General features: G+C 74.5%; 78 protein-coding genes, 1 pseudogene and 2 riboswitches (1 of these 81 cut by a window edge). Of the genes and pseudogenes, 41 read left to right on the top strand and 38 right to left on the bottom strand.

Translation table 11 applies throughout. From position 1 onward, the window contains the following. Together ACEZDE_RS24280 and ACEZDE_RS24285 are read right to left on the bottom strand one after the other, a co-directional pair. On the bottom strand, positions 1-802 hold the 5' portion of the coding sequence (locus ACEZDE_RS24280; RefSeq protein WP_380539552.1) for a hypothetical protein. It extends 2 nt beyond the left edge of the window; only the first 802 of its 804 coding nucleotides appear in the window; the start codon lies at positions 800-802; its stop codon straddles the left edge of the window (only 1 of its three bases is visible, at position 1). Between the two features lie 86 nt (positions 803-888). After that, positions 889-1221 carry a YnfA family protein gene (locus tag ACEZDE_RS24285; protein WP_380539555.1) on the bottom strand — a complete coding sequence of 111 codons (333 nt, stop codon included), beginning with the start codon at positions 1219-1221 and terminating at the stop codon, positions 889-891. A 116-nt stretch (positions 1222-1337) separates the two neighbouring features. Between ACEZDE_RS24285 and ACEZDE_RS24290 the strand changes: the two genes are divergently transcribed. After that, entirely contained in the window at positions 1338-2354 is a 1017-nt protein-coding gene (locus ACEZDE_RS24290) for a glycoside hydrolase family 26 protein (protein ID WP_380539558.1), read from the top strand. Here ACEZDE_RS24290 and ACEZDE_RS24295 read toward each other — a convergent pair. From ACEZDE_RS24295 to ACEZDE_RS24335, 9 genes are all read right to left on the bottom strand, one after another. Beyond that, positions 2327-3529: a GNAT family N-acetyltransferase gene (locus tag ACEZDE_RS24295; protein ID WP_380539561.1), complete on the bottom strand. Its 1203-nt coding sequence runs from the start codon at positions 3527-3529 to the stop codon at positions 2327-2329. The genes ACEZDE_RS24290 and ACEZDE_RS24295 overlap by 28 nt on opposite strands. After that, positions 3526-4266, bottom strand: a complete 741-nt coding sequence (locus ACEZDE_RS24300; RefSeq protein WP_380539564.1) for a Wzz/FepE/Etk N-terminal domain-containing protein — start codon at positions 4264-4266, stop codon at positions 3526-3528. Before ACEZDE_RS24300 ends, ACEZDE_RS24295 begins: the two co-directional genes overlap by 4 nt. Beyond that, positions 4253-5482 carry a glycosyltransferase gene (locus ACEZDE_RS24305; protein ID WP_380539567.1) on the bottom strand — a complete coding sequence of 410 codons (1230 nt, stop codon included), beginning with the start codon at positions 5480-5482 and terminating at the stop codon, positions 4253-4255. The genes ACEZDE_RS24300 and ACEZDE_RS24305 overlap by 14 nt, the downstream gene beginning before the upstream one ends. After that, positions 5479-6312, bottom strand: coding sequence for a polysaccharide deacetylase family protein (locus ACEZDE_RS24310; protein WP_380539570.1), 834 nt, complete (start codon positions 6310-6312; stop codon positions 5479-5481). The genes ACEZDE_RS24305 and ACEZDE_RS24310 overlap by 4 nt, the downstream gene beginning before the upstream one ends. Further along, positions 6302-8158, bottom strand: a complete 1857-nt coding sequence (gene murJ, locus ACEZDE_RS24315) for a murein biosynthesis integral membrane protein MurJ (RefSeq protein ID WP_380539573.1) — start codon at positions 8156-8158, stop codon at positions 6302-6304. Before murJ ends, ACEZDE_RS24310 begins: the two co-directional genes overlap by 11 nt. Next, positions 8155-9588 carry an O-antigen ligase family protein gene (locus tag ACEZDE_RS24320; protein ID WP_380539576.1) on the bottom strand — a complete coding sequence of 478 codons (1434 nt, stop codon included), beginning with the start codon at positions 9586-9588 and terminating at the stop codon, positions 8155-8157. Before ACEZDE_RS24320 ends, murJ begins: the two co-directional genes overlap by 4 nt. A gap of 5 nt (positions 9589-9593) precedes the next feature. Continuing rightward, entirely contained in the window at positions 9594-11099 is a 1506-nt protein-coding gene (locus ACEZDE_RS24325) for a sugar transferase (RefSeq protein ID WP_380539579.1), read from the bottom strand. A 194-nt stretch (positions 11100-11293) separates the two neighbouring features. Continuing rightward, a complete protein-coding gene (locus ACEZDE_RS24330) occupies positions 11294-12487 on the bottom strand; it encodes a glycosyltransferase family 4 protein (RefSeq protein ID WP_380539582.1) in 1194 nt (397 codons plus the stop codon). 136 nt (positions 12488-12623) lie between these two features. Then, positions 12624-15158 (bottom strand): MFS transporter, encoded by a 2535-nt coding sequence (locus ACEZDE_RS24335; protein ID WP_380539585.1) that lies wholly within the window; start codon positions 15156-15158, stop codon positions 12624-12626. Between the two features lie 311 nt (positions 15159-15469). On the opposite strand from ACEZDE_RS24335, the gene ACEZDE_RS24340 reads away from it, so the two are divergent. The 3 genes from ACEZDE_RS24340 to ACEZDE_RS24350 all read left to right on the top strand — a co-directional run bounded on the left by ACEZDE_RS24340 (position 15470) and on the right by ACEZDE_RS24350 (position 18308). Then, positions 15470-16561: a substrate-binding domain-containing protein gene (locus ACEZDE_RS24340; RefSeq protein WP_380539588.1), complete on the top strand. Its 1092-nt coding sequence runs from the start codon at positions 15470-15472 to the stop codon at positions 16559-16561. Positions 16562-16770: 209 nt separating this feature from the next. Further along, positions 16771-17778 carry a hydroxyacid dehydrogenase gene (locus ACEZDE_RS24345; RefSeq protein WP_380539591.1) on the top strand — a complete coding sequence of 336 codons (1008 nt, stop codon included), beginning with the start codon at positions 16771-16773 and terminating at the stop codon, positions 17776-17778. Between the two features lie 41 nt (positions 17779-17819). Then, on the top strand, positions 17820-18308 hold the full coding sequence (locus ACEZDE_RS24350) for a gluconokinase (RefSeq protein ID WP_380539780.1): 489 nt from the start codon (positions 17820-17822) through the stop codon (positions 18306-18308). Between the two features lie 33 nt (positions 18309-18341). Here the strand turns inward: ACEZDE_RS24350 and ACEZDE_RS24355 are convergent, their stop codons facing one another. Continuing rightward, on the bottom strand, positions 18342-18779 hold the full coding sequence (locus tag ACEZDE_RS24355; RefSeq protein WP_380539594.1) for an SRPBCC family protein: 438 nt from the start codon (positions 18777-18779) through the stop codon (positions 18342-18344). Between the two features lie 135 nt (positions 18780-18914). On the opposite strand from ACEZDE_RS24355, the gene ACEZDE_RS24360 reads away from it, so the two are divergent. Both ACEZDE_RS24360 and ACEZDE_RS24365 read left to right on the top strand, forming a co-directional pair. Continuing rightward, positions 18915-19826, top strand: coding sequence for a class I SAM-dependent methyltransferase (locus ACEZDE_RS24360; protein WP_380539599.1), 912 nt, complete (start codon positions 18915-18917; stop codon positions 19824-19826). Continuing rightward, the gene (locus tag ACEZDE_RS24365; protein WP_380539602.1) at positions 19823-20380 is read left to right on the top strand and encodes an NUDIX hydrolase; all 558 of its coding nucleotides are present in this window, start codon (positions 19823-19825) and stop codon (positions 20378-20380) included. The genes ACEZDE_RS24360 and ACEZDE_RS24365 overlap by 4 nt, the downstream gene beginning before the upstream one ends. A gap of 6 nt (positions 20381-20386) precedes the next feature. On the opposite strand, the gene ACEZDE_RS24370 is transcribed toward ACEZDE_RS24365, so the two are convergent. Continuing rightward, positions 20387-21517, bottom strand: a complete 1131-nt coding sequence (locus ACEZDE_RS24370; RefSeq protein WP_380539605.1) for a DUF4037 domain-containing protein — start codon at positions 21515-21517, stop codon at positions 20387-20389. A 408-nt stretch (positions 21518-21925) separates the two neighbouring features. Between ACEZDE_RS24370 and ACEZDE_RS24375 the strand changes: the two genes are divergently transcribed. The 9 genes from ACEZDE_RS24375 (at position 21926) to ACEZDE_RS24415 (ending at position 33043) form a co-directional block, all read left to right on the top strand. Beyond that, positions 21926-23656 (top strand): 3-hydroxyacyl-CoA dehydrogenase family protein, encoded by a 1731-nt coding sequence (locus ACEZDE_RS24375; protein ID WP_380539783.1) that lies wholly within the window; start codon positions 21926-21928, stop codon positions 23654-23656. Positions 23657-23697: 41 nt separating this feature from the next. Beyond that, complete coding sequence (locus ACEZDE_RS24380) at positions 23698-24606, top strand: TetR family transcriptional regulator (RefSeq protein WP_380539608.1); 909 nt, start codon at positions 23698-23700, stop codon at positions 24604-24606. Positions 24607-24977: 371 nt separating this feature from the next. Beyond that, on the top strand, positions 24978-26315 hold the full coding sequence (gene ccrA / locus ACEZDE_RS24385; protein WP_380539611.1) for a crotonyl-CoA carboxylase/reductase: 1338 nt from the start codon (positions 24978-24980) through the stop codon (positions 26313-26315). A 5-nt stretch (positions 26316-26320) separates the two neighbouring features. Beyond that, positions 26321-28348, top strand: a complete 2028-nt coding sequence (locus tag ACEZDE_RS24390; RefSeq protein ID WP_380539614.1) for a protein meaA — start codon at positions 26321-26323, stop codon at positions 28346-28348. Next, on the top strand, positions 28349-29302 hold the full coding sequence (locus ACEZDE_RS24395) for an HpcH/HpaI aldolase/citrate lyase family protein (RefSeq protein ID WP_380539617.1): 954 nt from the start codon (positions 28349-28351) through the stop codon (positions 29300-29302). Positions 29303-29331: 29 nt separating this feature from the next. After that, the gene (locus ACEZDE_RS24400) at positions 29332-29835 is read left to right on the top strand and encodes a MaoC family dehydratase (RefSeq protein ID WP_380539620.1); all 504 of its coding nucleotides are present in this window, start codon (positions 29332-29334) and stop codon (positions 29833-29835) included. Positions 29836-29913: 78 nt separating this feature from the next. Further along, positions 29914-31116, top strand: a complete 1203-nt coding sequence (locus tag ACEZDE_RS24405; protein ID WP_380539623.1) for an acyl-CoA dehydrogenase family protein — start codon at positions 29914-29916, stop codon at positions 31114-31116. 417 nt (positions 31117-31533) lie between these two features. Further along, a complete protein-coding gene (locus tag ACEZDE_RS24410) occupies positions 31534-32187 on the top strand; it encodes a phosphatidylserine decarboxylase (RefSeq protein WP_380539626.1) in 654 nt (217 codons plus the stop codon). Beyond that, on the top strand, positions 32174-33043 hold the full coding sequence (locus ACEZDE_RS24415; RefSeq protein WP_380539629.1) for a CDP-alcohol phosphatidyltransferase family protein: 870 nt from the start codon (positions 32174-32176) through the stop codon (positions 33041-33043). The genes ACEZDE_RS24410 and ACEZDE_RS24415 overlap by 14 nt, the downstream gene beginning before the upstream one ends. 132 nt (positions 33044-33175) lie before the next feature. Here ACEZDE_RS24415 and ACEZDE_RS24420 read toward each other — a convergent pair whose 3' ends face one another. Next, positions 33176-34762, bottom strand: coding sequence for an MFS transporter (locus tag ACEZDE_RS24420; RefSeq protein WP_380539632.1), 1587 nt, complete (start codon positions 34760-34762; stop codon positions 33176-33178). 85 nt (positions 34763-34847) lie between these two features. Between ACEZDE_RS24420 and ACEZDE_RS24425 the strand changes: the two genes are divergently transcribed. Beyond that, positions 34848-35849 carry an Lrp/AsnC family transcriptional regulator gene (locus tag ACEZDE_RS24425; RefSeq protein WP_380539635.1) on the top strand — a complete coding sequence of 334 codons (1002 nt, stop codon included), beginning with the start codon at positions 34848-34850 and terminating at the stop codon, positions 35847-35849. A 30-nt stretch (positions 35850-35879) separates the two neighbouring features. Here the strand turns inward: ACEZDE_RS24425 and ACEZDE_RS24430 are convergent, their stop codons facing one another. From ACEZDE_RS24430 to ACEZDE_RS24440, 3 genes are all read right to left on the bottom strand, one after another. After that, positions 35880-36377: a MarR family winged helix-turn-helix transcriptional regulator gene (locus ACEZDE_RS24430; protein ID WP_380539638.1), complete on the bottom strand. Its 498-nt coding sequence runs from the start codon at positions 36375-36377 to the stop codon at positions 35880-35882. A gap of 96 nt (positions 36378-36473) precedes the next feature. Continuing rightward, positions 36474-38006 (bottom strand): hypothetical protein, encoded by a 1533-nt coding sequence (locus ACEZDE_RS24435; RefSeq protein ID WP_380539640.1) that lies wholly within the window; start codon positions 38004-38006, stop codon positions 36474-36476. A gap of 87 nt (positions 38007-38093) precedes the next feature. Further along, positions 38094-39230, bottom strand: coding sequence for an alpha/beta hydrolase (locus tag ACEZDE_RS24440; RefSeq protein ID WP_380539786.1), 1137 nt, complete (start codon positions 39228-39230; stop codon positions 38094-38096). Positions 39231-39435: 205 nt separating this feature from the next. On the opposite strand from ACEZDE_RS24440, the gene ACEZDE_RS24445 reads away from it, so the two are divergent. The 8 genes from ACEZDE_RS24445 to ACEZDE_RS24480 all read left to right on the top strand — a co-directional run bounded on the left by ACEZDE_RS24445 (position 39436) and on the right by ACEZDE_RS24480 (position 52007). Further along, positions 39436-40887: an NAD(P)/FAD-dependent oxidoreductase gene (locus ACEZDE_RS24445; protein ID WP_380539643.1), complete on the top strand. Its 1452-nt coding sequence runs from the start codon at positions 39436-39438 to the stop codon at positions 40885-40887. Positions 40888-41003: 116 nt separating this feature from the next. Beyond that, a complete protein-coding gene (locus ACEZDE_RS24450; RefSeq protein WP_380539646.1) occupies positions 41004-41261 on the top strand; it encodes a hypothetical protein in 258 nt (85 codons plus the stop codon). A 54-nt stretch (positions 41262-41315) separates the two neighbouring features. Beyond that, positions 41316-41527: riboswitch (cobalamin riboswitch) on the top strand. A gap of 103 nt (positions 41528-41630) precedes the next feature. Beyond that, entirely contained in the window at positions 41631-42605 is a 975-nt protein-coding gene (locus ACEZDE_RS24455; RefSeq protein ID WP_380539649.1) for a cobalamin biosynthesis protein, read from the top strand. Beyond that, positions 42602-44098 (top strand): cobyric acid synthase, encoded by a 1497-nt coding sequence (locus tag ACEZDE_RS24460; protein WP_380539652.1) that lies wholly within the window; start codon positions 42602-42604, stop codon positions 44096-44098. The genes ACEZDE_RS24455 and ACEZDE_RS24460 overlap by 4 nt, the downstream gene beginning before the upstream one ends. Before the next feature lie 44 nt (positions 44099-44142). Then, on the top strand, positions 44143-47829 hold the full coding sequence (gene cobN / locus ACEZDE_RS24465) for a cobaltochelatase subunit CobN (RefSeq protein WP_380539656.1): 3687 nt from the start codon (positions 44143-44145) through the stop codon (positions 47827-47829). After that, positions 47826-49889: a putative cobaltochelatase gene (locus tag ACEZDE_RS24470; protein WP_380539659.1), complete on the top strand. Its 2064-nt coding sequence runs from the start codon at positions 47826-47828 to the stop codon at positions 49887-49889. The genes cobN and ACEZDE_RS24470 overlap by 4 nt, the downstream gene beginning before the upstream one ends. A 2-nt stretch (positions 49890-49891) precedes the next feature. Beyond that, a complete protein-coding gene (gene cobO, locus ACEZDE_RS24475) occupies positions 49892-50488 on the top strand; it encodes a cob(I)yrinic acid a,c-diamide adenosyltransferase (protein ID WP_380539662.1) in 597 nt (198 codons plus the stop codon). Positions 50489-50510: 22 nt separating this feature from the next. After that, positions 50511-52007 (top strand): cobyrinate a,c-diamide synthase, encoded by a 1497-nt coding sequence (locus ACEZDE_RS24480; protein WP_380539665.1) that lies wholly within the window; start codon positions 50511-50513, stop codon positions 52005-52007. A gap of 61 nt (positions 52008-52068) precedes the next feature. Here ACEZDE_RS24480 and ACEZDE_RS24485 read toward each other — a convergent pair whose 3' ends face one another. Next, on the bottom strand, positions 52069-53124 hold the full coding sequence (locus tag ACEZDE_RS24485) for a hypothetical protein (protein ID WP_380539668.1): 1056 nt from the start codon (positions 53122-53124) through the stop codon (positions 52069-52071). Positions 53125-53411: 287 nt separating this feature from the next. After that, positions 53412-55775: an ATP-binding protein gene (locus ACEZDE_RS24490; RefSeq protein WP_380539671.1), complete on the bottom strand. Its 2364-nt coding sequence runs from the start codon at positions 55773-55775 to the stop codon at positions 53412-53414. A 182-nt stretch (positions 55776-55957) separates the two neighbouring features. Then, a riboswitch (cobalamin riboswitch) is annotated at positions 55958-56100 on the top strand. 74 nt (positions 56101-56174) lie between these two features. Here ACEZDE_RS24490 and cobI point away from each other — a divergent pair. The 7 genes from cobI (at position 56175) to ACEZDE_RS24525 (ending at position 65533) form a co-directional block, all read left to right on the top strand. Then, positions 56175-56927: a precorrin-2 C(20)-methyltransferase gene (gene cobI / locus ACEZDE_RS24495; RefSeq protein ID WP_380539789.1), complete on the top strand. Its 753-nt coding sequence runs from the start codon at positions 56175-56177 to the stop codon at positions 56925-56927. Next, positions 56924-57736: a precorrin-4 C(11)-methyltransferase gene (cobM, locus tag ACEZDE_RS24500; protein ID WP_380539674.1), complete on the top strand. Its 813-nt coding sequence runs from the start codon at positions 56924-56926 to the stop codon at positions 57734-57736. Before cobI ends, cobM begins: the two co-directional genes overlap by 4 nt. Continuing rightward, a complete protein-coding gene (gene cbiE / locus ACEZDE_RS24505) occupies positions 57733-59031 on the top strand; it encodes a precorrin-6y C5,15-methyltransferase (decarboxylating) subunit CbiE (RefSeq protein ID WP_380539677.1) in 1299 nt (432 codons plus the stop codon). Before cobM ends, cbiE begins: the two co-directional genes overlap by 4 nt. Continuing rightward, the gene (gene cobJ / locus ACEZDE_RS24510; RefSeq protein WP_380539680.1) at positions 59028-60731 is read left to right on the top strand and encodes a precorrin-3B C(17)-methyltransferase; all 1704 of its coding nucleotides are present in this window, start codon (positions 59028-59030) and stop codon (positions 60729-60731) included. Before cbiE ends, cobJ begins: the two co-directional genes overlap by 4 nt. Positions 60732-60912: 181 nt before the next feature. Then, entirely contained in the window at positions 60913-61800 is an 888-nt protein-coding gene (locus tag ACEZDE_RS24515; protein ID WP_380539792.1) for a sirohydrochlorin chelatase, read from the top strand. Beyond that, positions 61790-62878 (top strand): Rv2231c family pyridoxal phosphate-dependent protein CobC, encoded by a 1089-nt coding sequence (gene cobC, locus ACEZDE_RS24520; RefSeq protein WP_380539683.1) that lies wholly within the window; start codon positions 61790-61792, stop codon positions 62876-62878. Before ACEZDE_RS24515 ends, cobC begins: the two co-directional genes overlap by 11 nt. Positions 62879-62995: 117 nt before the next feature. After that, a complete protein-coding gene (locus tag ACEZDE_RS24525) occupies positions 62996-65533 on the top strand; it encodes a polysaccharide lyase 8 family protein (RefSeq protein WP_380539686.1) in 2538 nt (845 codons plus the stop codon). A 20-nt stretch (positions 65534-65553) separates the two neighbouring features. Here ACEZDE_RS24525 and ACEZDE_RS24530 read toward each other — a convergent pair whose 3' ends face one another. The 9 genes from ACEZDE_RS24530 to ACEZDE_RS24570 all read right to left on the bottom strand — a co-directional run bounded on the left by ACEZDE_RS24530 (position 65554) and on the right by ACEZDE_RS24570 (position 73792). Beyond that, positions 65554-66555, bottom strand: a complete 1002-nt coding sequence (locus ACEZDE_RS24530) for an SCO1860 family LAETG-anchored protein (RefSeq protein WP_380539689.1) — start codon at positions 66553-66555, stop codon at positions 65554-65556. Between the two features lie 234 nt (positions 66556-66789). After that, positions 66790-67530 carry a class I SAM-dependent methyltransferase gene (locus ACEZDE_RS24535; RefSeq protein WP_380539692.1) on the bottom strand — a complete coding sequence of 247 codons (741 nt, stop codon included), beginning with the start codon at positions 67528-67530 and terminating at the stop codon, positions 66790-66792. Between the two features lie 77 nt (positions 67531-67607). Further along, positions 67608-68828: a hypothetical protein gene (locus ACEZDE_RS24540; RefSeq protein WP_380539695.1), complete on the bottom strand. Its 1221-nt coding sequence runs from the start codon at positions 68826-68828 to the stop codon at positions 67608-67610. After that, the gene (locus tag ACEZDE_RS24545; protein ID WP_380539698.1) at positions 68825-69067 is read right to left on the bottom strand and encodes an acyl carrier protein; all 243 of its coding nucleotides are present in this window, start codon (positions 69065-69067) and stop codon (positions 68825-68827) included. The genes ACEZDE_RS24540 and ACEZDE_RS24545 overlap by 4 nt, the downstream gene beginning before the upstream one ends. Beyond that, positions 69064-69594, bottom strand: a complete 531-nt coding sequence (locus ACEZDE_RS24550; protein ID WP_380539701.1) for a holo-ACP synthase — start codon at positions 69592-69594, stop codon at positions 69064-69066. The genes ACEZDE_RS24545 and ACEZDE_RS24550 overlap by 4 nt, the downstream gene beginning before the upstream one ends. After that, on the bottom strand, positions 69591-70673 hold the full coding sequence (locus tag ACEZDE_RS24555; RefSeq protein ID WP_380539704.1) for an NAD(P)H-dependent flavin oxidoreductase: 1083 nt from the start codon (positions 70671-70673) through the stop codon (positions 69591-69593). The genes ACEZDE_RS24550 and ACEZDE_RS24555 overlap by 4 nt, the downstream gene beginning before the upstream one ends. After that, the gene (locus tag ACEZDE_RS24560; RefSeq protein ID WP_380539707.1) at positions 70660-71520 is read right to left on the bottom strand and encodes an aminoacyl--tRNA ligase-related protein; all 861 of its coding nucleotides are present in this window, start codon (positions 71518-71520) and stop codon (positions 70660-70662) included. Before ACEZDE_RS24560 ends, ACEZDE_RS24555 begins: the two co-directional genes overlap by 14 nt. Before the next feature lie 89 nt (positions 71521-71609). Further along, positions 71610-72494 carry a diiron oxygenase gene (locus ACEZDE_RS24565; RefSeq protein WP_380539711.1) on the bottom strand — a complete coding sequence of 295 codons (885 nt, stop codon included), beginning with the start codon at positions 72492-72494 and terminating at the stop codon, positions 71610-71612. Beyond that, a complete protein-coding gene (locus ACEZDE_RS24570) occupies positions 72491-73792 on the bottom strand; it encodes a condensation domain-containing protein (RefSeq protein WP_380539714.1) in 1302 nt (433 codons plus the stop codon). The genes ACEZDE_RS24565 and ACEZDE_RS24570 overlap by 4 nt, the downstream gene beginning before the upstream one ends. A 551-nt stretch (positions 73793-74343) precedes the next feature. On the opposite strand from ACEZDE_RS24570, the gene ACEZDE_RS24575 reads away from it, so the two are divergent. Both ACEZDE_RS24575 and ACEZDE_RS24580 read left to right on the top strand, forming a co-directional pair. After that, complete coding sequence (locus tag ACEZDE_RS24575) at positions 74344-76299, top strand: ABC transporter ATP-binding protein (RefSeq protein ID WP_380539717.1); 1956 nt, start codon at positions 74344-74346, stop codon at positions 76297-76299. Further along, a complete protein-coding gene (locus tag ACEZDE_RS24580) occupies positions 76296-78098 on the top strand; it encodes an ATP-binding cassette domain-containing protein (RefSeq protein ID WP_380539720.1) in 1803 nt (600 codons plus the stop codon). The genes ACEZDE_RS24575 and ACEZDE_RS24580 overlap by 4 nt, the downstream gene beginning before the upstream one ends. 5 nt (positions 78099-78103) lie before the next feature. On the opposite strand, the gene ACEZDE_RS24585 is transcribed toward ACEZDE_RS24580, so the two are convergent. Continuing rightward, complete coding sequence (locus ACEZDE_RS24585; protein WP_380539722.1) at positions 78104-78781, bottom strand: uracil-DNA glycosylase; 678 nt, start codon at positions 78779-78781, stop codon at positions 78104-78106. A 71-nt stretch (positions 78782-78852) separates the two neighbouring features. Between ACEZDE_RS24585 and ACEZDE_RS24590 the strand changes: the two genes are divergently transcribed. Continuing rightward, on the top strand, positions 78853-79563 hold the full coding sequence (locus tag ACEZDE_RS24590; protein ID WP_380539725.1) for a rhomboid-like protein: 711 nt from the start codon (positions 78853-78855) through the stop codon (positions 79561-79563). Here the strand turns inward: ACEZDE_RS24590 and ACEZDE_RS24595 are convergent. From ACEZDE_RS24595 to ACEZDE_RS24605, 3 genes are all read right to left on the bottom strand, one after another. Further along, the gene (locus ACEZDE_RS24595; RefSeq protein WP_380539728.1) at positions 79540-80616 is read right to left on the bottom strand and encodes an amidohydrolase family protein; all 1077 of its coding nucleotides are present in this window, start codon (positions 80614-80616) and stop codon (positions 79540-79542) included. The genes ACEZDE_RS24590 and ACEZDE_RS24595 overlap by 24 nt on opposite strands. A 91-nt stretch (positions 80617-80707) precedes the next feature. Then, positions 80708-83200, bottom strand: a complete 2493-nt coding sequence (gene pepN, locus ACEZDE_RS24600; protein ID WP_380539732.1) for an aminopeptidase N — start codon at positions 83198-83200, stop codon at positions 80708-80710. A 108-nt stretch (positions 83201-83308) separates the two neighbouring features. Then, positions 83309-84820 (bottom strand): aldehyde dehydrogenase family protein, encoded by a 1512-nt coding sequence (locus tag ACEZDE_RS24605; protein ID WP_380539735.1) that lies wholly within the window; start codon positions 84818-84820, stop codon positions 83309-83311. A gap of 114 nt (positions 84821-84934) precedes the next feature. Here ACEZDE_RS24605 and ACEZDE_RS24610 point away from each other — a divergent pair, with 114 nt between their 5' ends. Next, positions 84935-85732, top strand: a complete 798-nt coding sequence (locus ACEZDE_RS24610) for an IclR family transcriptional regulator (RefSeq protein ID WP_380539738.1) — start codon at positions 84935-84937, stop codon at positions 85730-85732. Positions 85733-85755: 23 nt separating this feature from the next. On the opposite strand, the gene ACEZDE_RS24615 is transcribed toward ACEZDE_RS24610, so the two are convergent. After that, a complete protein-coding gene (locus tag ACEZDE_RS24615; protein ID WP_380539795.1) occupies positions 85756-86931 on the bottom strand; it encodes a hypothetical protein in 1176 nt (391 codons plus the stop codon). A gap of 14 nt (positions 86932-86945) precedes the next feature. Then, complete coding sequence (locus ACEZDE_RS24620; protein WP_380539741.1) at positions 86946-87899, bottom strand: 5-dehydro-4-deoxyglucarate dehydratase; 954 nt, start codon at positions 87897-87899, stop codon at positions 86946-86948. A 137-nt stretch (positions 87900-88036) separates the two neighbouring features. On the opposite strand from ACEZDE_RS24620, the gene ACEZDE_RS24625 reads away from it, so the two are divergent. The 4 genes and pseudogenes from ACEZDE_RS24625 (at position 88037) to ACEZDE_RS24640 (ending at position 90961) form a co-directional block, all read left to right on the top strand. Next, entirely contained in the window at positions 88037-88852 is an 816-nt protein-coding gene (locus ACEZDE_RS24625; protein ID WP_380539744.1) for an NAD-dependent epimerase/dehydratase family protein, read from the top strand. Between the two features lie 93 nt (positions 88853-88945). Next, the gene (locus ACEZDE_RS24630; RefSeq protein ID WP_380539747.1) at positions 88946-90208 is read left to right on the top strand and encodes a TerD family protein; all 1263 of its coding nucleotides are present in this window, start codon (positions 88946-88948) and stop codon (positions 90206-90208) included. Between the two features lie 80 nt (positions 90209-90288). Next, positions 90289-90684: pseudogene (locus tag ACEZDE_RS24635) on the top strand (class I SAM-dependent methyltransferase); the annotation flags it as partial. Between the two features lie 19 nt (positions 90685-90703). Further along, a complete protein-coding gene (locus ACEZDE_RS24640; protein WP_380539801.1) occupies positions 90704-90961 on the top strand; it encodes a hypothetical protein in 258 nt (85 codons plus the stop codon). 7 nt (positions 90962-90968) lie between these two features. Here ACEZDE_RS24640 and ACEZDE_RS24645 read toward each other — a convergent pair whose 3' ends face one another. Continuing rightward, positions 90969-91898, bottom strand: coding sequence for a proline dehydrogenase family protein (locus ACEZDE_RS24645; RefSeq protein WP_380539750.1), 930 nt, complete (start codon positions 91896-91898; stop codon positions 90969-90971). Between the two features lie 47 nt (positions 91899-91945). Continuing rightward, complete coding sequence (gene pruA / locus ACEZDE_RS24650; RefSeq protein ID WP_380539798.1) at positions 91946-93574, bottom strand: L-glutamate gamma-semialdehyde dehydrogenase; 1629 nt, start codon at positions 93572-93574, stop codon at positions 91946-91948. 145 nt (positions 93575-93719) lie between these two features. On the opposite strand from pruA, the gene ACEZDE_RS24655 reads away from it, so the two are divergent. Continuing rightward, positions 93720-95327, top strand: a complete 1608-nt coding sequence (locus tag ACEZDE_RS24655; RefSeq protein WP_380539753.1) for a PucR family transcriptional regulator — start codon at positions 93720-93722, stop codon at positions 95325-95327. Between the two features lie 23 nt (positions 95328-95350). Here the strand turns inward: ACEZDE_RS24655 and ACEZDE_RS24660 are convergent, their stop codons facing one another. Beyond that, complete coding sequence (locus tag ACEZDE_RS24660; RefSeq protein WP_380539756.1) at positions 95351-96502, bottom strand: hypothetical protein; 1152 nt, start codon at positions 96500-96502, stop codon at positions 95351-95353. Positions 96503-96686: 184 nt separating this feature from the next. Here ACEZDE_RS24660 and ACEZDE_RS24665 point away from each other — a divergent pair, with 184 nt between their 5' ends. Next, positions 96687-98081 (top strand): DUF3616 domain-containing protein, encoded by a 1395-nt coding sequence (locus ACEZDE_RS24665; RefSeq protein WP_380539759.1) that lies wholly within the window; start codon positions 96687-96689, stop codon positions 98079-98081. Positions 98082-98273: 192 nt separating this feature from the next. Here ACEZDE_RS24665 and ACEZDE_RS24670 read toward each other — a convergent pair whose 3' ends face one another. Beyond that, positions 98274-99950 carry a hypothetical protein gene (locus tag ACEZDE_RS24670; protein ID WP_380539762.1) on the bottom strand — a complete coding sequence of 559 codons (1677 nt, stop codon included), beginning with the start codon at positions 99948-99950 and terminating at the stop codon, positions 98274-98276. Between the last annotated feature and the right edge of the window lie 200 nt (positions 99951-100150).

Here is a 100150-nt window from a genome sequence, read left to right on the forward strand (position 1 = left end):
ACCGGGGCGGCCGGGGGCCCACGGTCAGCGGCAGCGGGCGGCCGGTGTCCCGGCTCAGCAGCCGGGGACGCAGCAGCGGCACGTCGAGCACCCCGACCGCGCCGGGGCCCGCCGCGACCGGGCGGGCCAGCGGTCCGGCCGGGGCCTGCCAGAGCCGGCCGTCCGGGCCGAACGCCTCGACCGTGCTGTGGGCCCGGCAGGGGCGGGGCAGCAGCACCGGGCCGCCCGGCTGGACCAGGGTGCGGGCCGGGTCGTAGGCGCAGCCGCGCGGCGGCAGGGTGTCGGTGCGGATCGAGCCGTCGGCGCTGGTGTAGCTCATCACCAGGTCCGGGGTCGGCAGCAGGAAGGAGCCGCCGTGGTCCAGCGGCACCAGCAGCGGGCCGAGCCCGGTGGGCCGGCGCAGCCAGTCGGCCAGGCCGGGGACGAAGCGGTGCCAGCCCACCACCGGGCCGTCGCCGGTGTCACCCGGGTCGCCGCCGGTGTCGCCGCCGGTGCGGATGCCGGTGAGCATCCCGTCGTCCCAGACCGCCACGGTGATCCCGCCGGCCAGCGGGAACAGCCGGACCGGGCGGCTGCCGGGCCGACGGTAGGACCACAGGGTGGCTCCGGGCCCGGTCGCGGCGTCGGCGGTGAACCGCACCGAGTCCGCGGCGCCGAGCCGGAGTGTGCCGGGGCCCGCGGCGAGCGCGGTGCGGTGCACCGCGACGGCGTCGCCGAAGGGCGCGGGCCGGTGGTCCCGCGCCGCCGCGCCCACGCCGACCACGGCGAGGGCGGCCAGCAGGACGGCGAACGCGGTGCGCATGCCCAGAAGGTTAGGGCCCGGCCCCGGCAACCTGGCTCAGGCGCGCGGGAGTTGCGGGCGCGCGGACGGCCGGGCGCGTGGGCGGGTCAGGCGCGCGGCTGGTAGACGATCAGGGCCGCGCCGAGCAGGCAGACCGCCGCCCCGGTGAAGTCCCAGGCGGTGGGACGGAAGCCGTCCAGCACCACGCCCCAGGCCAGTGACCCGGCGACGAACACCCCGCCGTAGGCGGCCAGCACCCGGCCGAACGAGGCGTCCGGCTGGAACGAGGCGGCGAAGCCGTACGCGCCCAGCGCCAGCACGCCGAAGGCGGCGTACTGCCAGCCGCGGTGCTCCCTGACGGACTGCCAGACCAGCCAGCAGCCGCCGATCTCGGCGAACGCCGCCAGTACGAACAGGATGATCGAACGGATCACGGTCACAGCTGCACGATAGGGCGGATCTGCGCCGATCCGGCAGTCCGGCCCGCCGGACCCGGCCAGGCTGGAGCCCCCGGCGGCCCGATCGCCGCCGGAATCCGCTCTCCAGGAGGACCGAGATGTCGCGCCGCCGGGTACTGACGGTGCTGGTCCCGCTGCTGGCGCTGGCCGCCGTGGTCTCCACCCTGCTGCTGCGGGACGGCGCGGGCGGCGGGGCGGGCGGTGACCAGGGCGCCGACCGGACCGCTGTCCCGGCGCACGCGGTGCCGTTCGGCGCGTTCCTCGGCTCGACCGAGTCCGGCACCGACCTGGCGCGGTTCTCCGCCTGGCTCGGCGGGGCCGAGATCCGGGTCGGCCACACCTACCTGCCCGGCAACAACTGGTCCGACATCGAGGGCAGCCCGGCCCTGCTCGGCCCCTGGGCCGCCTGGCGGGCCGCCGCCCCGGACCGGCTACTGGTGATCGGCGTGCCGATGCTGCCCGACAACGAGGGCGGGCTCTCCGACGACCGGGTCCGGCAGCTGCTCGGGCAGGGCGCGGCCGGGCAGAACGACGCGCACTTCGCCGAGCTGGCCCGGCGGCTGGTCGCGCTCGGCGCGCCGGACGCGGTGCTCACCCTCGGCTGGGAGATGAACGGCAGCACCTACACCAGCCGCTGCGGCCCCGACCCGACCGCCTGGAAGGCGTACTGGCGGCACATCGTCGGCGCCATGCGCGCCGTCCCCGGCCAGCGCTTCCGCTTCGACTTCGCGCCGACCAGGGGCGCGGACGCGCACCCCTGGCCGGACTGCTATCCCGGCGACGACGTCACCGACGTGATCGGGATGGACAGCTACGACCTGGCCGGCTCCGACCCGCACCGCAGCGCCCCGTTCACCGAGTACGTGCACGAGCCGTACGGCCTGCTGGCGCAGGTGCGGTTCGCCGCGGCGCACCACAAGCCGGTGTCCTACCCGGAGTGGGGCATGTACGGCGGCGGGGACGACCCGGCCTACGTCCGGCAGATGCTGGCCTGGATCAGCACCCACGACACCCTCTACCAGACCGTCACCGACTACTGTCCGCACGGCGTCTGGGGCTGCGCGGACAACCCGCGGGCCTCCGCCGTCTACCGCTCGGCGCTGACGCCCGGCTGAAGCAGCTCGCGCAGCCGGCGGCGGGCGTCGACCAGCCAGGGCATCCGCTCCCGCAGCGCGGCCACCCCGGCCGCGCGCAGCCGCACCGCGCCGGCCAGCACCGCGACCCCGGGCGCCGCGCCGAGCAGCAGCCGCTCGCTGCGCGCCTGCTCAGGCCGCCACCGCTGCTTGTACGGCTCGTCTCCGCGGAGCAGGCTGACCTCCCCCCGGCCGGTGCGGTTGGCGTGCGCCAGGCACTCGCGGAACAGCATCCCGGCCACGTCCAGCCGGTCCCTGATCTCCGGGTGCACCCCGTAGACGTAGAGCGCGGAGAGGTCCGGGCTCTGCAGGGTGAGGTCGCAGGCGATCAGCTCGCCGTCGAGCCGGTACTGCCGGACCACGGCGCGGTCGGCGGCGACCATTCCGGTGACCGCGCGGGTCAGGTGCGCGGAGAAGCGCGGGCGCAGGTGCTCGGGGGTGACCCCGCGTCCGCGCCACTGCCGCTCGTGCAGCGCCAGCAGTTCGCCGACCGCCCGGGGCACCTCCTCGGCGGGGAGCTCCCGGGACTCCACCCCGGCCGCCTCCAGCTTGCGCAGCTTGGCCCGGTTGCGCTGGGCGGTGCGGCCGGGCAGCCGGCCCAGCACCTCGTCCATCGGGACGCCCGGCAGGTACTGGCAGAGCGAGTCGGGCAGCAGCCGGGCCGCGCCCGGCCAGTGCCCGGCGAGCCGGTGCGCGGCCCCGCCGGCGCGCAGCTCGCGCAGGTCCAGCACGGCCCAGGGGCGGTTCAGCCGCAGCCCCTTGACCAGGGCGCGGGCCAGCACCGGGGCGAGCTGCTCGGCGGCGGAGTCGTCCAGCAGCACGTCCAGGAAGTCGCTGAGCCCGGCGCCGATCCCGACGTAGCGGGCGGTGGGCAGCCGACGGAGCATCAGCGGGGCCGCGGCCACCAGCCGTCCGTCCTGGCGGACGGTCACCACCCGGAGCCGGCCCGGCCTGCCGTAGCCGCGCCACCAGGAGGAGAGCCAGGCGTGGCTCTGGAACGGGGTGGCCGCGGAGCAGCGGTCGACCAGGTCGTCCCAGTCGGCGGCGAGGGCGTCGAAGGCCTCGGCGTCGCGGACCACCTGGATCGTGCTGACCCCGGCCGCGGGGGCGGCGGAGGCCGCCCCCGCGTCGGGTTCGGCCAGCAGCCGGGGGGTCATCGGCGGCCCTGGGCGGCGGCGGCGTGCTTGCGCCCGGCCCGGTCCTCGGCGGCGGGCTCGGCCTCGGCCGCGGCCTGGGCCTCGTCGGCCGGGGCCGGGGCGGGCGCGACCGGCTCCGGCTGGTCGTTGCGGGGCGTCGGCAGCGCGCCGGACACCGCGTCGGACCCGGCCGCACCGGCCCGCGACTGACGGGCCATCATGCCAAGGCCGCCGACCAGCAGCCCGGCCGCCGCGCCGACCGCGATGTCCAGGGTCCGGGACGGGGAGCTGGGCCGGGCCGGACGCGCCGCGGCGGCGAAGGTCAGCAGCCGCACCCGGGTGTCCTTGGACGCGGCGTTGCCGAACGTCACCAGCGAGTCGGCGACCGCGTTGGCCTCGGCGGCGGAGCGCGCCGCGGTCCCGGCGGTGCCGGTGATCTGGATCATCGGCGCGTCCGGCGAGGTGACCGCCTGGACCAGCGGGGTGAGCTCGGCCATCGGGACGCCGGTGCTCGCCGCCGCGCCGAGCAGGATCTCCGGCTGGGTGATCACCCGGCCGTAGGCCTGGGCGAAGTCGATGGAGCTGGTGCCGTCGCCCGGGGTGGTCGGGACCACCATCACATAGGCGCTGGACTGGTACTGGGCGGGCGCGACCAGCGCGTACCCGCCGCCGCAGACCGCCCCCAGCGGGACGGCCGCGAGAAGCGGCCAGCAGCGGCGGAGCAGGCTGCCTACGGCGGTGCGGCTACTGTCGGACATGGCGGGATTCCTTCGCGGTGACGGGGGCGGCCGGAGCCTGGACGGAACGGACGGGCGAGGCGGAGCGCTGGGCCGGGGGCCGCCAGGTGGAGGCGCAGCCGACCAGCTCGTCGTAGAGGGTGGCCAGCTCCCCGGCCAGCCTGGCGATGTCGTAGTGGCGGACCACCGGCGGCAGCGGCAGCGGGCCCGGCGGAGCGGTGCTGAGCGCGCGGAACTCGGCGGCGTAGTCGGCCGGTTCGGAGCGGGTCCAGCGGGCCTCCGGGGCGGCCTCCGGCGGCAGCTCGGTCAGCGCAGGGCCCGAGGACCAGCGCACCGGCAGCCCGGCCGCCAGCGCCTCCAGCAGCGCCAGGCCGAAGGTCTCCACCGTGGACGGCGCGCCGAGCACGTCCATCGCGGCCAGCAGGTCGGGGACGTCGTCGCGCTCGCCCGCGAAGACCACCCGGTCGGCCACCCCCGCGGACCTGGCCCGCTGCTCCAGCGCCGGGCGCTCGGTGCCGTCGCCGACCAGCAGCAGCCGGGCCGCGCGGCCCTCCGCCGGGGCCGCCGGGAGCAGCGCCAGCGCGTCCACCAGCACGTCGAAGCGCTTGCCGGGGACCAGCCGGCCCAGGCCGCCGATCACCATCGCCTCCTGCGGCAGGCCCAGTTGCTCCCGCAGCCGGTGCCGGACCGCCGCGCGGTCGGCGGCGGACCTGGTGTAGCGGGCGGCGTCCACGCCGTTGGGGATCATCCGCACCCGGTGCGCCGGGATGCCCCAACCGCCCAGCCGCCCGGCCACCGAGGCGGAGACCGCGACGGTGCTGCGGCCGAGCTTCTCGGTGGCCAGGTAGAGGCCGCGCACCCCGGGGGTGATCCGGCGGCCCTCCATCGAGTGGTCCAGCAGCGAGTGCTCGGTGGCGACCACGCTGCGCACCCCGGCCAGCCGGGCGGCGATCCGCCCGTACACGCAGGCGCGGTAGAGGTGGCAGTGCACCACGTCGTAGCGGCCGTGCCGGATCAGCCCGGTGAGCCGGGGCAGCGCCGCGAGGTCGCGGTTGCCCCGCATGCCCAGGTCGTAGACCCGGACGCCGTCCTCGCGCAGCCCCTGGGCCACCGAGCCCGGGTTCTCCAGGGTCACCACCTCGCACTGCTGGCGTTCCGGCAGATGACGGAGCATCAGCCGCAGCTGCTGCTCCGCGCCTCCGGCCGCCAGGCCGGTGATGACATGCAGGATCCTCATCGGGCACTCTCCTCGTCGGACCGGACGCGCAGGCCGCGCAGCCGGTGTCTGACCTGCTTGGCGCGCAGCCGCCAGCCGTCGTCCCGTTCGCCCACGAAGGATCTGGGCAGCGCGAAACGGCCGGTCAACGGGCTGTGCGCGATGGCCGCCGCATAGCGGTAGCCGCTGTCCCTGACCGCGGCGGCAGCGGCGGCGTCCACCGCCCCGTACGGGTAGCAGAAGCCGCTGACCCGGCGTTCCAGCAGGTCCTCCAGCTGCTCCCGGCTGCGGCCGGCCTCCAGGGCCAGTTCCTCCGCCGGGAGGCCGGGCAGCAGCCGGTGCTCCAGGCCGTGCGAGCCGATCTCCACGCCGCGGTCGGCCAGCCGGCGGATCTGCTCCCGGTCCAGCAGGCGCTTGCGCGGGCCGCTGTCCCAGTCGTTGTGGCCGCCGAGCCGGCCCGCCACCACGAACGCGGTGGCGGTGAACCCGTAGCGCTCCAGCACCGGCAGCACCTGGTGGTAGAGGTCGGCGTAGCCGTCGTCGAAGGTCAGCCCGACCAGGCCGGCCGCGCGGCCCAGCGCGTGCGCCCGGAGCAGCTCGCCCAGGGCGACCCCGCGCAGACCGCTGCGGCGGAGCCACTCCATCTGCCGGACGAAGCGCTCCGGGGTGACCGTGACCTGGTACGGGTCCTCCTGGTAGGCGTCGACCGAGTGGTACATCAGGGTCCACGGCGCCCGGTCGGCACGGATCTCCGGGTACGCCCGCAGGTCACCCCGCGGTCGCCCGTCAGCGCGGGTGCCGCCGCCGGGCCCGGCGGCCCCGCGTTCCGGGCGAAGTCCTTCAGCGGCCACGCTGGCTCTCCCCTTCGTCCTGTCCGTCCGGTCCGTCCTGACGGCCGCGGGTACGCGACCTGGCCACGAGTGCGGCGAGCGGCCCGGTCACCGTCGGCTCGCGCAGCGCCGCCGCGGCGAGCACGAAGGCGACCGGGCCGACCACCCCGCCCAGCAGCACCGCGAGCAGCGGCCGGCCGTCGACCGGCAGCGTCGCCAGGTACGCCGCCGCGGTCGAGACCGCCGCCGCGAGCAGCAGCCGGGCCTGCCCGGCCAGCACCACGTGCAGCCGCACCGCGACGCCCCTGGTCCTGATCCCGACCAGCAGCAGCACCGCGGTCAGGGTGATCCCGGTGGCGTTGGCCGCGGCCAGGCCCAGCGCCCCGAACCAGTGCACCGTGCTCACCCCGAGCACCCCGGTGACCAGCAGTCCGACCGCCATCGCCAGCAGCGGGAACCAGTCGCTGCCGTCCCTGCGCCGGGCGGCGCCGGAGGAGCCGGACGAGAAGGCCACCGCCGGGCGGGTCGAGAAGAACGGCCGGACCAGGGTGCCGACCATGGCCTGGCCGAGCAGCCCGAGGCTGTAGACCCGCATCACCGAGGCCGTCGCGGCGGTGTCCGCCGCGGTGAACTCGCCGCGCTGGAACAGCAGCGCGACCACCTGCGGGGCGCAGGCGAGCAGCACCGAGGTCCCGGCCAGGACCAGCGCGCCGACCAGGACCAGGTCCTTCTCCACCCGGGCCCGAGCGGCGGCGAGGTCGCCCTCGGCGAGCGCGCGGGCGACCACAGGGAAGGTGACGGTGCAGACCATCACGCCCAGGGTCATCGCCATCTGGGCGACCTTCTCCGCGTAGTTGAGGTGGGAGATGGTGCCGGGCGTCAGCTCGGAGGCGAGGAAGCGCTCGATGAAGACCTGCGACTGCCGGGTGAGGGTGAACAACGCGATCGGCAGCAGCGCCCAGGGGCTGACCGCGAGCGTCGGCACGGCCCTCCCGGCCGTCCCTGCCCTGCTCCGACGGGGCGTCAGCCGGGCGCAGTGGCGCGAGAACAGCGGCAGCAGCACCGCCGTCATCAGCACGCTGCCCAGCGCCACCCCGCCGGCCGCCGCGCGCACCCCGAGGCTGCCGTGCAGCAGCACCATCACCGCCAGGATGCCGGTGTTGTAGGCGATGTAGACCGAGCCGGGGCCGGTGAAGCGGTGGTGCGCGCGCAGGCCCGCGCTGAGGTAGCCGGTGAGCCCGAACGGCAGGATGGTCAGCGCGGTCAGCCGGGTGCAGACCACGGCCAGGGACGGGTCGGCCAGGCCGGGCGCGAGCAGGTGCACCAGCAGCGGCGCCCCGAACAGGGTGGCCGCGGAGACCAGCGCGAGCAGCCCGGCCAGCGGTGGCAGGGTCGCCGCGACCAGGTCGGCGACCGGGGCCGGCAGCGGGCGCGGCCCGGTCCGGACGTCCGGTTCGGCGGAGCGGGGCGGGGCGATCACGCCGGACGGCGGTACGGCGGGGCCGCCCGCCCGATGCCGTCCGGCGGGCTGAGGGATGCTCACCGCGCCGCCGGTGTCGGCCCCGTGCGCCCCGTCGCCCTCCTGCCCCGCCTTCTCCGCGGCGATGGCCAGGCTGAAGGCCGGGACCATCAGGAACGCCATCGCGTCCTCGATCAGCAGCGGTGCCGCGGTCTCCGGCACCGTCCAGGCGACCAGGAAGGCGTCGGTGCCCTGGTCCGCGCCGAAGTAGCGGGCCAGCAGCAGGTCCCTGAGCAGGCCGAGCAGCGAGCCGCCGGCGCTGAGCAGAGCGGTGATGCCGAAGGCGCGGGCCAGCACCGAGCGCGCCGCGGAGCGGGTCCCGGTGGGGCGCGGGGTGGTGAGCGTCATGGTGCGGCGGCCTCCGGGACGGTGAACGCGCCGTAGGCGGCGAGGCCGAGCACCACGGAGACCAGGACTGTGGTGGTCCCGCCGATGTCCGCGTACAGGAAGTCGACCAACTGCCAGGCCAGCAGCCCGATCAGGGCCGCGCCCAGGCCGGCCCCGCCGCTCCGGCGCTCGCGCCGGACGCAGCGCGCGGCGCCGAGCAGCAGCGCCAGGAACAGCGCACCGAAGGCGGTCAGCCCGACCAGCCCCTGCTCGCTGAGCACCAGCAGGTACATGTTGTGCGGCGACAGCAGCGGCTCCTTGGCGAATCCGGCGCCCGCGCCCGCGGTGTCGCTGCCCGAGGACAGCCGGAGCGGCGCGTGGGCGTCCCGGAACTGCGGGAACTCCTTGGGTCCCACCCCGGTGACCGGGTGGTCCCGCCAGATCCGCTCGGCGGTGGTCCACAGGTCGTAGCGGTCGCTGACGGAGTGGTCCGGCGCGGAGCCGGCGACGGTGGTGATGCTGCTCAGCCGGGCGGTCACGCTCGCCCCGCCCAGGCCCAGGCCGCCGATCAGGACCACCGCGGCGGCCAGGGTGAACACCAGTCCGCGCAGCGCCAGCCTGACGTCGGTGAGCAGCAGCGCCACGCCCACCGCGGCGGCGGTGGCGATCCAGCTGCCGCGGCTGTAGGAGACCGCGAGCGGCAGCACCATCGCGGCCGAGAGCAGCCCGAGGCCGGTGGCCGCGCGGCGCCGTCCGGCGGCGCGGGCCTCCAGCGCGAGGCCGAGCGCGGCCAGCAGGCCGTAGCTGACCACGGCGGACATCGCCATCACGTCGGACGCGCCGAAGGTGCCGACCGCGCGGACCGTGCCGCCGTCGTAGGAGGCCCCGGTGCCGGTGAGGAACTGCTCGACCCCCACCCCGCCCTCGACCACCGCGGCGGCCACCAGCGCGCCCAGGATCAGCCGCAGGTCGCGCCGGTCGCGCAGGCTGAGCAGCACCGCGATCGGGACCAGCACGAACACCTGGGTGATCCGGACGAATCCGGAGAGGCTCTGCGACGGGTCCTGCGAGGCGATGGCCGCCGCCGCCACGCCGACCAGGACGCCGGTGAACACCAGCACCGCGCGCGGCGGCAGCAGCCCGCCGCCTCCGCGCAGCACCGCCCCGGCCGCGCGCCAGCCGCAGAGCGCAACCAGGCCGAGCGAGGCGACGTCGGCGGCGGTGACGTGGACGGCGGCGGTGACGTCCGAGTTGCCGGTCGGAACGCAGACCAGCAGCACCACCAGCGCGGCCAGCGCGCTGGGCCGGCGCAGCAGTGCGCGCAGCGCGGCCCGCCGCTCCGGCCCGGGACGCGCTCCGGGCACGGCGGTCCCGGACGGCGCGGGAGCCGGCCGCGCCGCCTGGACGGCGGACGGCTCCGGCGTGGTCCGGGGTGGGTCGAGCAGGGTCACCGGTGTCAGCTCCCGTCGGACTGGAGTACCGAGGCCACGGTCCGCAGCAGGATCTTGACGTCCTGCCAGAGGCCCCAGCTCTCGATGTAGTAGTTGTCGAAGCGGGTCCTGTCCTCGATCGAGGTGTCCCCGCGCAGCCCGTTGACCTGGGCGAATCCGGTGATGCCGACCGGCACCCGGTGCCGGTCGCGGTACTGCGGGTAGGCCTGGGCGAAGCGGGTGACGAAGAACGGCCGCTCCGGGCGCGGGCCGACCAGGCTCATCTCGCCGCGCAGCACGTTCCACAGCTGCGGCAGCTCGTCCAGCGAGGTGCGGCGCAGGAACCGGCCGACGCCGCCCATCCGGTGGTCGTCGGAGATGTTCCAGCGGGTGTTCGCCTCCTGGTCGTCGGCCGGGCGCAGGCTGCGGAACTTCAGCACGGTGAAGGTCCGGCCGTCGAGGCCGACCCGCTCCTGCCGGAACAGCACGCCGGGGCCGCCGTCGATCCGGACCGCGACCGCGCAGGCGGCCAGGACCGGCGAGACCAGCAGCAGCCCGGCCCCGGCCAGCAGGACGTCGGTGGCCCGCTTGACCGCCCAGGAGGGCCGGTCTAGCGGGCTGGGGCCGAGCCGCAGGCAGGGGAAGCCCCAGAGGTGGTCGCCGACCGCGCTGCGCCGGCTGCCGTGGGCGAAGGCGCCGAACGCGGGCAGGCCGGGGACCAGCCAGACCTCGCAGCCGTGCCGGGCGCTGGTCCGCAGGATCTGGGCGACCTCGGCGTCGTCCGCGCCGCCGGCGGTGAGGATCACGTCGCGGACGCCGTGGGCGGCGATCTCCAGGTCCAGCACGGCCGGGCCGCCGAGGACCGGGACCGGCGACTCCTCGGCCGGCGAGACCGGCTCCGGGTCGATGTGGCCGACCGGGCGCCGCCCGTACTCGGGGTGCTCCAGCAGCGCGGCGGCGACCCGCTGGCCGATGTGCCCGGCGCCGGCGATCAGGGTGGGCCTGGGGTTCCTCCTGCGGTGCCGCCGGAGCAGCCGGTACACGGCGGCCCGGCCGAGCACGTCCAGGGCGAGGTGACACGCCATCAGGATGCAGAGCAGGCCGGGGTCGACCGGGACCGCCGAGAGCCAGAGGCCGTGCAGGCAGCGGTCCAGGGCCAGCGCGACGGCGAGGGCGACGATGGCGCGGGCGGCCAGCGAGGGCAGCTCGTCCAGCACCGAGGGGGTGAGCCGGAGCCGGTAGAGGCCGCCGGCCAGGTTGAGCAGGACCACCAGCGGGACGATGCCGCAGACCGCCCAGAGCACCCGCAGCGCGTCGCCGCCGCCGACCGCGCCGAGGGCAGCGGGCACCGCCAGCGCGTCCACCGCCAGCAGCGCGGCCGGGGCCACGGCGCGGGTGCGGCGGGTGCGCCGGTGGGACGGACCGGTCCGCGCGCGGGCGCCCGGCAGGGTCGCCTGGAGCGGCAGCTCGGCCACACCCGTGCCCACCGGGCCGCTCGGGCGCGGCAGTTCGTCGTTGTCGATGGTGGTCATCCGCGCACGTACTCCTCTGCTGTGTGCCCGTAGTCCGGGATCCCCCCGAAGCCTCGGCTCGGTCGAGGTAGCACCTGCCGCCGAACCTGACGATTCGGTCTTATCGCAACAAAAGGAATGAAGCAGGCAATACGACAGTACAGAATTTCCGCAGACGTTTTGTCAGTCGACGTGCCCATTCACACCGATGACCATTAATCAGATTTACCCGCCGTCATTCGCACGGGTGATTTCTCCGGCTCGACCCCGAAAAGCGGTTCAAGTACCGACCGGTAGACCGCGGTCACCTTCGCCACGGTGTCCTCGACGTCGTGCCGCTCCACCATCCGGGACCGGGCCCTGGCCCCCGCCGCGAGGCAGCCGACCGGATCGGCCAGACGCGCCACCAGGGCCTCGCGCAGCGCCTCCGGATCGTCCACCGGGACCGGCTGCTCGCCCCGGTCCAGGCACTCGCGGGCCCCGGCCACCTCGGTCAGCAGCACCGGGCAGCCGCAGGCCATCGCCTCCAGCGGGACCAGCGCCATCCCCTCCCAGCGGGACGGCAGCACCACCAGGTCCGCGGCGGCGTACCAGTCGCGCGGGTCCTCGGCGGGACCGGCGAACACCACGCTCGACGGGTCCGGCAGGGTGGCCGCGAGCGCTTCCAGCGCGGCCCGTTCGGGGCCGTCGCCGACCAGCACCAGCCGGGCACCCGGCACCCGTTCGGGCACCGGGCCCCAGGCCCGGAGCAGCACGTCCTGGCCCTTCTGCCGGCAGAGCCGGCCGACGCAGACCGCGAGCGGGCCCTCCGGCCACGGGCCGGGCAGCCCGAGCGACTCCGCGGCCTGCTGCCTGGCCTGCTCCTGCAGCGGCAGCCGGACCGGGTCGAAGTACGCCAGGTCCACGCCGTTGGGGGCCAGCGCCCAGCGCCCGCGCAGCCCGGCGGCCACGCCCTCGGCGCGCTCCGCCTCGCTGACGCAGAGCAGCCGGTCGGTCCAGCGTGCCCCCAGCCGCTCCCAGCCCCGGGCCAGTCGGGCCATCGGCCCGGACACCGCGGCGAACGACCAGGCGTGCGGCTGGAACACCGTGGGCACCGACCCGCGCAGCGCAAGCCGTCCGGCCAGACCGGCCTTGGAGCTGTGCAGGTGGACCAGCTGCGGACGGTGCGCGGCGACCAGCCCGCGCAGCGCGCGGACCTCGCCGGGCAGCCCGGCCCCCGGCGCCCGCACCGCCGTCCACGGCAGCACCTCGGCGCCGACCGCCGTCGCGGCGGCGGCCAGCGGCCCCGCGGCGGGGCAGGCGAGCAGGACCCGGTGACCGTCGGCGACCTGACCCCGGAGCAGGTCGACGACGACACGGGCCACCCCGCCGTCGACGGGTTGGGAAACGTGAAGAATCGTCAGGGGCACGACGCGCAACCTATGGTGCCCGAGTCGATCCCGAGGCACGCCTTCACCCGCAGGACTGAGGAACTCCACTCGCGAGGGTGATGCTCGCGGTCAGCCCGTAACCCCGCGCGTGAAGGGCCGGACAGCGCCGAACGGCTCAGTCGTCGAGGCGGTGGGTGAGGTGCAGGTCGCGCTCGGTGTGGCCGTCCTCGATCCGCAGCGCGGTGGCCACCGGCGGGTAGCCGCTGGCGATCACGGTGTACTCGCCCGGCTCCAGGTCGGTGAACCGGAACTGCCCGTCCAGGCCGGTGGTGGCGGCGGCGACCACGGTCCCGGTGGAGTCCAGCAGGGTCACCCTGGCATCGGCCACCGCGTGGCCGCCGCCGGTGCGGACGGTGCCGCGGAGCGTGCCGCTGCCGGCCATCGCCACGTCCTGCCGGGTCTCGCCGCTGGCCGCGACGTCCACCGCGAGCGCGGCCGGACGGTAGGCGCGGGCGCTGACCGCCAGGGTGTAGCGCCCGCAGACCAGGTCGCGGAAGTGGTACGCGCCGTCGGAGTCGGCGTGGGTGGTCGCGGCGACCTCGCCGCGGGCGTCGGTCAGCGTCACCGTGGCGTCGGCGACCGGCGCGCCCTCGGCGCTGCGGACCGCGCCGGACAGCCGTCCGGTGCCGCCGAGCACCACGTCGAGGTCGACCGGGCGGCTGCCGACGGTGACCGTCACCGCCTGCGGCTGGTGCCCCGGCGCGGCGGCGATCAGCACGTAGTTGCCGCCGCGCGGCGCGGCCAGCGCCCAGCGCCCGTCCTGGCCGCTGCCGGCCCGGGCGACCTGGCGGCCGTCCATGTCGATCAGGGTGAGCACGGCGCGGGGGACGCCGGTGCGGTCGGGTTCCAGCACCGCCCCGCTGACCGGGGTGCCCGGGGCGCCGGGGACCCCCGCGGTGTCCAGGTGCGGGCCCTGGTGCGGGCTCTGGCTCGGGCTCTGGTGCGGCAGGCCTGCGGCGGTGTCCTCCATGGCGAGGTCTCCGATCGGGCGGTCGGTACTGTCGGATCCCGTGCTGGTCGGGGTGGCCGCGTGGGTGACCAAGGGTTTCTCCTTGAGCAGGAAGGCGAGCAGGAAGCCCAGCGCCAGGACCGGCGCCAGGTAGAGGAACACCCGCGGCATCGCGGCCGCGTAGGAGTCGACATAGGCCAGCCGCAGCGGGGCCGGCAGTGCGTGCACCAGCTCGGGGGTGATCGAGTCGGTCGGCGGCGCGGCCTTCCCGCCCCCGCCTCCGCCGCCCGTGCCCGCGGCCGGAAGCCGCTGCTGGAGCTGGTGCGTCAGACGGGAGTTGAACAGCGTGCCGAAGACCGCCGCGCCGACCGAGCCGCCCACCTGGCGCAGGTAGTTGCTGGCCGAGGTGGCCGCCCCGAGGTCGGCCGGGGCAACCGAGTTCTGCACCGCGAGCACCAGCACCGGCAGGCCGAGGCCGACGCCGAGGCCGAGCACCGCCATGGCGACGCTCTGCACCAGGTACGAGCTGTGCGCGTCGAGCAGCCCGAGCAGGCCCATGCCGACGGTGGAGAGCGCGCCGCCGACGATCGGGAAGACCTTGTAGCGGCCGGTCCTGCTGATCAGCTGGCCCGAGCCGATCGAGGCGACCACGACGCCGCCCATCATCGGCAGCATCTTCAGCCCGGACGCGGTGGCGCTGGCCCCGTCCACCATCTGCAGGAAGCTGGGCAGGTAGCTGGCCGCGCCGAACAGGGCGACGCCGACCACGATCCCGATGGCGCCGCTGACGTTGAACACCGAGTCGCGGAACAGCCGCAGCGGGATCACCGGCTCCGCCGCCCGCCGCTCGACCAGGGGGAACAGCAGCAGCGCCAGCACCGTCCCGCCGAGCAGTCCGAGGATCACCGGGGAGCCCCAGCCGTAGGTGCTGCCGCCCCAACTCGTGGCCAGCACCAGGCAGGTGCCGACGGCGGCGAGCAGCAGCGCGCCGAGCACGTCCAGCTTGGGCTTGGGCCGGCCGGCCCGCTCCGAGCGGGCGGGCTGCTTGAGCGCGACCGCGGTCAGCACCAGGGCGACCAGGCCGACCGGGAGGTTGACGTAGAAGCACCAGCGCCAGCCGGGGCCGTCGGTGAGCCAGCCGCCGAGCAGCGGCCCGGCCACCGAGGACAGCCCGAAGACCGCGCTGATCAGCCCCATGTAGCGACCCCGCTCGCGGGGTGACACCACGTCACCGATGATCGCCTGCACGCCGATCATCAGCCCGCCGCCGCCGATGCCCTGGACCGTGCGGTAGGCGATCAGTTCGGTCATGCTGTGCGACCAGCCGGAGAGCGCCGAGCCGACCAGGAACACCACGATGGCGAACTGGAACACCGACTTGCGGCCGAACAGGTCGCCCAGCTTCCCGTACACCGGGAGGCCGACGGTGGAGGCCAGCAGGTAGGCGGTGACTACCCAGGACATGTGCTGCAGGCCGTCGAGCTCGCCGACGATGCGCGGGAGCGCGGTGGCGACGATGGTCTGGTCGAGGGCGGCCAGCAGCAGCGCGGTCATCAGCCCGGCGAAGACCAGCCGGAGCTGACGCGGGGTCAGCGCCGTCTCGGCGGGGCGGACGCGGGGCGCGACCGGGTCGGCTCCCTTCGGTGCGACCGGAGGGTCTGGTACTGCCGGGGCCGGGCGGCCCGCCTGGGTCACGGACATGGCAGAGATCATTGCAGTGCACAGCCATCGTCCCGGAACTGGTCATACCATCGGCCGGAAGCGATCAGAATCGACTTATGGATCGCCATATTGCGGTTACCAGCGAGAATGTGACGCCAAGTCGATAAATTGCGAAACACGCATCGGTCGCCGCGGCGCCGAATTCACTCTCCCGGGAATTTCTTCGGAGAAATGTTCCCCCGGCTCCGGGTCGCCGGGGGTTGTCCACAGGTTTCCGCCAGAACCGATCAGAACCCTCCAGGATCTGCTAGCTTCCACCACGGGGTGGCGGACGTCCGAGGGAGGGGAACGTGCTCGCACGACAACGGCACGACTACGTGCTGGAGCAGCTGCGCGTCCACGGCGCGGTCCGGCTGGCCGACGTGGTCAGCGGTCTCGGCGTCTCGGAGGGGACGGTCCGCCGCGACCTGGAGCTGCTGGAGCGGCAGGGGCGGCTGACCCGGGTCCGCGGCGGCGCGGTGCCGCCCGGCGCGGCGGCGGCCGGGGGCGGCTGGGGCGCGCTGCCGGTCGCCGGGGTCGAGGGCATGGCCATCGGGATGCTGGCGCCCTCGGCGACGTACTACTTCCCCGAGGTGATCCGCGGGGCGCAGAGCGCGGCCGGGCGGTCCGGGGTCCGGCTGGTGCTGAGCGTCACCGACTACGACGCCGACCGCGACCTCGGCCAGCTCCGCGACCTGGTCAGCTCGGGCAGCGACGGCCTGCTGGTCGCCACCTCGTCCGGGCCGGTGCTCCCGGAGCCGGTCAGGGAGCTGCTGGACGCGTCCGGGCTGCCGTACGTGCTGGTCGAGCGGCGCTCGGCGGAGGCCTTCGACCACGCCGAGTGCGTGCTCAGCGACCACCGCCAGGGGGCGTACCAGGCCGTGGAGTACCTGGCCGGGCTCGGCCACCGCGGCGTCGCCCTGCTCACCGCCCGCACCCCGACCGCGCCCGCGGTGACCGAGGGCCACGCCGAGGCGGTGCGGCGGTTCGGTCTCGACACGGCGGCGCCGGTGCTGGCCTTCGAGCCCGGCGCGGACCGGCTGGAGTCGGTCGACGCCTTCATCCACGCCTGCCGCGCTTCCGGCGCGGGCGCGGCGCTGGTGCACTCCGACCAGGAGGCGGTGCTGATGGTGCAGCGGCTGCGCGGGCACGGGGTCCGGGTCCCGGAGGAGTTGTCGGTGATCGCCTACGACGACGAGGTCGCCGCCTTCGCGGAGGTCCCGCTGACGGCGGTCGCCCCCGCCAAGTTCGAGGTCGGCGCCACGGCGGCGACCGCCCTGCTCGAACGCCTGAGCGGGGTTCCGGGCCTGCCGGTCCGGCAGACGGTGCTGCACCCACGGCTCGTCGTCAGGGACTCCAGCACGGCCCCGGCCGGCGCCCCGCAGGCGGCAGGCACCCGATGACCCCTCCCCCTGCCGACCGACCCGCCACCGACGTCGCAGCGCCCGCCGCACCCACCGCTGCCGGAACCCCCGCCCCCGCCCCTACCTCCGCCTCCGCTCCTGCGCCTGCCCCCGTCTCCGCCGCCGCCCTCGTCCCTGCCCTTGCCCCCGCCTCCGCTCCTACTCCCGCCCCCGCAGGGGGACGCCCCCGCCCGCGCGCGGTGTTGGCGATGCGGTCGGCCGTGGCCGCGGCGATCTTCGACGCCGAGTCCCGCCGCCGCCTGGGCGAGCTGGTCGACCTCGGCCCCACCTCAGCCCCCGCCCCCTCCCCCCTCCCCGTCTTCGACGACCTCGGGACCCCCGCCGCCAGAACCGCCCTGGCCACCGCGGAGGTGCTGGTCACCGGCTGGGGCTGCCCCCCGCTGGACGAGTCGGTACTCGCCGCCGCCCCGCGGCTCCGCGCCGTCGTACACACCGCCGGATCGGTCAAGGGCCATGTCACCGAGGCCTGCTGGCAGCGCGGCATCCAGGTGACCTCGGCCGCCGCCGCCAACGCGGTCCCGGTCGCCGAATTCACCCTGGCCGCGATCCTCTTCGCCAACAAACGCGTGCTGCCCGCCAGGGACGGCTACCGCAGGGTCCGCGACGGCGCCGCCGACTGGCACGCCCGGCTGGCCACCGCGGGCAACTACCGCCGCAGGACCGGCATCCTGGGCGCGTCCAGAATCGGTCGCCGGGTGATCGGGCTGCTGCAGCCCTTCGACCTGGAGGTGCTGGTCAGCGACCCGTTCCTGGCCCCGGACGAGGCAGCCGCGCTCGGCGCCGAGCCGGTCCCGCTGCCGGAGCTGTTCCGCGGCTCCGACGTGGTCAGCGTGCACGCGCCGTGGCTGCCCAGCACCGAGGGCCTGGTCTCACGCGCCCTGCTGGCGTCCATGCCGGACGGCGCGACCCTGGTCAACACGGCCAGGGGCGCACTGGTCGACCAGCGGGCGCTGGAACAGGAGCTGGTCTCCGGGCGGCTGAACGCCGTCCTCGACGTGACCTCGCCCGAGGTGCTGCCGGCCGGCTCCCCGCTCTACGACCTGCCGAATGTGCTGCTCACCCCGCACATCGCCGGATCGATGGGCAACGAGCTGCGCCGGATGGCCGACTACGCCCTGGACGAGCTGGAACGCTGGACCGAGGGGATACCCTTCCTCGACCCGATCCGCCACGACACCTGGGACCGCATCGCGTGAACACCGAACCGCCCCTGCCCCCACCCCTGTGCGTCGTGGTGATGGGCGTCTCCGGCGTCGGCAAGACCACGGTCGCCGTCCGGCTGGCCGAGCGCCTCGCCCTGCCCTACGCCGAGGCCGACGACTTCCACCCGGCCGCCAGCATCGCCAAGATGCGCGCCGGAACGCCACTGGACGACGCCGACCGCGAGCCCTGGCTGCTGGCCCTGGGCGGGTGGCTGGGCGAGCGGGCCGAGGACGGCAGCGGCGGCGTGGTCACCTGCTCCGCGCTCAAGCGCCGCTACCGCGACACGCTGCGCGCCGCCTGCCCCGGCGTCCGCTTCGTGCACCTGTCCGGCAGCCGCGAGCTGATCGCCGAGCGGCTCGACGGCCGCAGCGGCCACTTCATGCCCGCGTCGCTGCTGGAGTCCCAGTTCGCCACGCTGGAGCCGCTCACCCCGGACGAGCACGGGGTGGTCCTGGACGTCGGCCAGGACCCCGAACACCTGGTCACCGAAGCCGCCCGGCTCCTCGGCCCGCGTCCCACCTGAACCGCCGTCCCGGCCACCCCGGCCGACCGCAGGTCAGACCGCTGCGGCCAGATTCGCCAGCAGCTGGTCGTGGATCCGGTTGTAGCCCTTCGGCGCGAAGGTCCGCTCGAAGAACCCGCCGATGCCGCCCGCGCCGTTCCAGGTCGCCTCGACCACGGCCTTGGCCTTGCCCGCACCGGCCGGGGTCACCGTCCAGGTGACCACCAGGCTGGAGTTGGCGTCGGTCTCCACCAGCCGGCCCGGCGACGGCTCGGTCACCGTGAACAGGCAGTCCCGCACCCGGCTCTCGGTGGCCTGGAGCTTCCAGTGCACCACCGTCCCGGCGCCCTTGCCGCCCTCGCGCACCTCGTACTCGCTGTACTGCGCGGGCAGCAGCCCCTCGCGGGAGTTCTGATAGTCGGCCAGCGCGTCGAAGACCTGCTCCGGCGAGGCGTCGTAGACCCGCTCGGTGACCGCGTGGACCTGACCCATGGTGGTGCTCCTCCTTCGTCGGTGCGCGCTCGTGTTGCGCGTACGCGTCCAAGCCAACCACCGGCAGCCGCACCGGCCAAACCCGGGGCGCCCCGGGCCGGCCTCCCGGCCGACCGCCTCTGCGAGGATGTCGCCATGACGACGACCTGGGACGCCACCGCCTTCGACGCCTTCGAACGCCGGAACTGGACCGGGCGCAGTGAGGCCTACCGGTCCGGCTTCGCCCGGATGACCGCCCGCACCGTCGCCCCGCTGCTGGACGCGGCGGGCGTCGGCCCGGGGACGAGGGTGCTGGACGTCGGCACCGGGCCCGGTGTGGTCGCCGCCGTCGCACTGGCCAGGGGCGCCGCGGTCACCGCCGTGGACGCCTCCCCGGAGATGGCCGCGCACGCGGCGAAGGCCTGCCCCGAGGCGGACGTCCGGGTCGCGGTGCTGCCGGAACTTCCCTTCCCCGACTGCTCGTTCGACGCGGTGGTGGGCAACTTCGTGATCAACCACCTGGGTGACCCGGCAGCCGGCCTGGTCGAGCTGCGCCGGGTGCTGCGTCCCGGCGGACTGCTGGCGCTGACCTGCTGGGAACGGGTCGCCATGCGCGCCACCGCGGTCTTCGGCGAAGCCGTCGCCGCCTCCGGCATCCCCTACCCGCCGGACCTGCCCTCGTCCGGGCCGTTCCTGGCCGACGCGGAGCCGGAGGGCCGCGCCGAGGCCTTCGCCGCGCTACTCGCCGACGCCGGGCTGGCCGGGGCATCCGCCGAGCGGATCGCCTGGCTGCACCGGGTGGACCCGGACGCCTGGTGGCACGCGGTGGTCGCGGGCACCCCGCTGACCGGGGCACTGATCGCCCGTCAGGGCCCGGCCACCGCCGCCGCCGTCAAGGCCCACTACGACCGCCTGGTCGCCCCCTACGCCGAGCCCCTGGCCGAGCCGGGCCCGAACGGCACGGGCGCGGGCCCGGACGGCGCGGGGGACGGCACCGGCTCCGGTCCGGTCGCCCTCCCCGCGGTCGCGATCCTGGCCACCGGCCACCGCCCCGCCGTGCTTGGATGACCCCCGTGGACAGCTCAGCGGGACAGCCCCTCAGCAGCGACGAACTGCTGGACATCGTGGACGCCGAGGACCGCGTCACCGGCCAGGCGCGGCGCGGCGACGCCTACGCCCGGCGGCTGCGGCACCGCTGCGTGTTCATCCTCGCCCGCGACGCCGAGGACCGGATCTTCGTCCACCGCCGCACCGCCGGGAAGCTGGTCTTCCCCTCCCTGCACGACATGTTCGTCGGCGGCGTGGTCGGCGCCGGTGAGAGCTACGACGACGCCGCCAAGCGGGAGGCCGAGGAGGAGCTGGGCGTCGGCGGGCTGGCCCCGACCCCGCTGTTCCGCTTCCTCTACGAGTCCGACGAGCACAGCTGGTGGTCCGCCGTCTACACGGCCAGGGTCACCGGGCCGGTCCGGCCCCAGGTCGAAGAGGTGGCCTGGCACGACTTCCTGACCGAGGACCAGCTGACGGAGCGTCTGGCCGACTGGTCCTGGGTCCCGGACGGCCTCGCCGCCTGGCACCGGCTCACCCTCTGGCGCGCCACCCCGTCGGACCAGGCCGGGGCCTAGCGGGGCCTAGCCGCCGAGCGCCGCGCGGGTCAGCGCCCGGCAGCGGACGGAGTCGCCCAGGGCGTCCGTGCTGTCGGTGAACTGGTCGACGGCGCCCAGCCGCGGCAGCGGGGCGACCGCGGGGTCGGTGATGGCGGAGCCCAGCGCCTCGGTGAAGCGTCCGGCGTCGACGACCGGGAACGGGCGGTCGAAGTAGGGGCGGACGGCGGGGTCGACCGGGGCGCAGAGCCCGAGCCGGTTCTGCCAGGCCCCGGCCAGCGAGCAGGCGGCGGCGAGCGCCCGGCCGCGCTCGGCGAAGGCGTCGGCGGCCAGCGCGGTGCGCAGTTCGGCGGCGATCGGCGCGGCCTCGGCGTCCGGGATCCGGGCGAAGGCGGTGCCGAGCCACTTGCTGTAGGGGGCGTACCGGCGGGCCAGCAGCAGGCACAGCCGCAGCACCTCGCGGGTCAGCCGGGCGGCGACCACCCGGCTGCCGAGGTCGTCGCCGACCTCGGCGGTGCGGCCGGTGAAGGCCTCCTCCTGGGCGATCCGCAGCCACTGGGCGGCCAGCAGGTGCCGCCAGACGTCGTCCGGGTACCAGGCCAGCGCGGCCCGCGCGGCGGTGAGCCGGCCGGGGCCGTCGTGGTAGACCGCCCCGGCGGTGACCTCCAGCAGCCGCTGGCCCGGGGTGGCCAGCCAGTCGAGCAGGCCCACCCCGGCTGACCCGTCCCCGCCCAGAGGGTCGAAACCCAGCGGGTCGAAACCCAGGGCGCCGGTGAGCCACTCCCCCGGCTCGACCACCTCCACCCGGTGGTCCACCGGTCCGTCCGTCGGGGTCATCACCCGGATCCGCGCGCCGGGCGGCGCGAAGTGGGTGGGCCAGCCGTGCACGGCCTTGGGCAGCTGCTCGGAGAGCAGCCCGCGGATGGCGTCCCCGTGCGCGGCGAGGTCCTCCGCGCCCAGGAAGATCTGGAGCCGCGGGCCCCAGTCGTGGTCGGGCGAGCGCTCGGTGTCGAAGCCCAGCACCTCGGAGCCGCCGCCGATCCGTGCCGCCGCGTGCGGCAGTCCGGGGTGGGCGCGGTCCAGGATCGGACGGACGGCCTCGGTGTAGAGCAGCCCGCAGAGCTCCAGGCCCGGCATGAAGATCCCCGTGGACGTCATACGAGTGAACCTAACCGGGCCGGCCGCGACCCGCGCGTGGTTTTCCGCACAGTCCTTCCTACCAACTGGTAATACGGGTATGGTGGCGCGACCAACCCAGTCCGCGTCGGGAGCCGCAGCGACGGGTTCGGTATCTACGCCCCCATTCGGCGACGCATCGTCGGACCGGCCGGGGTGCGGTCTCTTGTCACGTTTCCCACGGCGACCTCAGTCGCGCCGTGTGCTCGCCCCCTTCTCTCTCCGTCTGCCGCCCGCCCGACCTCCGTCCCCGCACGGGTCCGGCCGCGGCGCTCCCCGAGGAGTCCTCCCGTGAACGATCAGACTGAGCCCGGCTCACCCGCCACCACGCCCGCCGCCACCCCTCCGCCGGTCGCCTTCCCCGTCGTCGCCGTCGTCGGCCTGGGCACCATGGGCGCCGGCATCGCCGAGATCACCGCGCGCAGCGGCCGGCGGGTGATCGGCGTCGAGCGGGACGCCGCCGCGGCCGAGGCCGCGCTGCGGCGGATCGAGGAGTCGACCGCGCACTCGGTCGAGCGCTCCCGGATCAGCGCCGACGAACGCGCCGCGCTGCTGGCCCGGATCAGCGTCACCCACGAGCTGGCCGCCGTGGCCGCCGCGCAGCTGGTGATCGAGGAGCTCCCGGAGGAGCTGGAGCTGAAGCGCGAGCTGTTCGCCGAGCTGGACCGGATCTGCCCGGCGGAGACGGTCCTGGCCACCGGCACCACCGCGCTGTCGGTGACCCGGATCGCCGCGGCGACCGCGCGCCCGGAGCGGGTGGTCGGGCTGCACTTCTTCAACCCGGCCCCGGTGATGGAGCTGGTCGAGGTCGTCCGCACCGTGCTGACCAGCGCGGACGTCGCCGAGGCGGCGGCCGGCTTCACCCGTGACCTGGGCAAGTCGCCGGTCGCGGCGGGCGACCGGCCCGGCTTCATCGTGAACGGGCTGCTGTTCGCCTACCTCAACCAGGCCGCCGCGATGTTCGAGTCCCGCTACGCCACCCGGGAGGACATCGACGCGGCCATGCGGCTCGGCTGCGGCCTGCCGATGGGCCCGCTGGCGCTACTGGACCTGATCGGCGTGGACACCGCGAAGACCGTGCTGGAGGCGATGTACGCGCAGTCGCACGACCGGCTGCACGCCCCGGCCCCGATCCTGGGCCAGCTGGCCTCGGCCGGGCTGCTGGGCCGCAAGACCGGGCGCGGCTTCTACACGTACGCCGCCCCGGGTTCGTCCCAGGTGGTGCCGGAGCAGCAGGCGGCAGCGGCCGGGCGGGCGACCGGCCGGACGGTCCGCAGCGTCGGCGTCTGCGGCTCGGGGACGATGGCGACCGGCATCGCCGAGGTGTTCGCCAAGGCCGGGTACGACGTGCTCCTGGTCGCCCGCAGCCAGGAGAAGGCGGACCGGGCGAAGGCCGCCCTGGCGAAGTCGCTGGACCGGATGGTCGCCAAGGGCCGGCTGGCCGAGGCGGACCGGGACGCGGCGCTGGCCCGGGTCACCGGCTCCGGCTCGCTGGACGACCTGGCCGGTGCGGACCTGGTGCTGGAGGCGGTGGCCGAGGACCTGACGGTGAAGCAGGAGCTGTTCGCCGCGCTGGACAAGGTCTGCCGTCCCGGCGTGGTGCTGGCGACCACCACCTCCAGCCTGCCGGTGATCCGCTGCGCCACCGCGACCTCCCGGCCGCGCGACGTGGTCGGGATGCACTTCTTCAACCCGGCCCCGGCGATGCGGCTGGTCGAGGTGGTCAGCACGGTGCTGACGGCCGAGGACGTGACCGCGACGGTGCTGGAGGTCTGCGCGAGCATCCGCAAGCACCCGGTGGAGTGCGGCGACCGGGCCGGGTTCATCGTCAATGCGCTGCTGTTCCCCTACCTCAACGACGCGGTCCGGATGGTCGAGGAGCACTACGCCTCGGTCGACGACGTGGACACCGCGATGCGGCTGGGCTGCGGCTACCCGATGGGCCCGTTCGCGCTGCTGGACGTGGTCGGCCTGGACGTCTCGCTGACGATCGAGAAGGTGCTGCACGGCGAGTTCCGGGAACCGGGCCTGGCGCCCGCGCCGCTGCTGGAGCACCTGGTGGCGGCGGGCTGCCTGGGCCGCAAGACGGGGCGCGGCTTCCGCGACCACGCGCGCGGGTGACCGCGCCCGTGCGGACCCCGGCTGCGTGTAGCGTTCGGCCCATGAGCGGGGCAGAAACACAGGCCACAGCAGCGGCACCGGCCGAACCGGCGGGCCCGGGTCCGCGGAAGGTGACGGCGCAGCGCCAGCAGATGCGCCAGGACCTGGCCGCGGCGGCGATGGAGCTGTTCGCCAACCAGGGCTACGAGGAGACGACGGTCGATCAGATCGCCGCCGCCGCGGGCGTGGCCAGGCGCACCTTCTTCCGCTACTTCCGGTCCAAGGAGGAGGCGATCTTCCCGGACCACGACGACACCCTGATCCGGGTGGCCGACCTGCTGGCCGGGGCGGATCCGGCCGAGCACCCGTTGGACGTGGTCTGCCGGGGCATCAAGGAGGTGCTGCGGATGTACGCGGCCACCCCCGGCGTCTCGGTGGCCCGCTACCGGCTGATCCGGCAGGTGCCGACGCTGCGCGAGCGCGAGATCGCGGTGGTGGCCCGCTACGAGCGGCTGTTCACCCGCTACCTGCTGGGCCGGTTCGACACCGCGGGGCAGAGCGCGGGCGGCTGGGAGCGCGGCGTCGGCGACGACGCGATGCTCTCCGAGGTGTCCGCGGCGGCCGTGGTCGCGGCGCACAACCACGTGCTGCGGCGCTGGCTGCGCTCGGGCGGCAACGGCGAAGTGGAGCCGCAGCTCGACCACGCGTTCGAGGTGATCCGGCGGACCTTCTGGGCCGGCGCCTCCCAGGCCCAGGAGCAGGCCCAAGGGCAGGAGCAGGGACGGCCGCCCACGCTGACACCGAATGTGGCACGCAGTGCCATCAACGGCTCGGCGGAGACCCTGGGCAGCGCCGTGGAGAGCGCGGTGAGCGCCACTCCCTCCGGCGAGGTGCTGATCACCGTGGCCCGCACCGACGCCCCGCTGGACGAGGTGCTGCAGAGCATCAAGCTGGCACTGGGCGCCACGTAAGGTCATTTACGCAGGTCAGAGAACAATTAACAGGCCCATCCCGGCGCGTCGGGATGGGCCTGCGGTTTTCTCGGGGTAGATGTTGCGACGTGATGACGCTCACGTGTCCCCTGGAGAAAATCATGGCACGCAGTGTCTTTACGACTGGCACCGCGTGCCAGTACGTTGTTACCCACTGGTCGCGGCGCCGCGGCTCCCCATCCCGGCGCGCCATGCCCAGGGTCGCGCGACACCCCTGCGCGAGCGCTGTAGGACTGAGACAGCCAGCCCGCACTCCACCACAAAACTCCCGTCCATCACCGGTGTCCGTTCCCGGTGCCCCCCATCAGACGTCCCCGTACCCCTCAGCGGGGAAGCCGTCGGAGGCAGCCATGAAGGAAATCCTCGAAGCGATCACCAGCGGCGACGCGAGCCCGGCCGATTTCGCCGCGCTCGACGTCCCCGAGTCCTACCGGGCGGTCACGCTCCACAAGGACGAGGAGCAGATGTTCGCGGGGCAGGAAAGCCGCGACAAGGACCCGCGCAAGTCCCTGCACCTGGACGACGTCGCCGTGCCGGAACTCGGCCCTGGCGAGGCCCTGGTCGCGGTGATGGCCAGCTCGGTCAACTACAACACCGTGTGGAGCTCGCTGTTCGAGCCGGTCTCCACCTTCGGCTTCCTGGAGCGCTACGGCCGGCTCTCGCCCGAGAGCGCCCGGCACGACCTGCCGTACCACGTCCTCGGCTCCGACCTGGCCGGGGTGGTGCTGCGGACCGGCCCCGGCGTGCACGCCTGGAAGCCGGGCGACGAGGTCGTCGCGCACTGCCTGAGCGTGGAGCTGGAGTCCCCGGACGGCCACAACGACACGATGATGGACCCGGAGCAGCGGATCTGGGGCTTCGAGACCAACTTCGGCGGCCTGGCCGAGCTCGCACTGGTGAAGTCCAACCAGCTGATGCCCAAGCCGGCCCACCTCACCTGGGAGGAGGCCGCCTCGCCGGGCCTGGTGAACTCCACCGCCTACCGGCAGCTGGTCTCCCGCAACGGCGCCGGGATGAAGCAGGGGGACAACGTCCTGATCTGGGGCGCCAGCGGCGGCCTGGGCTCGTACGCCACCCAGTACGCGCTGGCCGGCGGCGCGACGCCGATCTGCGTGGTCTCCAACGACGCCAAGGCGGACATCTGCCGGGCGATGGGCGCCGAGGCGATCATCGACCGCAGCGCCGAGGGGTACAAGTTCTGGAAGGACGAGCACAACCAGGACCCGCGCGAGTGGAAGCGACTGGGCGGCAGGATCCGGGAACTGACCGGCGGTGAGGACGTGGACATCGTCTTCGAGCACCCGGGCCGGGAGACCTTCGGCGCCAGCGTGTACGTCACCCGCAAGGGCGGCACCATCGTCACCTGCGCGTCCACCAGCGGCTTCATGCACCAGTACGACAACCGCTACCTGTGGATGTCGCTGAAGCGGATCGTCGGCTCGCACTTCGCCAACTACCGCGAGGCCTGGGAGGCCAACCGGCTGATCGCCAAGGGGAAGATCCACCCGACGCTGTCGAAGACCTACCGGCTGGAGGACACCGGCCAGGCCGCGCTGGACGTGCACCACAACAAGCACCAGGGCAAGGTCGGCGTGCTCTGCCTGGCCCCGCAGGAGGGCATGGGCGTCCGCGACCCCGAGCTGCGGGCCAAGCACCTGCCGGCCATCAACCGCTTCCGGGGTGAGTGAGAACCATGGCTGAGCGGGACCGCCCCTGGCTGATGCGGACGTACGCCGGACACTCGTCCGCGTCCGCCTCCAACGCGCTCTACCGGAAGAACCTGGCGAAGGGTCAGACCGGCCTCTCGGTCGCCTTCGACCTGCCGACGCAGACCGGCTACGACCCCGACCACGTGCTGGCCAAGGGCGAGGTCGGCCGGGTCGGCGTCCCGGTCGGCCACCTCGGCGACATGCGGGCGCTGTTCGACGGCATCCCGCTGGAGCGCACCAACACCTCCATGACCATCAACGCCACGGCCATGTGGCTGCTGGCGATGTACCAGGTCGTCGCGGAGGAGCAGGGCGCGGACATCGCCAAGCTCACCGGCACCACCCAGAACGACATCATCAAGGAGTACCTGTCCCGCGGGACGCATGTCTTCCCGCCGGGGCCCAGCATCCGGCTCACCACCGACATGATCGCCTACACCGTGGCGAACATCCCCAAGTGGAACCCGATCAACATCTGCAGCTACCACCTCCAGGAGGCCGGGGCCACCCCGGTCCAGGAGCTGGCGTTCGCGATGTGCACCGCCATCGCGGTGCTGGACGCGGTCCGCGACAGCGGGCAGGTCGCGCCGGAGCAGATGGGCGAGGTGGTGGCCCGGATCTCCTTCTTCGTCAACGCGGGCGTCCGCTTCGTCGAGGAGATGTGCAAGCTCCGCGCCTTCGGCCGGATCTGGGACGCCGTCACCCGCGAGCGCTACGGCATCACGGACGCCAAGCAGCGCCGCTTCCGGTACGGGGTCCAGGTCAACTCGCTGGGGCTGACCGAGGCGCAGCCGGAGAACAACGTCCAGCGGATCGTGCTGGAGATGCTGGCGGTGACGCTGTCCAAGGACGCGCGGGCCCGTGCCGTCCAGCTCCCGGCCTGGAACGAGGCGCTGGGCCTGCCCCGGCCCTGGGACCAGCAGTGGTCGCTGCGGATCCAGCAGGTGCTGGCCTACGAGTCGGACCTGCTGGAGTACGGCGACCTGTTCGACGGCAGCCATGTGGTCGAGGCCAAGGTCCAGGAGCTGGTGTCCGGGGCCGAGGCGGAGATCGAGAAGGTGCTCGGCATGGGCGGGGTCACCCCCGCCGTGGAGACCGGCTACCTCAAGGCCGCGCTGGTCGGCTCGCACGCCGAGCGCCGGGCCAGGATCGAGTCCGGCCAGGACAAGGTGGTCGGCGTCAACTGCTTCGAGACCACCGAGCCCAGCCCGCTCACCGCCGACCTGGACACCGCGATCATGCAGGTGGACCCGGACTCGGAGCGCGCGGTGGTCGAGGCCTTCGCCGGCTGGCGCGAGCAGCGGGACGAGGAGGCCGCGCAGGCGGCCCTCGCCGAGCTGAAGCGGCAGGCCGCGACCGGGGCCAACCTGATGCCGCCGACCCTGGACTGCGTCCGGGCCGGGGTCACCACCGGGGAGTGGTCCTTCGCGCTGCGCGACGTGTTCGGCGAGTACCGCGCCCCCACCGGGGTCGGCGGCGCGCCGATCACCGGCGCCCTGGAGGGCGAGAGCGGCGCGGAGCTGCTCGCCGTCCGCGAGGCGGTGCGGGCCACCGCCGAGGACATCGGCGCGGGCCGGCTGCGGCTGCTGGTCGGCAAGCCGGGCCTGGACGGCCACTCCAACGGCGCCGAGCAGATCGCGGTACGGGCCCGCGACGCCGGGTTCGAAGTGGTCTACCAGGGCATCCGGCTGACGCCGGAACAGATCACCTCGGCCGCCGTGGCCGAGGACGTGCACTGCGTCGGCCTGTCGATCCTCTCCGGCGCTCATGCCGAGCTGGTCCCTGACGTGCTGCGGCGGCTGCGCCGGGCCGGGGTGGAGGACGTCCCGGTGATCGTCGGCGGGATCATCCCGTCGGCGGACGAGCAGGAGCTGCTGGCGCAGGGCGTCGCCGCCGTGTTCACCCCGAAGGACTTCGGTATCACCCACATCATCGGCCGTATCGTCGACGAGATCCGTCGTGCCCACGGACTGGCCCCCATGTCCGCCCTCAAGGAAGAGACCCTCCGCTAAATGACAGTCAACCGCCTCCGCCCCCGCCGCTCCTGCCTGGCCGTGCCCGGCAGCAACCCGCGCTTCCTGGAGAAGGCCCAGGGCCTCCCCGCCGACCAGGTGTTCCTGGACCTGGAGGACGCCTGCGCGCCGCTCGCCAAGGAGGGCGCCCGGCACACCATCGTGGACGCGCTGAACCAGGGCGACTGGAGCGGGAAGACCCGGGTGGTCCGGGTCAACGACTGGACCACCCACTGGACCTACCGTGACGTGGTCACCGTGGTCGAGGGCGCGGGCCAGAACCTGGACTGCATCATGCTGCCCAAGGTCCAGGACGCCCAGCAGATCGTCGCGCTGGACCTGCTGCTGACCCAGATCGAGAAGACCATGGGCTTCGAGGTCGGGAAGATCGGCATCGAGGCGCAGATCGAGAACGCCAAGGGCCTGGTCAACGTGGACGCCATCGCGGGCGCCTCGCCGCGGATGGAGACCGTCGTCTTCGGCCCGGCCGACTTCATGGCGTCCATCAACATGAAGACCCTGGTCGTCGGCGAGCAGCCGCCCGGCTACGGCGCGGACGCGTACCACTACATCCTGATGCGCATCCTGATGGCCGCCCGGATGCACGACCTGCAGGCGATCGACGGCCCGTACCTGCAGATCCGCAACGTGGACGGCTACCGCGAGGTCGCCGGGCGCTCGGCGGCGCTGGGCTTCGACGGCAAGTGGGTGCTGCACCCCGGCCAGGTCGACGCCGCCAACGAGGTCTTCTCGCCCTCGCAGGAGGACTACGACCACGCCGAGCTGATCCTGGACGCCTACGACTGGTGCACCTCGGAGGCCGGCGGCAAGAAGGGCTCGGCGATGCTCGGCGACGAGATGATCGACGAGGCCAGCCGGAAGATGGCGCTGGTCATCGCAGGCAAGGGACGCGCGGCGGGCATGCAGCGCACCTCCAAGTTCGAACACCCCTAATCCCTGAGAAGCACGGAGGCCTGACCACCATGCAGTTCGGACGCACCTTCGAGGAGTTCGAGGTCGGCGCGGTCTACAAGCACTGGCCCGGAAAGACCGTCACCGAGTACGACGACCACCTCTTCTGCCTGCTCACCATGAACCACCACCCGCTGCACCTGGACGGCAACTACGCCGGGAAGACCACCGACTTCGGAAAGAACGTCGTGGTCGGCAACTACGTCTACTCGCTGCTGCTGGGCATGTCGGTGCCGGACGTCTCGGGCAAGGCCATCGCCAACCTGGAGGTCGAGTCGCTGCGGCACATCGCGCCGACCTTCCACGGCGACACCATCTACGGCGAGACCGTGGTGCTGGACAAGACGCCGTCGAAGTCCAAGGCGGACCGGGGCATCGTCCACGTCGAGACCAAGGGCTACAAGCAGGACGGCACCGTCGTCTGCGTGTTCCGGCGCAAGGTGATGGTGCCGACCGCGACGTACATCAAGGAGCGCGGCGGGGAGCAGCCCGGCCGTCCCGAGCCGCTCTCGTAACTCCCCCACCAGCCGGGTGCCCCGCGGGTTCACTGCCACGACCCGCGGGGCCCCTTCTCCCTCCCCCAGGAGCACGTCATGGGACGCCTCGCTCAGACCGACGGCCTCACCGAGATCCAGCAGGACATCCTCAGCACGGTTCGCGCCTTCGTCGACAAGGAGATCATCCCGGTCGCCACCGAACTGGAGCACCGGGACGAGTACCCCGCCGCCATCGTCGAGGGGATGAAGGAGATGGGCCTGTTCGGGCTCATGATCCCGGAGGAGTACGGCGGCCTCGGCGAGTCCCTGCTCACCTACGCGCTGGTGGTGGAGGAGATCGCCCGTGGCTGGATGTCGGTGTCCGGCATCGTCAACACCCACTTCATCGTCGCCTACATGATCGCCCAGCACGGCACCCAGGCGCAGAAGGACCACTTCCTGCCGCGGATGGCCACCGGCGAGGTCCGCGGCGCGTTCTCGATGTCGGAGCCGGGCCTCGGCTCGGACGTGTCGGCGATCCGCACCAAGGCGGTCAGGGACGGCGACGACTACGTCATCAACGGGCAGAAGATGTGGCTGACCAACGGCGGCACGTCCACCCTGGTCGCGGTGCTGTGCAAGACCGACGAGGGCGGCAGCTCCCCGTACAAGAACATGACCACCTTCCTGATCGAGAAGACCCCCGGCTTCGGCCCCAACGCGACCGTGCCGGGGCTGACCGTCCCCGGCAAGATCGAGAAGATGGGCTACAAGGGCGTCGACACCACCGAACTGGTCCTGGAGGACGTCCGGATCCCGGCGGACATGGTGCTCGGCGGGGACAGCGGGCGCGGTTTCTACCAGATGATGGACGGGGTCGAGGTGGGCCGGGTGAACGTGGCCGCCCGCGGCTGCGGGGTCGCCCAGCGGGCCTTCGAGCTGGGCATCCGCTACGCCCAGCAGCGCAGCACCTTCGGCAAGAAGATCGCCGAGCACCAGGCGATCCAGTTCAAGCTGTCGGAGATGGCGACCAAGGTCGAGGCGGCGCACCAGATGATGGTGATGGCCGCCCGGAAGAAGGACTCCGGCGAGCGCAACGACCTGGAGGCGGGCATGGCCAAATACCTCGCCTCGGAGTTCTGCAAGGAGGTCGTCGAGGACTCGTTCCGGATCCACGGCGGCTACGGCTTCTCCAAGGAGTACGAGATCGAGCGGCTCTACCGGGAGGCCCCGATGCTGCTGATCGGCGAGGGCACCGCGGAGATCCAAAAGATGATCATCGGCCGCCGGCTGCTGGAGGACTACCGCCTGGGCGAGTGAGCGGGCGGGGCGGGCGGGATTCGGCCGAAGCTACGGGTTTCGGCCGTTTTTCGCATTCCCCCGGCGGACCGGGGGGCAGCGTGCTCCAAAACCCGCCCCTTTCCCGCGCCACCCGCCCCCGCAGCCGCCGCGCGGGCCGCCCGCACGCCTCTGACCACCCCTGAGAGAGTCGTCACCGTTACGCCGAAACCCTTGGCCGGCGGGGGTCTCCGGCTCTACGTTCGTACATAAGGGGCACGGACGTGGGTGCACTCCCACCTACTCGGAGGTTGCCTTGTGGGCGCCCGCTGCCGATAGCATCCCCCTTGGACAGTTACGTCCCCGAACCCCTCGATCACGCGGCACCCCCTCGCGCGGTCACCTACGCCGGTACCCTCGGCGTCAACCGTTCCCGGGCCCCCGCGACAAAGGTCTTCGATGCCCCTCAGTCCGTCCCAACGATCTGCGAGCCGTCCCCGTGTCACGCTGGCACGCGGCGCCTCGCCCTGGCTCGTTCCCACGGTGCTCACCGCCGCCGCCTGCTCCGCCCTCACCCGGCGCAGCGGCAGGTGGGCCCTCGCGGCGGTTCCCGCCACGGCGCTGAGCGCGGGAATGCTGTGGTTCTTCCGCGACCCCGAGCGGACCGTCACCGAGGCGCGGGTGATCTCCCCCGCCGACGGCGTGGTGCAGAGCATCGACGCCTGGCCGGACGGCCGCACCCGGGTCGCGGTCTTCATGAGCCCGCTGAACGTGCACGTCAACCGCGCCCCGCTGGCCGGCACGGTGACCTCGGTGGAGCACGTGGCCGGCGGCTTCGTGCCGGCCTTCAACAAGGACAGCGACCGCAACGAGCGCGTGGTCTGGCACTTCGACACCGAGCTCGGCGACATCGAGATGGTCCAGATCGCCGGGGCCGTCGCGCGCCGCATCATTCCGTACCTGCCCGAGGGCGCCAAGGTCGAGCAGGGCGAGCGGATCGGCCTGATCCGCTTCGGTTCGAGGGTCGACACCTACCTCCCCGCGGGCGTGGAGCCCGGCGTCGAGGTCGGGCAGAAGACCACGGCTGGGGTGACTCGTCTTGACCGTGACTGATCCCGAGACCGTGCAGGACACCGACGAGGACGGCGACGGCAGCGCCCGCAGGCTCCGCTGGGCCCGCGACCGCGAGCTGTTCACCCCGCGCACCCCGCAGCACCTGTCCACCGCGGACATGTTCACCCTGGGCAACGCGGTCTGCGGCTTCCTGGCGATCTACTGCACCACCACCGGCGTGCTGATCCCGCACCTCACCGGCGTCGCCACCAGCGGCGACCGGCGCAGCGCGGCGACCGCGGTCACGCTGCTGCTGATCGGCTCGATGTTCGACCTGTTCGACGGCCTGGTGGCGCGCAAGCTGCGCTCCTCCGCGCTGGGCGCCGAGCTGGACAACCTCGCCGACCTGATCAGCTTCGGCATCGCCCCGGCGTACTTCGTCGTGGTCTGGGGCATGGTCGCGGACGGGGGCCACCAGCAGGTGGCGGCCGGAATCGCGATCATGGTGCTGCTCGCGGTGGTGCTGCGGCTGGCGCGCTTCTCCTGCACCACGATGCGTCCGGGCGTGTTCCAGGGGATGCCCTGCCCGATGGGCGCGCTCACGGTGATCTCGATCGTGCTGCTCAACCCGCCGTTCGTGCCCGCCGTGATCGGCATCGTCGCCGTCGCCGCGCTCATGGTCAGCCGGGTCGAGTACCCCAAGCCGCACGGCGCGCTGGCCACCGCGACGCTGTGCTGGATCGTGGTCAGCATGGGCTGCCTGGCGGCCTGGGCGACCGGGGTCCCCGGCGGCGCGGCGCTGCTCAAGGTCGGCGCGACGCTGCAGGTGACGCTGGCGCTGATGGCCCCGCTGATGGTGCTGCGCCGCAAGGTCGGCGACGTCCGCGCCCGCCGCGCGGAGTCCCGCACCGGCTGACGCCCCGCGGGCCGGCTCGTGGTCGTTTGCCCGAAGGCCCCTGGTGACCTGCTGAGCAGGTCACCAGGGGCCTTCGGCGTGCCCGGGTGCCGGGGGGCCGGGGCGGGCCTTCCCGCCCCGGGAGGGGCACCCTCAGTGGGCCGGGGACGCCTCCGCCGTGACTACGGGCTCGGCCGGGGCCGCCCGCTCCCACGAGGCCGGCTCGCCCCTGCGGACCAGGGCGAGGACGATCAGCCCGGCCACGATCCCGGTGCCGCCCGCGATCAGGTAGACCCGGTCGAGCCCGGCCGCGAAGGAGGCGTGCACCAGCTGGTGCACCGCCGCCGCCTTGTCGGCCGGGACGGACGCCAGCACCGCCTGGGCCCGGCCCCCGCTCAGCGCCGACGCGGCCCCGTGCGGGTCGGCCAGGTGGCCGTTCACCGTGACGTAGTCCTGGATCCGGTTGGCGAACACCGTCCCGAGCACCGCGATCCCCAGCGCGTAGCCGAGCTGGCGACCGGTGTTGACCACACCGCTGGCCATGCCGACCCGCTCGCGCGGGACCGTGGCCAGGGCCGCCGACATCATGATCGGGGTCGCCATCCCGACGCCCACGCCGCTGACGATCAGGCCGGGCAGCACCGCGGTCCACGAGGAGCCGGCCGAGACCAGCGTCATCAGCAGCACGCCCGCGCCGATCAGGATCAGGCCCAGCCCGATCGGGATCTGCGGAGCCGCCCTGCCGAACAGCCGAGCGCTGTTTCCGGCCACCACGAACGCGGCCAGCGCCAGCGGGCAGCAGACCAGCCCGGCCTGGATCGGGCTGAGCGCCAGCACCGACTGCAGCCAGATCGAGGTGTAGGTGAGGTGGGCGAACGCGGCGGCGTTCAGCAGCAGCGCCGCCGCGGTCAGCCCGACGAAGCTGCGGTTGCGGAGCAGCCCCAGGTCCAGCAGCGGGTTGCCGCTGCGCAGCTCGACCAGGGCGAAGGCCAGCAGCGCGACCACGGCGAGCGCGAGCGAGCCGAGCACGGTGGAGCTGCCCCAGCCCTTGTCCGCGCTCTCGATCAGGCCGTAGACCAGCGCGCCGGAGAAGACAGTGAAGGTGACCGCACCGGCGTAGTCCAGCCGGCCGGTGGGGCGGCCCCGGTCGTCCTTGAGGTGACGCACGGTCATGTAGAGGGCGGCCGCCGCGATCGGCAGGTTGACGAAGAAGATGGCACGCCAGTTGATCTCGTCGGTCAGCAGCCCGCCGAGGACCGGTCCGACCGCCGCGGCGCCGCCGCTGACGGCGCCCCAGATCCCGAACGCGGTGCCGCGGTCGCGGCCCTGGTAGGCGGCGTTCAGCAGCGAGGTGGTGGAGGTCAGCATGGCCGCGCCGCCGACGCCCTGCGCGGCGCGGGCGGCTATCAGCGTCCCGGCGTTGGGGGCGAGGCCGCAGGCCAGCGAGGCGAGGGCGAAGACGACCAGGCCGAACAGGTACAGCTTGCGGTGGCCGAGCCGGTCGCCCAGCGCGCCCACCACCATCAGCAGGGCGGCCAGCACCAGCGCGTACATGTCCACCACCCACTGCAGGGAGGTGAACGAGGAGTGCAGGTCGGAGGCCATCTGCGGGAGGGCCACGTTCACGATGCTGACGTCCACCAGCAGCATGAAGGTGCCGAGGCAGATGGCGGTCAGCGGAATCCATTTGCCCCTGGGGCGGTCCGGTGTCGGAGACGAGGTGTCTGGCGCGGTGTTCATGCGGTTGATCCTGCCGTGCGGGGGCGGAATCCACGCAGCCGGGGCGGTGAATCCGACGCGATCCGACATCTCGTACCCTGGAGTGGTGAAATCCCGCGTGTACGACACCGTCGACCGACAGCTGGTGCATGCCCTGCAACTGGACGGGCGGGCTCCGTTCAGCCGGATCGGCGAGGCCCTCGGCGTCTCCGACCAGACCGTCGCCCGCCACTACGCCAGGATGCGCGGCGAGGGCGCGCTGCGGGTGCTGGGGCTGACCAGCCCGGCCGCGCTGGGCGAGACCCAGTGGATCATCCGGGTGCAGTGCACCCCGGACGCCGCCGCGTCGGTCGCCGAGGCGCTGGCCCGGCGGGACGACACCTCCTGGGTCAGCCTCAGCTCCGGCGGCACCGAGATCAACTGCATGACCCGGGCCGAGAGCGGCCAGAACGGCAACAGCCTGCTGCTGCAACGGCTGCCGCGGACCCCCAGCGTGGTCGCGGTGACCGCCTACTGCGTCCTGCACATCTACTTCGGCGGCGCGCTGAGCCTGGTCAACAAGACCGACACGCTGACCCCCGAGCAGGCCGCGCTGCTGCTGCCGGACCCGCCGCCGCCGATGGTGACCGAGGCGGTCGCGGTCGAGCTGGACGAGGCCGACCACCGGATGCTGGCGCTGCTGGAACGGGACGGCAGGACCGGCCTCGCCGAACTCGCCGACGCGAGCGGACGCTCGCAGAGCTCGGTCCGGCGGCGGATGAACGAGCTGCAGGCCAAGGGGGTGCTCTACTTCGACGTCAACTTCGGCCGGCGGATCTTCGGCCTGGACAACGCGGTGCTGCTGTGGCTGTCGGTCTCCCCGGGCCAGCTGGCCGAGACCGGCCGGGCCATCGCCGAGCACCCGGAGGTCGCCTTCGTCTGCGCCACGACCGGGCCCAGCAATCTGCACGCGGTGGTGATCTGCCCGGACATCCCGTCCCTGTACACCTACCTGACCACCCGGATCGCGGCGCTGGACGCCGTCCGGCAGCTGGAGACCACCCCGGTGCTGCGCCGGGTCAAGGCCGCCGCGTCGCTGCCCCAGCCGGCCGCCGTCCGCGGCGGCTGAGGCCCTGGGCGGCTCAACCGCCCCGACGGCTCAGCCCAGCGGCGGCAGTGCCTCCAGGGCGTGGGCGCCGAGCTCGTCCAGCCCGGACACCACCGCCGCGGCGCGCTCCGGCCGCAGCACGCCGAAGACATGGCGGTCCAGCTCGTCGGCGTGCCGCCGGGCGGCCTCGACCAGCTTGGCCGAGCCCGCCCCGGTCAGCGTCACCACGTGCACCCGCCTGTCCTCGGCCGAGCGGTCCCGGCAGACCAGGCCCGCCTCGATCATCCGGTCGATCAGCCGGGTCGCCCCGCCGCTGGTCAGCACCAGCCGCCGGGACAGGTCGCCCATCGGCGCGCCGTCCGGTTTGGCCGCGAGCAGCAGCAGCACCTCGAACATCGGGTGGCTGAGCCCGCTCTCGTGCTCCATCACCGACCCGAGCAGCCGTTCCAGCCGGCTGACCGCCGTCAGCACCACCCCGAACGCCTGGATCCGCTCGTCCTCGACCGCGTCCGCGACGGTGTCGATCCGCCGGTGCTCCCCCGCCGCCATACCGCGCCCCTCCCTGCCGACCTGTCATGCTCCGTCCCACGGTAACCGCAGCGGGCGGTCGGCGGCGGTCCGGTGCCGGTCAGGTCGCCGCAGGTGTCAGCGACCGCCCTCGTGGACGCTGAAGGCGCTGCGGCGGGCGGCGCGGGCCACGCCGGGGTCGGGGTGGGCCGAGGCCACCGCGGCGAGGACCTGGCCGGCCCGGGGGTGGCCGATCCGGCGGGCCAGCGCGAAGAGGCGGTTGGGGTCGCCGTCCGCCGCGCCCTGGACGTGCCGGACCAGCATCGCGGTGTCGCCGTGTTCGAGCACCGCCGCGCCGGTGTCGACCCAGAGCCAGGCGGCGTCGTCCCGGCCGAGGACGTCCGAGGGCAGCACCCCCTCGTCGTTCTGCTCGGCCAGCCACAGCAGCGCGTACGGGCGCAGCATCGGCTCCTCGGTGCAGTCGCGGACGGCGGGCTCGGCCGGGTGACCGGCCACCCGCAGCGCCTCGAAGGCCAGGCCGCGCAGCAGCGCGTCCTCGCCGCGGGCGACCGCGAGCAGGTCGGCGACGGCGCTCTCGGCCTGCCGGGCGGCCAGCCAGGCCCGGTACTCGGCGCGGGCCGGGCCCGGGGAGTAGCGGGCGCAGGCGGTGAGCAGTTCCAGCGCAGACTGCTCGATGTGGCCGGCCGCGGTCTGCGCGACCGTGCAGATCTCCTCCAGCTTGGCCCGCACCGCCCAGTGGCCGAGCGGGGTGAGGTCGGCGCAGACGTCCTGCTCCGGGCCGACGTCGCGGCGGACCAGGGCGCCGACGGCGGCGAAGCCCTCCAGCATCCAGTCCAGCACCCCGGCCACCTCGGCGGTGCCGGGGGTCAGCGTGAGCGCCAGCGCGCTGTCGCCGCGGACCGCGGAGACCGCCCAGGCGGCGTGCGGGACCGGGGCGCCGAGGGCGGGGTGCACTCCCCCGTGCCACTGCTCCTCCAGGCCGCGGCGGAGCAGTTCCAGCAGTTCGGTCAGCGGCACCGGGCCGTCCACCAGGTGCAGGAAGGACAGGAGTTGCGGGGCGTGGTCGACGGCGAGCCCGGCCAGCGAGGTCAGCGCCCGGTCCGGGACCGGGACCAGCAGCGTCCAGGCGTCGAACAGCGCCGCCCAGCCGCGCAGCACCGCCTCGTCGTCGTGCTCCCAGGCGTGCAGCCGCCAACCGGGGCCCGCGCCGCTGCCGCGGAGTTCGACCAGGCCGGTGAGCCGGGCCCGCTCCCAGGCGGCGTTGGTGGCGTCACGGGTCATCGCCAGCGCGCGCCCGGCGTCGACGGCGTCGCCTTCGAGCAGGTCGCCGCGGCGGTCGACATTGGGGAGTTCGCCGGCCCAGCGGGCGATCCGCACCGCGTCGGCGAGCAGCCGCCGGGCGAGCGGGGAGAGCTGGGCGGGCCCCGGCAGCCCCGCGGGGGGCGTGCGGCGGGCCTGCGCGCCGGCCCGCTGGGGAGTGCCCGGCGCGGCGGCACGGGGCTGCGGGCGGGCGGCGGAGGGCAGCCGGGTGACCCTCGCGGGCGCACCCTGCGGTCGGCCGTCGGAGCCGGGTTGGCCGGCGCCGACGAGGTCGGGTCGGCCAGAAATCTCGGATCGGCCAGTACGGTCACGCGAATTCCGGGACGTCACGCCGTGCAGTCTTCCCCGTCATTGGGGCACTTGTCACATCCTCAGGCGCGGCGGCCCCTCACCGGTCCCGGAATGGTGACGGATGGGTCACAGGAGAGGGGTGAGGAACCGGCTCAGGGTCCGCTCGTAGCGGTCCTGGTCGGTGTTCCACAGCGCGGCGTGCTCGGCGTCCCGGAACTCCTCGTACAGCACCAGGTCCTCCCGGCGGGCGGCCAGCTGGCGGGCGTGGCCGACCGGGGACACCGTGTCGTCGGCGCTGTGCAGCAGCAGCACCGGCGCGGTCAGGCCCTCGCCGAGCCCGATCCGGTCGTAGACGTGCGGGTCGACCTCGACCCGGCCGGCCGCGGCGCGCACGCCCAACTCGGCCAGCGGGGCCGGGACCCCGCGCCGGGTGGCCTGCCGGCGCACGGTGCCGCGCCAGTCCAGCACCGGCGAGTCCAGCACCAGGCCGCACACCGCCGCCCGGGAGGCCGAGCGGACGGCGGCCTGCAGCGCCATGGTCGCGCCGACCGACCAGCCGAACAGCACGATCCGGCGGGCGCCGTTCTCCCCCGCGAACCGGATCGCGGCGTCGACGTCGGGCCACTCCCCGGCGCCGAGCCGGCCCAGGCCATCCGGGGAGCGCGGCGCGCCCCGGTCGTTGCGGTAGGTCACCGCCAGCACCGGCACCCTGAGCCGGTCGAACAGCGGGAGCAGCGGCAGCACCTGGCCCCGGTCCGCGCCGATGCCGTGCACCGCGATCAGGCACAGGTCGCGGGCGCCGGGCAGGAACCAGGCCGGCATCGGGCCGAGGTCGCCCTGGATGTCGAACTCGTCGAACTCGAGGCCCAGCGCGGTCCGCGGGTCGCCGTCGAACAGCAGCGGGGTGATCCGGACCGTGTCGCCCACGGCGAGCCGCCCCGCGCCCACCGCCGCGACCGGCTCCAGTGCGCGGACCACGGTCTGCGACGTCCCGCCGACCACCTCGCCGACGGCCGCCCGCCCGCCGTCCCACTCCAGCGCGTAGCGGCCGGGGCGCTGGGACTCCCAGGAGCGGGTCAGCTCGACCCGTCCGCCGCCCACGGCGTGCACCTTGAGGCCGCCCGCCGCCGCCGGGGCCGGGCCGCGCGGACGGACCGCGAAGTCCGAGGCGACCCGTCCGGCGACCAGGGCCGCGGCCGCCGCCCCGAGCGCGGCCGAACCGGCTCCGAGGGCGGTCACCGTCGCTGCTCGTCCCCAACGCATGTCGCTCCCCACCGTCGCCGCCTCGGCACGCACCTGCCCGTTCCGCTCCATCCCACGGCCGCGGGCCTCGGTCCGCCAGTGGTGCGCGTCCATCCGACGGAGTGTCCGACTCGCCGCGACACACCTGACAGGGTGTTCATTGCCGCTGGTCCGGGGCGTGGGTAGCGTGCCAGGCACCATTCCCGGCTCGGAAGCAGGTCCCCCCGTGGGCACCACCGCCACTGCCAACGGCAGTGTCTCGTTCTGGTACTCCGCCATCGGTCTCCCGGAGCCGCGGCCCGCGCTGGACGGTTCGGCCGAGGCCGACGTCTGCGTGGTGGGCGGCGGCTACACCGGCCTGTGGACCGCCTACTACCTGAAGAAGGCCGTCCCGGGCCTCCGCGTCACCGTCCTCGAACAGCGGTTCTGCGGCTACGGCGCGTCCGGGCGGAACGGCGGCTGGCTCTACAACGGCTTCGCCGGGCGCGGGGTGTTCGCCCGGAAATACGGCAGGCCCGGCGCGATCGCGATGCAGCGGGCGATGGACGCCTCGGTGGACGAGGTGATCGCCGTCTGCGCGGCCGAGGGCATCGAGGCCGACATCGCCAGGGGCGGGGTGATGGAGGTCGCCAGGACGCCCGCGCAGGTGCGGCGGCTCAAGGCCTACGTGGAGCAGGAGCACTCCTTCGGCGAGACCGACCAGGTCCTGCTGAGCGCCGCCGAGGCGGCCGAACGGATCGACGTGGCCGGGGCGCTGGGCGGCAGTTGGACCCCGCACGGGGCCCGGATCCAGCCCGCCAAGCTGGCCCGGGGCCTGGCCCGGGTGGTCGAGGCGATGGGCGTGACCGTCCACGAGGGCACCACCGTCACCGCCGTCCTGCCCGGACGGCCCGGGAAGGACGGCGGACCGGGCGCCCCGGCCAGGGCGGTGACCGACCGCGGCACGGTGTCGGCCCGGTTCGTGCTGCGGGCCACCGAGGGCTTCACCGCGGCGCTGCGCGGCGAGAAGCGGTCCTGGCTGCCGATGAACTCCTCGATGGTGGTCACCGAGCCGCTCCCGGCCGCGTTCTGGGACGCGGCGGGCTGGTCCGGACGGGAGGTGCTGGGCGACATGGCGCACGCCTACATGTACGCGCAGCGCACCGCGGACGACCGGATCGCGCTGGGCGGACGCGGCGTCCCGTACCGCTTCGGCTCGCGGACGGACAGCGACGGGACCACGGCCCAGCGGACCGTGGACCAGCTGCGCGCGATCCTGGTGGACTTCTTCCCGGGCGCGGCCGAGGCCAGGATCGACCACGCCTGGTCCGGAGTGCTCGGGGTGCCCAGGGACTGGTGCTCGACCGTGGACCTGGACCGGGCCACCGGCCTCGGCCTGGCCGGCGGCTACGTCGGCAGCGGGGTCACCACCACCAACCTGGCCGGACGCACCCTGCGCGACCTGGTGCTCCGTGAGTTGGGCGAGAGTGGTGGCGGGAGCGGCGGCGCGGACACCGGCCTGACCCGGCTGCCCTGGGTCGGCCACCGGGTCCGCGCCTGGGAGCCCGAGCCGCTGCGCTGGATCGGCGTGCACGGCATGTACGCGGCCTACCACGCCGCCGACCGGCAGGAGCGCGGCGGCCGGGCCGCCACCTCGCCCATCGCCAGGGCCGCTGACCTGGTCTCCGGGCGGCACTGACGCTCCGCAGTCGGCTCCGGACACTCCGAGATGCGGATCGACCGACTCTGACCCACCCTGGAAGCCGGGGGAAGTCGGATATCGGAAGACGCAGCACTCAACTCATTGGGGTGCCCATGCCTGTCCTTCTGTGCCTGATCACCGCTCCACTCGGCCTCTGCGTACTGCTCGGCATGTCCTGGTTCGAGGACCGGATCCTGCGCCCGCCGACCAGTCCGGCCGACCGCGTGGTCCAGGACCACGCTCCGGTGGAACTGCTGCGGATCGTCCGCGCCCCGCAGCAGTTGCCGCCGGCCGCGGCGCCGCCCGCCCTGCCCGCCCTGCCGTCGGCGCTCCCGGCGGTGTTCCCGCGGAGCGAGGACACCGCGGCCTGAGGGTGTTCCGGCCGGTCCCGGCCGTGTTGACGCTCGGACCGGCGGCGTGGTGGGATCACAAGGCCAAACGGAGGCATGGAGAGGAAGTCCGGTGCGGGGGAGACCCCAAGTCCGGCGCGGTCCCGCCACTGTCACCGGGGAGCGCTCTCGAACCACGGCCACGGCTGTCGACGGTGCCCGGGAAACCGGGTGCCGTCGCCGCGGGAAGGCCCGGGAGCGCGTCGATCCGGAAGCCAGGAGACTCTCGCCCCCGGTTCGTCGATCCAGGGCGCGGACCCTGAGTGAGGACATCCACGCCATGCGCGCTGCCCTGCCGCCACCATGCTCCGGCGCCGCCCCCGTCCCCGCGCGACCGCCCCGCTGACCGCCGTGCGCGCGAGCGCGGCGACCTCACTCGGCCTGGCTCTCGGCTACGCCGCCGACGCCGCCTTCGGCGACCCCCGGCGCGGCCACCCGGTGGCCGGCTTCGGACGCGCCGCGGCAGCCGCGGAACGGCGGCTCTGGCGCGACCGCAGGGACGCCGGGGCGCTGTTCACCGCGCTCTGCGCGGGGACGGCCGGCGCGGCCGGGTACGCGGCCGACCGGGCCGTGCGGCGCTCCGCCGCCGGGCGGGTGCTACTGACCGCCGCCGCGACCTGGACCGTGCTCGGCGGCGCCTCGCTGGTCCGTGAGGCACGGACGATCGGCGCCGCGCTGGAGGCCGGGGACCTGGCCGCGGCCCGGGACCGGCTGCCGTACCTGTGCGGGCGCGACCCGCGGGAGCTGACCGGGCAGCAGGTCGCCCGTGCGGTGGTCGAGTCGGTGGCCGAGAACACCGCGGACGCGGTGGTGAACGCGCTGGTCTGGGGCGCGGTCGCGGGCGTGCCGGGGCTGCTGGCGTTCCGCGCGGTGAACACCCTGGACGCCATGGTCGGCCACCGCTCGCCGCGGCACCTCCGCTTCGGCTGGGCCTCGGCCCGGCTGGACGACGCGGCCGGCTGGCCCGGCGCCCGGCTCACCGCGCTGCTGACCGCCGCCACCGCCGCCGGGGGGCGGCGGGGCGGCGGGGGCCGCGGCGCGGGCGGCGGCGGCACCGCCTGGCGGGTCTGGCGGCGTGACGCCTCCGCGCACCCGAGCCCCAACGCCGGGCAGGCCGAGGCTGCCTTCGCCGGGGCGCTGGGCGTCCGCCTCGGCGGGACCCTGGCCTACGGCCGCCGGGTCGAGCACCGGCCGCTGCTGGGACCGGAGTTGCGGCCGGTGGCGGTCGGCGACATCGAGCGCGCCTGCGTGCTGTCCCGCCGGGTCGGGCTGCTGGCGGTCGGTGTCACCGCCGCCGCGGCGCTGCTGCGGAGGGGACGCCGATGAGGGGCTCGCTGCTGGTCGCCGGAACCACCTCGGACGCCGGGAAGAGCGTGGTCACCGCCGGGATCTGCCGCTGGCTGGCCCGGCAGGGGGTCTCGGTCGCGCCGTTCAAGGCGCAGAACATGTCGCTGAACTCCTTCGTCACCGCCGACGGCGCGGAGATCGGCCGGGCCCAGGCGATGCAGGCCGCCGCCGCCGGGGTGGAGCCCGAGGCGGCGATGAACCCGGTGCTGCTCAAGCCCGGCGGGGACGGCCGCAGCCAGGTGGTGGTGCTGGGCCGGGCGGTCGCCGAGGTGGGCGCGCTGGACTACCGCGAGCGCAAGCCCGCGCTGCTCCGGATCGCCCTGGACTGCCTGGCCGACCTGCGCAGCCGCTACGACGTGGTGGTCTGCGAGGGCGCGGGCTCCCCCGCCGAGATCAACCTGCGCGACCGGGACCTCGCCAACATGGGCCTGGCCGTCGCCGCCGACCTGCCGGTGGTGGTGGTCGGCGACATCGACCGCGGCGGCGTCTTCGCCGCCATGTACGGGACGCTGGCGCTGCTGTCCGCCGAGGACCAGCGGCACCTGGCCGGCTGGATCGTCAACAAGTTCCGCGGCGACGTCCGGCTGCTCAAGCCGGGCCTGGACATGCTGGAGCAGCTGACCCGCCGTCCGTCGCTGGGGGTGCTGCCGATGCTGCCGGGGCTGTGGCTGGACGCCGAGGACTCGCTCGGCCTGGCCGGGCTGCTGGACCGGGCGCCGGACGAGGCGGCGGCCGGACGCGAGGTGCTGCGGGTGTCGGTGGTCCGGCTGCCCCGGCTGTCCAACTTCACCGACATCGACGCGCTGGCCGCCGAGCCCGGTGTGCTGGTGCGCTGGGCGACCCGTCCGGAGGAGCTGGCGGACGCCGACCTGGTGCTGCTGCCGGGGACCAGGGCCACCGTCGCCGACCTGGCCTGGCTGCGCGAACGCGGGCTCGACACCGCGCTGGCCCGGCGGGCGGCCGGGGGACGGCCGGTGCTGGGCGTCTGCGGCGGCTACCAGATGCTGGCGCGGAGCATCACCGACACGGTCGAGTCCGGGGCCGGGACGGTCGCCGGGCTCGGGCTGCTGCCGGTCCGGGTGGAGTTCGCCGCCGCCAAGACCCTGGCCCGCCCGGTGGGTTCGGCCTACGGGGAGACCGTGCACGGGTATGAGATCCACCACGGGGTGGCCTCCGTCGAGGGCGGGGAGACCTTCCTCGACGGCTGCCGGGTGGGGGCGGTCTGGGGCACCACCTGGCACGGCGCGCTGGAGAACGACGGCTTCCGGCGGGCCTTCCTCGGCGAGGTCGCCGCCGTCGCCGGGCGGGACTTCACCCCGGCCCCGGGCGTCAGCTTCTCCGCGGCCCGGGAGCGGCAGTTGGACCTGCTCGGGGATCTGATCGAAACGCACGCCGACACCGCCGCGCTGTGGCGGCTGATCGAGGGCGGGGTGCCGGACGGGCTGCCGTTCGTGCCGCCGGGTGCGCCGTGAACACACTGACCAGCTGGGAAACGACTACGGGAGGGGCCGTCCCGATGGACGACGCAACACAGTCCGACGAGTCCGGGGCGGCGGCGACCGTACTGCTGCTGTCCACCGCCGACACGGACCTGCTGGCGGCCCGTGCCTCGGGCGCGGACTACCGGATCGGCAACCCGACCCGGGTCGCGGTCGGCGAGGAACTGCGGCTCCTGGTCGACGGCGCGGACGTGGTGGTGGTGCGGCTGCTCGGCGGACGCCGCGCCTGGGAGGACGGGCTGGCGCAGATCGCCGCCGCCGGGGTGCCGACCGTACTGCTCGGCGGCGAGTCGGTGCCGGACGCGGAGCTGATGGGGCTGTCGTCGGTGCCCGCCGGGGTGGTCGCCGAGGCGCTGACCTACCTGGTGGAGGGCGGCTCGGCGAACCTGGCCGAGCTGGCGCACTTCCTCTCCGACACCGTGCTGATGACCGGTTCCGGCTTCGCCCCGGCGCAGCCGATGCCGCAGTACGGGGTCAGCGGCGCACGGGAGTTCGACCCGGACCGGCCGACCGTGGGGGTGCTGTTCTACCGGGCGCACGAGCTGTCCGGGAACACCGCCTTCGTGGACACCCTGTGCACGGCGGTGGAGGAACGCGGCGGCAACGCCCTGCCGGTCTTCTGCGGCTCGCTGCGCGGGGCCGACGCCGAGCTGTTCGCACTGCTGGGGCGGTGCGACGCGGTGGTCGCCACGGTGCTGGCCTCGGGAGGTGCGGTCGCCGCGGACGCGTCAGCGGGAGGGGCCGAAGAGGCCTGGGACATCGGCGCGTTGGCCGACCTCGACATCCCCGTCCTGCAGGGCCTGTGCCTGACCTCGACCCGGGCGGCCTGGGAGGCCTCGGACGCGGCGCTGTCGCCGATGGACGCGGCGATGCAGGTGGCCATCCCGGAGTTCGACGGCCGGCTGATCACCGTGCCGTTCTCCTTCAAGGAGCCCGGCCCGGACGGCATCCCGGTCTACGCCGCCGATCCCGAGCGGGCCGGACGGGTCGCCGGGATCGCGCTGCGGCACGCGGCGCTGAAGCACAGGCCCAACGCCGAGAAGAAGATCGCCGTGGTCTTCACCGCCTATCCGACCAAGCACTCCCGGGTCGGCAACGCGGTCGGCCTGGACACCCCGGCCTCGGCGGTGCGGCTGCTGGACTCACTGCGCGAGGCCGGCTACACCGTCGCTGACTATCCATCAGGCGGTGACGAACTGATTCATCGACTCATCGCCGCGGGCGGCCATGACGTCGAGTGGCTGACCGAGGAACAGCTCCGCGCCGCCCCGGCCCGGGTGCCGCTGGCCGACTACCAGCAGTGGTTCGCCGCGCTGGAGCCGGAGTTGCGGGACGGCATCCTCCAGCACTGGGGCGAGCCGCCGGGCGGTCTCTATGTCGACAACGGCGACATCGTGCTGGCGGCACTGGAGTTCGGCAATGTGATGCTGATGATCCAGCCGCCGCGCGGCTTCGGCGAGAACCCGATCGCCATCTACCACGACCCCGACCTGCCGCCGTCGCACCACTACCTGGCCGCCTACCGCTGGCTGGAGCAGTCCTGGGGCGCGGACGCGGTGGTGCACCTGGGCAAGCACGGGACGATGGAGTGGCTGCCCGGCAAGGGCCTCGGACTCTCGGCCGGCTGCGCGCCGGACGCGGTGCTGGGCGAACTGCCGCTGGTCTACCCGTTCATCGTGAACGACCCCGGCGAGGGCACCCAGGCCAAGCGGCGCGGCCACGCCACCGTCGTGGACCACCTGGTCCCGCCGATGGCGCGGGCCGACACCTACGGCGACCTGGCCAAGCTGGAACAGCTGCTGGACGAGTACGCGCTGGTCAAGGACCTGGACCCGGCGAAGGCCCCGGCCGTCCGGGCGCAGATCTGGACCCTGGTCAAGGCCGCCGAGCTGCACCACGACCTGCATGTGGACGACCAGCCGGACGAGGACGCCTTCGACGAGTTCGTGATGCACATCGACGGCTACCTCTGCGAGATCAAGGACGTGCAGATCCGGGACGGGCTGCACATCCTCGGCGGCGGACCGGTGGACGAGGCCCGGGTCAACCTGGTGCTCGCGGTGCTGCGGGCAGCCCAGATCTGGGGCGGGGCGGCCGATGCGCTGCCCGGTCTGCGAGCCGCCCTGGCGGCCGAATTCGGGCTGGTGGAAAAGGAGTTGCTGGCCGAGCCGGGCGCCCCGGTGAAGCTCCCGGCCGAGCTGACCGCGCTGGTGCAGGGTCCGTCCCGGAGCGCGGCCGACGCGGTGGACCTGCTGGAGGCGCTGTGCCGCAGGCTCGCCGAGGGCATGGAGCGGGCGGGGTGGGACGCCGCGGCGGCGCCCGGCCTGGTGGGCGAGGTGCTGGGCCGTCAGAACCCGGACGCGGTCGCGGTGCTGGAGTTCGCCTGCGAGGAGGTGGTGCCCCGGCTGGCCCGGACCACGGACGAGCTGACCCACATCCTGCGGGCGCTGCGCGGCGGTTACGTCCCGGCGGGTCCGTCCGGCTCGCCGACCCGCGGGCTGGTGAACGTGCTGCCGACCGGGCGGAACTTCTACTCGGTCGACCCCAAGGCCATTCCGTCCAGGCTGAGTTGGGAAGTCGGGCAGGCGCTGGCCGACTCGCTGGTGGCCCGTTACCTGGCCGACACCGGCGGCTACCCGCGCTCGGTCGGGCTGACCGTCTGGGGCACCTCGTGCATGCGCACCCAGGGCGACGACATCGCCGAGATCCTGGCGCTGCTGGGCTGCCGCCCGGTCTGGGACGACGCCTCGCGCCGGGTGACCGGCTTCGAGATCGTCCCGGCCGCCGAACTGGGCCGCCCCCGGGTGGATGTGACGGTCCGTATCTCCGGCTTCTTCCGCGACGCCTTCCCGCATGTGGTGGCGCTGCTGGACGACGCGGTGCGGGCGGTGGCGGCGCTGGACGAGCCCGAGGACGTCAACTACGTCCGTGCGCACGTGGAGGCGGACGCCGCCGAGCACGGCGACCACCGGCGCGCGACGGCCCGGATCTTCGGCTCCAAGCCGGGCGCCTACGGCGCGGGCCTGCTGCCGCTGATCGACGCCCGCAACTGGCGCAGCGACGCCGACCTGGCCGAGGTCTACGCGGTCTGGGGCGGCTACGCCTACGGGCGCGGCCTGGACGGGCGCGCGGCGCGGGGCGACATGGAGCGGGCGTTCCGGCGGATCTCGGTGGCGGCGAAGAACGTCGACACCCGCGAGCACGACATCGTCGACGCCGACGACTACTTCCAGTACCACGGCGGGATGGTGGCGATGGTCCGGCACCTGACCGGAGCCTCCCCCGAGGCGTACGTCGGCGACAGCGCCACACCCGACCAGGTCAGGACCCGGACCCTGGGCGAGGAGACGCACCGGGTGTTCCGCGCCCGGGTGGTCAACCCGCGCTGGATGGCGGCGATGCGGCGGCACGGCTACAAGGGCGCCTTCGAGATGGCCGCGACGGTGGACTACCTGTTCGGCTACGACGCCACGGCGGGGGTCGTGGACGACTGGATGTACGAGAAGCTGGCGAGCGAGTACGTCTTCAACCCCGAGAACCGCGAGTTCATGAAGCAGTCCAATCCGTGGGCACTGCGCGGCGTCACCGAACGCCTGCTGGAGGCAGCCGAACGGCAGTTGTGGGCCGAACCGGACCAGGACACCCTGGACCGGCTCCGCGCCACCTACCTGGAGCTCGAAGGCGACCTGGAGGGGAACGAATGAGCGCCCGCTATCCCTTCACCGCGGTCGTCGGCATGGACGACCTGCGCCTCGCGCTGCTGCTGAACGCGGTGTCCCCGCAGGTCGGCGGGGTGCTGGTGCGCGGCGAGAAGGGCACCGCCAAGTCCACGATGGTCCGGGCGCTGGCCGGGCTGCTGCCGTCGATCGCCGCCGTCGGCGGCTGCCGGTTCGCCTGCGACCCGGCCGCGCCGGACCCGGGCTGCCCGGACGGGCCGCACGACCTGTCGGTGGTGCGGGAGCAGCCGACGCGGCTGGTGGAGCTGCCGGTCGGCGTCTCCGAGGACCGGATCGTCGGCTCGCTGGACCTGGAGCGGGCGCTCGCCGAGGGCGTCAAGGCCTACGAGCCGGGGCTGCTGGCAGCGGCGCACCGGGGCGTGCTCTACATCGACGAGGTCAACCTCCTCAACGACCACCTGGTCGACCTGCTGCTGGACGCCGCCGCGATGGGGCAGTCCTATGTCGAGCGCGAGGGCGTCTCGGTCCGGCACGCGGCGCGGTTCCTGCTGGTCGGGACGATGAACCCGGAGGAGGGCGAGCTGCGTCCGCAGCTGCTGGACCGGTTCGGGCTGACCGTGGAGGTCGCCGCGACCCGGGAACCGGTCGAGCGGGCCGAGGTGGTCCGGCGGCGGCTGGCCTACGACGCCGACCCGGACGGCTTCGCCGAGCGCTGGGCCCAGCCGGAGAAGGAGCTCGCGGCGCGGATCACCACCGCGCAGGCCCTGCTGCCGCAGGTCGGACTCTCCGACAGTGCGTTGCGTCAGATCACCGCCGTCTGCGCAAGCTTCGAGGTGGACGGGCTGCGCGCGGACATCGTGATGGCCCGAACCGCCACCGCGCTCGCTGCCTGGAACGGCCGCACCGAGGTCCTCACCGAGGACGTGCGGACGGCGGCGCGGCTGGCGCTGCCGCACCGGCGCAGGCGTAATCCGTTCGACGCGCCGGGGCTGGACGACGAGAAGCTGGAGGACGCGCTGGAGCAGTCGGCCGGGGAGGACCCCGAGCCCGATCCCGACGGCCCGGACGGCGGCGGGCCCGAAGGCGGCGGCCCTGACGGCGGCGGGCCCGAAGGCGGCGGCCCGGACGGCGGCGGCCCTGACGGACCGTCCGGCGGCGGGCAGGACGCCCCCGGTGACGGCGGCGGGTCGGCCGAGCCCGGCGAGTCCGCCGACCAGCCGCCCTCCGGGCACCCGCGCAGCGGGCCGGTCCCGCCGCAGCCGGCCGCCCCCGCCGCGTCGCCGTACCGGACCAGGCTGCTGACCGTGCCGGGCACCGGCGAGGGTGCGAGCGGGCGGCGGTCCAAGGCCCGTACCGACAGCGGCGGCCACACCGTCCGGGCGGCCCGGCCCACCGGGGCGCTGCAGCGGCTGCACCTGGCCGCGACGATCCAGGCGGCGGCTCCGCACCAGCTGGCCCGGGGCCGCGACGGACGGGCGCTGCGACTGCGTCATGACGACTTCCGGGAGCAGGTGCGGGAGGGGCGGGAGTCCAACCTGGTGCTGTTCGTGGTGGACGCCTCCGGGTCGATGGCGGCGCGGCAGCGGATGTCGGCGGTCAAGGGCGCGGTGCTGTCGCTGCTGATGGACGCCTACCAGCGGCGGGACAAGGTCGGCATGATCACCTTCCGGGGCGCGGAGGCAGTGCTGGCGCTGCCGCCGACCTCGTCGGTGGAGGTCGGCGCGGCCCGGCTGGAGCAGCTGCCGACCGGTGGCCGCACGCCGCTCGCGGCAGGGCTGCTGCGCGCGCACGAGACGCTGCGGCTGGAACGGCTGCGCGACCCGCGCCGCCGTCCGCTGCTGGTGCTGGTCACCGACGGGCGGGCGACCGGCGGCCCGAACGCGCTGCCGGACGCCCGGCGCGCGGCCCGGTTGCTGGCCGCGCAGGGGGTCGCGGCAGTGGTGGTGGACTGCGAGAGCGGGCCGGTCCGGCTGGGTCTTGCCGCCGAGCTGGCGGGGCACCTGGGCGGGGAGGCGGTCCGGCTGGACGCGCTGGCCGCCGACAGCATGACCGGGATGATCCGCACGATTCAGAGGGAGGCGGCGTAGCCATGCCGCAGGGACAGCCGACCACCGTGCCCGACGACGGGCTGACCACCCGTCAGCGCCGGACCCAGCCCGTGCTGGCCGTCCACACCGGCCCCGGCAAGGGCAAGTCCACGGCCGCCTTCGGGCTGGCGCTGCGGGCCTGGAACCAGGGTTGGCCGATCGGGGTGTTCCAGTTCGTCAAGTCAGCGAAGTGGAAGGTCGGCGAGGAGCACGCGCTGCGGGTGCTGGGCGGCACCGGCGAGGGCGGGACGGTGGCCTGGCACAAGATGGGCGAGGGCTGGTCCTGGGTCCAGCGGGACATCGCCGACAGCGAGGAGGCCGCGCGCGAGGGCTGGGAGCAGGTCAAGCGCGACCTCGCGGCCGAGACCTACCGCTTCTACGTCCTGGACGAGTTCACCTACCCGCTGCACTGGGGCTGGATCGACACCGACGAGGTGCTGGCGGTGATGAAGGACCGGCCCGGCAACCAGCACGTGGTGATCACCGGCCGCAACGCCCCGCAACCGCTGCTGGACGCGGCCGACCTGGTCACCGAGATGACCAAGGTCAAGCACCCGATGGACGCCGGCCGCAAGGGCCAGCGCGGGATCGAGTGGTAGACCGCGTGGTAGACAGTCCGTCATGAGCAGCACCGCACTCCCCCGCGTCGTCCTCGCCGCGCCCGCGTCCGGCAGCGGCAAGACCACGGTGGCGACCGGGCTGATGGCCGCGCTCAGCGCGCGCGGGCTGGTGGTCTCGCCGCACAAGGTCGGGCCCGACTACATCGACCCCGGCTACCACGCGCTGGCCACCGGCCGTCCCGGACGCAACCTGGACCCTTTCCTGAGCGGGTCGCAGCGGCTGGCGCCGCTGCTGCTGCACGGGGCGGACCGGGCGGACGTCGCCGTGGTCGAGGGCGTGATGGGGCTGTTCGACGGGGCGGCCGGGCGCGGCGAGTTCGCGTCCACCGCGCAGGTGGCGAAGCTGCTGCGGGCGCCGGTGGTGCTGGTGGTGGACGCGTCGTCGCAGAGCCGGTCGGTGGCCGCACTGGTGCACGGGTTCGCCTCCTGGGACCCGGAACTGCGGCTGGGCGGGGTGATCCTCAACCGGGTCGGCTCGGACCGGCACGAGGAGATGCTGCGGGAGGCACTGGAGCAGGGCGGCGGCGTGCCGGTGCTCGGCGCGATCCGGCGGCAGCCGGGGGTGGCCACGCCGAGTCGGCACCTGGGCCTGGTCCCGGCGGTGGAGCGGGACGCCGAGGCGGTGCGGGCGGTGCGGGAGATGGGCGAGCTGGTCCGCGCGGGCGTCGACCTGGACGCGCTGCTGGCGCTGGCCCGCAGTGCGCCGCCGCTGGCTGACGCACCGTGGGATCCGTCCGCCGAGATCGCCTCGGGCGGCGGGCCGGTCCCGGGGCGGCCGGTGGTGGCGCTGGCGGCCGGAGCGGCGTTCTCCTTCTCCTACGCCGAGAACGCCGAACTGCTGGCGGCGGCCGGGGCCGAGGTCGCACCGTTCGACCCGCTGCGCGACGAGAAGCTCCCGGAGCGGGCCGCGGCACTGGTCATCGGCGGCGGGTTCCCCGAGGTGTACGCGGCGCAGCTGTCCGCGAACGCGGCGCTGCGGGAGTCGGTACGGGCGCTGGCCGCGACCGGGGCGCCGCTGCTGGCGGAGTGCGCCGGGCTGCTGTACCTGGGACGGTCGCTGGACGGGGCGCCGATGTGCGGGGTGCTGGACCTGGAGGCCCGGATGACCGACCGGCTCACCCTCGGCTACCGCGAGGCGGTGGCCCTCACCGACAGCCCCCTGGCCGCCACCGGCACCCGCCTCAACGGCCACGAGTTCCACCGAACCGTGACCACCCCCAGCGCGGGCGGCGCAAGCGCCGAAGGCGGGGTGGGCGGGGGCGGCTCAGCCCCGGGCGGGGGTGCGGACCGGCGCGGCGTGGCCGCGGGCCGCAGCGCGGGCCACGATCCGGCCGAGGTGGCGGCAGCGTGGGGGTGGCGTGAGGGTGGTGGGTCGCGGACGGAGGGGTTCGCCCACGCCCGGCTGCATGCCTCCTACCTGCATCTGCACTGGTCCGGAGCCCCGGAGATCGCCAGCCGCCTGCTCCGCCTGCTCGCGCCGGCCCCGCCCGCGCGCTGACCACCACCCCGGCCCGCGCGCTGCCCCGCGAGCCGCGCTGACCGCCCCGGCCCGGGGCCCCTCAGCGGGTGAGCTCGCGGAGCTGCTCGCGGCCGAAGGCGCGCAGCAGGAACGGCAGCCGGTAGCGCTGCGCCCCCGCCCCGTACGGGACCAGGACCGAGCTGCGGATCAGGCCGCACCACGCCCGTTCCAGCGTGTGCGGGTCCAACTCGGGTCCGCCGCAGGCCTGCTGTGCCTCGGCCAGGTCGAAGCCGACCGGGACCGCCGAGAGCCGGGCCCAGAGCGTCCGCTCCTCCTCCGTGCACAGCTCATGGCTCGCCGCCGCGGCCTCCCGCAACGTACGCTCGGGCAGCGCCCGCAGACCCCCCGCACCGCTCCCCGGCTCCCGTGACGCCGCCCCCGCCGAGCCCAGTGCCAGCAGCCCGGCCGGGCGGGAGACCTCCGACATCAGCTGACGCGGAGTCAACTCGGTGAGCCGTCCCGCCGCCAGCTCGATGGCCAGCGGATTGCGGTCCAGCAGATGGCACAGCGGCAGCGCGTCCAGGTGCTCGTGCCCGCTGCGGACGAAGGCCCGTGCGCCGAACTGCCGGGCACGGGAGCTGAGCAGGGCGACCGCGGGGCCCTCGGCCAGCGGGTCGAGCCGCTGCACCCGCTCGTAGCGGGAGCCGGGGGTGGACCGGCCGACGGCGAGGACGACCAGCTGGGGGCAGCTGTCGATGAGGAACTCGATGCCCGCCGCGGCCTGCCCGCGCAGCCGCTCGCAGCCGTCCAGCACCAGCAGCGTCGGCTCGCTCGCCAGCACCCGGGCCAGCGCGCCCAGTTCGGAGCCCTCCCGCTGCGCGGGGACGTCCAGGACGTAGGCCAGCGTGCTGGTGAACAGCTCGGGGGCGAGCAGCCCGCCCAGGTCGACGCTGCGCACCCGGCACGGCCGCAGCTGCGGAGCCGCGGCGGCGGCCACCGCGGCGAGCCGCGACTTGCCGACCCCGGCCGGACCGGTCAGCGCGACCAGCCGCTGGCCGAACAGCGCGCGGCTGAGCGCGGCGAGTTCGCGCCCCCGGCCGAGCAGCACGTCGTCGGTGGGGCAGGGGTCGGGGGGGACGGCAGCTGCGGCGGTCATGGGCGACGTCCTGGTCCTGGTCGGAGCCGGGCGGACCGCCGTCGGGCGAACCGCTGGGACACGCCGCGGCGCCCCGTCCGGATGGAACCGGGGGAGCCCCTCCTGAATCGCGGACGCCGCGGCGGACGTCAGGGTCGCCCCCCGTACCGTGACCAGAAACCCTTGCGGACTCCCTGCTGTTACGGAGCCGGTGCGACCCGACGTGGTGTCAGCCTCGCCCAGGACCGGGTGGGCGGGCATCGGTAACCGGCCGATCCGGGTATACCTAGATCTGTGCTGGTACGTACCTACGCAGGTGGGCGCGGTGGGGTGAGCACGGCGGCGATCTCGGTGCGCGAGGAGAAGCCCAGCTTGGCCAGAATGTGCTCGACATGGGCGTCGGCGGTGCGCTTGGAGATCACCAGCAGCTCGGCCACCTCGCGGTTGGAGAGCCCCTTGGCCACCAGCTCGGCGACCTCGCGCTCCCGGCGGGTGAGCGTGTCCGCGGCGTTGGGCGACTGCTCGCCGCGCTGCGCGGGGAGCAGCAGGTCGGCGTCGGCGAGCGCGTACTCGATCACCCGGTCGAGGCCGAGGCCGGCCCCGAGCCGGGTCTGCTCCGCGTACTGCTCCTCGCCCAGGGCCTCCCGCACGGTCCGTTCGGCCGCCTCGTGCACCTCGCGCATCTCCTTGACGCCGCTGAGCGGTTGGCCCGAGCGCTTCCAGCAGACCGCGGCGGCGCCGAGCAGCCAGGCGGCCCTGATATGCCGCCGGACCCGCACCGCGAGCCAAGCGAGCACCTCCAACGCGTAGGCGATGCCGGTGGGTTCGCCCAGCTCGGCCTTGACCGAGAGCGCTTCCTGGGCGGCCAGCGCGCAGTCCGCGCTGGTGCCGTCGTGGTAAAGGCCGAGGGCCCGGCCGACCAGCAGGTAGCCGCGCAGCCAGCGCTCCCCCGGGGCGGCGGCGAGGACCGCCAGCTCGTGGTCGAAGGCGGCGATGGCGGCCTGGAACTCGCCGGAGAGCAGCCGGCTGAGGCCGAGGTGCAGCATCATCAGCCCCTCGGCGGTGGGGTCGGTGCCCAGTTCGATGCAGCCGAAGACGCCCTGGATGTGCCGGCCGACCGCGTCGTGGTCGCCGCGCCAGCCGGCCGACTGGGCCAGGAAGTGGTGCGCGTGGGTGCGCAGCCGGTTGTCGTCCAGGGCCTCGGCGATGGCCAGTGCCTCGTGCAGGCCGGGCAGCGCGGTGTCGTGGTCGCCGCGGAACAGCGAGAGGTTGGCGCCCCAGCTGAGGGCGAGGGCGCGGGCCGCGGTGGGCTCGGGCGAGCGGGCCAGTGCGCGTTCGAGCCAGTAGCGGCCCTCGGCGAGCAGGCCGGAGCAGACCCAGAACTCCCACAGCTCGGTGGTGAGGACCAGCGCCTCCTCGGCCGTCCCCTCGGTGACACAGTGGCCCAGCGCCGCGCGGAGGTTCTCGATCTCGGCCAGCAGCCCGCGGAACAGCGGGACCTGATCGTCAGTCAGGAACCGGGCGCGGAAGTCGCGGACCCCGGCCCGGTAGTGCTCCAGGTGCCGGGCTCGGACGGCCGGTTCCTCGCCGGTCTGCGCCAGCCATTCGCCGCCGTACTCGCGGATCGTGTCCAGCAGCCGGTAGCGGGTGCTTCCTGACGCTTCGTCGACCCGGAGCACCACCGACTTGTCGACCAGGCCGATCAGTTGCTCGACCACCTCGTCCGGGCCGGACTCGCCGCCCACGCAGACCTGCTCCACCGCTGCCAGGTCGAAGCTGCCGGCGAAGACCGACAGCCGGGCCCAGAGCAGCCGTTCCTCCGGGGTGCACAGCTCGTGGCTCCAGCCGATGGTGGTCCGCAGCGTCTGGTGCCGGGGCAGGGTGGTGCGCCGACCGCCGGTCAGTAACCGGAAGCGGTCCTCAAGCCGGGCCGCCAACCGCTCCAGCGGGATCGCCCGCAGCCGCACCGTGGCCAGTTCGATCGCCAGCGGGATGCCGTCCAGGCGGCGGCACAGCGCCAGCACGTCGGCCCGGTTGGCCTCGGTGAGCGCGAAGCCGGGCAGCACCGCGGCGGCGCGCTGGGCGAACAGCGCCACCGCCGCCCCGCCGTCCGCGGCCTCCGGCAGCACCGGCAGCGGCGGGATCACCAGGGTGTGCTCGCCGGGGACGTCCAGCGGCTGCCGGCTGGTCGCCAGGATGCTGACCCCGGGGGCGTCCCTGAGCAGCAGGTCGGCGAGCATGGCGCAGGCGTCCACCAGGTGCTCGCAGGTGTCCAGCACCAGCAGCAGCGAGCGCTCGGCCAGGTGCTCGGTGAGCAGGTCGAGCGGCGGACGGACGGTCTGGTCGGTGATCCCCAGCGCCACGCACACCGCGCGGGGCAGCAGTTCGGCGTCCTTGAGGGCGGACAGCTCGACCAGCACCACGCCGTCGCGGTGCCGGTTCTGCTCCCGTCCGCGCAGCGCGGCGGCGGTGCGCAGGGCGATCCTGGTCTTGCCGACGCCGCCGGGCCCGGTCAGGGTGACCATCCGCGCCCGTGTCAGCAGCCGCTCGACCGCGGCCAGTTCGTCCGCGCGGCCGACGAAGCTGGTGACCTCGGCCGGCAGCTCCCCCGATCTCGCCCAGGCCCGGGACGGCGGAACCTGGTCAGCACCGCTCTGCACGCCGAAGGTCATGCCCACCTCACACGCATCGCCGGTCCGCACCGCTCGGCACTGACCCGATCGTATCGGGAGGATCCGCTTCCGCGCCGGTGATCAGCGATAACGCCACCCGGTCGGGAACCGCGGACGTGGGTCATCCCACAGCCCGCCACCCCGGCGTCCGGTTGACCGGACACCGGCGGGCGTGGTGGGATTTCGAGGCCTGATACGGCGGCAATGATGAGGAAGTCCGGTGCGATTCCGGCGCGGTCCCGCCACTGTCACCGGGCGGCGGCCCCGTCACACCGGGTGCGGTCGTCCGCGAGCCAGGAACTCTGGCCGCCGTCACCACGACACGGGGCGCGGACCCCGAGTGAGGACTGTCCCCATGCGCTGCCGCGCCCTCGTCCGCCGCTGCCTGCCCGCACCGTGGTGAGCCCCGCCGCGCCCCCGCGGCTGACCGGCGTCGGGATGGGCCCCGGCGACCCCGAGCTGGTCACCGTCAAGGCGGTACGGGTGCTGCGCGAGGCGTCCGCGGTCGTGGTCCCGGTGCTGGACAGCGGGGAGACCGGCCGCGCCGAGGCCACCGTGCTGCACCACCTCGACGACGCCGGGACAGCCGCCCGGGTCGAGCGGATCGTCTTCGCGCTGAACGAGCGCGAGAACCGCTCCCGGCGCGAGGCCGCCTGGGACGCCGCGGGCGCCCGGGTCGCCGAACTGCTGCGCGAGCACGGCGACGTGGCCTTCGCCACGATCGGCGACCCCAACGTCTACTCCACCTTCACCTACCTCGCGCAGACCCTGGTCCCGCTGCTGCCGGGGCTGGTGGTGCAGACCGTCCCCGGGATCACCGCGATGCAGGACCTGGCCGCGCGCAGCGGCACCGTCCTGGCCGAGGGCACCGAACCGCTCACCCTGGTCCCGGTCACCGCGGGCTCCGAGGTGCTCAGGGACGCCCTGGCCGGGCCCGGCACCGTCGTCGCCTACAAGTTCGGACGGCTCGCGGGCCAGGTCGGCGCCGCGCTGCGGGAGACCGGCCGGGACGGCAGCGCGGTCTGGGGCTCCGCGCTGGGGCTGCCGGACGAGCGGATCCGCCCGGCCGGGCACCCGCTGGACGGCCCGCTCCCCTACCTCTCGACCCTGATCGCACCCGCGACCCGAACCCGCCGTGGAGGCAAGCTGTGAGCGATCGACCTGTCGGCAGAGTGACCTTCGTGGGCGCCGGTCCTGGCGCGGCCGACCTGCTGACGTTCCGTGCGGCCCGCGCGATAGCCGAGGCCGACACGGTGATCTGGGCCGCCAGCCTGGTCCAGGCCGAGGTGCTGGAGCACGCCCGTCCGGACGCCGAGGTGCTGGACTCCTCGCTGGTCCCGATGGAGGACGTGCTCGCGGTCTACCAGCGGGCCGCCGCCGAGGGGCGGAAGGTGGCCAGGATCCACTCCGGCGACCCCTCGCTCTGGGGCGCGGTGCAGGAGCAGCTGGACCGCTGCCGCGGGCTCGGCCTGGAGACCGAGATCGTGCCCGGGGTGTCCTCGTTCGCCGCCGTCGCCGCCATCGCCCAGCGGGAGCTGACGATCCCCGAGGTGGCGCAGAGCGTGATCCTGACCCGGCTGGGCGGCGGCAAGACGCCGATGCCCCCCGGTGAGGAGGTCCGCGACTTCGCCCGGCACGGCACCACCATGGCGGTCTTCCTCTCCGCCGCCCGGACCAAGCAGCTGGTCGAGGAGCTGACCTCGGGCGGCTACCCGCTGGACACGCCCGTGGTCATCGCCTACCAGGCCACCTGGCCGGACGAGTTGGTGCTCGAAGGGACGCTGGAGACGCTGGAGGCCACGGTCAAGGAGCACCGGCTGTGGAAGCACACACTGTTCCTGGTCGGCCCGGCGCTCGCGGCGACCGGCACCCGCTCCCACCTCTACCACCCCGGCCACTTCCACGGCTTCCGCCGGGCGGACCCGGCCGCGCGGCGCGCCCTGCGCGACGCGGCGCAGTGACGGCCCGCGCCGGCATCACCGTTCTCGGTCCGGAGGCGGCCGGCGACGGGCGCGCGGCGACCGCCGGGCTGATCGCCGGGGCAGCAGTGGTGCTGGGCGCGCGACGGCACCTGCTGGCGGCCGGAGTCGATCCGGCCGAGCCGCGGGCGGTGGTGCTCGGCCCGCTCGCACCGGCGCTGGACCGGCTCGCCGCGACCGAGGGACCGGCCGTGGTGCTGGCCTCCGGCGACCCCGGCTTCTTCGGCGTCGTCCGGTGCCTGGCCGAGCGGTTCGGGCCCGGGGCGCTGGACGTGCGGCCCGGGGTGAGCAGCGTGGCCGGGGCGTTCGCCCGGCTCGGGCTGCCCTGGGACGACGCGGTGGTGGTCAGCGCGCACGGCCGGGACCCGCGCACCGCGTTCAACGTCTGCCGCGCGCAGCGCAAGGTCGCGGTGCTGACCGCGCCGGGCGCGGGGCCCGCCGAGATCGGGGCGGCGCTGCTGGCGACGCCGGGGGTGGAACGCGAGCTGGTGGTCGCCACGGACCTGGGCTCCGCCGGGGAGCGGGTGGAGCGGGTGACGCCCGCTCAGGCGGCGGGGCGGGACTGGCCCGGGGTGCATGTGGTGCTGTGCCTGGGCGTGGACGGCGCGGGCGGGGGTGGCACGGGCGCGGGCTCGGGCCTGGGCTCGGGTGTCGGGGCGATGCGGGTGGTGGCCGGGGCGGTGCCGGTCGCCGAGGGCGGCTGGGGGTTGCCGGAGGACGCGTTCGAGCACCGGGACTCGCTGGTCACCAAGGCCGAGGTGCGGGCGCTGGCGCTGGCCCGGCTCGGCCCCCGGCTGGGCGAGCTGGTCTGGGACGTCGGCGCGGGCAGCGGCTCGGTCGCGGTCGAGTGCGCCCGGCTCGGCGCGGCGGTCGTCGCGGTCGAGCGGGCCGAGGACGGCGTCGCCCGGATCCGCGCCAACGCCGCCGCGCACCGGGTGGACGTCGCCGTGGTGCACGGCAGCGCCCCGGAGGCGCTGGACCCGCTGCCGGAACCCGACGCGGTGTTCGTCGGCGGCGGCGGAGCCGATCTGCCCGCGATCGTCACCGCCTGCGCCGGGCGGGCCCGGCGGACGGTGGTGGTGACTCTGGTCGCCGTGGACCGGCTGCCCGGCGTGCGGACCGCCCTGCTCGCGGCCGGGTTCACCGCGGAGGGCGTGCAGTTGCAGGCCTCCCGGCTGGCCCCGCTGCCCGGTGAGGTGACCCGGCTGGCCGCCGCCAATCCCGTCTTCGTGCTCTGGGGAACCAGAGTCGACCCCCTGTCAGGAGAACTCGCATGATCGGCCTGATCGCCGCCACCGCAGCGGGCCGCCGCGCGGCCCTCGACCTCGCCGAGTCCGTCGGCGGCTGCGTGCTCTACGAGGAGGGCACGGTCGCCGCGTCGCTGGCGCGGGCCTGGGAGGAGTGCGGGCAGCTGGTCTGCTTCCTGGCCGCGGGCGCGGTGGTGCGGCTGGCCGCGCCGCTGCTCACGGACAAGCGCGGGGACCCGGGCGTGGTCTGCGTGGACGAGGGACGCCGCTTCGCGGTGGCCCTGCTCGGCGGTCACGGCGGCGGCGCCAACGCGCTGGCCGGAGTGGTCGCCGCGGCGCTGGGGGCGACCCCGGTGGTGACCACCGCCACGGACGCGACCGGCGTTCCCGGACTCGACACCCTGGGCTGGCACACCGAGGGCGATCTCGCCGCGGTCACCCGCGCCCTGCTGGACGGCGACCCGGTCCGCCTGGCCGCCGACGCGACCTACCCGCTCCCCGCCCTCCCCGCCAACGTCGGCGCCGACGCCCCGGCGGACGCCCCGGTCATCGCCGTCACCGACCGGCTCGGCCAGGCGGACCCGGCAGCCCCCGCCACGGTGACGCTGCGTCCGCGCACCCTCGTGGTCGGGGTGGGGGCCAGCCGGGGCGCCCCGGTCGAGGAGGTGCTCGGGCTGGTGGAGGCGGCGCTCGCCGACGCCGGGCTGAGCCGGCACTCCGTCAGCTGCCTCGCCACCGTGGACGCCAAGGCCGACGAACCCGCCCTGCTCGCGGCGGCGACCGCGCTGGGCGTCGAGCTGGTCGCCCACCCGGCCGAGCGGCTCGCCGCCGTCCCCGTGCCCAACCCCTCGTCCGCGCCGCTCGCCGCCGTCGGCACACCGAGCGTGGCGGAGGCCGCGGCCCTGGTCGGCGGCGGCGAACTCCTGGTCGCCAAGCGCAAGTCGGCCCCCGAGGGCCGTCCGGCCATGGCCACCGTGGCGGTCGTCCGCCGCGCCCCCAGGGGCCGGCTCGCCCTGGTCGGGCTCGGCCCCGGGTCGCGGGACCTGCTCACCCCGCGCGCCCGCGCGGAACTGCGCCGGGCCTCCGTCGTGGTCGGCCTGGACCAGTACCTGGACCAGGTCCGCGACCTGCTGCGCCCCGGCACCCGGATCGAGGAGACCGGCCTCGGCGCGGAGGAGGCCAGGGCCCGCAGCGCGGTCCGACTCGCGGCGGAGGGCCACGCGGTGGCCCTGATCGGCAGCGGTGACGCCGGCGTCTACGCGATGGCCTCGCCCGCCCTGGCCGAGGCCGGTCCGGACATCGACGTGGTCGGCGTGCCCGGGGTGACCGCCGCGCTCGCCGCCTCCTCGCTGCTGGGCGCGCCGCTGGGGCACGACCATGTCTCGATCAGCCTGTCCGACCTGCACACCCCCTGGGAGGTGATCGAGCGCCGGGTGCGGGCCGCCGCCGAGGCCGACCTGGTGGTCACCTTCTACAACCCGCGCAGCCGGGGCCGCGACTGGCAGCTGCCGAAGGCGCTGGGCCTGCTCGCCGAGCACCGCGACCCGGCGACCCCGGTCGGCGTCGCCCATGCGATCTCCCGCCCGGACGAGTGGAGCACCGTCACCACCCTGGCCGAACTCGACGTCACCACCGTCGACATGACCACCGTGGTGGTGGTCGGCAACACCGCGACCCGTGCGGTCGCCGGGCGGATGGTCACCCCGCGCGGCTACCGGTGGCAGACGTGACCGCGCCGCCGCCACGCGGCGCTCCACCCCCGAAGCCCGGCTCGCACGCGAGGCCCGCCTCACGCCCGCAGTCCCTCCCCCGAACGCCGACGCGAACGCGTCCGCGCGACCTCCCCTCCCCCGTTGCGCTCCCGCGCCGGCGCCCCCTCCTTGAGGAGTCCTTCCTGTGCCCCGCTCCCTGATGACTCCCCCGGCCCTGCTCGTGGTCGGCCACGGGACCCGTGACGAGGCCGGTGCGCAGGCGTTCCGCTCCTTCGTCGACGGGCTCAGGGACCGCCTCCCGGACACCCCGGTCGGCGGCGGCTTCATCGAGCTGTCGCCGCCCCCGCTCGCCGACGCCGTCGCCGCCCTGGTCGCGGACGGCGCGCGCCGCTTCGCCGCGGTGCCGCTGGTGCTGGTCTCGGCCGGACACGCCAAGGGCGACATCCCGGCCGCGCTGGTCCGCGAGCGGGAGCGGCACCCCGGCACCTCCTTCTCCTACGGACGGCCGCTCGGCCCGCACCCCTCGCTGCTGACCGTGTTGGAGCGGCGCCTGGACGAGGTGCTGCCGCGCGAACTGCGGGCCGGGACCACGGTGCTGCTGGTCGGCCGCGGCTCCACCGACCCGGACGCCAACGCCGAGGTGGTCAAGGCGGCCCGGCTGCTCTGGGAGGGACGCGGCCTGGCCGGGGTGGAGACCGCGTTCGTCTCGCTCGCCGCGCCGGACGTCAGCACCGGGCTCGACCGCTGCCGACTGCTCGGCGCCGAGCGGATCGTGGTGCTGCCGTACTTCCTGTTCACCGGCATCCTCCCGGAACGGGTCGCACGCCAGGCCGCCGACTGGGCCGCCGCCCACCCCGGCACCGACCTGCGCCAGGCCGCGGTGATGGGCCCCACCGAGGAGCTGGCCGAACTGGTGCTCACCCGCTACCGCGAGGCTCTGGCCGGGGATCTGCGGATGAACTGCGACACCTGCGTCTATCGTGTCGCCATGCCCGGCTTCGAGGACCGCGTGGGCGCGGAGCAGCGCCCGCACCACCATCCTGACGACCCGTCCCACAGTCACGGCCCACACCCGCATGTCCACTGAGGCCGCAGCCGACCACCCAGCGCCCGGCCACCCAGCGCCCGGCCACCCCGCCGCCGACCCCGACCTGCGCCACCACGGCGACACCGAGGTCGGCGGCGGCCTGGTCGACCTGGCGGTGAACGTACGGGCGGGCACGCCCCCACCGTGGCTGCGCTCGCTGCTGTCGACCGCCCTCACCGACCTCGCCGCCTACCCCGACGGCCGCGCCGCCCGCGCCGCGGTCGCCCGGCGGCACCGCCGCCCGGTCGGCGAGGTGCTGCTCACCGCGGGCGCCGCCGAGGCGTTCGTACTGCTCGCACGGACCGTCCGGCCGCGCCGCGCGGTGGTGGTGCACCCGCAGTTCACCGAGCCGGAGGCGGCCCTGCGCGACGCCGGGCACACCGTGGAGCGGCTGCTGCTGCGCCCCGAGGACGGGTTCCGGCTCGACCCGGCCGCCGTGCCCGAGGACGCCGACCTGGTGGTGGTCGGCAACCCGACCAACCCGACCTCGGTGCTGCACCCGGCCGCCGACCTGGCCGCGCTGGCCCGCCCGGGACGGGTGCTGGTGGTGGACGAGGCCTTCGCGGACACCGTGCCGGGCGAGGCGGAGAGCCTGGCCGGGCGCGGCGACCTGCCGGGCCTGGTGGTGCTGCGCAGCCTGACCAAGACCTGGGGCCTGGCCGGGCTGCGGATCGGCTACGCGCTGGCGCCGGAACGGATCGTCGCCGCACTGTCGGCCGCACAGCCGCTGTGGCCGGTGTCCACGCCCGCGCTGGCCGCGGCCGAGGCCTGCTGCGCCCCGGCCGCGCTGGCCGAGGCGGAGCAGGCGGCCAGGGACACCGCGGCGGACCGCGCGTATCTGCTGTCCCGACTGGCGGAGATTCCCAGCATTCTGACCTACGGTCAGCCCGCTGCATCGTTCGTGCTCATCCGGATGCCGGACGCAACCGGCGTCCGGGAGCGGCTGCGGCGCACCGGCTTCGCGGTCCGCCGCGGGGACACCTTCCCAGGTCTCGGCCCTGACTGGCTGCGGATCGCGGTCCGCGACAAGGCCACCCAGGATGCCTTCTTCGAAGCGCTGACCGCGCTGCTGCTCTAGCCTCACCCCAACCTCCCTGCCGTTCACATCCATGAACCTTGTCCAACTCCTTGACTCTTGTCATGGTGCGGACGTGTGATGTCCTCACCCTGACCCGACGTCAACGAGGACGCACGCATGGACGACAGCACCACGCCTCTCGCCGCACCGCTGCGCCGCCGCCACTTCCTCGGCGCGGGCGCCGCCGTGACCGGGGCCGCCCTGATCGGCGTCGGCGGAGCCGGCCCCGCCGACGCCGCCACCCGGCAGACCACCGCCGCGACCCCCGCCGCATCGCAGGCCACCGCACCCGACGCCACCGCTCCCGATGCCTTCGACCAGTTGCGCGGGGTCTGGTCGGACATCCTCACCGGCGGCAGCGCGGTCGACCCCACCGATCCCGACTACCTGACCGCGATCGCCACCATCGACGCGGTCGCCGCCGCGGCCATCGCGCTCTACGACACCTCCGCCGCACCGGCGTCCGTCTACACCGACCTGCCGTTCACCCAGGTCGAGAACGGCAGCGGCACCTACTACCGGCTCCGGGACACCTCGATCGCCTGGGCCACCCCCGGCTCCGCCTACTACCAGGACCCGGCCGTGCTGGCCCCGGTGCTGGCCGGGCTGCGGCTGATCGGCTCGGCCTACTACCACCCCGCCTCGCCCGAGGTCGGCAACTGGTACCACTGGGAGATCGGCGCCCCGCAGGCCCTGGTCAACGCCTGCGCCGTGCTCGGCGACCAGGTCGCGCCGGCCGACCTCGCCTCCTACCTGGCCACCGTGGCGCACTTCGTCCCGGACCCCACCCACCAGCAGCAGGGCACTGTGCTCACCACCGGCGCCAACCGCTCCGACATGTGCCAGATCACCATCCTGCGCGGCATCCTGGCCAAGGACGGCGACCTGATCGCACTGGGCCGCGACAAGCTGTCCGACATCTTCCCCTACGTCACCGCCTCCGACGGCTACTACGCGGACGGCGGCTACATCCAGCACGGCAACGTCCCCTACAACGGCCACTACTCCTATGTCCTGCTGAACGACCTGAGCCAGCTCTCGCTGCTGCTGAACGGCTCCGGCTGGCCGATCGACGATCCGCAGTTCGCGGTGATCCTGGACTCGGTGGACCTCACCTACGCCCCGTTCATGTATGACGGCCTGGTCATGGACGTGGTCCGCGGACGCTTCCTGGGACGGCAGCTGGAGACCGACCACGACGCCGGGCACGCCATCACCGAGGCGGTGCTCCGACTGGTGCCGGTCGGCTCGCGGGAGCAGCAGAAGCGCTGGAAGTCCCTGGTCAAGGGCTGGATCCAGCGGGAGACCTTCGCCGGGATCAAGGCCAGCGCGACCCCGGCCCGGATGGTCCTGGTGAAGTCCGTGCTGGACGACCCCAAGGTCCGCGCCGCCGACCAGGGGCCGAACCACGTCCAGCAGCCGTCGATCGAACGCGCGGTCCACCGCCGTCCGGGCTGGGCCTGGACGGTCGGCCTGTCCAGCAGCCGGGTCGCCCGGTTCGAGTCCATCAACGGCGAGAACCTGCGCGGCTGGCACACCGGCGACGGCGCGACCTACCTCTACAACCGCGACAACGGCCACTACACCGACGTGTTCTGGCCCACCGTCGACAGCACCCGGCTGGCCGGGGTCACCGCCGACACCGTCCCCTCGGCGCTGACCGCGGGCAATGCCACGGTGCCGCCGACCACCTGGTCCGGCGGCGCGGTGCTGGACGGGAGTTGGGGCGCGGTCGGGATGGACCTGGTCCCGTACGGGTCTCCGCTGCGGGCGAAGAAGTCCTGGTTCTGCCTGGACGACTGCGTGGTGGCGCTGGGCGCCGGGATCACCGGCAGCAGCGGCCACACCGTCGAGACAACGATCGAGAACCGCAATCTGCATGCCGCGGGCGAGAACCGGCTGACCGTCAACGGCACGGCGCAGCCGTCCACTCCCGGCTGGAGCGGCAGTTTCGCCGCTCAGGGCTGGGCCCATCTGGAGGGCGTCGGCGGCTATATCCTCCCGCACGGGGCGACCGGGGCGACCGGTAGCGCCGGGGCGGTGACCCTGCGGGCGCTGCGCGAGCAGCGGACCGGCGCCTGGGCCGACGTCGACAACGGGGCGAGCACCGGCGGCACCACCGTCCCCTACACCCGGACCTTCGCCACGCTGTGGCTGGACCACGGGGTGGACCCCAGCGGCGGCAGTTACGTCTATCTGCTGCTGCCGGGGGCCAACGCCCGTGACACCGCCCACCGCGCTGCCCACCCGGATGTCACCGTGCTGGCCAACACCCCGGCGCTGCAAGCGATCCACTCCACCGCGATCGGCCTCACCGCGGCCAACTTCTTCACCGCAGGCGCTCTCCCCTCCGTGGGCGCCGCGGGACGAAACGGGGGGCGAAGCGCGGGGCGGCCGAACGGCGGGGTCACCGTCGACGCACCGGCCTCGGTGCTGCTCCGGGGGCAGGGCGAGCGGCTGACCCTGGCCGTCAGCGACCCGACCTGCACCAGGACCTCACTGACCGTCACCGTGACCGGTCGCTCGCGCTTCCGCCGCGGCTTCGGCGACGACCCGGGCGTCCGGGTCGCGCTGAGCGGCGACACGGCGGTGATCACTGTGGACCTCACCCAGGGCCTGCCCGGAACCTCCCGCACGGTCCAGCTCTCCCGCTGAGTATCCCTACTGACCGACCGTCAGTGAGTGCGGCGACGGCGACGGGTCAGCACCACCGCCCCCGTGCCCGCGCCGACCAGCACCAGCGCCACTCCGGTGATCATCGGGGCGGAGCTGCCACCCCCGGTCTCGGCCAGGTCCACCCTGGCCGGGGCCGGGGAGGCGTCGGTCCCGGCGGGCACGGTGCTGGTCACCGACACCGGCTCGGCCGGTGCACTGGTGGGCGGCGGCGGGTTCCCGGCGCCGGTGGTCGGGGCGGCCGAACTGCTCGGCGCGCCGGGGGCGGTGGTGTGCACGGGCGGGGTGCCGCCGCCGTGCTGCTTGCCCATCTCGCAGCTCACCGAGGCCAGTTGGACGCTGCCGCTGACCTTGAGCACATTCAGCCCGCCGGGGTTGACGGTGACGGTCACCCCGAGCGCGGTGGCCGCCGCGGTCCGCGAGGTCACCTCCTTCTGCGAGAACTCGACGTCGACCACGCCGATGCCGGGCACCGCCACATGGGTCGGGCCGACCGCGGACAGCGAGACCTTGGTGCCCAGGACGGTGACGTCGCCGAGGACGTTCACCGCGGCGCTGGGCCTGCCGTGCGCCGGGCAGTCGGCCGAGGCCTTGACCTCCTGCACTTTCAGCAGGTCGCGCAGTAACAGGCCGGGGAGCTTGACGTCCGCGGTGACCAGGTCGACGGAGGCGCGCGCGCCGTCCTTGTCGACGATCGCCGCGCTGTGCCCGAGCGCGGCGTCGACCAGGGTCTGCGGAGCGGACCCGCCGCCCTTGAGCCCCTGCACGGTGGCAGTGAGCAGGTTCCCGTCCGCGCTCTGCGGGGCGTGCACGGCGTTGAGGCTGACGTCGATCGGGACGTCCACGCTGTTGAGCAGCGTGACGTCCAGGCCGACCCGGGCGGTCACCGCGGAGGCCGTACCGGCCGGCGGGGTGTCCGCGACGGCGGACTGACCGGTGGCGGCGACGAGCGCCACGGCGGCCAGAGCGCCCAGGGCGGCGGCGGAACGACGGAAAACGAGCATGGTGGAACCCCCACGAAAGGCTGGACGTGTGGAGAGAATCGGCACGGGCGCTCACCCCCTGTTACGGAGTGCCCGGACGCGATCTCGGATGCAGCCCATCCTTACGAACCATGCGTCACTTCTGATGCACACAGCGTCAGTTCACTCTAACGAGTGACGCAACCCCAGGGTTCGCTTTCGCCACTCCCAGCTCGGCGCGAACCCCGGTCAACCTACCGCCCACCTGCGCCGCGGTCAGGCCAGCACCAGCAGATCCATCCAACTGACGGCGGGCTCCTCGGGATCCGCGTCCGCCGCGGCCCGCAGCCGGGCCAGCCCCCGGGCATAGGCGTCGTCGTCGAGGGCGCGGAGCTTGGAGTCCGCGTCCCGGCGCAGCCCGTCCGCGAAGGCGCGCAGGGTGGGCGCGCTCTGCTGCGGCAGCGAGTGCAGCCCGACCCGGGCGAAGCCCGCCTCGGCGAAGACCGCGCAGACCTGGTCCACGCCCAGGTAGCCGTCGATCGTCCGCGCGGTCTCGGGGAAGAACCGCACCCGCAGGTCACGGTCGCAGCGGCCGGGGAAGGCGTTGCGGATCAGCACCGGGGCGCCCGGCTTCAGCGCCCGGCGCAGTTCGCGGGCCGCCGCCGCCAGGTCGCCGATGTGGTGCAGGACCGATCCGAGCCAGGCCGCGTCCGCGCAGCCGTCCGGAACGGGAAGGGCCTCGGCGCGGCCGTCGAGGGCGTGGATCGCGGCGGAGGCGGGGATCAGCGCGCGCATCGCCTCGGCCGGCTCCACCGCCAGCACGGTGACGCCGAACCAGGCGTGGAACGCGTCGGCGAAGGCCCCCGTGCCCGCGCCGACGTCCAGCAGGGTCATCCCCGGCGCCAGCGGCACCGCCTCGGCCACGGCGGCACGCCAGGCATCGAGGCCGTCCCTGGGGACCTCCCTGGCCGCGCGGTAGTCCTCGGCCGCCTGCCGGTCGTAACCGGTTCCCGCCATGCTGTGCTCCTTGTCGTCGTTCACTCGCGCGTCGGCTCTCACCGCGGTGTCGATCTGTTCTTACTACGCGTCAGCCGTCACTGCGCGGCCAGCAGTTCGGTGATCTCGCCCAGCTCGGGGTCGGCCTCGCCGAAGACGGCGTAGAACAGCCAGCCTCGGGGCGGGGCCAGCGTGCTCGCCGCCAGCGGCAGGATGCCGTCGCGGCCCCCGGTGGCCAGCCGGTCGGTGCGGTCGAGCCGGTCGACCAGCCGGTCGAAGCAGTCCTCTGCGCCGACCCGGACCGACGCCAGCCGGAGCCGGACGCCCAGCCGCTGGGCGATCAGTCCGGGCGAGAGCCGGGCGTTGACCTCCAGGACCGGGATCAGCTCCCCCGCGGTCGTGGTCATCGAATCGACGCTCAGCGGCCCGCGGTACCCCTCCTCCGCCGCCGCCCGAGCCACGCCCTCCACGCACTCGCGGTAGGACGCGCGGTCCAACTGCCGCAGCAGCCCCGGCTCGGGCGCGGTCGAACCGCGGTAGGCGTGGCCCTCGTTGACGATCTGACGGATGCCGTGCCAGACCACCTCACCGTCCGGTCCGACGGTCAGGTGCGCGGCGAAGTCGGCGGCGGGCTCGAACAGCGGCTGGACCACCAGCTCGATCCGGTCCTCGGGGCAGCGGCCCAGGGCGCGTTCGACCATGGCCAGCCGGGTCGGCGAGTCCACCACGATGTTGCCCTGGCCGGACACTCCGTAGGGGTCCTTGACCACGCACCGGTCGCCCGCCGCCTGCCGCAGCCCGTCCAGCGAGGTGACCACCTGGCCGGAGCCGGGCAGACCCAGCCGGGTCGACCAGGTCTTGGAGTTGACGGTCCGTACCGCTTCCAGCTCCGGCAGGGCGGCGCCCAGCAGCCCCAGCCGTTCGACGGCCGCGGCCGTCCCGGGGAGCACGGCGTACGGTTCGGCCGCCAGCCCCTCCAGGTCCTCCAGCCCCGCCAGCCCCTCCAGACCGCGCGGACCGTCGGCGGCAAGCCGGTCCTCGACCGGGAGTCCGGGGTCTCCGGGGACCACCAGGTGCCGTGCGCCGAAACCCGCGGCCCGCATCATCTCGCCGAAGACGGCGGCCGGTCGGCGGTGGGTGAGCAGCACGTCGTCCGGGCCGCAGAGCACGGCCTGCAGTTCGTCCATCCCGCGCAGCAGCTGCTCGGAGCGCGGGTCGCGCAGGGCGGGCAGCTGCGCCAGCCCGGACGGACGCCAGCGGCGTTCGGCGTCGCAGCTGCCGAATCTGACGGCAGCGGCGGCCGGTGGAGCAGTGGTCACGACCCGGCTCCGGCCGCGGGGGTGAGGAACCGGTGCTCGATGCGCTCCAGGGTGCGGAAGTCGTCCACGCTGACCTCCCCCAGGTCGATCGGCCGTCCCGAGAAGCTCTCCAGCAGGTAGATGAACTCCAGGAAGTCCAGCGAGTCGATGAGGCGGGCCTCGATCAGATCCTCCTGGAGGCCCGGCTCCCGGTCGAGCTCGGGGTTCTTGGTCCGAATCCACTCGGCGATCTGCTTCACGGCTGCTCCAGGGGTGTAGACGGACGGTCAGGGGTGGGACAGGCAGGGGTGTCGGCGGACGCCGAGGTGGACGCCGGGTCGGGGAGCGAACCGCAGCCGACCGCGATGGCCGCGGCCCACTCCCCCTCGTGGGTGATGCTCACCGACCACGACTCGACGCCGCTGGAACGCAGTTGACGCAGGGCGCTGCCCCGGGGGCGGACCAGCGGCGCTCCGCCGGGGCCGCGCAGCACCTCCACGTCTCCGGTCAGCACCAGCGGGCCGGACGGGGCGAGGAGTTTGATGAAGGCCTCCTTCGCGGCCAGGCGGCCGGCCATGGTGGCGTACCCGCCGCCGCGGACGACCGCCAGTTCGGCCCGTTCCCGGGTGGTGAAGTGGTCGGCCAGCCAGCGCGGTCCGTGCTGCTCGGCGAGCCGTCGCACCCGGGGGATGTGGACCAGGTCGAGGCCGACCCGGGGACGGCCCGGGGTGTCGGGGACGGCGTCAGCCAGGCCCTCCAGCGCGGCGCGCAGCCGCGGCCCGCTCATCGCGGCGCCCCGGTGGCGACGGCGTCCGGGCTCGGCGACCCGCAGGCGGCGGCGAACTCGTCACGGAACGCGGCGACCACGGCCGCGGCCGGACGGACCGCGCGCAGTGCGCCGCAGCCCAGTCCCGCGTACTGGGCCATCTGTTCGACCTGGCCCTCCGCCTCCGCGGTGGGCGCGGCGGCGGAACCGCGCGGCACCGGGCGGCGGGCGCCCATCACGCTGGTCCAGGCGATCAGCGTGGCGGGCAGCGGCTGCGGCGCGTCGGTGACCGCGCCGCGCAGCACCCGGTGCGGGCGGCCGGGCCAGCCGATCGAGAAGCGGTCGGTGACGACGGTGTCGCCGCCCTCCGCCCGCACCAGTGCGGCCTTGTAGTCGGGGTGCGCCGAGGACTCGGCGGTGGCGACGAACGGCGTGCCGCAGACGGCCCCGCAGGCGCCGAGCAGCATCGCGTCGAAGAGGTCGGCTCCGCCGGCCACCGCACCCGCGACCAGCAGGGGCGGGGCCGGGGCAGCGCCACACCGGCCGAGCAGCTGACGGGTGGTCAGCTTGCCCAGGTGGTGCCCGCCGGCCTCGACGCCCTGCAGCGCGATCGCGTGAGCGCCCAGCGCCGCGGCGTCGGCCGCCTCAGCGGCGCTGCCGACCTGGATCAGCAGCCGGTGCCCGGCGGCCAGCACCCGCACCGCCTCCCGCTCGGGCAGCATCCCGTAGCTGTTCAGCACCAGTGGACGGTCCGCGGTCACCAGCAGCGCGCCGATCTGGTCGGCGAGCAGCCGTCCGGCGACCTCGGGGATGACGTTGACGCCGAAGCCGCGCCGGGTGCGCGCGGCGGTGTCCGCCACCAGCGCGGCGCTCTGGTCGGAGTCGCTCTTGTAGAGGGCGACGGTGCCGAGCGCTCCGCTGTCGGCGACCGCCGCCGCGAGTTCCGGTCCGGCGACGCCGCCCATGCCCGCCTGCACCAGCGGGAAGTCGACGCCCAGGGCCGCCGCGCCGCGCTCGGCGGCGGCCCGCGCTGCGGCGGCCGGGCCGGACCAGGCCGCCGCAGCGCCCTCCGGCCGGTGCGGTGTCTCAGCCGCGGACATCGCGGACCTGCCGGAGCGCGTCCTGCGCCGTGCCGTGGGCCAGCACCATGGCGTGCACCCAGCGTTCGACGCCGAAGGCCGTGCAGCTGCTGTGCGCGACCGCGCCCTCGCTGGTGATGCCGAGCCGCTCGCCGAAGAAGTTGCGGTGCCGGTTGACCGACGCGATCGCGGTGCCGTCGGTGGCCACGAACTCGTACTTGACCGGGTCGAGGGCCATCAGCTTGGCCCGTGAGCCGCTCTTGTCGAAGAACGGGTCGTTGGCCGGCTGGTAGGACAGCTCCACGCCGAGTCGCGACGCCAAGGTCTCGATGAACTCCTTGGAGCGCGCCAGGTGTTCGCGGGCGCCCTCGGCCGTGCCGAAGTAGACGACCTCGCGCATGTGGAAGCCCCACAGCCGGCGCAGCCCGTCGTAGTGGTCCTCGTTGCGGAAGCAGCGGCCGACGGCGGTCAGCCTCAGTTCCGGACCGACGTCCTGCCCGGCCAGCGAGAGCAGCAGTCCGTAGCAGGTCGCCGAGGGCAGCAGGTAGCCGGTCGGGCTGACCGGCTGCTCCGCCACCGGCCGGCCCGCGGCCAGTGCCTCGACGGCCTGGTCCGGGAAGCGGGCGGCGGCCACGCCGAGGTGCGGGAAGTTGCGGAAGTAGTCCAGCCGGGCCAGCCCCTCGGCCGGCAGCAGCGGCGGGCCGACCACCCCGGGGGCGTCGAGTTCGGCGGCCAGGTCGGTGAACAGGCTGTCGAGTTCCAGCAGCAGTGCGGCCCGCGGCGGGTCGAGGACGACCAGGCCCGGCCCGGGGTCCTGCAGGGTGGGGACGGTGCCGGGCGGGGCGGCGGGGGCGGTGCGCGGTGCCATGGGGTGACCTGGTTCTCTGGGAGGGAGGCGGGAAGCGGACGGGGTCAGGCCCGGAGCTGACCGAAAGTCAGGTCGGGGCTGACGAGAGGTCAGGCCGGGGACTGCTCGAAGACCCCGATCCGGCGGTAGAAGGCGTCGGTGCGGGCGGTCACCGCGTCATGGGCGGCACGCCGGGCCGGGTCGGCCAGGACCCTGCTCCGGAAGCCGAACGGGTCCGGGATGCCGGCGTCGCGGTAGGCGTCGACGCTGTAGAGCTGCTGGATCGAGCTGGCGATGTACTTCCGCACGTACTGGCGGGCCAGGTCCAGCTCCCGTTCGTCGCCGGCCTCGCGCAGCCGCACCCACAGCGCCCGGACCAGTTGCGCGCCGAAGGCGATGTGCCGGGACTCGTCCTGGTGGTGCACCCGGTTGATGGCCCTGATGGTCTCGGGGAGGGCGGCGTCCGCGGCCATCCTGCTGTTGAAGTGGTCGACGATCTGCTCGAAGACCAGGATCCGGCTGAAGACGATGAAGTTGTCCAGCAGCGCGGAGTGGCTCTCCTGCGGGAAGGCCATGGCCCGGTTGGCGAACAGCTTGCCGCCGTAGCGCAGGCAGAACTCGGCGAAGAACCACATGTGCTCGTTCTCCTCGCCCAGGAAGTGGTGGAAGAACGGGGTGGGGATCTCGTATCCGGGCGCGTGGATGCGCTGGACCACCTCCTGCATCAGCTCGCGGATGCCGTGCACGTTGAGGCTGTAGAAGTTGATGCTCTCCCACTTGGACAGGGCGAGGTACTGCTCGCGGTCCAGCTCGGCGGCGGCAGCGGTGCCGTGCACCGTCATCAGGTCCTCGCTCATCCACAGCGCGCCCTCGGGGATGCGCTCGGGCCAGTCGAAGGTCTGGTACGGGTTGTAGTAGTCGTTCTCGGCGGCTGCGGTGAGCCGGGTGACGGCGGTGGCGACTTCGTCGTCCCAGACGGTGGCGGCGGTGGTCATGGTGCGTTCTCCCCAGGGGTGTTCTCGGTGCCCGCGGCGGCCTCGACCAGCAGCGTCTCGAAGGCCCGCAGCAGGCGTTCGATGTCGGCGCGGGCGATCAGCTCGGTGTCGGCCATCAGGTAGAGCAGGCAGGTGTCGGGCGCGTAGGTGGTGTGCACGAAGAAGGCGGCGTCCTGGCGCTCCCAGGCGCCCACGAAGGAGATCTCGGTGCGGCCGGTGAGCGCGCGCAGCGCGTCCGGCTCCCGGCCGGCCGGCAGGTCCTCCCAGCGGTCGTGCATCCGCTTGTCGTTGAAGAAGTAGCCGAGGTCGAGCGTGCCGCCGCTGCGTTCGCGCGCCTCGTCCAGGACCACGTCGACGGCCGACGGGTCGTACTGGGCGTGCCGGTAGGCGTTCATCCCGGCCAGGAAGGCGCGGCGGACGGTCTGTTCGAAGGAGCCGTCCGCGACGTCCAGGGCGAACAGCGCGTTCTCGGCCATGGCCGCGACCAGCCGGCGGCTGCGCTCGTCGTGCCGGTTGACCGCGATCAGCTGCAGCGCGACCGTGCTGTGGCCGGTGTGCGCGCCGAGCACGGCCGCGGTCGCGGCCAGCAGCACGGTGCCGGTGCTGACCTGGCAGCGTTCGGCCAGCACGGTGGCGGCCACGGCGGTGGCCGGGGAGTCCATGCCCAGCCGGACGAAGCGCTCGGGCCGGCCCTGGTCGTCCACCGGACGGAACAGGGAGGCCGGAACCGCCCGCAGGGTGCGCCGCCAGTACTCCACCGAGGCGGCGCCGCGGGCCGCCCCCGGGCCCTCGGTCTCGAAGAGTGCCTGGTCCAACGGCTGCCAGGACGGAGCGGGCGATTCCTTGCCTGCGAACAACTCCCGCAGGTCGCTCTCAAGTTCGCGTACCCCCCAGAAGTCGACCCCCAGATGGGAGAACACCAGCACCAGGTGGGCGGGCCGCCCGTCCTCCAGCACCAGTGCGCAGCGGAAGGGCCATTCCTCGGCGTGGCGGAAGGTCCGGCCCACCAGCTCGCGGGCCAGCCGGTCAGCGGCCTCCGCACCGCCGCCGGGGCCTGCCTCGACCCGGTCGAGGAGCAGCGTGCCCTCGGCCGCGACCTGCTGGGTCCAGCCGTCCTGGGTCTCCAGGAAGCGGGTGCGCAGGGCCTCGTGGCGGCACAGGAGCGCGCTGAGGGCTGCCTCGACCTGCCCGCTGTCCAGATCGGCCGGGACCGGCTCGATCCGGCGGATGTTGAAGTAGTGCGCGTCGTCGCCCAGCCAGCGGATGGACTTCCAGATCGCGCGCTGACCCCACGTCATGGGGGCTGCGGCGGAACGGGATCCCTGGAACGTCAGCGTGCGGGCAGCGAGGTGCTGCATGTGCCGGATTCCTCACGTCAGAGCGGCGCACGGCGGCGACGCGGCGAGCGGACGGATGCACAGGGGCTGCGGCGGCCGGCACGGAAGGGTGCCAGGGCACGCCGCGGAGCAGGAACCGGCAGCGGCATCGGTGCGGTATCGCTGCGCGCCACCCCCGAGAGGCGCGAACGGCGGAATTCGGGCACGGCAGGAATGTTTGTCCGACCCGGCCCGGACCGGAACGTTAGCCACTGCCGACGGGGATTGTCTAGACCAACTCGGTTGGTGGAGCAAATATCCGCCGCATTGTCCAGTCCTAGCGGATGACGGCACGGTGAATCCTTGACGTGCTAACTGGTCTAGGCCACACTCGGGCGGCGAGCCTCCCCGAGGACAGCGGCGTCCCGGGTCGAGCGCGCCACCGCCTGCGACGCACGCACTTCGACGCAACGCCCTCCGGCGCAAAGCACTCTGACGCACTTTCGACGCACGTACTCCGAGGAGACCCAGCTGTGCCATCGACGACGCCCGCCCCGGGCGGCGGCACCCTCCGGCGCCGCGCCGACCGGTGGCTGGCCGCCGGCCGACTGCTCGGACACGCCGACACCGGGCTGGTGGCGCTGACCGTCGCGCTCCAACTCGGCATCGGCCTGCTCCCGGTCGCCTTCATCCTCGCCACCAGCCAGCTCGTCTCGACCATTCCTGACGCCATGTCGTCCCCGGGCCGACACGGGATGACCGGGCCGCTGGGAGTGGCGCTGCTGCTGGCCGCAGCGGCCTTCGTGCTGCAGCAGCTGCTCGCGCCGTTCCAGTCCGTACTGGGCGAACTGGTGGGCCGTCAGGTCGACGGCGGCTGCATCACCCGGCTGATGACCTGCGCCCTGCGCGACCTCCCGGTGGCCCAACTGGAGCGCCAGGAACTGCTGGACGTGCTGTCGGACGCCCGCAGCGGCTTCGAGCGCGTGGTCCCCACCCCCGGCGACGCCGCCGCCGGGACGCTGGCCCTGCTCGCCCGCTACACCCAACTGCTGGGCGCTTCACTCATGGTGACCCTGGTCCTCGGCCCGCTCCCCGGGCTGCTGGTGGCCGCGACGGCCATCGTGATCAGATTCGGGCAGCGCGGCTCGCTCGGCCGCTTCGGCACGGCCCGCGCCGCACTCGCCGCGCCGCGGCGGCGGCTCTCCTACCTGCGCCGCACCGCCACCAGTGCCGCGCTGGCCAAGGAGGCACGGGTGCTGGGCCTGGTCCCCTGGCTGCGCCGACGGCACGGGACCGAGGCCCGCGGCTACCTGGAACCGCTCTGGGCGGTCCGCCGCAGGCTGCTCTTCCGGCCCTTCATCGCCCTGGCCGTACTCGGCCTGGTCGGCGGGGCCACGGCGCTGACCGCACTGGCCGAGCAGGGCGCGCACGGGACCCTGTCCCTGCTCCAACTCTCGGCCGCGCTGCAGGCGGTGCTGATCCCCATGCGCTTCGGGGTGTTCTTTCCCGAGAGCGACATGCAGACCCTGTACGGGCTGGCCGGCTACGACGCACTGCGCCGACTGGAACTGACCGCCGCGGAGCACGGCTCCGCCGACAGCCGCAGCAGCAGTGGCGGCACCGCAGCTGAGCACGGAGCTGACGACGACGCGATCGAACCGGTCGGACCGATCCGCTTCGAGGGGGTCGGCTTCCGCTACCACGAGCACGGGCCCGCCGTGCTCGACGGGCTCGATCTCGAACTCGCGCCGGGCACCTCGACCGCGATCGTCGGCCTCAACGGCGCGGGCAAGACCACCCTGGTCAAACTCCTGGTCAAGCTGCACGAGCCGACCAGCGGCCGGATCATCGCGGGCGGCGCCGACCTCGCCGGGATCGCACCCCGGCGCTGGCACCGCCGGATCGCGGTGATCTTCCAGGACTTCACCCGCTTCCACCTCACCGCCGCCGAGAACATCGGCCTCGGCCGCCCCGAGTTCCTCGGCCGGCGCCCCGAACTGCGCGCCGCCGCGGAGCGCGCGGGCGCGCTGGAGGTGGTCGACGGCCTCCCGCACGGCCTGGACACCGTCCTCAGCGCCCAGTACCAGGGCGGCACCGACCTCTCCGGCGGGCAGTGGCAGCGCATCGCCCTGGCCAGGGCCCTGCTGGCACTGCAGTCCGGCGCCTCGCTGCTGGTCCTCGACGAGCCCACCGCGCAACTCGACGTCCGCGCCGAAGCCGCGTTCTTCGAACGCTTCCTGGAGATGACCCAGGGCGTGACCAGCGTGATCATCGCGCACCGCTTCTCCAGCGTGCGGCGTGCCGACCGGATCGTCGTCCTCGCCGACGGCAGGGTGGCCGAGGCCGGAACTCACGAGCAGCTGATGGCCCGCGACGGGCGCTACGCCGAACTCTTCCGCATCCAGGCCGAACGCTTCACCCACGACCGGACCGGCGCCGAGCCGAGCACCGGAGCAGCCCGGCCGAGCGTCCAGGGAGCAGCCCGATGACCACCACGATCCTGGCCGTGCGGCACCTGCTCCGGCTGGCCCTGCGCAGCGACCCGGCCCGCCTGGCGCGGGCCGCGGCGATGATCGCCGCGGGCTTCCTGTCCACCCCGCTCATCGCGCTCTGCCTCAAGTCGCTGACCACCGCCGCGATCCAGCACCAGCTGGGCGCCGCCGTCCGGCTGGCCCTGGCGACCGCGGCGCTGCTGGTCTTCGAGCTGATGATGAACCACTTCGCCCATCTTTCCTACTTCGAGCTGGGCGACCTCTGCGAGGTGGAGCTCCAGAACGACCTGATCTCGCTCACCCACGGCGCGGGCAGCCTGGAACAGCTGGACACCCCCGGCTACGCCGACACCCTGGCCCTGGTCCGCGAGGAGCTGCCGCGCACCCGGGCCTCGCTCGAAGCGGTGCTGCAGACCGGCGGCCTGGCCCTGCAGATGGGTCTGACCACGGTGCTGCTCGGCGCCCTCAACCCGTGGCTGCTGCTGCTCCCCCTGGTCGGAGCCGTCCCGGTGCTGGCCGGCAACCGCGCCCAGCGCCTGGTGGACCGCGCCAGGGAGGAGGCCGCCCCGCGGATCCGGCTGGGGCGCCATCTGCTGGAGACCGCCACGACACAGGCCTCGGTCAAGGAGATCCGGCTCTCCGGCGCCGAAGCCGTGCTGATCGACCGGCACCGGTCCGACTGGGCCGCCACCAGCCGCGCCCTGGGCCGGGCCCAGGGCCGCGCCGCGCTGCTGCGGGCGGCCGGGCAGTTCGCCTTCGCCGCGGCCTACGGCGGCGCGATCTACCTGGTCGTGCAACAGGCCCTGCACGGCGGCGCGGGGCTGGGCGACGTCATCCTGGTGATCGCCCTGGCCGCCCAGGTTTCGCTCCAAGTAGCCACGGCACTGGGGCTGCTGACGATCCTTCAGGACGCCGGTCACACCATGCGGCGCATCCGCACCCTGCGCACCCTGGCCGCCACGGGCACCGGCCCGGCCTCCACCGGGACCGACCCCGGGCCGTCCGACCTGCCCGTGGTCCTGACCCAGGGCATCCGCCTGGAGCACGTCAGCTTCAGCTACCCGGACAGCGACCGCCGCATCCTCGACGACGTCACCCTGGACATCCCCGCGGGCACCGCGCTCGCCGTGGTCGGCGAGAACGGCGCGGGGAAGAGCACCCTGCTGAAGCTGCTGTGCGGGCTGTACCGGCCGACCTCGGGACGCATCCTGGTGGACGGCGCCGACCTCGCCGCGGCCACGCCCGCCGACTGGCAGCGCAGGGTCTCCACCCTGTTCCAGGACTTCGCCCGGCTGGAACTGCGGCTGCGGGACAACACCGGCATCGGCGACCTCGACCGGATCGACGACGACCGGGCCCTGCACCAGGCCCTGGAGGCCGCCGAGGCGGGTCCGGTCCTGGACAGGGTCAGCGGCGGGCTGGACGGCCTGCTCGGCCGCGGCTACGGCGACGGCGCCGAGCTCTCCGGCGGCCAGTGGCAGAAGCTGGGCCTGGCCCGCACCCTGCTCCGGCGGAGCCCGCTGCTGGTCGCCCTGGACGAACCCGCCTCAGCCCTGGACGCCACCGCCGAACACGCCCTCTTCGAGCGCTTCGCCGACCTCGTCGCCGACGCCCGCACGGAGACCGGCGCGGTCACCGTCCTGGTCTCGCACCGCTTCTCCACCGTGCGGATGGCCGACCTGATCGTGGTGCTGGAACGAGGCCGCGTCTCGGAAGCGGGCACCCACGCACAACTGGCCGCCGCCGACGGCCTCTACGCGGAGCTCTACCGCCTCCAGGCCAAGGTCTACGCCTGACGGCGCTACGGCAGCCGCCAGTCGATCGGTTCGGCGCCCTGCTGGCGCAGGAGGTCGTTGGCCCGGCTGAAGGGGCGAGAGCCGAAGAAGCCGCGGTCTGCCGACATCGGGCTCGGGTGCGCCGACTCCAGGCAGGGGGCGGGTCCCAGCAGCGGGCGGCAGTTCCGGGCGTCCCGGCCCCAGAGGATCGCGACCAGCGCGGGGCCGCGCGCCACCAGGGCCCGGATCGCCTGCTCGGTGACCGCCTCCCAGCCCTTGCCGCGGTGCGCGGCGGGCTGCCTCGGCGCCGTGGTCAGCGCCCGGTTCAGCAGCAGCACCCCCTGCTCCGTCCACGGCGTCAGATCCCCGTTGGACGGCGCGGGCAGGCCCAGATCCTGCTGGTACTCCTGGAAGATGTTCAGCAGGCTCCCCGGCAGCGGCCGCACCTCCGGCGCGACCGAGAAGCTCAGCCCCACCGCGTGACCGGGCGTGGGGTACGGGTCCTGACCGACGATCAGCACCTTCACCTGGTCGAACGGCTGCTGGAACGCCCGCAGCACGTTCGCCCCGGCCGGCAGGTAGGTCCGCCCGGCGGCGACCTCCGCCCGCAGGAAGTCCCCCATGGCGGCGACCTGCCCCGCCACGGGCTCCAGGGCCTTCGCCCAACCGGATTCGACGATCTCACTCAGAGGACGCGCAGCCATGGCGTCACTCTAACGGCCCCGTCCGTCGCACCGTCCGCGACAATCCACCCATAGCGGTACAGAATCGCCCTATGGACGTGTCCTCCGCACCGCCGCCCCCGCGCTCGCGGCTGCTCCGCCTGGCGGCGACCGCCGGGAAGGCGCTGTGGGAGTACGTCCGGAGCGCGCCGGGGACCTTCCTCTGGCTGCTGGCGCTGGCCGTCACCACCCATGTGATCAACCACATGAACCCGGCCTTCCAGGACGAGTTCCTGCGCCAGCGCTCCACCAACCTGCACGAGCTGTCCACCCGGCCGGTCCGGGTCCTGGTCGCCAGCGCCTTCTGGCTGGACGGCGGCGGCTGGCTCGGCTACTTCGTGCTCTACAACCTGTTCCACGCCCCGGCCGAGCGCTGGCTCGGCACCTGGCGCTGGCTCGGCGTGCTGGCGTTCGCGCACGTCGGCGCCACCTACCTGAGCGAGGGCGTGCTCTACTGGGCGATCCGGCACGGCAACGCCCCCGAATCCGCCGTCAACACCCTTGACGTGGGCGTCAGTTACGCGCTGGCCGGGGTCCAGGCAGTGCTGGTCTACCGGTTGGCCGCGCCCTGGCGCTGGATCTACCTGGCGGTGCTGCTGCTCTGGTACGGCTCGGCGCTGTGGCACGGCCGGACCTTCACCGACGTCGGCCACTTCACCGCCGTGCTGCTGGGCCTGCTCTGCTACCCGCTGACCCGGGGCCGCGGCGCTCCGTGGAGCCCGACCGCCTGGCTCCGCTCGCTACGCCACCACCGCACCGCGTAGCAGCACCTGCCGCGGGTCGGCGAGCACCCGGACGTCCGCGCGCGGGTCCTCGGCGTAGACCACCAGGTCGGCCGAGGCGCCCTCGACCAGGCCCGGACGTCCGAGCCACTCCCGCGCCGCCCAGGTCGCCGCCGACAGCGCGACCGGCGCCGGGAGACCGGCCCTGACCAGCTCGGCGACCTCCGCGGCGACCAGGCCGTGCGGCAGCGAGCCGCCCGCGTCGGTGCCGACGAAGACCGGGACGCCCGCCTGGTACGCCGCCGCGACGGTGTCGTAGCGGCGGCGGTGAAGCTCCCTCATGTGCCGGGCGTAGTCCGGGAACTTGGCCTCGCCCCCGGCCGCGATCGAGGGGAAGGTGGCGATGTTGACCAGGGTCGGCACGATCGCCACCCCGCGCGCAGCGAACAGCGGGACGGTCTCCTCGGTGAGCCCGGTGGCGTGCTCGACGCAGTCGATCCCGGCCTCGACCAGGTCCGCCAGCGACTCCTCGCCGAAGACGTGCGCGGTGACCCGCGCGCCCTCGGCGTGCGCGGCGGCCATCGCCTCGTCCAGCGCCCAGCGCGGCCAGCAGGGGCCGAGGTCGCCGGTGTCCCGGTCGATCCAGTCGCCCACCAGCTTCACCCAGCCGTCGCCGCGGCGGGCCTCCTGCCGGACGTGGGCGGCGAGGTCGCCGGGCTCGATCTCATGGGCGTAGTTGCGGATGTAGCGGCGGGTGCGGGCGATGTGCCGTCCGGCCCTGATGATCCGGGGCAGGTCGTCCCGGTCGTCCACCCAGCGGGTGTCGGACGGCGAGCCCGCGTCGCGGAGCAGCAGGGCGCCCGCGTCGCGGTCGGCCAGCGCCTGCTTCTCGCTGGCCGCGGCGTCCACCGGGCCGTGCGCGTCCAGCCCGACGTGGCAGTGCGCGTCCACCAGGCCGGGGAGCGCCCATCCGGTCACGGTCCGCACCTCGGCCGGGCCGACCGGCCGGTCGAACGTCACCCGCCCGCCGACCACCCACAGCTCGTCCCGCACCTCCTCCGGCCCGACCAGCACCCGCCCCCGCACATGCAGCACCTCCGTACCGGACCCCCCGCTCACGCCGCCCACCGCCCGACGCGCGGCCCGACGACTCCCCCGGCCCCGGTAGCGACCCGCGCCACCGCGTTCACGCGGCGCCCGCCGCGCGCGCGGCGACCGCGCGGCGCAGGTCGTCCAGGCGGTCGGCCAGGGCGCGGCGCAGCGCCGGGGTCAGGTCGGTCCTGGCCAGGCACTGCTCCGCGGCCCGCACGGTCGCCTCGGTGGCGTCGTGGGCCGGGAAGCCGTGCAGGCCCAACAGCCGGCCGACGGCCGGCCCGCGCCGCTCCGCCGCCGCGACCACCGCGGCGAAGTAGCGCTGCGGACGGTCGCCCAGCAGCTCGGCCTGCTCCGGCTGCCAGAAGCCCTGGGCGGTGGCCGCGATCAGGTAGTTGGAGAGGTCGCTCTCGAACAGCGCGGCCCAGGCCGCGTCCTTGGCCGCCTGGTCCGGCAGCGCGGCGCCGCACCGGGCCGCGCCCTCCTGGCCGACCGCGCTGGGGTCGCGCTCCAGCTCGGCGGCGATCTGGTCCGCCCCGGCCGCGCCGAGCACGCACAGCCGCAGCAGCAGCGCCCAGCTCAGCTCCTGGTCCAGCTGCGGGCCGCCGGGGACGCCGCCCTCCTCGCGCCAGGACTGCAGCACCGCGATCTCCGCCGGGGTGGACGACGCGGCGATCAGCGCGCGCACCGCGACCAGCCGCAGCCCGCTCTCGTCCGGGCCGCCCTCGGTCCGCCGGACCAGGTCCCTGGCGACCCCGGCCAGCAGCGCGAGACCGGCCGGCCGCTGATCCGGCGTCAGGTACTCGTCCGCCACCACGCTCCGGGCGAAGCCGAGCACCGCCTGCACCAGGTGCACCGAGCCCTCGCCGGGCAGGTGCACGGCGACCAGGTCCAGGTACTCGACCGGGCTCAGCTCGCCGTCCCTGACCAGGTCCCTGGCCGCGTTCCAGACCACCGCCCTGGCCTGCTCGTCCGGGATCGCGCCGAGCGACTCCCGGACGGTCTGCCAGGAGCGCTCATCGAAGCCGATCTTGACGAAGCCCAGGTCGGTGTCATTGAGCAGCAGCAGGTCGGAGTCGCCCCCGCCGGGCTGCTCGAACGGGTGCTCGCCGGTCGCGGTGAGGTCGAACGGACGCCGCCCGCGCAGCAGCAGCTGCCCCTGCGGCGAGCGCTCGTACGCCGCGGCGGTGATCAGGTGGGGGCGCAGCTCGCCGTCGGCCGAGGTCTGCCGGATCAGCTCGCCGTCGACCCGCAGGGTGTCCATGCCGGTGGTGCGCAGCCAGCGCTCGGCCCAGCTGTGCACGTCCCGGCCGCTGGCCGCGGCCAGCGCCTCCAGCAGGTCGGCCAGGGTGGCGTTGCCGTGCGCGTGCTTCTGGAAGTGGGCGTTGACGCCCTTGTAGAAGGCCTCCTCGCCGAGCCAGGCGACCAGCTGGCGCAGCGCCGAGGCGCCCTTGGAGTAGCTGATGCCGTCGAAGTTCTGCAGCGCCTGCGCGGTGTCCTCGACCGACTCCGGGGCGACCGGGTGGGTGGACGGGCGCTGGTCGGCCTCGCAGCCCCAGGGCTTGCGCCCGGCGGTGTAGCCGGTCCAGGCGCCGCTGAACCGGGTGGACTCGGAGACCACCTGGTAGGCGAGGTACTCGGCGAAGGACTCGTTCAGCCACAGGTCGTCCCACCAGCGCATGGTGACCAGGTCGCCGAACCACATGTGCGCCATCTCGTGGGCGACCACGATCGCCCGCACCTCGCGCTCGGTGCTGGCCACCGCCGACCGGAACACGAACTCCTCGCGGAAGGTGACGCAGCCGGGGTTCTCCATCGCCCCGGCGTTGAACTCGGGGACGAAGCACTGGTCGTAGGAGTCGAACGGGAAGCGCTGCTCGAACACCCGGTGGTAGTGGTCGAAGCTGCGCCGGGTGATCTCCAGGATCTCCTCGGCGTCGGCGTCCAGGTGCGGGCCGAGCGAGCGGCGGCAGTGCAGCCCGAGCGGGATGCCGTCGTGCTCGGAGACCACGCTGTGCAGCGGCCCGGCCACCACCGCGACCAGGTAGCTGCTGATCGGCGGCGTCGGCGCGAACTCCCAGCGCCCGCCCTCCTGACGGACCGGCAGGCCGTTGCCGACCACGGTCCACTCCTCCGGCGCGGTCACCCCGACCTCGAACGCGGCCTTGAGGTCGGGCTGGTCGAAGCTCGCGAAGATGCGCGGGCCGTCGTCCAGGAAGGCCTGCGAGTAGACGTAGGCCTCGCCGTCGACCGGGTCGGTGAAGCGGTGCATCCCCTCGCCGGTGCGGGAGTAGGCCATCTCGGCCTCGACCAGCAGCTCGTTCTCGGCGGCCAGGCCGTCCAGCGGCAGCCGCCCGTCGGCGAGCGCGGCCGGGTCCAGCTCGCGGCCGTTCAGCACCGCGCGGAGCAGGGTGCGCGGCTTGACGTCGACGAAGCTGTCGGCCCCGGGGGCGGTGCAGGCGAAGCGGATCACCGTGACCGAGCCGAACACCTCGTCCCCGCGGGTGAGGTCCAGGTCCACGGTGCTGCTGCGGACGTCCAGCAGGCGGCGGCGTTCGACGGCTTCGGCGCGAGTCAGTGCGGGCATGGGGATCATGCTGCCACTGACACGCGCCGTCCGTCACCTGACCGCCACCACCGACCGGGGTTGCTTTCCGTCCTTCCGGCGGCCCTTCGGTGGCACGGGCGGTCCTGGCTACCGCTCCAGTACGCCGTCCACCCGCCGGGGCACGCCCGCGGCACCGTCCCGCAGCTCCGCCGGGAGCAGTTCCTGCGGGACGCCCTGGTAGGCGACCGGGCGCAGCCAGCGTTCGATCGCGGCGCCGCCGACGGAGGTGCCGGTGCTGGTGGTGGCCGGGTAGGGGCCGCCGTGCTGCATCGCCGGGGCGACCGCGACGCCGGTCGGCCAGCCGCCGAAGAGGACCCGCCCGGCCAGCGGGGTGAGCCGGGCCAGCAGCTCGGCCGCGGCGGGCTCGCCGGGCTCGGCGTGCAGGGTGGCGGTCAGGTTGCCGGGGAGCCGGGCGAGCACCGCCTCGGCCTCGGCCGGGTCGGCGTAGCGGACCACCACGGTGACCGGCCCGAAGCACTCGTCGAGCAGCTCCCGGTACGCGTCGTCGGCCAGCAGCCCGGCCGGGACGCTGACATAGCCGGGGCGCACCGCGTGGCCGTCCTCGCCCGCCCGCACCGGCGCGCTGACGCCGGGCAGTGCGGCGCGGGCGGCGAACCCGGCCAGGAAGCCGTCCCGCATCCGGGTGTCCAGCAGCGCGCCGGAGGCGGCGGCGTCCGCCCCGGCCGCGAGCGCCTTCTCCAGCCGGTCCCCGGCCTCGCCCGCGGGCACCAGGACCAGGCCCGGCTTGGTGCAGAACTGACCCATGCCCAGGGTGAACGAACCGGCCAGACCGGCGCCGATCTCCTCGGCCCGCGCCGCGGCGGCGGCCTCGGTCACCAGGACCGGGTTGAGGCTGCCCAGCTCGCCGTGGAACGGGATCGGGGCGGGACGGGCGGCGGCCAGGTCGTACAGGGCCCGGCCGCCCGCGACGGAGCCGGTAAACCCGGCCGCGCTGACCAGCGGGTGCTGGACCAGGTCCACCCCGGCCCGGCGCCCGTGCACCAGCCGGACCACGTCCGCGGGCAGGCCGGCCGCCTCGGCGCCCTCGCGCAGCGCGGTCGCGGCCAGCTCGCTGGTGGCCGGGTGGTCCGGGTGGGCCTTGACCACGACCGCGCAGCCGGCCGCCAGCGCGCTGGCGGTGTCGCCGCCGGGGACGCTGAACGCGAACGGGAAGTTGCTGGCCGCGAACACCGCGACCACGCCCACCGGCACCTTCCAGCGGCGCAGGTCGGGGCGCGGGGCAGGGGCGGCGGCCGGGTCCGCGTGGTCGACCACCACGTCCAGGAACGCGCCCTCGGCCACCACCTCGGCGAAGGCGCGCAGCTGGTAGCTGGTGCGGGCCAGCTCGCCGGTGAGCCGTCCGGTGCCGAGCGCGGTCTCCGCGTCGGCGGTGGCGATCAGCTCGTCGCCGCGGGCTTCGAGCCGGTCGGCGGCGGCACGGAGGAAGGCGGCCCGCCGGGTGCGGTCGGCCAGGGCGGGGTGCGCGGCGTGCGCGGCGCGTACGGCATCATCGACACCTCCCGTGGTGGATTCGACCGTGACCTGGGCCGTCCTGGCTCCGGTACGGGCATCGACGCTCCACACTGGGGTGGTGTTCATCCGGGGTGGCCTCCATGACCGCGGGCTTCCGCAGAAGCATTCCGTATGCTGAACGCTGTCCAATATACTGAACTTCTTCGACCATACGTCTCCCACAGAAAAGGGGTCAACCCGATGGCCCAGAGCTCGCCCCTCCCCCGCCCCGGCGCGGCCGACGCCGGCGGCGCCCAGGTCAAGTCCGCGGTCCGCACCGTGGAGCTGCTGGAGTACTTCGCCGGACGCCCCGGCATGCACAGCCTGGCCGAGGTGCAGGAGGCCGTGGGCTACCCCAAGAGCAGCCTCTACATGCTGCTGCGCACCCTGGTGGAGCTGGGCTGGGTCGAGACCGAGTCCACCGGCACCCGCTACGGCATCGGCGTGCGCGCGCTGCTGGTCGGCACCTCCTACATCGACGGCGACGAGGTGGTGGCCGCCGCCAAGGCCACCCTGGACCGGCTCGCCGACGACACCACCGAGACCATCCACCTGGCCCGGCTCGACGGCGCCGACGTGATCTACCTGGCCACCCGGCAGTCGCAGCACTACCTGCGGCCGTTCACCCGGGTCGGCCGCAGGCTCCCCGCGCACTCCACCTCGCTGGGCAAGGCGCTGCTCGCCACCTACACCGACGAGGAGGTGCGCAAGCTGCTCCCGGCCCGGCTGGAACCGCTGACCGAGCACAGCCACACCGACGTCGAGGCGCTGATCGAGGACCTGCACGCGATCCGCGAGCGCGGCTACTCGGTCGACGCCGAGGAGAACACGGTGGGCCTGCGCTGCTTCGGCATCGCCATCCCGTACCGGAACCCGGCCCGGGACGCGGTCAGCTGCTCGGTGCCGGTGGCCCGGCTGACCCCGGGCCGGGAGCAGATGATCCGCGACGCCCTCTTCGACGCCCGCGACCGGCTCACCCTGGCCACCCGGCACCTGTAGCCCCCGGCCGGGCCCGGAACACCTCAGCGCAGTCGGGCCCGGAGCACCGCCAGGTCCGCGTCCGAGGCCAGGCCCGCGTGGTAGAGCCGCAGCTCGTCGGCCCCGGCCGGGACCGGGGCGGACGGGTCGCCGCCCATGCCGGTGACCGCGGTGAGATTCGCCGCCAGGGTGCGGCCGGGGACCCGCGGGGCGGCGTCCAGCGCGGCGGTGGAGCCGGTGCAGGGCAGCACCAGGCCGTCCGCGCCGCCGCCGTCCGCGGCCAGCAGCCAGTCCGCCTCGACGCCGACGTTGGCGCCGACCCGGTGCGAGGCCGGGTCGGCGTGCAGCAACACCCGGAAGCCCGGGTCCGCCGCCGCGCGCACCGCCTCGACGCAGGCCCGCTGCAGCACCCGGGCCCGCTGCTGACGGTAAGTCAGGGTCAGCGCGGCGGCGTCCTTCCCGAACAGCGCCTCCACCCCGGCCCACTCGCCCCCGGCCCGCTCGCCCCCGCTCCGCCCGGCGGTCCCTGCGGTCCCGGCCCAGACCGGCGCCAGCGCCGCCCGTACCGCCGCCGCCAGCTCCGGCCCCGGCACCCCCGCCGCCGCGTACCCCGCGGCGCAGACGTCGCAGAAGCAGAGCGACATCAGGTACTGCGCCGCGCCGTCCAGCGGCACCCCGCCGATCTTGTCGTGGGCGTGCAGGTGCGCCATCCCGTACCAGCCGCAGGACTCCAGCTCGGCGCCGACCGCCCCGGGCCGCGCGCCCGCCTCGGCCGCCAGCGCGGCGCAGTACGCCACCACCTCGGGGCGGGCGGCGCACAGCGCCCAGGGGTAGCGGTCGCCGTAGGCGTTGCGCACCGTGCTGTCCGGGTTCTCGCCGCCCAGGCGGGAGTTGTGGGTGAGCACGACCCAGCTGGCGACGTCGAGCCCGGCCGCGCGCAGCTGCTCCGCCGCCTCGCCCCAGGGGTCGGCGGAGTCCAGCCAGCGCTGCGGGTGCGGGCGCAGCGCCTGCCCGGCCCAGTGCGCGTCGGCGGCCGGGTAGTAGACCGCGGCGTACGGCGCGGTGACGATCCGGGTGCGCGGGTGACGCGGCGTCAGCGCGCGGGTGCTGTGGTAGGCGGAGGCGAGGGTGACGCCGTCCAGGCCCAGGTCGGCCAGCCGGGCGGGCGCGTCCGGGTCGCCCAGGACGTCCCAGGGGTAGAGGAAGGCACTGCTTCGCACCGGGATCACCGCTCTCACTTCTCCGCGGCCCGGTCGGCGAGCAGTGCCCGCCCGCGGGCGATCAGCTCGGCCAGTTCCTTGATGTGCCGCGGCGCGGGCTCGGACAGCGGCGGGCGGACCCCGCCGACCTCCAGCCCCTCCAGCCGCACCCCCGCCTTGACCAGCGAGACCGCGTACCCGCGGCCCTGGTTGCGCAGCTCCACCAGCGGCCGGTAGAAGCCGTCGAGCAGCGCGTTCACCACCGCGTCGTCGCCGCTCAGCAGCGCCCGGTGGAAGGCCAGCGCGATGTCCGGCGCGAAGCAGTAGACCGCAGAGGAGTAGAGGGTGACCCCGATCCCCCGGTAGGCCGGGCCGGTCAGCTCGGCCGTGGGCAGGCCGTTGAAGTAGAGGAAGCGGCGGCCCGGGGCCTCGGTGCGCATCGCGCTGATGATCCGCTGCATCAGGTCGAGGTCGCCGCAGCCGTCCTTGATCCCGATCACCTGCTTCAGCTGCGACAGCCTGACCACGGACGCCGGGGTGAGCACGGCGTTGTCGCGCTGGTAGACGATCAGGTCCAGGTCGGTGGAGGCCGCGAGCGCGGCGAAGTGCCGGAGCAGCCCGTCCTGGTCGGCGGTGACCAGGTACGGCGGCAGCACCAGCAGCCCGTCCGCGCCGGCCCGTCCGGCCCGCTGGGCGAACTGCTTGGCCAGTGCCGTGCCGTGGCCGACCCCGGCGACCACCGGGACCCGCCCGGCCGCGGTCTCCACCGCGGCGGCGACCACCGCCTCGTACTCGTCCAGGTCGAGGGCGTGGTACTCGCCGGTGCCGCAGGCGGCGAAGACCGCGCCCGCGCCGCCCTCGACCCCGGTCCGGACGTGGGTGCGCAGGGCGTCCAGGTCGAGCGAGCCGTCCGGCCGGAACGGGGTGACCGGGAAGAAGAGGAGGCCGTTCAGCCGGTCGGCGAGGGGCGGGGCGGCGCGGTCCGGCATGTGTCGTTCTCCCTGGTGGGCTGCTGAGGTTGTTGACTGCATGATGCAGCGACTCCTAGGCTAGCCATATATGTGAATACGATCCACATTCTTGTTCAATCTTCTTCCCTGCACGCCGGAAGCCCGGAGGCGCCCCGATGACCACCCCGAAGCACGTGCTCCTGACCGGCGCCGCCGGAGGGGTCGGCAGCTTCCTCCGGCAGAGCCTGCCCGGATACGGTTACACCCTGCGCCTCAGCGACCTGGTCCCGGTCCCCGACGCGCCCGACGCGCTCGCGGTGGACCTGGCCGACCGGGCCGCCGTCCGCGAGGCGGTCCGCGGCGTCGACGCGGTGGTCCACCTCGGCGGGCTCTCGCTGGAGAACACCTTCGACAACATCCTCGCCGCCAACATCGAGGGCGCGTACCACCTCTACGAGGCGGTCCGGGCCGAGGGCGTCCGCCGGGTGGTGTTCGCCAGCAGCAACCACGCGGTCGGCTTCGCCGCCCGGCCGGAGCAGCCGCGGCCGGACGGAGAGCTGCTGCCGGTCCTGACCCCCTACCGCCCGGACACCTTCTACGGCGTGTCCAAGTGCTTCGGCGAGGCACTGGCCTCGCTCTACGCCGACAAGTACGGGGTGGAGACGGTCTCGGTCCGGATCGGCTCCTGCTTCGCCCGGCCGAAGAACACCCGGATGCTGGAGACCTGGCTCAGCCCCGCCGACTGCGCCCGGCTGGTGCACGCCGCGCTCACCGCCCCCGGGGTGGGCCACACCGTGGTCTACGGCACCTCGGCCAACACCCGCGGCTGGTGGGACCTGGCCTCCGCCCGCGCCCTCGGCTACCAGCCGCAGGACGACTCCGAGGCGTACGCGGCCGAGGTCCTCGCCGAGCACGGCGAGCTGGTCCCGGGCAGCCCCGAGCACGCCTACGTGGGCGGCGCCTTCACCACCGTCCAGCCGGAGTCCTTCTGACAACCGGGCCCTTCCGCGGGCCGCTGCGGATACGGTGGGGGCACAGGCGTCCGGGTGCAGATCCGGCCATCGTCCGCTCTTGGGAGATCGACCGTGACCGCAGTCCTCACGCCCGGCGGCAACACCCCGCTGACCAGCGCCCGCGTCAGCGTCGCGGTGGCCGCAGCCAAGCAGCTCGACGTGTCCGCGCTGCTGCTCACCGCGGCCGGGAAGGTCCGCTCGGACAACGACCTGATCTTCTTCAACGCGCCCAGCGGGCCCGGCGTCAGCTACAGCCCGGCCGGGATCACGGTCGACACCGGCGGGGTGCCCGGCGACATCGAGAAGGTCGTGATCACGGCCAGCCTCGACGACCGCCGCGCCACCTTCGCCGGGGCCGAGCCCACCGCGACCGTCACCGACGCCGCCACCGGCGCCGTGCTGGCCACCTTCACCCCGCCCCGGCTCACCAGCGAGACCGCGCTGATCGTGGTCGAGCTGTACCGCAGGGCCGGGGCCTGGAAGCTGCGCGCTGTCGGCCAAGGCTACGCCAACGGGCTCGCGGGCATCGCCATCGACTTCGGCATCGACGTCGAGGACGAGCCGGCCCCGGCCCCGGTCCGGACCCCCGCGCCCGCGCCGGTCGCCGCCCCGGCCCAGAGCTACCCGCCGCCCGCGCCGATGCCGTTCACCGCGCAGGAGCCGGAGGACTGGCACCTCGCCTCCCCCGCCCCGCAGGCCCCGCAGCCGGTCCCCGGCTACGCCCCGCCGACGCCGCCCGCCGCACCGTCCGCCGGGGGCCGGGTGACCCTGGACAAGGGCCGGGTCTCGCTCACCAAGGGCGGCTCGGTCTCCCTGGTCAAGGACGGGCGGCCGTTCCTCTCCTCGGTCCGGATGGGCCTCGGCTGGGAGCCCGCCTACGGCGGCCGGGCGGTCGACCTGGACGCCTCGGTGATCGCCTTCGACAGCAACCGCAAGGAGCTGGAGAAGGTCTGGTTCATGCACCTGCAGGCCTTCAACGGCGCGATCCAGCACCACGGCGACAACCTCACCGGCGCCGGCTACGGCGACGACGAGGTCATCAGCGTCCATCTGCAGAGCCTGCCGCCGCAGGTCACCGGCCTGGTCTTCATGGTGAACTCGTTCTCCGGGCAGCGGTTCACCGACGTCGCCAAGGCCTACTGCCGACTGATCGACGACGGCAGCAACGCCGAGCTGGTCCGCTTCGACCTCACCCACGCGGAGGCCCGCACCGGCGTCCTGGTCTGCAAGCTGGTGCGGATGCAGTCCGGCGAGTGGGTGATGACCGCCCTGGAGGAGTACCACGACGCCAAGAGCGCCCGCGGCATGGTCAAACCCGCCGCCAAGTCCCTCTGACCCCGCCGCACCGGGAACCTCCGCGCCCCCGGCGCCAGTTGGACCGTCAGGACGAGGGACGACGGACGAGGGGGCCGGTGATGGCTGCGGGAACGGCGGCGTACGACGGGATCGCGGACTGGTACGAGCAGGAGTTCCTCGCCGCCCCGGTCGGCGACGGGCATCCGCGCGGCCTCAGCGCGCTGCTCGACGACCTGCTCGGCCGTGGCGCGGGCCCCTGCCTGGAGATCGGCTGCGGCACCGGCGTCCACGCCGACCGGGTCCGCGGGCTGGGCTGGGAGCCGGTCGGGATCGACCTCTCCGCGGGCATGCTCCGGCACGCCCGCGGCCGACTGCCGACTGCGCGCGCCGACGCCGCCCGGCTGCCGTTCCGGGACGGCTCCGTACCGGCCGCCATCGCGATGATGGTGCACACCGACCTGCCCGACTACCCGGCGGTGCTCCGCGAGGCGGCCCGGGTGCTGCGCCCCGGCGGGGTCTTCGTGCACTTTCGGGGTGCACCCCTGCTTCTGCGGCGGCTTCGCCGACCGGGCCGATCCGGAGGCCGTGCTGCTCCGCCCCGGCTACCTCGACGGCGTCTGGACCAAGCGGTCCTGGACCAGCCAGGGCGTCCGCGACAAGGTCGGCGCCACCCACCTCCCGCTCCCGGCCCTGCTCAACGCCTTCGGCGCGGCCGGGCTGGCCCTGGACCGGTTCACCGAGCAGGGCGCGCCGACCCCGATCGTCCTCGCCGCCAGAGCCCGCAAGCTGTGACGGCCCGTCAGTTCCTGGTGGCCAGGGCGCGGAGGAAGAACGCCAGGTTGGCCGGGCGTTCTGCCAGGCGGCGCATGAAGTAGCCGTACCACTCGGCCCCGTACGGGAGGTAGACCCGCAGGGTGGCGCCGGTGTCGACCAGCCGCTGCTGCTCCTCCGGGCGGATGCCGTAGAGCATCTGGTACTCGAAGCTCTCCGGCTTGCGGCCGGTCCACTCCGCGAGCTGGCCGGCGATCCGGATCAGCCGCGGGTCGTGCGAGGCGACCATCGGGTAGCCGTCGCCCCGCATCAGCGTCCGCAGGCAGCGGGCGTAGGCGCGGTCCACCTCCGCCTTGGCCTGGTACGCCACCGAGGCGGGCTCCTGGTAGGCGCCCTTGCACAGCCGGACCCGGGAGCCGGCCGTGGCCAGGTCCGCGCAGTCGGCCTCGGTGCGGTGCAGATAGGCCTGCAGCACCACGCCGAGCCAGGGGAAGTCGGCGCGCAGCTCGCGGGCGACGGCCAGGGTGGAGTCGGTGGTGGTGTGGTCCTCCATGTCCAGGGTCACCGTGGTGCCCGCCGCCGCCGCGGCCTCGCAGATCCGGCGGGCGTTGTCCAGGGCGACCTTCTCCCCGTCCCTGGCCAGCGACTGGCCGACCGCGGAGAGCTTGACCGAGACCTCGGCGGATCCGGCGAGACCGGTCTCCGCCAGCGCGCCGAGCAGTTCCTCGTACGCGGCGGCGGTCGCCGCGGCCTGGGCCGCGTCGACGGTGTCCTCGCCGAGGTGGTCCAGCGAGATCCGGCGGCCCGAACCGACCAGCTCGGCGGTGACCGAGACGGCCTGGTCCAGGTAGTCCCCGGCGACGAAGCGCCGCACCATGGCGCGGGTGGGCGGGAACTGCTCGACGAGAGTGCGGGCCCGCGGCGAACGGGCCGCCGCGAGCAGGGGGGTGCGGAGCATGCCGACTCCTGGCGGGGAAGAAGGGGAGGAGGTGGGGTGAGCGGGCGTCAGCCCATGTGCGGGTAGCGGTAGTCGGTCGGCGGGGCGAAGGTCTCCTTGACCGAGCGGGTCGAGGTCCAGCGCAGCAGGTTCTGCGCGGCCCCGGCCTTGTCGTTGGTGCCGGAGGCACGCCCGCCGCCGAACGGCTGCTGGCCGACCACGGCGCCGGTCGGCTTGTCGTTGACGTAGAAGTTCCCGGCCGCGAAGCGCAGCTTCTCCATGGTCAGCGCGATGGCGGCGCGGTCGCGGGCGATCACGGCGCCGGTCAGCGCGTAGGAGGAGACCGCGTCCAGCTGCTCCAGCACCTGCTCGTAGCGCTCGTCCTCGAAGACGTGCACCGCGAGCACCGGGCCGAAGTACTCGTCCCGGAAGAACTCCGACTCCGGGTCCTCGCAGACCAGCACGGTGGGCCGGACGAAGTAGCCGACCGAGTCGTCGTACGTGCCCCCGGCCAGCACCTCGACCTTCGGGTCGGCCGCGGCCCGGTCGATCGCGCCCTTGTTCTTGGCGAAGGAGCGGGCGTCGATGACCGCGCCCATGAAGTTGCCCAGGTCGGTGACGTCGCCCATGGTCAGCCACTGCACCTCGTCCCGGAAGCCCTCCCGGATCTCGGCCCAGAGCGAGGCCGGGACGTAGGCGCGGGACAGCGCCGAGCACTTCTGCCCCTGGTACTCGAACGCGCCGCGGGTCATCGCGGTCCGCAGCACCGCCGGGTCGGCCGACGGGTGCGCGACCAGGAAGTCCTTGCCGCCGGTCTCGCCGACCAGCCGCGGGTAGGTCCGGTAGCCGCCGATGTTGGCGCCGACCTGCTGCCACAGGTGCTGGAAGGTCGGGGTGGAGCCGGTGAAGTGGATCCCGGCCAGGTCGCGGTGCGGCAGGACCACCTCGGAGACGGCCAGGCCGTCGCCGGTGACCATGTTGATCACCCCGGCCGGCAGCCCGGCCTGCTCCAGCAGCTCCATCAGCAGGTGCGCCGAGAACTGCTGGGTCGGCGACGGCTTCCAGACCACGGTGTTGCCCATCAGCGCCGGCGCGGTCGGCAGGTTTCCGGCGATGGCGGTGAAGTTGAACGGGGTGACCGCGTAGACGAAGCCCTCCAGCGGCCGGTGGTCGCTGCGGTTCCAGACACCGGGCGAGGACTGCGGCTGCTCGGCCAGGATCTCCCGGGCGAAGTGGACGTTGAAGCGCCAGAAGTCGACCAGCTCGCAGGGGCTGTCGATCTCGGCCTGCTGGGCGGTCTTGGACTGGCCCAGCATGGTCGCCGCGGCGATGGTCTCCCGCCACGGACCGGCCAGCAGGTCGGCGGCCTTGAGGAAGATCGCGGCCCGGTCGTCGAAGGAGAGCGCGCGCCAGGCGGGACCGGCGGCCAGGGCCGCGTCCACGGCCTCCTGCGCGTCCTCGCGGGTGGCGTTGCGCAGGGTGCCGAGCACGGCGGCGTGCCGGTGCGGCTGGACCACGTCGACCGGAGCGCCGCGGCCGAGTCGGCGGACCCCGCCGACAGCCATGGTCAGCTCGACCGGGCCCTGCTCGCCGAGCCGCTTCAGCTCGGCCTCCAGCCGGGCGCGCTCGGCGCTGCCGGGCGCGTAGCTGTGCACCGGCTCGTTGACCGGCGCGGGAATCCGGGTCACGGCGTCCAACACGGGGGCACTCCTCCGAAGTAGCTGACGGGCGCGGTCGCCGCCCTGGCGAGCACGCTAAGCCCGCGCGGACCTCCGTCGATGTAGACATACGGATAGGATCTCCATCGGAGTATTGGCTGATCGGACAAACCCGGAGCAGCGTATGGAACCCGCCGACGGCATCTCGCTGCGCCAGCTGCTGATGTCCCTCGGCGAGCCGCTGGCCGAGCTGCGGCACGCCCCCGACCTGGACGCCACGGTGCTCGGCATCACCCTGCTCGACCCCGAGGACCCGCCCGCGGCCCGGCCCGGCGACCTGGTGCTGGCGCTGGGCGTGCGCGGCCGGGCCGCGCTGCCGGTGCTGCGCGCGGCCGGACGGGACCGGGCCGCCGCGGTCGCGCTGAAGCTGGAACCCGCCGCCGACCCGGAGGTGCTGCGCTCGGCCGCCGAGGAGGCCGGGGTGGCGCTGCTGTCGGTGCGCCAGGACGTCCCCTGGGGGCATCTGGACGCACTGGTCCGGGCCGCGCTCGCGGCCGGTCGCCCGGCCAGGCCCGACCCCGAGTCGGAGGGCGGCGACCTGTTCGGCCTGGCCCAGACCACCGCGGTGCTGACCGGAGGCATCGTCAGCATCGAGGATGCTGCCAACCGGATCCTGGCCTACTCCCGCTCGGCCGACTCGGACGAGGCGGACGACCTGCGCCGGCTGACCATCCTCGGCTGGCAGGGGCCGGAGCCGTACCTGTCCAAGCTGCGCGCGTGGGGGGTGTTCCAGCGGCTCCGCGAGGCGGACGCGGTGGTCGCCATCGACGCCCATCCGGAGCTGGGGCTGCGCCGTCGGCTGGTGGTGGCGATCCGCTCCGGCGAACGGCAGTTGGGCACCATCTGGGTGCAGGAGGGGTCGGCGCCGCTGGCCGACCGGGCCGACCGGGTGCTGCTCGGCGCGGCCCGGGTGGCCGCGCTGCACCTGGTCCGGCGGCGCAGCGAGCTGAGCGCCGACCTGCGGCTCACCCGCACCCTGCTGGCCGGGCTGCTGGACGGCGCGACCGGGCCGCAGCCGCTGGCCGGGCACCTGGCCCTGGACGTCCGCCGCCCGGCCGCGGTGCTGGGCTTCGCGCTGCCCGGCGGCACCGGGCTGACCGGCCCGGACACCCTCAATGTGATCTCGGTGCACGCCGCCGCCCGGCACCACCGGGCCCTGGTCGCCCCGGTCGGCGACCGGGTCTACGTGCTGCTGCCGGAGCTGCCGCGCGGGATCACCCCGGACACCCTGCGCGGCTGGGCCCAGGAGGTCTCCGACGCGGCCCGGGTCCACCTGGACGCCCCGCTGCGCGGCGCGGTGGGACGGATCGTGCCGACCCTGGCCGCCGCGCCGGCCTCCCGCGCGGAGGCCGACCGGGTGCTGGAGGCGATGGCCTCGGGCCGGATCGCCGCGGCCGTCGCCGCACTGCCGGACGTGCGGGCCGAGGTGCTGCTCGGCGAGCTGCTGGCGCTGCTGACGGCGCATCCGCAGGTGCGCGACCCCCGGCTGACCGCGCTGACCGGCCATGACGCGGCCCACGGCGGGCGGCTGGCAGCCTCGGTGCTGGCCTGGCTGGACCACCTCGGCGACGTCCGGGACGCGGCGGCCGAGCTGCACGTCCACCCCAACACCCTGCGCTACCGGATCCGCAGGGCGGAGCAGCTGACCGGCCTGGACCTGCGCAGCCCGGAGCAGCGGCTGCTGGCGATGCTGCAACTGCGGCTGCCGACGCAGGGGCCGCCGGAGGAGTGACGTTACGTCAAACGGACGTCACGTCAACTGCCGGCGGCGGCACGCTCGATCAGCCAGCTCTGCCACTGCTCCAGCCAGGAGGCGGTCATCCGCTCCCGGGCCGCCACCGCCTGCAGCCGGGCCTCGGCGTCGTCGAGCGTGCGCTGCTCGCGGCGGATCCAGTCCTCGCGCCAGGCGCGCTGCGCGGCCACGCTGGGCACCTCGCTGTCGAAGACGGTGTAGCGGATGCTCTCCTCCACGGCGGCCCGGCCGTCCGCCGTGCCCGGGAACCAGGCGGCGTTCTCGGCCAGCCGGACCATCTGGTTGACCAGCGCCGTCACCGCCTCGTTGGCGGCCTCGCGGTCCTCCCCGGCCAGCCGCATCTGCTGCCGGACCGCGCTCTCCCACAGCCCGCCCCGGTCGCCGCGGCTGCCGCGCGGATCGCGCGGGAGGTGCCCGGCCCGCAGCGCGGCCTCGACCCGGATCGCGTTCTGCACCGAGAACTCCACCAGCCGCCGGTGCGCGTCCAGCCCGACCGGCTCGGGCGCCGGGTCGGACGGGAGGTCGGCCCGCGCCGCCTCCCGCCGTTCGGCCAGCTCGGCCAGCCGCTGCTGGCGGCCCTCGGCGTACGGCTGGAGGTCCTCGACGGTGCGCAGCGCCACCCGGTCCGGGCCGATCCCGCGCCCGGTGACGGTGACCGTCACCGGATCGCCGCCCCGGCCCCGCAGCGGGCTCTCCGGACCGCCGACCTGGAACCGGGCCGCCCAGAGCACCCCTTCGCCGCGCAACGCGGCCCGGATCGGGATGCCGTCCACGGCGATCCAAGGCTCGGACTCGACCGCCAGGTCGGGGCCCTCGCCCTCGTCGATCCCGGCGTGCTCGAACAGCCGGTCCCGCTCGTCCTCGATCACGTCCTGGAGCGTGCGGGTGCGGTGTCCGGCGCCGATCACCCGGGTCTGCACCTGGACGAAGGGGCCCAGCGGGTCGAACAGGCTGCCGTGGCTGAGCACCACCGTGACCAGCCGGTCCCGGTGGAGCTCCCAACTGGACAGGGTGGGCGCGTCCAGCAGCGGTGCGGCCGGGCCGTAGACCCGGAAGCCGCGGCGGCCCAGGGTGCGCAGATCGGCCTCGGCCAACTGCCGCCAGACGTCGCGGGACCTCTCAGGACCGCCCGAGCCGCTGCCCCTGAACTGCACGCCGAGCCCCCTTCGGTCCGTCAGCGCCCATGGTACCGACAGTGATGGCGCGATCACACCTCATCGTTCCGGCCGGGGACTGTTCACCCGCAGGCCTTCCGCCGGTGGCCCCGCGTTGCGGCGGGTGCCGCAGCCTTACCGCAGTCTTACCGCCGACGCACCCCACCAGCCGAAAGGCCGTCATATGCGCTCCAGCGCCGCACTCGCCTGCACCGCCGCCGCCGCACTCGCCCTCGGAGTGCCCCTGCTCACCGGTCAGGCGTCCGCGTCCTCGTACGGAACGCCCAGCATCGCGCTCTCGGACGCCTACCTGTCCGGCGCGGTCGGCAGCACCGGTGACCCGACGGTCACCGTGACGATCAGTCAGAGCGGTGCGGACGCCTCGGCGCTGACCGTCGCGGCGAGCAAGAGCAGCAAGACCTCGGTGGCCGGGCTGACCGACGTCGCGGTCACCGGCACCGGCGGCACCCGTACCGTCGCGGTGACCGCGCACGCGCAGGGCTACACCGACCTGACCCTCAAGGTCACCGGCCTCGGCGGCAAGACCGCGACCAAGACGCTGCACTACGCGGCCTCCCCCGCGGTGCAGTTCGCGGCCACCACCCGCTACCTGACCGGCGCGGCCGACGGCTCGGCCGCGGTGGACCTGGGCGGCGGCTACATGGCCGTCGCGGACGACGAGAGCAACACCATCCGGATGTACGACCGCGCCAACGGCGGCGCTCCGGTCAAGAGCTGGGACTTCAGCTCGGCGCTCGGCCTGGACGACAGCGACGAGATCGACATCGAGGCGGCGGCCAGGGTCGGCAACACGATCTACTGGACCGGCTCGATGGGCAACAACAAGGACGGCAAGATCAAGGCCGAGCGCTCCACCCTGTTCACCACCACGGTCACCGGCTCCGGCGCGTCCACCGTGCTCAGCGCCGCGGGCGAGTACTCCGGCCTGCGCGCGGACCTGGTCGCCTGGGACAAGGCCAACGGCAACAGGTACGGCTTCGCCGCCGCCACCGCCTCCGGCCAGATCCCCAAGGAGATCAACGGCTTCAACGTCGAGGGCCTGGAGTTCGCCCCGAACAGCACCACCACCGCCTACATCGGGTTCCGCGCCCCGCTGGTGCCCCCGGCGAACGGCGGCAAGGCGCTGCTGGTGCCGGTCACCAACATGGACAAGATCACCTCGGGTCTGCCCAACACCAAGACCCACGCGACCTTCGGCACCCCGATCGAGCTGGACCTCGGCGGCCTGAACGTCCGCGACATCCGCAAGAACGCGCAGAACCAGTACCTGATCGTGGCCGGGTCGTGGAGCGGCGACAACACCCTGCCGTTCGCCCTCTACCGGTGGGACGGCGTGGCCGCGGACGCCCCGGTCAAGCTGATCGACCTGCCGACCAGCAACCAGGGCGGCTGGGAGGGCGTGGTGGACGTCCCGGACCTGACCGCCTCCGGCGCCACCGCCCAGCTGATCGCCGACAACGGCTCCGCCGACCTCTACGGCGACGGCACCGAGGCCAAGGACCTGGACCAGCCCGAGTGGGAGAAGTCCCGCAGCACGGTCTTCACCATCACCGGCTGACCCGGCGTCAGTGGGCGGGGGCGGCACCGCGACCCGGTGCCGCCCCCGCCCGCGTCGGGGCCCGGCGCGGCCGGGCGGTCTAGGGGGTGTCTGACGGATCTCCGTGGTAGCGGAGCTACCAGGGCGGTTCGGCAACGCGGCGAGCGGGCGTGCCGGGCGTCGCGACGCCGCGGAGATCCGTCAGACACCCCCCTAGCGCGTCTGCGGCGAGCCGGTTCGGGAGCGGGCCTTGTGGGCGGCCTTGCGGGCCTCCTTGGCGGTCGGCTTGTCCGGGTGCCGCTCGCCGATCGCGTCCAGCACCGCGGTGGTGTAGGGGTGCTCCACCCGCCACAGCTCGGCGAAGAACTGCTCCGGCGACTCCTGGTCCACCACCCGCTCCAGCGACTCCTGGAACAGCGGGTCCTCCGGCCCCAGGTCGATCAGCTGCGCGGACAGCGTGTCCACCGTGGTCCACAGCAGCACCGGACGCTCCGGCGGGTCGATCCCGGCCGCCCCCTGCTCCGCCAGCCAGGCCGTGGCCAGACCGGCCAGGTGCGGATCGCCCAGCACCTCGCGGACCGCGGGCCCGGCCTCCGCGCCCAGCCGGTCCAGCGCCGCCCGGCAGAACAGCCGGCGGATCGGGCCGACCAGGTCGTTGCCGCGCGAGGCCGCGAGCAGCTCGGCCGCCGCGGGCAGCGGCTCCCGGCCGACCAGCCACTCGGCGATCTCCTCCTCCGGCAGCACATTGGCCGACCCGGCGATGCCCTCCAGCAGTTCCGCCGCGGTGCCCCGGGCGTGGTCGCCGATCAGCGGGGCGTCGTAGCCGTCCTCCAGCAGCCACTGCCGGACCTGGTGCACGCCCAGCGCGGTCAGCCGGGCCAGGCCGAAGCGGGCGGCCTCGGACTCGTCCACCGGCAGGTCGGGGTCGAACGGCTCGGTGGGCAGGCCCAGCGCGGCCCCGGAGCCGGTGCCGGAGCCGGCCTCGGCTCCGGTCCCCGCTCCGGCCGCCGCCTCGGACTCGTCGAAGAGGGTGGGGTCGATCGGGCTGTAGTCGAGGATGCCGATGTCGGCGAGATCCTGCAGCATCGGGTCCAGCGCGACCATCACCGAGGTGATGTCGCCGAGCATCTCCTCGGTCGGGTCCTCGCCGTCCGGGACCACCAGCAGCGCCGAGAGCACGCCGAGCGGGATGGTCTCCTCGGCCTCGGTGGTGGCGAAGGCACGCGCCTCGTAGAGCACCTGGAGCGCCTCGTCGAGCAGCCCCTGGGCCTGCTCCCGGGCCTCCTCCAGCTGCGCGTACTCCTCCTCGGTCTCCTCCGCCGGGGCCGCGCCGGGCTCACCGGCGGCACCCAGGTCGCCGAGGTCCAGCTCGGCCTCGACCGTGGTCCCGGCGACGATGGAGGCCGCGGTCTCCCACGCCTCCAGCACCGCCTCCGGGTCGCCGGACTCCAGCGCGGCCAGGCCCTCGCCGATGGCGGCCACCTCGGCCGCGCCGTCGTCCCCCTCGCCGTCACCGACCGTGATCAGCTCCAGGTCGACCGCGAGCGACCAGGTCCTGGCCACCTCGCCGAGGCCGTCGTCGCCCTCGCCGAACTCCAGCTCGGTGGCCGCCTGCTGCTCCAACTCCGCGCCCAGCTCGCCCCATTCGTCCACCGGGCGCTGCTCGCCGACCCAGCGGGCCAGCCGGACCGCCCGGTCGAACAGCGGCACCACCAGCGCCGCGGCGGCCAGCTCGTCCCGGTCCAGCAGCCGGACCGGCGGGACCAGGTTCCGGTCTCCCGGGTCGAGCGCGTCGGCGTCGAACTCGTCGTCGGCGTTCGGGTCGGCCAGGGACTCGGCACCCGACGCCCCGTAGAGCGTCCCCAGGTCGACGTCGGCGGGGAGCGGCACGACGGCCTCCTCCTGCTCGGCCGGCGTCTTGCCATTCTTCCTACGGCTCGGACCCGCCATGATCGGACGCTCACTCTCCACTGGATGGGGGCGTGCCGGACCGCCCGTCACTGCCCCCGCTGACACTATCCGCAGCGACCGCACGAACGCGGATATACGACCGCCGCGCGGCCCGTTCCCCCAAAGGGGTGAACGGGCCG

Origin of the sequence: Streptacidiphilus cavernicola (assembly GCF_042510955.1) — a bacterium.
GTDB classification, from domain to species: Bacteria; Actinomycetota; Actinomycetes; order Streptomycetales; family Streptomycetaceae; genus Streptacidiphilus; species Streptacidiphilus cavernicola.

What these genes read in the sequence shown, in the direction of transcription:
- ACEZDE_RS24625 (WP_380539744.1), top strand. Translation starts at nt 88,037, where the DNA reads ATGACCACCCCGAAGCACGTGCTCCTGACCGGCGCCGCCGGAGGGGTC.
- ccrA (WP_380539611.1), top strand. Translation starts at nt 24,978, where the DNA reads ATGAAGGAAATCCTCGAAGCGATCACCAGCGGCGACGCGAGCCCGGCC.
- ACEZDE_RS24405 (WP_380539623.1), top strand. Translation starts at nt 29,914, where the DNA reads ATGGGACGCCTCGCTCAGACCGACGGCCTCACCGAGATCCAGCAGGAC.
- cobJ (WP_380539680.1), top strand. Translation starts at nt 59,028, where the DNA reads ATGATCGGCCTGATCGCCGCCACCGCAGCGGGCCGCCGCGCGGCCCTC.
- ACEZDE_RS24550 (WP_380539701.1), bottom strand. Translation starts at nt 69,594, where the DNA reads ATGAGCGGGCCGCGGCTGCGCGCCGCGCTGGAGGGCCTGGCTGACGCC.
- ACEZDE_RS24580 (WP_380539720.1), top strand. Translation starts at nt 76,296, where the DNA reads ATGACCACCACGATCCTGGCCGTGCGGCACCTGCTCCGGCTGGCCCTG.
- ACEZDE_RS24450 (WP_380539646.1), top strand. Translation starts at nt 41,004, where the DNA reads ATGCCTGTCCTTCTGTGCCTGATCACCGCTCCACTCGGCCTCTGCGTA.
- ACEZDE_RS24325 (WP_380539579.1), bottom strand. Translation starts at nt 11,099, where the DNA reads ATGACCACCATCGACAACGACGAACTGCCGCGCCCGAGCGGCCCGGTG.
- cobO (WP_380539662.1), top strand. Translation starts at nt 49,892, where the DNA reads ATGCCGCAGGGACAGCCGACCACCGTGCCCGACGACGGGCTGACCACC.
- ACEZDE_RS24375 (WP_380539783.1), top strand. Translation starts at nt 21,926, where the DNA reads ATGGGCGCCGGCATCGCCGAGATCACCGCGCGCAGCGGCCGGCGGGTG.
- ACEZDE_RS24470 (WP_380539659.1), top strand. Translation starts at nt 47,826, where the DNA reads ATGAGCGCCCGCTATCCCTTCACCGCGGTCGTCGGCATGGACGACCTG.
- ACEZDE_RS24360 (WP_380539599.1), top strand. Translation starts at nt 18,915, where the DNA reads ATGACGACGACCTGGGACGCCACCGCCTTCGACGCCTTCGAACGCCGG.
- ACEZDE_RS24335 (WP_380539585.1), bottom strand. Translation starts at nt 15,158, where the DNA reads ATGTCCGTGACCCAGGCGGGCCGCCCGGCCCCGGCAGTACCAGACCCT.
- ACEZDE_RS24515 (WP_380539792.1), top strand. Translation starts at nt 60,913, where the DNA reads ATGACTCCCCCGGCCCTGCTCGTGGTCGGCCACGGGACCCGTGACGAG.
- ACEZDE_RS24380 (WP_380539608.1), top strand. Translation starts at nt 23,698, where the DNA reads ATGAGCGGGGCAGAAACACAGGCCACAGCAGCGGCACCGGCCGAACCG.
- ACEZDE_RS24460 (WP_380539652.1), top strand. Translation starts at nt 42,602, where the DNA reads ATGAGGGGCTCGCTGCTGGTCGCCGGAACCACCTCGGACGCCGGGAAG.
- ACEZDE_RS24395 (WP_380539617.1), top strand. Translation starts at nt 28,349, where the DNA reads ATGACAGTCAACCGCCTCCGCCCCCGCCGCTCCTGCCTGGCCGTGCCC.
- ACEZDE_RS24345 (WP_380539591.1), top strand. Translation starts at nt 16,771, where the DNA reads ATGCGGTCGGCCGTGGCCGCGGCGATCTTCGACGCCGAGTCCCGCCGC.
- ACEZDE_RS24535 (WP_380539692.1), bottom strand. Translation starts at nt 67,530, where the DNA reads ATGGCGGGAACCGGTTACGACCGGCAGGCGGCCGAGGACTACCGCGCG.
- ACEZDE_RS24570 (WP_380539714.1), bottom strand. Translation starts at nt 73,792, where the DNA reads ATGACGTGGGGTCAGCGCGCGATCTGGAAGTCCATCCGCTGGCTGGGC.
- ACEZDE_RS24410 (WP_380539626.1), top strand. Translation starts at nt 31,534, where the DNA reads ATGCCCCTCAGTCCGTCCCAACGATCTGCGAGCCGTCCCCGTGTCACG.
- ACEZDE_RS24610 (WP_380539738.1), top strand. Translation starts at nt 84,935, where the DNA reads ATGGCCCAGAGCTCGCCCCTCCCCCGCCCCGGCGCGGCCGACGCCGGC.
- cobN (WP_380539656.1), top strand. Translation starts at nt 44,143, where the DNA reads ATGGACGACGCAACACAGTCCGACGAGTCCGGGGCGGCGGCGACCGTA.
- ACEZDE_RS24305 (WP_380539567.1), bottom strand. Translation starts at nt 5,482, where the DNA reads ATGAGGATCCTGCATGTCATCACCGGCCTGGCGGCCGGAGGCGCGGAG.
- ACEZDE_RS24350 (WP_380539780.1), top strand. Translation starts at nt 17,820, where the DNA reads ATGGGCGTCTCCGGCGTCGGCAAGACCACGGTCGCCGTCCGGCTGGCC.
- ACEZDE_RS24365 (WP_380539602.1), top strand. Translation starts at nt 19,823, where the DNA reads ATGACCCCCGTGGACAGCTCAGCGGGACAGCCCCTCAGCAGCGACGAA.
- ACEZDE_RS24440 (WP_380539786.1), bottom strand. Translation starts at nt 39,230, where the DNA reads ATGCGTTGGGGACGAGCAGCGACGGTGACCGCCCTCGGAGCCGGTTCG.
- ACEZDE_RS24485 (WP_380539668.1), bottom strand. Translation starts at nt 53,124, where the DNA reads ATGACCGCCGCAGCTGCCGTCCCCCCCGACCCCTGCCCCACCGACGAC.
- ACEZDE_RS24530 (WP_380539689.1), bottom strand. Translation starts at nt 66,555, where the DNA reads ATGCTCGTTTTCCGTCGTTCCGCCGCCGCCCTGGGCGCTCTGGCCGCC.
- ACEZDE_RS24300 (WP_380539564.1), bottom strand. Translation starts at nt 4,266, where the DNA reads ATGTCCGACAGTAGCCGCACCGCCGTAGGCAGCCTGCTCCGCCGCTGC.
- ACEZDE_RS24490 (WP_380539671.1), bottom strand. Translation starts at nt 55,775, where the DNA reads ATGACCTTCGGCGTGCAGAGCGGTGCTGACCAGGTTCCGCCGTCCCGG.
- ACEZDE_RS24555 (WP_380539704.1), bottom strand. Translation starts at nt 70,673, where the DNA reads ATGTCCGCGGCTGAGACACCGCACCGGCCGGAGGGCGCTGCGGCGGCC.
- ACEZDE_RS24400 (WP_380539620.1), top strand. Translation starts at nt 29,332, where the DNA reads ATGCAGTTCGGACGCACCTTCGAGGAGTTCGAGGTCGGCGCGGTCTAC.
- murJ (WP_380539573.1), bottom strand. Translation starts at nt 8,158, where the DNA reads ATGACGCTCACCACCCCGCGCCCCACCGGGACCCGCTCCGCGGCGCGC.
- ACEZDE_RS24565 (WP_380539711.1), bottom strand. Translation starts at nt 72,494, where the DNA reads ATGACCACCGCCGCCACCGTCTGGGACGACGAAGTCGCCACCGCCGTC.
- ACEZDE_RS24290 (WP_380539558.1), top strand. Translation starts at nt 1,338, where the DNA reads ATGTCGCGCCGCCGGGTACTGACGGTGCTGGTCCCGCTGCTGGCGCTG.
- cobC (WP_380539683.1), top strand. Translation starts at nt 61,790, where the DNA reads ATGTCCACTGAGGCCGCAGCCGACCACCCAGCGCCCGGCCACCCAGCG.
- ACEZDE_RS24295 (WP_380539561.1), bottom strand. Translation starts at nt 3,529, where the DNA reads ATGACCCCCCGGCTGCTGGCCGAACCCGACGCGGGGGCGGCCTCCGCC.
- ACEZDE_RS24585 (WP_380539722.1), bottom strand. Translation starts at nt 78,781, where the DNA reads ATGGCTGCGCGTCCTCTGAGTGAGATCGTCGAATCCGGTTGGGCGAAG.
- ACEZDE_RS24480 (WP_380539665.1), top strand. Translation starts at nt 50,511, where the DNA reads ATGAGCAGCACCGCACTCCCCCGCGTCGTCCTCGCCGCGCCCGCGTCC.
- pepN (WP_380539732.1), bottom strand. Translation starts at nt 83,200, where the DNA reads ATGCCCGCACTGACTCGCGCCGAAGCCGTCGAACGCCGCCGCCTGCTG.
- ACEZDE_RS24620 (WP_380539741.1), bottom strand. Translation starts at nt 87,899, where the DNA reads ATGCCGGACCGCGCCGCCCCGCCCCTCGCCGACCGGCTGAACGGCCTC.
- ACEZDE_RS24560 (WP_380539707.1), bottom strand. Translation starts at nt 71,520, where the DNA reads ATGGCACCGCGCACCGCCCCCGCCGCCCCGCCCGGCACCGTCCCCACC.
- ACEZDE_RS24430 (WP_380539638.1), bottom strand. Translation starts at nt 36,377, where the DNA reads ATGGCGGCGGGGGAGCACCGGCGGATCGACACCGTCGCGGACGCGGTC.
- ACEZDE_RS24390 (WP_380539614.1), top strand. Translation starts at nt 26,321, where the DNA reads ATGGCTGAGCGGGACCGCCCCTGGCTGATGCGGACGTACGCCGGACAC.
- ACEZDE_RS24645 (WP_380539750.1), bottom strand. Translation starts at nt 91,898, where the DNA reads ATGCTCCGCACCCCCCTGCTCGCGGCGGCCCGTTCGCCGCGGGCCCGC.
- ACEZDE_RS24655 (WP_380539753.1), top strand. Translation starts at nt 93,720, where the DNA reads ATGGAACCCGCCGACGGCATCTCGCTGCGCCAGCTGCTGATGTCCCTC.
- ACEZDE_RS24665 (WP_380539759.1), top strand. Translation starts at nt 96,687, where the DNA reads ATGCGCTCCAGCGCCGCACTCGCCTGCACCGCCGCCGCCGCACTCGCC.
- ACEZDE_RS24420 (WP_380539632.1), bottom strand. Translation starts at nt 34,762, where the DNA reads ATGAACACCGCGCCAGACACCTCGTCTCCGACACCGGACCGCCCCAGG.
- ACEZDE_RS24590 (WP_380539725.1), top strand. Translation starts at nt 78,853, where the DNA reads ATGGACGTGTCCTCCGCACCGCCGCCCCCGCGCTCGCGGCTGCTCCGC.
- ACEZDE_RS24355 (WP_380539594.1), bottom strand. Translation starts at nt 18,779, where the DNA reads ATGGGTCAGGTCCACGCGGTCACCGAGCGGGTCTACGACGCCTCGCCG.
- ACEZDE_RS24525 (WP_380539686.1), top strand. Translation starts at nt 62,996, where the DNA reads ATGGACGACAGCACCACGCCTCTCGCCGCACCGCTGCGCCGCCGCCAC.
- ACEZDE_RS24605 (WP_380539735.1), bottom strand. Translation starts at nt 84,820, where the DNA reads ATGAACACCACCCCAGTGTGGAGCGTCGATGCCCGTACCGGAGCCAGG.
- ACEZDE_RS24370 (WP_380539605.1), bottom strand. Translation starts at nt 21,517, where the DNA reads ATGACGTCCACGGGGATCTTCATGCCGGGCCTGGAGCTCTGCGGGCTG.